96 protein-coding genes, 1 tRNA gene and 3 pseudogenes (1 of these 100 running past the window's edge) are annotated in these 115,343 nt (G+C 54.9%); 59 read left to right on the top strand and 41 right to left on the bottom strand.

Annotated elements, in window-relative coordinates; genetic code table 11:
* Window positions 1-36, top strand: the 3' portion of a protein-coding gene (gene glyS, locus GTGU_RS16045; RefSeq protein WP_038159143.1) for a glycine--tRNA ligase subunit beta. The gene continues 2,034 nt to the left of window position 1, outside the view; the window shows 36 of its 2,070 coding nt (coding positions 2,035-2,070); the start codon falls outside the window, past its left edge; it ends in the stop codon at window positions 34-36.
* A 123-nt stretch (window positions 37-159) separates the two neighbouring features.
* Here the strand turns inward: glyS and cspE are convergent, their stop codons facing one another.
* Window positions 160-372 (bottom strand): transcription antiterminator/RNA stability regulator CspE, encoded by a 213-nt coding sequence (gene cspE, locus GTGU_RS16040; protein WP_038159141.1) that lies wholly within the window; start codon window positions 370-372, stop codon window positions 160-162.
* Between the two features lie 260 nt (window positions 373-632).
* Window positions 633-923 carry an HTH-type transcriptional regulator gene (locus GTGU_RS16035; protein WP_038159139.1) on the bottom strand — a complete coding sequence of 97 codons (291 nt, stop codon included), beginning with the start codon at window positions 921-923 and terminating at the stop codon, window positions 633-635.
* 357 nt (window positions 924-1,280) lie between these two features.
* Between GTGU_RS16035 and GTGU_RS16030 the strand changes: the two genes are divergently transcribed.
* Complete coding sequence (locus GTGU_RS16030; RefSeq protein ID WP_038159137.1) at window positions 1,281-1,991, top strand: DUF3053 domain-containing protein; 711 nt, start codon at window positions 1,281-1,283, stop codon at window positions 1,989-1,991.
* Window positions 1,992-2,036: 45 nt separating this feature from the next.
* Here the strand turns inward: GTGU_RS16030 and ghrB are convergent, their stop codons facing one another.
* The 5 genes from ghrB to GTGU_RS16005 form a co-directional block, all read right to left on the bottom strand.
* Window positions 2,037-3,008, bottom strand: a complete 972-nt coding sequence (gene ghrB, locus GTGU_RS16025) for a glyoxylate/hydroxypyruvate reductase GhrB (RefSeq protein ID WP_038159135.1) — start codon at window positions 3,006-3,008, stop codon at window positions 2,037-2,039.
* Between the two features lie 23 nt (window positions 3,009-3,031).
* Window positions 3,032-4,312, bottom strand: coding sequence for an MFS transporter (locus tag GTGU_RS16020; RefSeq protein ID WP_038159133.1), 1,281 nt, complete (start codon window positions 4,310-4,312; stop codon window positions 3,032-3,034).
* Between the two features lie 79 nt (window positions 4,313-4,391).
* Window positions 4,392-5,333, bottom strand: a complete 942-nt coding sequence (locus tag GTGU_RS16015) for a sugar kinase (RefSeq protein ID WP_038159131.1) — start codon at window positions 5,331-5,333, stop codon at window positions 4,392-4,394.
* A 3-nt stretch (window positions 5,334-5,336) separates the two neighbouring features.
* Window positions 5,337-6,086 carry a sugar phosphate isomerase/epimerase family protein gene (locus GTGU_RS16010; RefSeq protein ID WP_038159129.1) on the bottom strand — a complete coding sequence of 250 codons (750 nt, stop codon included), beginning with the start codon at window positions 6,084-6,086 and terminating at the stop codon, window positions 5,337-5,339.
* Window positions 6,087-6,196: 110 nt separating this feature from the next.
* Window positions 6,197-7,213, bottom strand: a complete 1,017-nt coding sequence (locus GTGU_RS16005; protein ID WP_038159127.1) for a LacI family DNA-binding transcriptional regulator — start codon at window positions 7,211-7,213, stop codon at window positions 6,197-6,199.
* A gap of 218 nt (window positions 7,214-7,431) precedes the next feature.
* Between GTGU_RS16005 and GTGU_RS16000 the strand changes: the two genes are divergently transcribed.
* Window positions 7,432-9,711 carry a molybdopterin guanine dinucleotide-containing S/N-oxide reductase gene (locus tag GTGU_RS16000; protein ID WP_051857377.1) on the top strand — a complete coding sequence of 760 codons (2,280 nt, stop codon included), beginning with the start codon at window positions 7,432-7,434 and terminating at the stop codon, window positions 9,709-9,711.
* Here GTGU_RS16000 and GTGU_RS15995 read toward each other — a convergent pair.
* Window positions 9,674-10,120 carry an N-acetyltransferase gene (locus GTGU_RS15995; RefSeq protein ID WP_038159119.1) on the bottom strand — a complete coding sequence of 149 codons (447 nt, stop codon included), beginning with the start codon at window positions 10,118-10,120 and terminating at the stop codon, window positions 9,674-9,676. The genes GTGU_RS16000 and GTGU_RS15995 overlap by 38 nt on opposite strands.
* Window positions 10,098-10,680 (bottom strand): annotated as a pseudogene (gene tag, locus GTGU_RS15990) (DNA-3-methyladenine glycosylase I). The gene GTGU_RS15995 and the pseudogene tag overlap by 23 nt, the downstream one beginning before the upstream one ends.
* Before the next feature lie 149 nt (window positions 10,681-10,829).
* Between tag and GTGU_RS15985 the strand changes: the two are divergent.
* From GTGU_RS15985 to GTGU_RS15935, 12 genes and pseudogenes are all read left to right on the top strand, one after another.
* Complete coding sequence (locus tag GTGU_RS15985; protein WP_038159117.1) at window positions 10,830-11,381, top strand: hypothetical protein; 552 nt, start codon at window positions 10,830-10,832, stop codon at window positions 11,379-11,381.
* Between the two features lie 229 nt (window positions 11,382-11,610).
* Window positions 11,611-12,810, top strand: coding sequence for an L-lactate MFS transporter (locus GTGU_RS15980; RefSeq protein ID WP_038159115.1), 1,200 nt, complete (start codon window positions 11,611-11,613; stop codon window positions 12,808-12,810).
* 276 nt (window positions 12,811-13,086) lie between these two features.
* On the top strand, window positions 13,087-14,787 hold the full coding sequence (gene eptB, locus GTGU_RS15975) for a kdo(2)-lipid A phosphoethanolamine 7''-transferase (RefSeq protein WP_038159113.1): 1,701 nt from the start codon (window positions 13,087-13,089) through the stop codon (window positions 14,785-14,787).
* A gap of 85 nt (window positions 14,788-14,872) precedes the next feature.
* Window positions 14,873-14,949: transfer RNA gene (locus tag GTGU_RS15970), tRNA-Pro, on the top strand.
* Between the two features lie 692 nt (window positions 14,950-15,641).
* The gene (dppA, locus tag GTGU_RS15965) at window positions 15,642-17,249 is read left to right on the top strand and encodes a dipeptide ABC transporter periplasmic-binding protein DppA (protein WP_038159111.1); all 1,608 of its coding nucleotides are present in this window, start codon (window positions 15,642-15,644) and stop codon (window positions 17,247-17,249) included.
* Window positions 17,250-17,395: 146 nt separating this feature from the next.
* A complete protein-coding gene (dppB, locus tag GTGU_RS15960; protein WP_038159110.1) occupies window positions 17,396-18,415 on the top strand; it encodes a dipeptide ABC transporter permease DppB in 1,020 nt (339 codons plus the stop codon).
* 9 nt (window positions 18,416-18,424) lie between these two features.
* Window positions 18,425-19,327, top strand: coding sequence for a dipeptide ABC transporter permease DppC (gene dppC / locus GTGU_RS15955; RefSeq protein ID WP_038159109.1), 903 nt, complete (start codon window positions 18,425-18,427; stop codon window positions 19,325-19,327).
* 10 nt (window positions 19,328-19,337) lie between these two features.
* Window positions 19,338-20,321 carry a dipeptide ABC transporter ATP-binding protein gene (dppD, locus tag GTGU_RS15950; protein ID WP_038159108.1) on the top strand — a complete coding sequence of 328 codons (984 nt, stop codon included), beginning with the start codon at window positions 19,338-19,340 and terminating at the stop codon, window positions 20,319-20,321.
* Window positions 20,318-21,331, top strand: coding sequence for a dipeptide ABC transporter ATP-binding subunit DppF (gene dppF / locus GTGU_RS15945; protein WP_038159107.1), 1,014 nt, complete (start codon window positions 20,318-20,320; stop codon window positions 21,329-21,331). Before dppD ends, dppF begins: the two co-directional genes overlap by 4 nt.
* Window positions 21,332-22,077: 746 nt before the next feature.
* On the top strand, window positions 22,078-22,296 hold the full coding sequence (locus GTGU_RS15940) for a hypothetical protein (protein ID WP_038159106.1): 219 nt from the start codon (window positions 22,078-22,080) through the stop codon (window positions 22,294-22,296).
* Between the two features lie 187 nt (window positions 22,297-22,483).
* Window positions 22,484-22,588 (top strand): annotated as a pseudogene (locus tag GTGU_RS27070) (ESPR domain-containing protein); the annotation flags it as partial.
* A gap of 267 nt (window positions 22,589-22,855) precedes the next feature.
* Window positions 22,856-27,100: pseudogene (locus GTGU_RS15935) on the top strand (autotransporter outer membrane beta-barrel domain-containing protein); the annotation flags it as partial.
* Window positions 27,101-27,251: 151 nt separating this feature from the next.
* On the opposite strand, the gene GTGU_RS15930 reads toward GTGU_RS15935, so the two are convergent.
* From GTGU_RS15930 to bcsE, 4 genes are all read right to left on the bottom strand, one after another.
* Window positions 27,252-27,902: a hypothetical protein gene (locus GTGU_RS15930; protein WP_051857373.1), complete on the bottom strand. Its 651-nt coding sequence runs from the start codon at window positions 27,900-27,902 to the stop codon at window positions 27,252-27,254.
* 229 nt (window positions 27,903-28,131) lie between these two features.
* Entirely contained in the window at window positions 28,132-29,811 is a 1,680-nt protein-coding gene (bcsG, locus tag GTGU_RS15925) for a cellulose biosynthesis protein BcsG (protein ID WP_038159103.1), read from the bottom strand.
* Complete coding sequence (gene bcsF / locus GTGU_RS15920) at window positions 29,808-30,002, bottom strand: cellulose biosynthesis protein BcsF (protein WP_038159102.1); 195 nt, start codon at window positions 30,000-30,002, stop codon at window positions 29,808-29,810. The genes bcsG and bcsF overlap by 4 nt, the downstream gene beginning before the upstream one ends.
* Window positions 29,999-31,558, bottom strand: coding sequence for a cellulose biosynthesis c-di-GMP-binding protein BcsE (gene bcsE, locus GTGU_RS15915; protein WP_038159207.1), 1,560 nt, complete (start codon window positions 31,556-31,558; stop codon window positions 29,999-30,001). The genes bcsF and bcsE overlap by 4 nt, the downstream gene beginning before the upstream one ends.
* A gap of 172 nt (window positions 31,559-31,730) precedes the next feature.
* On the opposite strand from bcsE, the gene bcsR reads away from it, so the two are divergent.
* The 9 genes from bcsR (at window position 31,731) to GTGU_RS15870 (ending at window position 47,393) form a co-directional block, all read left to right on the top strand.
* Window positions 31,731-31,922 carry a cellulose biosynthesis protein BcsR gene (gene bcsR / locus GTGU_RS15910; RefSeq protein ID WP_038159099.1) on the top strand — a complete coding sequence of 64 codons (192 nt, stop codon included), beginning with the start codon at window positions 31,731-31,733 and terminating at the stop codon, window positions 31,920-31,922.
* A gap of 14 nt (window positions 31,923-31,936) precedes the next feature.
* Window positions 31,937-32,689, top strand: coding sequence for a cellulose biosynthesis protein BcsQ (gene bcsQ / locus GTGU_RS15905; protein WP_038159097.1), 753 nt, complete (start codon window positions 31,937-31,939; stop codon window positions 32,687-32,689).
* Window positions 32,686-35,304, top strand: a complete 2,619-nt coding sequence (gene bcsA / locus GTGU_RS15900) for a UDP-forming cellulose synthase catalytic subunit (RefSeq protein ID WP_038159093.1) — start codon at window positions 32,686-32,688, stop codon at window positions 35,302-35,304. The genes bcsQ and bcsA overlap by 4 nt, the downstream gene beginning before the upstream one ends.
* A gap of 10 nt (window positions 35,305-35,314) precedes the next feature.
* A complete protein-coding gene (gene bcsB, locus GTGU_RS15895; RefSeq protein WP_038159090.1) occupies window positions 35,315-37,717 on the top strand; it encodes a cellulose biosynthesis cyclic di-GMP-binding regulatory protein BcsB in 2,403 nt (800 codons plus the stop codon).
* Window positions 37,718-37,723: 6 nt separating this feature from the next.
* Window positions 37,724-38,827: a cellulose synthase complex periplasmic endoglucanase BcsZ gene (gene bcsZ, locus GTGU_RS15890; protein WP_051857376.1), complete on the top strand. Its 1,104-nt coding sequence runs from the start codon at window positions 37,724-37,726 to the stop codon at window positions 38,825-38,827.
* Window positions 38,809-42,114 (top strand): cellulose synthase complex outer membrane protein BcsC, encoded by a 3,306-nt coding sequence (bcsC, locus tag GTGU_RS15885; protein ID WP_038159087.1) that lies wholly within the window; start codon window positions 38,809-38,811, stop codon window positions 42,112-42,114. Before bcsZ ends, bcsC begins: the two co-directional genes overlap by 19 nt.
* Before the next feature lie 153 nt (window positions 42,115-42,267).
* The gene (gene hmsP / locus GTGU_RS15880) at window positions 42,268-44,274 is read left to right on the top strand and encodes a biofilm formation regulator HmsP (protein WP_038159083.1); all 2,007 of its coding nucleotides are present in this window, start codon (window positions 42,268-42,270) and stop codon (window positions 44,272-44,274) included.
* Between the two features lie 159 nt (window positions 44,275-44,433).
* On the top strand, window positions 44,434-45,720 hold the full coding sequence (locus GTGU_RS15875) for a dicarboxylate/amino acid:cation symporter (RefSeq protein ID WP_038159080.1): 1,287 nt from the start codon (window positions 44,434-44,436) through the stop codon (window positions 45,718-45,720).
* 185 nt (window positions 45,721-45,905) lie between these two features.
* Window positions 45,906-47,393 (top strand): M16 family metallopeptidase, encoded by a 1,488-nt coding sequence (locus tag GTGU_RS15870; protein WP_038159078.1) that lies wholly within the window; start codon window positions 45,906-45,908, stop codon window positions 47,391-47,393.
* A 67-nt stretch (window positions 47,394-47,460) separates the two neighbouring features.
* Here GTGU_RS15870 and kdgK read toward each other — a convergent pair whose 3' ends face one another.
* The gene (gene kdgK / locus GTGU_RS15865) at window positions 47,461-48,390 is read right to left on the bottom strand and encodes a 2-dehydro-3-deoxygluconokinase (RefSeq protein WP_038159197.1); all 930 of its coding nucleotides are present in this window, start codon (window positions 48,388-48,390) and stop codon (window positions 47,461-47,463) included.
* A 231-nt stretch (window positions 48,391-48,621) separates the two neighbouring features.
* Between kdgK and pdeH the strand changes: the two genes are divergently transcribed.
* Both pdeH and GTGU_RS15855 read left to right on the top strand, forming a co-directional pair.
* Window positions 48,622-49,395: a cyclic-guanylate-specific phosphodiesterase gene (pdeH, locus tag GTGU_RS15860; RefSeq protein WP_038159075.1), complete on the top strand. Its 774-nt coding sequence runs from the start codon at window positions 48,622-48,624 to the stop codon at window positions 49,393-49,395.
* Between the two features lie 68 nt (window positions 49,396-49,463).
* The gene (locus tag GTGU_RS15855) at window positions 49,464-51,506 is read left to right on the top strand and encodes an AsmA family protein (protein WP_038159072.1); all 2,043 of its coding nucleotides are present in this window, start codon (window positions 49,464-49,466) and stop codon (window positions 51,504-51,506) included.
* 49 nt (window positions 51,507-51,555) lie between these two features.
* Here the strand turns inward: GTGU_RS15855 and GTGU_RS15850 are convergent, their stop codons facing one another.
* The 3 genes from GTGU_RS15850 to GTGU_RS15840 form a co-directional block, all read right to left on the bottom strand.
* Window positions 51,556-52,878, bottom strand: coding sequence for an MFS transporter (locus GTGU_RS15850; protein ID WP_038159069.1), 1,323 nt, complete (start codon window positions 52,876-52,878; stop codon window positions 51,556-51,558).
* A gap of 275 nt (window positions 52,879-53,153) precedes the next feature.
* Window positions 53,154-54,182, bottom strand: a complete 1,029-nt coding sequence (gene yhjD / locus GTGU_RS15845) for an inner membrane protein YhjD (protein WP_038159065.1) — start codon at window positions 54,180-54,182, stop codon at window positions 53,154-53,156.
* 60 nt (window positions 54,183-54,242) lie between these two features.
* Complete coding sequence (locus GTGU_RS15840) at window positions 54,243-55,142, bottom strand: LysR family transcriptional regulator (RefSeq protein WP_038159062.1); 900 nt, start codon at window positions 55,140-55,142, stop codon at window positions 54,243-54,245.
* A 118-nt stretch (window positions 55,143-55,260) separates the two neighbouring features.
* Between GTGU_RS15840 and GTGU_RS15835 the strand changes: the two genes are divergently transcribed.
* Complete coding sequence (locus GTGU_RS15835) at window positions 55,261-56,019, top strand: SDR family NAD(P)-dependent oxidoreductase (protein ID WP_038159060.1); 759 nt, start codon at window positions 55,261-55,263, stop codon at window positions 56,017-56,019.
* Window positions 56,020-56,246: 227 nt separating this feature from the next.
* Complete coding sequence (locus GTGU_RS15830; RefSeq protein ID WP_038159195.1) at window positions 56,247-57,836, top strand: STY4199 family HEPN domain-containing protein; 1,590 nt, start codon at window positions 56,247-56,249, stop codon at window positions 57,834-57,836.
* A 33-nt stretch (window positions 57,837-57,869) separates the two neighbouring features.
* Here the strand turns inward: GTGU_RS15830 and GTGU_RS15825 are convergent, their stop codons facing one another.
* The 3 genes from GTGU_RS15825 to GTGU_RS15815 all read right to left on the bottom strand — a co-directional run bounded on the left by GTGU_RS15825 (window position 57,870) and on the right by GTGU_RS15815 (window position 61,979).
* On the bottom strand, window positions 57,870-59,522 hold the full coding sequence (locus GTGU_RS15825; RefSeq protein WP_038159058.1) for an alpha,alpha-trehalase: 1,653 nt from the start codon (window positions 59,520-59,522) through the stop codon (window positions 57,870-57,872).
* Between the two features lie 190 nt (window positions 59,523-59,712).
* Window positions 59,713-61,065: a glutathione-disulfide reductase gene (gene gorA, locus GTGU_RS15820; RefSeq protein ID WP_038159054.1), complete on the bottom strand. Its 1,353-nt coding sequence runs from the start codon at window positions 61,063-61,065 to the stop codon at window positions 59,713-59,715.
* 71 nt (window positions 61,066-61,136) lie between these two features.
* Window positions 61,137-61,979 (bottom strand): 23S rRNA (adenine(2030)-N(6))-methyltransferase RlmJ, encoded by an 843-nt coding sequence (locus tag GTGU_RS15815; RefSeq protein ID WP_038159192.1) that lies wholly within the window; start codon window positions 61,977-61,979, stop codon window positions 61,137-61,139.
* A 192-nt stretch (window positions 61,980-62,171) separates the two neighbouring features.
* Between GTGU_RS15815 and prlC the strand changes: the two genes are divergently transcribed.
* A complete protein-coding gene (prlC, locus tag GTGU_RS15810) occupies window positions 62,172-64,214 on the top strand; it encodes an oligopeptidase A (RefSeq protein WP_051857372.1) in 2,043 nt (680 codons plus the stop codon).
* A gap of 7 nt (window positions 64,215-64,221) precedes the next feature.
* Window positions 64,222-64,971 (top strand): 16S rRNA (guanine(1516)-N(2))-methyltransferase RsmJ, encoded by a 750-nt coding sequence (gene rsmJ / locus GTGU_RS15805; protein WP_038159046.1) that lies wholly within the window; start codon window positions 64,222-64,224, stop codon window positions 64,969-64,971.
* A gap of 5 nt (window positions 64,972-64,976) precedes the next feature.
* On the opposite strand, the gene dtpB is transcribed toward rsmJ, so the two are convergent.
* Both dtpB and uspA read right to left on the bottom strand, forming a co-directional pair.
* Entirely contained in the window at window positions 64,977-66,449 is a 1,473-nt protein-coding gene (dtpB, locus tag GTGU_RS15800) for a dipeptide/tripeptide permease DtpB (RefSeq protein WP_038159043.1), read from the bottom strand.
* A 244-nt stretch (window positions 66,450-66,693) separates the two neighbouring features.
* Entirely contained in the window at window positions 66,694-67,131 is a 438-nt protein-coding gene (gene uspA / locus GTGU_RS15795; protein WP_038159040.1) for a universal stress protein UspA, read from the bottom strand.
* 298 nt (window positions 67,132-67,429) lie between these two features.
* On the opposite strand from uspA, the gene uspB reads away from it, so the two are divergent.
* Entirely contained in the window at window positions 67,430-67,765 is a 336-nt protein-coding gene (gene uspB / locus GTGU_RS15790; protein ID WP_038159037.1) for a universal stress protein UspB, read from the top strand.
* A 59-nt stretch (window positions 67,766-67,824) separates the two neighbouring features.
* On the opposite strand, the gene pitA is transcribed toward uspB, so the two are convergent.
* Window positions 67,825-69,321 carry an inorganic phosphate transporter PitA gene (gene pitA / locus GTGU_RS15785; protein ID WP_038159034.1) on the bottom strand — a complete coding sequence of 499 codons (1,497 nt, stop codon included), beginning with the start codon at window positions 69,319-69,321 and terminating at the stop codon, window positions 67,825-67,827.
* A 229-nt stretch (window positions 69,322-69,550) separates the two neighbouring features.
* Here pitA and GTGU_RS15780 point away from each other — a divergent pair, with 229 nt between their 5' ends.
* The 10 genes from GTGU_RS15780 (at window position 69,551) to GTGU_RS15735 (ending at window position 80,323) form a co-directional block, all read left to right on the top strand.
* A complete protein-coding gene (locus tag GTGU_RS15780; RefSeq protein ID WP_038159031.1) occupies window positions 69,551-70,744 on the top strand; it encodes a BaiN/RdsA family NAD(P)/FAD-dependent oxidoreductase in 1,194 nt (397 codons plus the stop codon).
* Window positions 70,745-70,836: 92 nt separating this feature from the next.
* Entirely contained in the window at window positions 70,837-71,568 is a 732-nt protein-coding gene (locus tag GTGU_RS15775; protein ID WP_038159027.1) for a FadR/GntR family transcriptional regulator, read from the top strand.
* 98 nt (window positions 71,569-71,666) lie between these two features.
* The gene (locus GTGU_RS15770) at window positions 71,667-72,569 is read left to right on the top strand and encodes a 2-dehydro-3-deoxygalactonokinase (protein WP_038159025.1); all 903 of its coding nucleotides are present in this window, start codon (window positions 71,667-71,669) and stop codon (window positions 72,567-72,569) included.
* Window positions 72,566-73,213, top strand: a complete 648-nt coding sequence (locus GTGU_RS15765) for a 2-dehydro-3-deoxy-6-phosphogalactonate aldolase (protein ID WP_038159022.1) — start codon at window positions 72,566-72,568, stop codon at window positions 73,211-73,213. The genes GTGU_RS15770 and GTGU_RS15765 overlap by 4 nt, the downstream gene beginning before the upstream one ends.
* A 4-nt stretch (window positions 73,214-73,217) precedes the next feature.
* On the top strand, window positions 73,218-74,069 hold the full coding sequence (locus GTGU_RS15760) for an SMP-30/gluconolactonase/LRE family protein (RefSeq protein WP_038159018.1): 852 nt from the start codon (window positions 73,218-73,220) through the stop codon (window positions 74,067-74,069).
* Window positions 74,070-74,094: 25 nt separating this feature from the next.
* Window positions 74,095-75,522: a sugar porter family MFS transporter gene (locus GTGU_RS15755; protein WP_245609618.1), complete on the top strand. Its 1,428-nt coding sequence runs from the start codon at window positions 74,095-74,097 to the stop codon at window positions 75,520-75,522.
* Between the two features lie 2 nt (window positions 75,523-75,524).
* Window positions 75,525-76,877: an MFS transporter gene (locus GTGU_RS15750; protein WP_051857370.1), complete on the top strand. Its 1,353-nt coding sequence runs from the start codon at window positions 75,525-75,527 to the stop codon at window positions 76,875-76,877.
* A gap of 17 nt (window positions 76,878-76,894) precedes the next feature.
* The gene (gene ilvD, locus GTGU_RS15745; RefSeq protein ID WP_038159015.1) at window positions 76,895-78,604 is read left to right on the top strand and encodes a dihydroxy-acid dehydratase; all 1,710 of its coding nucleotides are present in this window, start codon (window positions 76,895-76,897) and stop codon (window positions 78,602-78,604) included.
* On the top strand, window positions 78,604-79,530 hold the full coding sequence (locus GTGU_RS15740) for a dihydrodipicolinate synthase family protein (protein ID WP_038159012.1): 927 nt from the start codon (window positions 78,604-78,606) through the stop codon (window positions 79,528-79,530). The genes ilvD and GTGU_RS15740 overlap by 1 nt, the downstream gene beginning before the upstream one ends.
* 10 nt (window positions 79,531-79,540) lie before the next feature.
* Window positions 79,541-80,323, top strand: a complete 783-nt coding sequence (locus tag GTGU_RS15735) for an SDR family NAD(P)-dependent oxidoreductase (RefSeq protein ID WP_038159009.1) — start codon at window positions 79,541-79,543, stop codon at window positions 80,321-80,323.
* 2 nt (window positions 80,324-80,325) lie between these two features.
* Here the strand turns inward: GTGU_RS15735 and nikR are convergent, their stop codons facing one another.
* From nikR to nikA, 6 genes are read right to left on the bottom strand one after another with little or no spacing between them, the layout of a single operon-like run.
* Window positions 80,326-80,733 (bottom strand): nickel-responsive transcriptional regulator NikR, encoded by a 408-nt coding sequence (gene nikR / locus GTGU_RS15730; RefSeq protein ID WP_038159006.1) that lies wholly within the window; start codon window positions 80,731-80,733, stop codon window positions 80,326-80,328.
* Window positions 80,721-81,512, bottom strand: coding sequence for a nickel import ATP-binding protein NikE (nikE, locus tag GTGU_RS15725; RefSeq protein WP_038159003.1), 792 nt, complete (start codon window positions 81,510-81,512; stop codon window positions 80,721-80,723). The genes nikR and nikE overlap by 13 nt, the downstream gene beginning before the upstream one ends.
* Window positions 81,509-82,273, bottom strand: a complete 765-nt coding sequence (nikD, locus tag GTGU_RS15720; protein WP_038159001.1) for a nickel import ATP-binding protein NikD — start codon at window positions 82,271-82,273, stop codon at window positions 81,509-81,511. The genes nikE and nikD overlap by 4 nt, the downstream gene beginning before the upstream one ends.
* Window positions 82,270-83,106 carry a nickel ABC transporter permease subunit NikC gene (nikC, locus tag GTGU_RS15715; RefSeq protein ID WP_038158999.1) on the bottom strand — a complete coding sequence of 279 codons (837 nt, stop codon included), beginning with the start codon at window positions 83,104-83,106 and terminating at the stop codon, window positions 82,270-82,272. The genes nikD and nikC overlap by 4 nt, the downstream gene beginning before the upstream one ends.
* A complete protein-coding gene (gene nikB / locus GTGU_RS15710) occupies window positions 83,103-84,047 on the bottom strand; it encodes a nickel ABC transporter permease subunit NikB (RefSeq protein ID WP_038159182.1) in 945 nt (314 codons plus the stop codon). Before nikB ends, nikC begins: the two co-directional genes overlap by 4 nt.
* A complete protein-coding gene (gene nikA / locus GTGU_RS15705; protein WP_038158996.1) occupies window positions 84,047-85,618 on the bottom strand; it encodes a nickel ABC transporter substrate-binding protein in 1,572 nt (523 codons plus the stop codon). Before nikA ends, nikB begins: the two co-directional genes overlap by 1 nt.
* A 33-nt stretch (window positions 85,619-85,651) precedes the next feature.
* On the opposite strand from nikA, the gene GTGU_RS15700 reads away from it, so the two are divergent.
* The 8 genes from GTGU_RS15700 (at window position 85,652) to arnF (ending at window position 93,516) form a co-directional block, all read left to right on the top strand.
* Window positions 85,652-85,888 (top strand): hypothetical protein, encoded by a 237-nt coding sequence (locus GTGU_RS15700; protein WP_038158993.1) that lies wholly within the window; start codon window positions 85,652-85,654, stop codon window positions 85,886-85,888.
* Between the two features lie 255 nt (window positions 85,889-86,143).
* Window positions 86,144-87,283 (top strand): UDP-4-amino-4-deoxy-L-arabinose aminotransferase, encoded by a 1,140-nt coding sequence (arnB, locus tag GTGU_RS15695; protein WP_038158990.1) that lies wholly within the window; start codon window positions 86,144-86,146, stop codon window positions 87,281-87,283.
* 1 nt (window position 87,284) lies between these two features.
* Window positions 87,285-88,268, top strand: coding sequence for an undecaprenyl-phosphate 4-deoxy-4-formamido-L-arabinose transferase (arnC, locus tag GTGU_RS15690; protein WP_038158987.1), 984 nt, complete (start codon window positions 87,285-87,287; stop codon window positions 88,266-88,268).
* The gene (gene arnA, locus GTGU_RS15685; protein ID WP_038158985.1) at window positions 88,265-90,250 is read left to right on the top strand and encodes a bifunctional UDP-4-amino-4-deoxy-L-arabinose formyltransferase/UDP-glucuronic acid oxidase ArnA; all 1,986 of its coding nucleotides are present in this window, start codon (window positions 88,265-88,267) and stop codon (window positions 90,248-90,250) included. Before arnC ends, arnA begins: the two co-directional genes overlap by 4 nt.
* Complete coding sequence (gene arnD, locus GTGU_RS15680) at window positions 90,247-91,149, top strand: 4-deoxy-4-formamido-L-arabinose-phosphoundecaprenol deformylase (protein WP_038158980.1); 903 nt, start codon at window positions 90,247-90,249, stop codon at window positions 91,147-91,149. Before arnA ends, arnD begins: the two co-directional genes overlap by 4 nt.
* Window positions 91,146-92,801 (top strand): lipid IV(A) 4-amino-4-deoxy-L-arabinosyltransferase, encoded by a 1,656-nt coding sequence (gene arnT, locus GTGU_RS15675; RefSeq protein ID WP_038158977.1) that lies wholly within the window; start codon window positions 91,146-91,148, stop codon window positions 92,799-92,801. Before arnD ends, arnT begins: the two co-directional genes overlap by 4 nt.
* Entirely contained in the window at window positions 92,798-93,136 is a 339-nt protein-coding gene (arnE, locus tag GTGU_RS15670) for a 4-amino-4-deoxy-L-arabinose-phosphoundecaprenol flippase subunit ArnE (protein WP_038158975.1), read from the top strand. The genes arnT and arnE overlap by 4 nt, the downstream gene beginning before the upstream one ends.
* Window positions 93,136-93,516 (top strand): 4-amino-4-deoxy-L-arabinose-phosphoundecaprenol flippase subunit ArnF, encoded by a 381-nt coding sequence (gene arnF / locus GTGU_RS15665; protein ID WP_038158973.1) that lies wholly within the window; start codon window positions 93,136-93,138, stop codon window positions 93,514-93,516. Before arnE ends, arnF begins: the two co-directional genes overlap by 1 nt.
* Here arnF and GTGU_RS15660 read toward each other — a convergent pair.
* The gene (locus tag GTGU_RS15660) at window positions 93,513-94,562 is read right to left on the bottom strand and encodes an AI-2E family transporter (RefSeq protein ID WP_038158970.1); all 1,050 of its coding nucleotides are present in this window, start codon (window positions 94,560-94,562) and stop codon (window positions 93,513-93,515) included. The two genes, arnF and GTGU_RS15660, sit on opposite strands and share 4 nt — an antisense overlap.
* 129 nt (window positions 94,563-94,691) lie before the next feature.
* On the opposite strand from GTGU_RS15660, the gene GTGU_RS15655 reads away from it, so the two are divergent.
* A complete protein-coding gene (locus GTGU_RS15655) occupies window positions 94,692-95,912 on the top strand; it encodes an MFS transporter (protein WP_038158968.1) in 1,221 nt (406 codons plus the stop codon).
* On the opposite strand, the gene GTGU_RS15650 is transcribed toward GTGU_RS15655, so the two are convergent.
* On the bottom strand, window positions 95,913-96,470 hold the full coding sequence (locus GTGU_RS15650) for a DcrB family lipoprotein (protein WP_038158965.1): 558 nt from the start codon (window positions 96,468-96,470) through the stop codon (window positions 95,913-95,915).
* Window positions 96,471-96,543: 73 nt separating this feature from the next.
* Window positions 96,544-97,209: a 7-cyano-7-deazaguanine/7-aminomethyl-7-deazaguanine transporter gene (locus tag GTGU_RS15645; protein WP_038158962.1), complete on the bottom strand. Its 666-nt coding sequence runs from the start codon at window positions 97,207-97,209 to the stop codon at window positions 96,544-96,546.
* A gap of 169 nt (window positions 97,210-97,378) precedes the next feature.
* Between GTGU_RS15645 and tusA the strand changes: the two genes are divergently transcribed.
* Complete coding sequence (gene tusA, locus GTGU_RS15640; RefSeq protein WP_038158959.1) at window positions 97,379-97,624, top strand: sulfurtransferase TusA; 246 nt, start codon at window positions 97,379-97,381, stop codon at window positions 97,622-97,624.
* A gap of 49 nt (window positions 97,625-97,673) precedes the next feature.
* Here tusA and zntA read toward each other — a convergent pair whose 3' ends face one another.
* Both zntA and GTGU_RS15630 read right to left on the bottom strand, forming a co-directional pair.
* A complete protein-coding gene (gene zntA / locus GTGU_RS15635) occupies window positions 97,674-99,875 on the bottom strand; it encodes a Zn(II)/Cd(II)/Pb(II) translocating P-type ATPase ZntA (protein WP_038158956.1) in 2,202 nt (733 codons plus the stop codon).
* A 77-nt stretch (window positions 99,876-99,952) separates the two neighbouring features.
* On the bottom strand, window positions 99,953-100,579 hold the full coding sequence (locus tag GTGU_RS15630; RefSeq protein ID WP_038158953.1) for a lysoplasmalogenase: 627 nt from the start codon (window positions 100,577-100,579) through the stop codon (window positions 99,953-99,955).
* A 141-nt stretch (window positions 100,580-100,720) separates the two neighbouring features.
* Between GTGU_RS15630 and GTGU_RS15625 the strand changes: the two genes are divergently transcribed.
* From GTGU_RS15625 to GTGU_RS15615, 3 genes are all read left to right on the top strand, one after another.
* Window positions 100,721-101,080: a DUF2500 domain-containing protein gene (locus tag GTGU_RS15625; RefSeq protein ID WP_038158951.1), complete on the top strand. Its 360-nt coding sequence runs from the start codon at window positions 100,721-100,723 to the stop codon at window positions 101,078-101,080.
* Between the two features lie 245 nt (window positions 101,081-101,325).
* Window positions 101,326-102,207, top strand: coding sequence for a hypothetical protein (locus GTGU_RS15620; RefSeq protein ID WP_038158948.1), 882 nt, complete (start codon window positions 101,326-101,328; stop codon window positions 102,205-102,207).
* Between the two features lies 1 nt (window position 102,208).
* Window positions 102,209-102,718: a DUF1240 domain-containing protein gene (locus GTGU_RS15615; protein WP_156964192.1), complete on the top strand. Its 510-nt coding sequence runs from the start codon at window positions 102,209-102,211 to the stop codon at window positions 102,716-102,718.
* 89 nt (window positions 102,719-102,807) lie between these two features.
* Here the strand turns inward: GTGU_RS15615 and GTGU_RS15610 are convergent, their stop codons facing one another.
* Both GTGU_RS15610 and rsmD read right to left on the bottom strand, forming a co-directional pair.
* A complete protein-coding gene (locus GTGU_RS15610; protein WP_038159176.1) occupies window positions 102,808-103,083 on the bottom strand; it encodes a DUF1145 family protein in 276 nt (91 codons plus the stop codon).
* Window positions 103,073-103,669: a 16S rRNA (guanine(966)-N(2))-methyltransferase gene (rsmD, locus tag GTGU_RS15605; RefSeq protein WP_038158945.1), complete on the bottom strand. Its 597-nt coding sequence runs from the start codon at window positions 103,667-103,669 to the stop codon at window positions 103,073-103,075. The genes GTGU_RS15610 and rsmD overlap by 11 nt, the downstream gene beginning before the upstream one ends.
* A 185-nt stretch (window positions 103,670-103,854) precedes the next feature.
* Here rsmD and ftsY point away from each other — a divergent pair, with 185 nt between their 5' ends.
* The 4 genes from ftsY (at window position 103,855) to rpoH (ending at window position 108,106) form a co-directional block, all read left to right on the top strand.
* Entirely contained in the window at window positions 103,855-105,276 is a 1,422-nt protein-coding gene (gene ftsY, locus GTGU_RS15600; RefSeq protein WP_038158942.1) for a signal recognition particle-docking protein FtsY, read from the top strand.
* 2 nt (window positions 105,277-105,278) lie between these two features.
* Complete coding sequence (ftsE, locus tag GTGU_RS15595) at window positions 105,279-105,944, top strand: cell division ATP-binding protein FtsE (protein ID WP_038158940.1); 666 nt, start codon at window positions 105,279-105,281, stop codon at window positions 105,942-105,944.
* On the top strand, window positions 105,937-106,995 hold the full coding sequence (ftsX, locus tag GTGU_RS15590) for a permease-like cell division protein FtsX (protein WP_038158936.1): 1,059 nt from the start codon (window positions 105,937-105,939) through the stop codon (window positions 106,993-106,995). The genes ftsE and ftsX overlap by 8 nt, the downstream gene beginning before the upstream one ends.
* A 256-nt stretch (window positions 106,996-107,251) precedes the next feature.
* Window positions 107,252-108,106: an RNA polymerase sigma factor RpoH gene (rpoH, locus tag GTGU_RS15585; protein ID WP_038158933.1), complete on the top strand. Its 855-nt coding sequence runs from the start codon at window positions 107,252-107,254 to the stop codon at window positions 108,104-108,106.
* 46 nt (window positions 108,107-108,152) lie between these two features.
* Here the strand turns inward: rpoH and pdxR are convergent, their stop codons facing one another.
* Entirely contained in the window at window positions 108,153-109,619 is a 1,467-nt protein-coding gene (gene pdxR, locus GTGU_RS15580; protein WP_038158930.1) for a MocR-like pyridoxine biosynthesis transcription factor PdxR, read from the bottom strand.
* 117 nt (window positions 109,620-109,736) lie between these two features.
* Between pdxR and GTGU_RS15575 the strand changes: the two genes are divergently transcribed.
* Window positions 109,737-111,002, top strand: coding sequence for a 4-aminobutyrate--2-oxoglutarate transaminase (locus tag GTGU_RS15575; protein WP_038159173.1), 1,266 nt, complete (start codon window positions 109,737-109,739; stop codon window positions 111,000-111,002).
* 893 nt (window positions 111,003-111,895) lie between these two features.
* Here GTGU_RS15575 and GTGU_RS15570 read toward each other — a convergent pair.
* From GTGU_RS15570 to GTGU_RS25810, 4 genes are all read right to left on the bottom strand, one after another.
* Window positions 111,896-112,612, bottom strand: coding sequence for a hypothetical protein (locus tag GTGU_RS15570; RefSeq protein ID WP_038158927.1), 717 nt, complete (start codon window positions 112,610-112,612; stop codon window positions 111,896-111,898).
* Complete coding sequence (locus tag GTGU_RS15565) at window positions 112,609-113,352, bottom strand: TIGR02594 family protein (protein WP_038158924.1); 744 nt, start codon at window positions 113,350-113,352, stop codon at window positions 112,609-112,611. The genes GTGU_RS15570 and GTGU_RS15565 overlap by 4 nt, the downstream gene beginning before the upstream one ends.
* Entirely contained in the window at window positions 113,349-114,188 is an 840-nt protein-coding gene (locus tag GTGU_RS15560) for a hypothetical protein (protein WP_156964190.1), read from the bottom strand. The genes GTGU_RS15565 and GTGU_RS15560 overlap by 4 nt, the downstream gene beginning before the upstream one ends.
* A 53-nt stretch (window positions 114,189-114,241) precedes the next feature.
* On the bottom strand, window positions 114,242-115,343 hold a 1,102-nt coding region (locus GTGU_RS25810), incomplete at its 5' end, for a bacteriophage T4 gp5 trimerisation domain-containing protein (RefSeq protein WP_425427478.1).

The following is a 115,343-nucleotide window of genomic DNA, read 5'->3' as shown; positions in this document are numbered from 1 at the left end:
TTCCTGCAGGTGGCGGATATTTCGCTGTTGCAGTAAACCCCTGAGCCCGGCGGCGTTCTGCCAGCCGGGCAAGTTACCCGTGTGACAGGCAAAAAAAATCCCCGTCATTGACGAGGATCTTTACGTGCTACAGAGCCAGAAACAGGCTCTCAGGCAGGCTTACAGGCTGGTTACGTTACCAGCAGCCGGGCCTTTAGCGCCGTTTTCGATGGTGAAGGATACTTTCTGGCCTTCATCAAGAGATTTGTAGCCATCGTTCTGGATAGCAGAGAAGTGAACGAACAGGTCTTTAGAGCCGTCGTCCGGAGTGATGAAGCCGAAGCCTTTATCAGCGTTGAACCATTTTACGATACCAGTCATTTTGTTAGACATAGTGATTTCCTTTAATGTAAGTGTGCTGCCAGATGGCAATAATGGTATGGATTACAGATTTGAAGCATAAAGGGAAGGTCACTACGAGGGTATCAACGGACAACCTATGAGAGGACTGCTCAGCTCAACTGCTTTATGGTCTGTAAATCAAACCGGCGTCATTAACGCACGTTGAGACTTCGATAGCAATGTTTTTCTTTCCCAAAAAGAAAACGGTCCTGTTTTTCAGGACCGTCGGTACTATCTCATTTGAGATAAACTCAATCTGTTAACAACCTGGAGACCTGCGGGTTTGCCTGCATCAGACGCATCAGGTTCAGCTCGGTGGCGGAAGGTCTCACGCGTTTCGACTCCCACTCTTTCACCATCGTCACACTGACGCCCATTGCTCTGGCGAATTCGTCCAGCTTCAACCCGGTACCTTTTCGTAACTGTTCAAAATCAATAAGGGTTGAAGCCGCCGGCTTCAGGGTGACAAACTGCGATGCATCTTTAAAGACAATCTGTTCCAGACTGCCTAACAGATCAAACTCAGGATCTTTATATTCCATTGAGAACTCCTCTGAATCACACTGCGGGATCGTGAATAACAAGAGCTCATTAATCATAGTCAGTTATTTCCCCTGGGATCGATTTCGTTGCGATGCTTTCCAGGCCTGATGCGTTTCAGCTTTTTGCAACGAAAGGGTAATACATTGAAAAATCACGCCAGGTCCGACAATGAATTTTTTTGTAAATACTCTTCACAAAAGTAGCAATACAGGTGAGGCGTAGCAGGATCTTCTGTTGCTTTTTTGCACCTGGAAGGTAAGGAAAAGGTATCTTGCCGCGCTGACCTGGACTATCCTTGTCAGCGTCAGGCACACGTGTGCCAGTTTGCGCGTTTTTTGCTGAAAGGAGTAAGAAAAATGGCGACAGGAAAGTCCTGCTCTCGCTGGTTTGCGCCTGTTGCGGCGTTATTAATGGTGGTTAGCCTGAGCGGGTGTTTTGATAAAGAAGGCGATCAGCGCAAGGCGTTTGTCGACTTTTTACAGAATACGGTGATGCGTAGCGGCGAACGGTTGCCTACCCTGACCGCAGATCAGAAAAAACAGTTCGGACCTTTCGTTTCCGATTACGCCGTGCTGTATGGCTATTCTCAACAGGTCAGCCAGGCGATGGATGCAGGTCTGCGCCCGGTGGTGGACAGCGTAAACGCCATTCGTGTACCGCAGGATTACATGACGCAACGTGAACCGCTGCGCCAGGCGAACGGCGCGCTGGGCGTGCTGAGCCAACAACTGGAAAATGCCAAAATGCAGGCCGATGCCGCGCATGCTGCGCTGAAACAGCCGGAAGATTTAAAACCGGTGTTTGACCAGGTATACACAAAAGTGGTGACGACGCCGGCGAACGCGTTGCAACCGTTGATCCCGGCGGCGCAGGTATTCACTCAACAACTGGTGCAGGTGGGGGATTTTGTCGCGCAGCAGGGTACGCAGGTGAGCTTTGTGGCAAACGGCATTCAATTCCCGACGTCACAGCAGGCCAGCCAGTACAATACGCTGATTGGTCCTCTGGCGGCGCAGCATCAGGCATTCAGCCAGGCCTGGAGCAGCGCGGTCGAAGCCACACGCTAAGATGATAAAAGCCGGGTGACCACACGTTCACCCGGTTGTATAACTTCACACTACCTGCGGGTTCACGCAGTTCTTGTCCACCTTGCCATTCAGCGCATCAATCAGATTGTCCACTGCCGTTGCCGCCATGTTGTAGCGCGTCTCGTGCGTGGCTGAGCCGATGTGCGGCAGCGCCACCACATTCGGCAGCGACAACAGCGGTGAATCCACCGGTAACGGCTCTTTCTCGAACACGTCCAGCCCGGCGGCGTGGATTTCGCCCTGCTGAAGTGCGGCGATAAGCGCTGACTCATCCACCACCGGTCCGCGACCAGCGTTGATGAAAATGGCGGATGATTTCATTTTTTTGAACTGCTCAGCACCAAACAGGTGACGCGTCTCGTCAGTCAGCGGCAGGATCAGGCAGACAAAATCCGCTTCCTGCAACAAGGTATCCAGATCACAGTAGCGCGCGTTGAAGCGGGTTTCCGCTGCCTCGTGACGGCGGCGCGCGTGATAGAGAATCGGCATGTTAAAACCGAAATGCGCGCGCTGGGCCAGCGCCATGCCGATGCGCCCCATCCCGACGATACCGAGCGTCTTATGATGCACATCCACGCCGAACCAGTCAGGACCGATGCTTTTCGTCCATTCGCCGGCTTTCACGCGTTCTGCGACTTCCACCACCCGACGCGCAGTGCTCAGGACCAGCGTCATCAGGGTGTCGGCCACCGTTTCAGTGAGCACGGTGGGCGTGTGCATCAACAGAATGTTCCGGGCGTTCAGCGCATCGACATCAAAGTTGTCATAACCCACTGACACCGTGGAGGTCGCACGAAGCACCGGCATCTTCTCCAGCAGCGCCACGTCCACTTTCTCGCTGGAGCCCAGTAAGCCAACCGCATGCGCGAAAGCCTCTGCGTGCTGTTCAACCGTTTCCGGGTGCAGGTTTTTCACCTGCGTAACGGTAAAGTGGTCTTCCAGACGTTGCAGCAGATCGTCCGGGAGCGTTTTGTAGAGAATGACTGACGGCTTCATGCGTATCTCCATAGTTTGCGTAATCAGGCGTGACGAGCGCCTGCCGGGAGTTGTTGATTATTAGCAGGCTTAACAATCAGAGTTAGCCATACTGAGGCGAAAAGTGCCACTCCCATGAATATGTATGATGCGGACGGGCTGCCGGTAGAGCCGTTCAGATAGCCCACAAACCAGGAGCCGAAGAACGAGCCGAGCGCGCCCATACTGTTGATCAACGCCATCGCGCCGCCCGCCACGTTACGCGGCAGCATTTCGGGGATGATGGCGAAGAACGGGCCATACGGGGCATACATCGCCGCACCGGCAATCACCAGCAGGGTGTACGACGCCCAGAAGTTATTGGCGCCCACAGCCCACGAACCGATGAATGCGAACGCGCCAATCAGCAGCAGTGGCCAGACGAACAGTTTGCGGTTTTGCAATTTGTCAGAGGCCCAGGAGGCGACAATCATTGCAATGGTCGCGGCCAGGTAAGGCACGGACGAGAGCCAGCCCACTTCGACCATGCCGAGGTTTTCACCACCGGAACGGATAATCGATGGCAGCCACAGTACGAAGCCATACACGCCGATACTCCAGGCAAAATACTGCATGCACAGCAGGATCACGTTGCGGGAACGGAACGCTTCGCCGTAGTTACGGACGGCTTTGATGCCTTGCTGTTCCTGTTCCAGCTGTGCCTGTAATGCGGATTTTTCTGCGTCAGACAACCAACCCACCTGCGCCGGTTTGTCTTTCACCAGTACCCACCAGCAGAAGGCCCACAGAATGGCAGGCACCCCTTCGATGATGAACATTTCGCGCCAGCCGAACGCCTGGATCAGATAGCCGGAGACTACCGACATCCACAGCACCGTCACTGGGTTCCCGAGGATCAGGAACGTGTTAGCGCGTGAGCGTTCTGATTTTGTGAACCAGTTACTGATGTAAATCAGCATGGCGGGCATGACTGCCGCTTCTACCACACCGAGAATAAAGCGAATTGCCGCCAGTGCCGGAATGTTGTTCACGACGCCGGTCAGCGACGCGCATGCGCCCCACAGGATCAGGCACACGAAAATCAGTTTGCGCACGCTGCGGCGTTCGGCGTAAATCGCGCCGGGGATCTGGAAGAAGAAATAGCCGAGGAAGAAGAGCGCCCCGAGCAGGGATGACACCCCTTTGGTAATATTCAGATCGTCGTTAATGCCCGCCGCGGAGGCGAAGCTGAAGTTTGCACGGTCGAGATACGCCAGGCTGTACGTGATAAACACGATTGGCATGATGTACCACCAGCGTTTAGCTGCATTTGTAGAACTGTTCATAGGCTTGCCTCTGGGTATGAGGTGAGTGCCGCCGTTGACGGTAGGGTACACGGTGGCTGTTATTTATGCACAATGCCTGTCACGCTTCGCCAAGGGCGTCACGGGTCGGCAGACCTTCACTGTCTCCTTGCACCTGAATCGCCAACGAGCCGATTTTATTGCCTCGCGCGACGGCCTGGTGCAGTGTTTTTCCTTCCAGCAGGGCACTGATGACGCCAACCGCAAAACCATCACCCGCCCCTACGGTATCCACGACGTTTTCCACTTTGACGGCGGCTACGGCGCCTTTTTCACCGGTCGCCGATTTATACCAGGCGCCGTCGGAGCCGGTTTTAATCACTACGGCCTGCACGCCGCGATCAAGATAGAAATCGGCGATTGCTTCCGGCGTCTGGCGGCCGGTGAGGATCATTCCCTCTTTCAGTCCCGGTAGCACCCAGTCCGCCTGAACGGCGAGCTGATTCAGCTTTTCCACCATCTCCGCTTCGCTCTCCCACAGCACCGGTCGCAGATTCGGATCGAACGACAGCGTTTTGCCCTGCGCTTTCATCGTCCGCGCCGCGTGATCAAGCAGTTCGTACGACGTGCGGGACAGCGCCGCCGCCACGCCGCTCAGGTGCAAATGGCGGGCGCGGGAGAAGTATCCGGCGTAGTAGTCGTCCACTGAGAGATGGCTGGCCGCCGAGTCTTTGCGGAAATACTCCACGATGGGATCGGTTCCATTTTCAACCTTAGATTTCAACTGAAAGCCGGTTCTATAACACCCATCCAGGATCACGCCTTCGGCGTTAATGCCCTCTTTTTTCAGGCCATTCAGGACGAACCGACCAAAACTGTCGTCGCCGACACGGCTCACCCAGCCCACATTCAGGCCCAGGCGCGCCAGACCCGTCGCCACATTCAGTTCGGCACCCGCGACGCGTTTCATAAACTGCTCAACCTCAGCCAGATCTCCGGTCTCTCTGGCGACAAACATCGCCATGGCCTCGCCGATCGTGATGACATCCAGTGCTTTGTCCATGGCTTACTCCTCGCGTAATAAATTGACGTAGTGGCGGGTGACGGCGGTCAGATCGCGGCCTTCCAGCGGGAATTCAATGCCGCGTGGGGCATCGGCTGGCAGGTCGTTGAGCAGCGCCAGCCAGCGCGCCGGGGCGTTATCCGGCGGCACGGCGCGGTAATGATGGTGATGCGGTTCAGCGGCTTTAACGTGGATATAGCTGACCGCTGGCGCCAGTAGATGTGCGGCTTCTTCCGGGGATTCCCCCACCCACAGCCAGTTGCCCATATCAAAAGTCAGCGTGACGGGCAGTTTCAGCACCTGGCAGGCAGCTTTGAAACGCTGCATCGGCGCCAGTTGTCCGCAATCGGTTTGATCGTTTTCCACCACCAGCGCCATGCCGGTGTTGGCGAGAATCGCGCGCAGCGGCTCGAGCGCGGCGCTGTGCGAGAAATGGCCCAGCGAGAGCTTCAGCCACAGCGCGTTGAGGGTCTGGGCTTCCTGCAGCAATGTTCCGATGCGTGGGTTCAGCTTGCCGTCGCGTTCAAACAGCGGTTCTGGTGCGGAATAACAGGCCAGCAATTTCTGCTGTTCGATCTCCGTCGCCAGTCGGGGCAGGTGGTTGAGTTCCTCTTCGCTGAACAGTTCGCGGCGGATTTCGACGCCGTCCGCGCCAGCGGCAGCAATGAAAGGCAGCACGGCGCGCTGGCCGCCCAGCGCTTTGATGCGATCGTTACCGTAAGCAGCGGTAACAACGATAATTTTTCTTCCCATCGGCTCTTTCCCCGGCGGTTACTACATTAATCTTGTAGTAACGCTAAATGGAACCGATTCCAAAGAAAAGTCGCCTTTGCTCAAATTATGATCGCAGTCACGAAGAGAATTTAACGGGCTGTGGAACCGCGGACGATCAGTTCACCGGAAAAAACCTGTTCGCGGATGGGTTCGTGGTTGCCCTCAATGCGGCGCACCACCTGCTCTACCGCGGCGAAACCGATCTGCCAGGTGGGCTGTTTGAGGGTGGTGATCCCGACGCCTGCCAGCTCCGCCCACTCCAGCTCGTCGAACCCCAGCAGGCCAATATCGCTACCCCAGTGCAGCCCCAGCCGTTTCAGCGAGCGGGCGACCTGCAGCGTTAACGCGCCGTTGGCGGAAATGACCGCTTTACGCATTCCGCGATGGCGGGTATGGAACTGGCGCAAGGCATTGTCGATAACAGCGCTGTCCGCCAGCGGCACCTCGGCATTCTCAGCCATAATGCCGGGATAACGGGCGAGAGTGGCACGAAAGGCGCTCAGACGCTCGCGCCGCGTATTCACAGTGCCCAGCGGCTCGCTGAGAAACAGCAGCGCTTCGAAGCCCTGATCGACCAGATGCTCGGTGGCGGTGGTGGCGGCCTGGGTGTTGTCGAGACCGACGACGTCACAGGCGAATTCAGGAATTTTGCGGTCGATAAGCACCATTGGCAGCGCTGACTGTTGCAGACGGTTTAAGCCTTCTTCCCGCATGCCGACGGCGTTCACGACAATCCCTTCTACCTGATAACTGCGCAGCAGATCGAGATAATGCAGTTCCTGATTAACTTCGTTGTTGGTATTACAGACCAGGGGGGTGAAGCCTTTTTCGCGGCAGGCGGCTTCGATGCCGCTCAGTACGTGGACGGAATAGGGGTTGGTGATGTCAGCGATGATAAGGCCAATTAAACGGGTGCGGCCATGCTTCAGGCCACGCGCCATCAGGCTCGGCCGATAGTCGAGATCAGCGATGGCTTTTTCGATACGCGCCAGCATGGCCTCGGAAAGCAGATGTTTTTCACCATTGAGATAGCGTGAAATACTGGTTTTGCCTGCTTTCGCTGCTTTTGCAACGTCACTGATGGTGGCTCGCGCCTTATTCGCCATGACTGCTCCCTCGCCTGAATGTGCCAACACCTTAGCGCGAAAACGGAGGATGCTTAATCTTTTTTATTCTCTATGTCACTATCGTCAGCGGTTGATTATGACGGGTGAATATGTACAAAATCACAGGTAAACCACATCCCGGCATCCGTGTTCAGGAGCACGCTTTGGCAAACGCATCCACTACAAAAACCATCTTAACCGCTGCCCACTGGGGACCGATGCTGGTCGAAACCGATGGCGACACCGTGCTATCGTCACGCGGGGCGATCACTACCGGTTTCAGCAATTCACTGCAAACTGTCGTGCGCGAGCAGGTGCACAGCAAAACACGTGTCCGTTATCCGATGGTGCGAAAAGGTTTTCTCGCCTCGCCGGAGCATCCGCAGGGCGTCCGCGGACAGGATGAATTTGTTCGGGTGAGCTGGGATGAGGCGCTGGATCTCATCAACGCGCAGCACCGGCGTATTCGTGAAAGCTATGGCCCGTCGTCCATTTTTGCCGGATCTTACGGCTGGCGCTCAAACGGCGTGCTGCACAAGGCGGCGACGTTGCTACAGCGCTATATGAGTCTCGCGGGCGGCTATACCGGGCATCTGGGCGATTATTCCACCGGCGCGGCGCAGGCGATCATGCCGCATGTGGTGGGTGGCAACGAGGTCTATCAGCAGCAGACCAGCTGGCCGCTGGTGCTGGAGCACAGTGACGTGGTGGTGCTGTGGAGCGCCAACCCAATGAATACGCTTAAAATAGCGTGGAACGCCTCGGATGAGCAGGGTATTCCGTGGTTTGACAAGCTGCGCAACAGCGGCAAACGGCTGATCTGCATCGATCCGATGCGATCGGAAACCGTGGATTTCTTCGGCGACGCGGGCGAGTGGATTGCGCCGCATATGGGCACTGATGTGGCGCTGATGCTCGGCATTGCGTACACGCTGCAGGAAAACGGCTGGCATGACCGTGATTTTTTACAACGCTGCACCACCGGTTATGAGGTTTTTGCTGGTTACCTGACGGGCGAAACCGACGGCCAGCCGAAAACGGCTGAATGGGCAGCCGCGATTTGTGGCGTCAGTGCGGCGAAAATCCGCGAACTGGCGCAGTTATTTCATGAAAACACCACCATGCTGATGTCCGGTTGGGGGATGCAGCGCCAGCAGTTTGGCGAGCAAAAACACTGGATGCTGGTGACCCTCGCCGCCATGCTCGGGCAAATTGGTACCCCGGGCGGCGGGTTTGGCCTTTCTTACCACTTCGCCAATGGCGGCAACCCGACGCGCCGCGCCGCTGTGCTCGGGTCGATGCAGGGCAACGTCGCGGGCGGTACCGATGCGGTAGATAAAATCCCGGTCGCGCGCATTGTGGAAGCCCTGGAAAACCCTGGCGGCGCTTATCAGCACAACGGGTTGGACCGCCACTTCCCCGACATCCGGTTCGTGTGGTGGGCGGGCGGCGCAAATTTCACTCATCATCAGGACACCAACCGGCTAATCCGTGCGTGGCAAAAACCGGAACTGGTGGTGATCTCCGAATGCTTCTGGACCGCCGCCGCGCGCCACGCAGATATTGTTCTGCCCGCGACCACCTCCTTTGAGCGTAACGATCTGACCATGACCGGTGACTACAGCAACCAGCATCTGGTGCCAATGAAGCAGGTGGTCGCGCCGCGCGACGAGGCACGGGATGATTTCGAGGTGTTCGCCGATCTCAGCGAGCGCTGGGAAACGGGTGGCAGAGCGCGCTTTACAGAGGGTAAAACCGAGCTGCAATGGCTGGAAACGTTTTACGACATCGCCCGTCAGCGCGGTGCCAGTCAACAGGTGACGCTGCCGCCGTTCAGCGAGTTCTGGCAGGCTAACCAGCTGATCGAGATGCCGGAAATCGAGCAAAATGCACAGTTTGTCCGCTTTGCCGCGTTTCGTGCCGATCCCGACGCGAACCCGCTGAAAACGCCCGGCGGTAAGATTGAGATCTATTCCGAGCGTATTGCCGGGTTTGGTTACGCCGATTGTCCGGGACACCCGATGTGGCTGGAGCCTGATGAGTGGCACGGCAACGCAGAAGAAGGGCAACTGGAACTGTTGTCGGCACACCCGGCGCACCGGTTGCACAGCCAACTGAACTATACGGCGCTGCGTGAGCAGTATGCCGTCGCCGGGCGCGAACCGCTGACCATTCATCCGCAGGACGCGCAGGCGCGAGGCATTGCGGATGGCGATCTGGTGCGGGTCTGGAACGCGCGCGGACAGGTGCTGGCGGGCGCAGTTGTCACAGAGGGGATTCGCCCCGGGGTGATATGCCTGCATGAAGGCGCCTGGCCGGATCTGGATCCGGCCGCGGGTGGGATTTGCAAAAACGGTGCGGTCAATGTTCTGACCAAAGACCTGCCCAGTTCGCGGCTGGGCAACGGTTGTGCCGGTAATACCGCACTGGCGTGGCTGGAAAAGTATAACGGACCGGCGCTTACGCTAACGGCGTTTGATCCGCCTGCCAGCGCATAATCCAGGTCGGATGTCCGGTCTCTTCCTGCCATGCGCTGTCTTCGATGCGAAAACCCAGCGCATGGTAGAAGTTTACCGCCCGGCTGTTCTTCTGATACACCTCCAGGCTGAGCTCAGGAAAGTGCTGCTTGACATGATTAAGCAGCGCGCTGCCGATGCCGCGCCGTTCAGCATCGGGCGCGACAAACAGTGCCCCGACGAACTGCGATTCCATAACGCTCACAAATCCTTTTACCACGCCATTTTCTTCCCATACCCAGGTTACGGCGGCGGGCAGATAGACATCGCGCACCAGCGCTTCACTTTCATGCCAGTAGCTTTCATCAATAAAGGGGTGGGCGTGGATGGTGCTTTCCATCCACAGCGTCAGTAAGGGCGCGGTATCATCACTGTGCCATTCGCGAATCATCCCGACCTCCCCTGGTGACAGAAACAGTCAACGATGTGGTCGTTAACCAGCCCGCAAGCCTGCATAAACGAATAACAAATAGTGGTGCCGACGAACTTAAAGCCGCGTTTTTTGAGTGCTTTCGACAGAGCGTCAGACGCGGGGGTGGACACGGGGATGTCGGCCAGCGTCGCCGCGGTGGTCACGACCGGCGTGTGGTTGACGAACGACCAGACAAAATCCACAAAAGGTTCGCCGTTCTGCTCCATGGCAAGGAAGGCGCGTGCATTGCCGATGATGGCCTGGATCTTACCGCGATGGCGGATGATACCCGCATCCAGTACCAGCCGTTCCACATCTTCTTCGGTCATGGCGGCAACTTTTTGCGGATCGAACTGATGGAAGGCCTGGCGGTAGTTTTCTCTTTTTTTCAGTACCGTGATCCACGAAAGCCCGGCCTGCTGACCTTCAAGGCAGATCATCTCGAACAGCTTCTGCGCGTTTTTTTCAGCAACGCCCCATTCCTGATCGTGATAGGCGATGTAGAGCGGATCCTGACTGACCCAACCGCAACGTTGCATAGCATCTCTCCCTATTTGAATGTCTGTCATAACGAAATTGTCTCGCTTCGGCTTGACGTGTCTGTTAAAGAGACAATAGTTAATAAGGGTTATTAAAGCCTCTTCAAATAACAATACCGCCGGGTTCGGCTCTTTTCTGGAGTCGTTTCATGATTATAAAGAAACTCTGTGGCCGCTGGAGCGTACTGGTTCCGGTGTGTACTTCCGTCTGGCTCGGTCTGGCGACGGATGTTTTTGCCTGGCAACAGGAATATATCGCTATCGGCCCGCAAAGTAATACGTCGGAACGCTATACATGGGATAGCGATCACCAACCGCGCTACGAGGATATTCTCGCTGAGCGGATCAATGCTGCGCAGAATGCAGTGGGATTCACGACGAATGCCTCGAAAGGCGTGTCCCAGGAGGGGATGCACACCCTGAGTGTGGGCTGGCGGGTTAATTCCGGCCTCCTGTGGGGGGTTCGCCCGTGGGCGCAGTTTAACTTTAACCAACAGGACGGCAATGATCCGTGGCAGTCGCAGTCCGACCTGTACCGGTTGCCGGGGACCGAGTCAAACAGTAACTGGGTGGATGTCACCGTCGGCGCGGATATGTCACTGAATTCGCACCTGGCCGCTTATGCGTCGTTATCACAAACAGACAATACCTTTTATGGCGAAAATACCCTGTATCTGTTAGGCGTCAGCGCTGCATTTTAGCCTTAATTTATCAACTCTTTTACATTTCAATTACAGCAATAACGCTTTCTCTGTTGAAAGTAGGTACTAACTTACTTTTTCAACATGCACCCGGTGAATGTCGTGATGTCATTCATTCCGCGCGTTGTGCATTTCATTCCGTTCTCACGGCATTTCATGCCCTTTTCCCCCTGGCGTGAAACGCGTTTCGTTATGGTAGCGCCAGTGAATAGATAAAGGCGCATCTGCTATGAAACCTGTTACGCAACACACCCGCTGGCTGACGCTGTTTGGTACCATCGTGACGCAATTCGCGCTCGGATCGGTGTACACCTGGAGCCTCTTTAACAGCTCGCTTTCTGACAAACTCAACGAACCGGTAAGCCAGGTGGCGTTCTCTTTTGGTTTGTTAAGCCTCGGGCTGGCTATTTCTTCCTCTGTTGCCGGTAAGCTGCAGGAACGTTTTGGCGTGAAACGCGTAACAATGGCGTCCGGCGTTATGCTGGGGCTGGGCTTTTTCCTGACAGCGCACGCCAGTAGCCTGATGATGCTCTGGCTGAGCGCTGGTATCCTGGTCGGTCTGGCGGATGGCGCGGGTTACCTGCTGACGCTCTCCAACTGCGTAAAATGGTTTCCGGAGCGCAAGGGGCTGATTTCTGCTTTCTCGATTGGCTCTTACGGTCTCGGTAGCCTTGGCTTTAAATTTATCGATAGTCATCTGCTTGCCAGCGTTGGTCTGGAAAAAACCTTCATTATCTGGGGTGCGATTGTGCTGGTGATGATTGTTTTCGGTGCGATGCTGATGAGTGATGCGCCGGATCAGACAGTGAAAACCACCGACGGCGTGGCGGCGAATGACTTTACTCTTGCTGAATCCATGCGCAAACCGCAGTACTGGATGCTGGCGGTGATGTTCCTCACAGCCTGCATGAGTGGCCTGTACGTGATTGGCGTGGCCAAAGATATTGCCCAGGGCATGGTGCATCTCGATGTCCTCACCGCCGCCAATGCCGTGACGGTGATCTCCATCGCCAACCTCAGTGGTCGCCTGGTGCTCGGCATCCTGTCGGACAAAATCGCCCGCATTCGTGTGATTACGATAGGTCAGGTGATTTCGCTCATCGGTATGGCCGCACTGCTGTTCGCACCGCTCAATGCCATGACCTTCTTTGCCGCGATTGCCTGTGTCGCCTTTAATTTTGGCGGCACCATCACTGTGTTTCCGTCGCTGGTCAGCGAATTCTTTGGCCTCAATAATCTGGCGAAAAACTACGGGGTGATTTATTTAGGTTTCGGTATCGGTAGCATCTGCGGGTCGCTGATTGCTTCCCTGTTTGGCGGCTTTTATGTGACGTTTTGCGTCATCTTCGCGCTGCTGATTCTTTCACTAGCCTTATCGACGACGATTCGCCAGCCGAAAACAGAAATATATCAGCACGCTCACGCCTGATCGCTTCAGAAAGAAAAAGCCGGGAAACCGGCTTTTTTTGTTTTTAAGTTGTCCGAAAACTGAGCAGAAAAGTTGTTTTTTGTGCTGAACAAGACTTGAACTTTTGTAAAGCTTTGCCTGAATCACACTTCCCGCTGTAATTATTTCTTAATGTCGTGGTCTACTTACCGCGCTTGTAGACGTTTCTTATAACGATTTGTAAAGCGATTACTTAATCTGCTGACTGTACACGACAGGTATGTCAGTTTTTTTACCCCTTATTCCAGGGTTGCTTGCATGAATTATATTAAGTCCCTCACCCAGCAGAGGCTGTGTCTGATGCTGGCGGTGTACATTGGTCTGTTTCTGAATGGCGCGGTTTTGTTCAGACGGCTGGAAGATTATCTGGAGCACTTTACTGCAAGAAATGGAATTTTTGCTGTCATCGAATTGTTTGGTTCGGTGCTTGCCACTTTTTGTGTGCTGCGTCTGCTGTCACTGTTCGGACGTCGCCCCTGGCAAATACTGGCGACGCTTATCGTCATTGTCTCTGCCGCTGCCAGTTATTACATGACCTTTATGAATGTGGTGATTGGCTACGGCATTATTGCCTCGGTCATGACCACAGACATCGATTTGTCGAAAGAAGTCGTGGGTCAGGGTTTCATTCTCTGGACAGTCGCGACCAGTCTGCCACCGCTGTTCTTTATCTGGAGTAACCGCTGTCGCTATACGTTGCTGCGCCAGCTGCGCACCCGCGGGCAGCGTGTGCGTCATGTGGCAGTGGTCCTCATGGCCGGTCTGCTGGTCTGGGCGCCCATCAGAGTGATGGAGCAGCAGCAAAAGAAAATCGAGAAGGCGACGGGCGTTGACATGCCGAGCTACGGCGGCGTCGTTGCGAACTCCTATTTGCCGTCGAACTGGCTCTCGGCGCTGGGGCTGTATGCCTGGGCGCAGGTCGATGAATCCTCCGACTATAAATCCCTGATCAACCCGGCGAAAAAATTTACCTATAACGCCCCTGGCAACGCGCTGGATGACACTTACGTGGTGTTTATCATCGGTGAAACCACGCGCTGGGATCATATGGGCATTCTGGGTTATGAGCGGGAAACCACGCCGAAACTGGCACAGGAGAAAAACCTGGTGGCGTTTCGCGGTTACTCCTGCGATACGGCAACGAAACTCTCGCTGCGCTGCATGTTTGTGCGCGAGGGTGGTGCGGATGATAACCCGCAGCGTACGCTGAAAGAGCAGAACGTCTTTGCGGTACTGAAGCAATTGGGCTTTAGTTCAGATCTGTTCGCGATGCAGAGCGAAATGTGGTTCTACAGCAACACCATGGCTGACAATATCGCCTATCGCGAGCAGATAGGTGCCGAACCGCGTAACCGCGGCAAAAACGTTGACGACATGCTGCTGCTCAATGAGATGTCGGTATCGCTGAAAGAGCACGAAAAGGGTAAGCATCTTCTTATTCTGCATACCAAAGGCTCTCATTACAGTTATTACCAGCGCTACACCCGCGACTTTGCGAAATGGCAGCCGGAATGCGTGGGGATCAACAAGTACTGCAGCAAACAGGAACTGATTAACGCTTACGACAACTCAGTGCTTTATGTGGATACGTTTATCAGCCAGGTGCTGGACCAGTTGCGCGACAAGAAAGCGATTGTTTTCTATGCCGCGGATCACGGCGAGTCAATCAACGAACAGGAGCACCTGCATGGCACGCCGCGTAAACTGGCGCCGCCAGAGCAGTTCCGTGTGCCGATGATGGTATGGATGTCGGATAAGTATCTGGAAAACCCGGCCAACGCTGACGCCTTTGCGCATCTGAAGCAGCAGGCAGAAATGAAGGTGCCGCGTCGTCACGTTGAGTTGTATGACACCATCATGGGCTGCCTGGGCTATACCTCACCGAATGGCGGGATCAATGAGAATAATAACTGGTGCCATAACCCAAACACGGCGAAAGGCGTAATAAAATCGCAGTGATGGCGACTTTCTCGGCGATCGGATGGCTTTTTCTCAATAAGGGATTGACGGGTTAGCATCACGGCAGTAATATGCGCCCCGCATTCGGTGATTGGCGCAGCCTGGTAGCGCACTTCGTTCGGGACGAAGGGGTCGGAGGTTCGAATCCTCTATCACCGACCAAATTCAAAAAGCCTGCTCAACGAGCAGGCTTTTTTGCATCTAAGCCCACGAGGATGAGAACCTCCGGGGGATGAGGTTCGACTCGAGTGCGTAGGTCGGGTAAGCGTAGCGCCATCCGACAAACGCAGGCGGAAACCCGCCAAAATCCTGCTGATCCCCACTTCTCACCATCAGTTAACTATTTTGTGACATATTCCATTGTATTTTTTTATATTTGCATAGTTCTTTTTTCGCGTTACTTATGGATAAGCGCAGCATTTTCCGCTGAGCGTTTTACGCTTACTGGTATTAATCGCTCAGATATTCACCATTCTGCACGAATTTTTTGCCATTTTGCATAAATGTTAATCACTATTTGTTGCGAAATATGAAGAGATTTGTGCTGCTTTGTAGTGCGTAGCATAAATTTCCCTGCTGAAAATAACACGCCGAACTTTTTTTAATCTTTGTGTACCGTTTCTCACCCTCGTTGTAAATCCTGGTTACCTGTATTGACGTTTGCACATTCTGTTGACAGATTGTAGGGCATGAGGGGCACTTTAAGGACAATCTGCACTGCAACTCAGTCGACCTTGTGAAAGGATTCCCCATCTCTCATAACGCTTTCGGGCACTGCCGACCAGACCGGGCAAAAAACAAATAAAGGCTGGCGGACAAAACACAACAGACAACATCACATTCGGAGCACAACAATGAGTATTTCCTTGAAAAAGTCAGGGATGCTGAAGCTTGGACTGAGCCTGGTGGCAATGACAGTCGCAGCAAGCGTGCAGGCAAAAACCCTGGTCTATTGTTCAGAAGGCTCGCCGGAAGGCTTTAACCCACAGCTTTTCACCTCTGGTACGACTTACGATGCCAGTTCGGTGCCAATTTATAATCGCCTGGTTGAATTCAAAATCGGGACGACAGAAGTGATCCCTGGCCTTGCTGAGAAGTGGGATGTCAGCGAAGACGGTAAAACCTATACGTTCCATCTGCGCAAAGGCGTGAAGTGGCAAGATAATAAAGACTTTAAACCGACCCGCGATTTCAATGCTGATGACGTCGTATTCTCTTTTGATCGTCAGAAGAATGATAAAAACCCGTACCACAAAGTTTCTGGTGGCAGCTACGAATACTTTGAAGGCATGGGTCTGCCGGATCTGATCAGCGAAGTGAAGAAAGTGGACGATAACACCGTTCAGTTCGTGCTGACCCGTCCGGAAGCGCCGTTCCTCGCCGACCTGGCGATGGACTTCGCATCCATCATGTCTAAAGAATATGCTGACAACATGCTGAAAGCCGGTACGCCGGAAAAAATCGACCTGAACCCAATCGGTACCGGTCCGTTCCAGCTGCTGCAGTATCAGAAAGACTCCCGCATTCTGTACAAAGCGTTTGCAGATTACTGGGGTACCAAACCGCAGATCGACCGTCTGGTGTTCTCTATCACCCCGGATGCGTCCGTGCGTTACGCCAAACTGCAGAAAAACGAGTGCCAGGTCATGCCGTACCCGAACCCGGCTGATATCGCTCGCATGAAGCAGGACAAAAACCTGAATCTGATGGAGATGCCAGGCCTGAACGTGGGCTATCTCTCCTATAACACCGAGAAAAAGCCGTTTGACGACGTGAAAGTGCGTCAGGCGCTGACCTACGCGGTGAACAAAGAAGCGATCATCAAAGCGGTTTATCAGGGTGCTGGCCAGGCCGCGAAAAACCTGATTCCGCCGACCATGTGGAGCTACAATGACGACGTTAAGGATTACACCTACGATCCTGAAAAAGCCAAAGCACTGCTGAAAGAAGCAGGGATGGAAAAAGGCTTTAGCGTCGATCTGTGGGCGATGCCGGTACAGCGTCCGTACAACCCGAACGCGCGCCGTATGGCGGAGATGATTCAGGCTGACTGGGCGAAAGTTGGCGTGACCGCCAAGATCGTGACCTACGAGTGGGGCGAGTATCTGAAACGCGCGAAAGCCGGTGAACACCAGACTGTCATGATGGGCTGGACCGGTGATAACGGGGATCCGGATAACTTCTTCGCCACCCTGTTCAGCTGCGCGGCGGCCAAAGATGGCTCCAACTACTCTCGCTGGTGCTACAAGCCGTTTGAAGATCTGATTCAGCCGGCACGTGCAACTGACGATCACAACAAGCGTATTGAACTGTACAAACAGGCTCAGGTTGTGATGCATGACCAGGCTCCGGCGCTGATCATCGCTCACTCCACCGTGTATGAGCCGGTGCGTAAAGAAGTCAAAGGCTATGTGGTTGATCCGTTAGGTAAACACCACTTCGAAAACGTCTCAGTTGAATAATAAGTCTGTTGCCTGATATCCCCTCTCCCTTGCGGGGGAGAGGGTGAAGGCCGTAATTCCCCGTCCTCACCGGTGGGGAATTTACATTTGTGAGCAATACAGACGTACCGTCACCAGGCGGGGCGTCATTATAGAGAATCCGGGTTATGTTGCAGTTTATCCTCCGACGTCTGGGATTAGTTATCCCGACGTTTATCGGTATTACCCTTCTCACTTTTGCCTTCGTCCATATGATCCCCGGCGACCCGGTAATGATTATGGCGGGTGAGCGTGGTATCTCCCCTGAGCGTCATGCTCAGCTGCTGGCTCAGCTCGGCCTCGATAAGCCGATGTGGCAGCAATATCTTCACTATATCTGGGGGGTTCTGCACGGCGATTTAGGGATCTCACTGAAGAGCCGTCTGCCGGTGTGGGACGAGTTCGTGCCGCGTTTTAAAGCGACGCTGGAACTCGGTGTCTGCGCCATGATTTTTGCGGTTGCTGTGGGTATCCCGGTTGGGGTACTGGCGGCCGTTAAGCGTGGTTCAATTTTCGATCATACCGCGGTTGGCCTCGCGCTGACCGGCTACTCCATGCCTATCTTCTGGTGGGGCATGATGCTGATTATGCTGGTGTCCGTACAATGGAACCTGACGCCGGTCTCCGGGCGTATCAGTGACTCCGTCTTCCTTGACGATACTCTGCCGCTAACTGGCTTTATGCTGATTGATACCGCCATCTGGGGCGAGTCGGGCGACTTCGTTGACGCCTTAGGGCACATGATCCTGCCCGCCATCGTGCTCGGCACCATCCCGCTGGCGGTGATTGTGCGTATGACCCGTTCGGCAATGCTGGAAGTGCTGGGTGAAGATTACATCCGTACCGCACGCGCTAAGGGGCTGACCCGCATGCGCGTGATCATCGTCCATGCTCTGCGTAACGCGATGCTGCCGGTGGTGACCGTTATCGGTCTGCAGGTGGGCACGTTGCTGGCAGGGGCGATCCTGACCGAAACCATTTTCTCCTGGCCGGGCCTGGGGCGCTGGTTGATTGACGCGTTGCAGCGTCGTGATTATCCGGTCGTTCAGGGCGGCGTTCTGCTGGTCGCGACGATGATTATTCTCGTCAACCTGCTGGTCGATCTGCTGTATGGCGTGGTGAACCCGCGTATTCGACATAAGAAGTAAGGGGCCATCATGTCACAAATTACTGAAAATAAAGTCGTAGCAGCACCCGTGCCAATGACCCCAATGCAGGAGTTCTGGCACTACTTTAAACGCAATAAAGGCGCCGTCGTGGGGCTGGTGTACGTCGCCATCATGATCTTCATCGCCGTGTTCGCGAATTTCATCGCACCGTATAACCCGGCGGATCAGTTCCGCGATACGCTGCTGGCACCGCCGGCATGGATGGAAGGCGGGAGCATCTCCCATCTGCTTGGTACTGATGACGTGGGCCGTGACATCATGACGCGACTGATGTACGGCGCGCGCCTGTCGTTGCTGGTGGGCTGTCTGGTCGTGGTGCTGTCGCTGGTGATGGGGATTATCCTCGGCCTGGTGGCAGGCTACTTCGGCGGCATAGTGGATACCATCATCATGCGTATCGTCGATATCATGCTGGCGCTGCCAAGTCTGTTGCTGGCGCTGGTGCTGGTAGCGATATTCGGCCCGTCCATCGTTAACGCTTCGCTGGCGCTGACTTTCGTCGCCCTGCCGCACTATGTGCGTCTGACGCGCGCGGCTGTGCTGGTGGAGGTGAATCGCGATTACGTCACCGCCTCGCGCGTGGCGGGTGCCGGGGCGATGCGTCAGATGTTCGTCAACATTTTCCCGAACTGCCTTGCGCCGCTGATTGTCCAGGCGTCGCTCGGTTTCTCTAACGCCATTCTCGATATGGCTGCTCTTGGCTTCCTTGGCATGGGTGCGCAGCCGCCAACACCGGAGTGGGGCACCATGCTCTCCGACGTGTTGCAGTTCGCGCAAAGCGCCTGGTGGGTCGTCACCTTCCCGGGTGTCGCTATCCTGCTGACGGTGCTGGCATTTAACCTGATGGGCGACGGGCTGCGTGATGCGCTCGATCCCAAACTGAAGCAGTAAGAGGCACGAGATGGCGTTATTGAATGTAGATAAATTATCGGTGCACTTCGGCGACGAAGGCAGCGAGTTTCGCGCCGTAGATCGTGTGAGCTACAGCGTGGATCAGGGTGAAGTGGTCGGCATAGTCGGGGAATCCGGCTCTGGTAAATCCGTCAGCTCGCTGGCAATCATGGGGCTGATTGACTATCCCGGCCGTGTGATGGCGGAAAGCCTGGCGTTTAACGGTCAGGATTTGAAGCGCATTTCTGAAAAAGAACGCCGCCAGCTGGTGGGCGCGGAAGTGGCGATGATTTTCCAGGATCCGATGACCAGCCTGAACCCCTGCTACACCGTCGGCTACCAGATTATGGAAGCTATTCAGGTGCATCAGGGCGGGAACAAGAAAACGCGCCGTCAGCGGGCGATTGACCTGCTGACACAGGTCGGTATTCCCGATCCGGCGTCGCGTCTTGATGTCTACCCGCACCAGCTCTCCGGCGGGATGAGCCAGCGCGTGATGATCGCGATGGCGATCGCCTGTCGTCCGAAGCTGCTGATTGCTGACGAACCGACCACCGCGCTTGACGTGACCATCCAGGCGCAGATCATCGAACTGCTGCTTGAGCTGCAACAGAAAGAGAACATGGCGCTGATTCTGATCACTCACGATCTGGCGCTGGTGGCGGAAGCAGCACATAAAATCATTGTGATGTACGCGGGCCAGGTTGTCGAAACCGGTGAAGCGCGGGATATCTTCCGTGCGCCGCGCCATCCGTATACTCAGGCGCTGCTACGCGCGTTGCCGGAATTCGCGCAGGACAAAGCGCGTCTGGCTTCGCTGCCGGGTGTGGTGCCGGGCAAGTACGATCGCCCGACAGGCTGTCTGCTTAATCCGCGCTGCCCGTATGCCACCGAAAAATGCCGTGCTGAAGAACCGGCGCTGAACGTTGTTGACGGTAGCCGTCAGTCAAAATGTCACTATCCGCTCGATGATGCCGGGAGGCCCACATTATGAGTTCGCAAGAGGCCACCCTGCAGCAGCCGTTGCTGCAGGCTATCGACCTGAAAAAACATTATCCGGTGAAGAAGGGGCTCTTCTCGCCGGAGCGTCTGGTGAAAGCACTGGATGGCGTATCGTTCAGCCTCGAACGCGGTAAAACGCTGGCGGTAGTGGGTGAGTCCGGGTGCGGGAAATCCACGCTGGGGCGCCTGCTGACGATGATCGAAACGCCGACGGGCGGACAACTCTATTATCAGGGGCAGGATCTGCTCAAGCATGATCCGCATGCGCAGAAGCTGCGCCGACAGAAGATCCAGATAGTCTTCCAGAATCCGTACGGATCGTTGAACCCGCGTAAGAAAGTCGGGCAGATCCTTGAAGAGCCGCTGAAAATTAACTCGTCGCTCAGCAAAGAGGAGCGTCGTGAGAAAGCGCTGGCGATGATGGCGAAAGTGGGGCTCAAAACTGAGCACTACGACCGCTATCCGCACATGTTTTCCGGCGGCCAGCGCCAGCGTATCGCGATTGCCCGCGGTCTGATGCTTGATCCGGACGTGGTGATTGCCGATGAACCCGTATCAGCGCTCGATGTCTCCGTCCGGGCGCAGGTATTAAACCTGATGATGGATCTGCAGCAGGATCTGGGGCTTTCCTACGTCTTTATTTCGCACGATCTGTCAGTGGTTGAGCATATTGCCGATGAAGTGATGGTGATGTATCTCGGTCGCTGTGTGGAGAAAGGTACGAAGGATCAGATCTTCAGCAACCCGCGCCATCCTTACACACAGGCTCTGCTGTCGGCCACCCCGCGCCTGAACCCGGACGACCGCCGCGAGCGTATCAAGCTCACCGGCGAGCTGCCGAGTCCGTTGAATCCACCGCCGGGCTGCGCCTTCAACGCCCGTTGCACCCGCCGCTTTGGCCCGTGCACGCAGTTACAGCCGCAGTTGAAGGACTATAACAGCCAACTGGTGGCCTGCTTTGCGGTTGACCAGGACGAAAACGGCGAAAAGCCGCTGGCGTAATTTAAATATGGCCCGCTGTGGCGATGCCAAAAATCCGTAACCTTTCGGGGTTGCGGATTTTTTTTGCCCCAGTAAAGCTCTGATAAATTTCATAAAATGGAATAAGCAGGAAATACAATAACATATGCAAAAACCTATGGCTGAATTATTAATTGTTTAGCAAATAGTGCTATTTAAAAAATACTTTATCGCCTGGCATAATTAGAGATATTTCCTATAAAAATGATCAAATATCTTAATTCTATAAGTCATTTATAAGGTAAAACGAGGAAAAACAAGAATGCTGTTTAAGTAATTCTAAGAATTTACGCAGGCAAATAATTTCATTACGTTATTATTAATATTTAAGATAGTATCATGCTGTATTGACACGGATCTGCGCCAGTGTAAAACTGAAGCCATAAAGTTATATAGGGATAATGAACCAGAAACATAGTTACCATCGCTTTCTATTCTATTAATGACGTACTTCAGTGATAACGACTGAAGGAGATAATTCTTTTTAACGATCCATGCAGGAAGCCTTTTTATATTTAATAAATGACAATTAATAAACTTGATTGTTAATAAATATAGTAAGAAAAAATAAACGAATGACAGGTGCAATACCGTCAATATATATAAAGATTTTATCATAGTGAATCTAACATACCAGATATGACATCTCGTCATGGAAGCAGGTAGGGCCTGGGCTAAAAGGTAAGCTGAATGCCACGTAGATGCCAGTCTGAATCAGGGGAAAACAGATGGACGAGCGTTACGTAATTGCAGACGAAAATGATATGACCTATGAATTTGTCGACTGGTTTTTCGATGAAAAGAAAGCCTCATGCGGCGCTCTGTGGTTCATGATGATGGCCGCAATGTGGGAAGGCTGGAAAGGGCGCGGAGAATCTATAAATACGTCGACCGAGTACGTTGTAGAACCGTGCATATCAACGAAATTAACCGTTTGTATTCGATAAAATTCTTCTGCTGGCGGCTTATGTCACCGTCAGGCGATCTCACCCTTTTAAGAATAAATCTCTTCAGTAATTAGTACTGCGGGGCTTCGTATTTTCAATTTCTGAAAAGGGAATCGTAATAAGTATGGATTTGTTTTTTCAAAAACACTTAAAAACAAAGCAGTTAATCAAATAATGGAAGTTTGATATGAACAGAATTTATCGTGTTATCTGGAACAGAGTGTTAAACGTTTTTCAGGTTTGTTCAGAACTGGTGAGAGGACAAGGAAAATCATCCTCTGATAATCAAACCCGGGATGCTAATCCCATCCTGTCACAGGAAAACATAATCCGCTTGCCGTTTTTCCATAGCGGTATCCTTTCTCTGATGATATTTGCAGTACTGTCTGGACAGGCATCTGCTGTCAGTACAATTGATGGCGGCAAAACCGTAAATGTTATTTCTACTGCGTATGGTGATTATTTCCTCACTATCGGTATCACGGGAGAGGGGACGCTGAATATTCTTTCCGGCGGTGAGGTCACCGGCCCGGAGACAGAGATCGTTTCCATCGGGCGTGATAAAACCGCTAAAGGGACCGTGAACGTTGATGGTACGGGTTCCGTACTGAACACCGGTGGATTGAACGTCGGTCAGGTTGGTTCGGGTACGCTAAATGTGACTAACGCCGGTTCAGTGAATACTGCGGCGCTGGGTGTCGTGGCCGGGACCACGGGGGGAACCGGTCTCGTCAGGGTGAATACGGGCGGTCAATGGAATCTGGTAAACTCTGCCGGTGCCTTGCAGGATCTGAACGTGGGTTATGGTGGATCAGGAATTATTAATATCGAATCGGCAGGTTCGGTAACTGCGGGAATGACCACTATTGGCAGTTTTGAGTCAGGGATCGGCACTGTCACGGTTGATGGCGCCGGTTCTGCAATGAACACCGGTGCACTGAGAGTCGGTGATTATGGTGAAGGCACGCTATCTATTACTGATTCCGGGCGGGTCGTTAGTTCAGGTGCAAGTCTGCTGGCGCGTTCTCCTGGTGGTTCAGGCACCGTTAATGTAAATACCGGTGGTGAATGGAATATTGTAAACACTGCTGGTACCGGGCAGGCGCTCAATGTGGGCTACGAAGATGAAGGCGTCCTCAATATTCAGAGCGCGGGCAAGGTCAAGGCTGGTGCCACCACGCTGGGAGGTAACGACGGTGCGACGGGCACGGTCAATCTGGATGGCGCTGGTTCCGTCATGGACGTCACTTCATTGCGGGTTGGTGGGGATACGAGCAGTGAAGGGACGATCACCCTGAGCAATGCAGGTACGCTGAACATCGCCCCGACCGGAAGTTTATCCATAGGCGCGGCGACTGGCAGTACAGGTACCGTCAACATTGGCGCAGCACAAGGGCAGACGGCGGCGGCGGCGGGTTATATCACCGGTAGCAAGGGCGTGATACTGGGGGGAACGTCAGGAACACTGGTCTTCAACCACACCGCCTCAGACCCGTCTATCGCAGGTGGCTACCAGTTCACACACGTGATTTCCGGGAAAGGAACGCTAATACAGGATGCCGGGCATACCGTTTTGAGCGGTAATAACAGCTTCACTGGCACCACATTGATTAACGGCGGTACGCTGACTACAAACACGCAGTCCAGCACGAACCGGTCTGGTCTGGGGTCCAGTGCTGTGGCCATCGATTCCGCAGGTACGCTGGAAGTGAGAGGTACCACCAGCACCAGCACCGGCAACTTCAATTTCATCAACGCGCTTAGCGGGATGGGTCTCATCGACGTCGATCTTGCGGCGACAGACGACATCTTTGCTTTCACTTCGTCAGTGGGTTCTGCTTTCGCCGGTACAGTGGATCTGAAGAAAAGCACGTTTGCCCTTTCCGGGGCGAATACGTTAGCGCTGAAACAAGCCACGCTGGTATCCAGCGCGGGAAATACTACCACTGTAGGCAATGGTGCACAGACCATCGGCGGTCTCACTTTTGCGGGTGGTAACATGGTATTTAACGCAACAGCTCCGGACCAAAAAAAGGCGACCAGTCATGTGACCGCCACAACGCTGGATGCGTCCGGTGCGGGTACGGTACAGATTAACGTTCCTGCATTGTATGTACCAGGGGAGGATAGCGACACCACTACCTCTCTGATGACTCAGGATGATGCGAATACGGGTGTGCAGTTAATCGGTGCCACGCAGGTCACCGGCAGTGGCGCTAACCTGGTGTTGCAGGATCAAAACGGCAATACCCTCACTGATGCAACCCTGGTGGATATCGCCCAGGACGGTAACACGGTGGCAAAAGGCACTTACGATTACCGTCTGACCACTACCGGGGCGTCCGGCAACCAGGATGGTCTGTACGTCAACTATGGCCTGGCGGCACTGGAGTTGTTGCAGGATCAGACATTAACGCTCGCGGTTGCTCCGGGCGCGACTGGCTCTGCAGCGGATCAGTCTGCTCGTATTACTGGCAGCGGTAATCTCGCCACTCGTGCGGCTGAGGGCGAAGTAGTGTCCCTGTCAAACAGCAATAACGACTATAGTGGCGCTACGCGAGTGCTGACCGGCACCCTGCGTACCGATGCGGATGGCGCGCTGGGTAACACCAGTGAGCTGAACATCATCAGCAACGCCATCACTGACCTTAACGGCACGGTGCAGACTGTCGGTATGCTGACAGGCCAGGCAGATTCCATTCTCAACGTTAACGGCGGTACGCTGATTCTGCAGAACGGCGGTCTCAGTGACGGTAGTCTGACTGGTGCCGGTAATCTGACTATCGATGGCGGTGTGCTGACGATTAGCGGTGCCAACAGTGATTTGAGCGTCGCCACTACCATCAGTAGCGGCGCACAAGTGAGCATTAATGATGTGCAGGGCGCAGGTACCGGCGATATCACCGATGACGGAACCCTGACGCTGGACGGTGTGACCGGGATGCTTGTCAATAACATCAGCGGTACCGGCAACGTCGATGCAACGAACACTACAGATATCACGCTTACCGGTGATAACAGCGACTTCAGCGGTCTGTTTACCATCGACAGCGGCAGCAACCTGACCGTCAGCGAACAGAAAAACCTCGGTACGGCGACGGTCAGCGGTGCTGGTGACCTGACGAAAACTGGCAGCGGTGTCCTGACACTGGCGCAAAATTCAGCCGCCTGGACGGGTACCACTGAAATCCTGGGCGGAGAAATTGCCCTTGGTGATAAAACCACCTCGCCAGTGGATATGGCAAGCCAGTTAGTGAATATTCACGATGGTGCAATCCTGTCGGGCTATGGCAGCACAGCCGGTGATATCAACGTGATGCAGGGCGGCACGATGCAGGTGTACAACTTTTCGGTAGGTAATCACCTGACCAACAGCGGCCAGGTACTGCTGAACCGTCCGGGAATGCAGCCAGGTAACGCGCTTACTGTCAATGGCAACTACACCGGTGACGATGGTTTGATGGCGTTCAACACCGTGCTGGGTGATGATGATTCTCTGACAGACAAACTGACGGTTCAGGGCGATACCGCAGGCAGCACCCGGGTTACGGTAAACAATGTCGGCGGCACCGGCGCACAGACGGTGAACGGCATTGAGCTGGTCCAGGTGGACGGCAACTCTGCCGGTAACTTCGCCCTGACCACCGGCACCGTGGAAGCAGGCGCCTATGTCTATACCCTAGCGAAAGGTACTGGTGATGCAGCGAAAAACTGGTATCTGACCAGTAAATGGACCGGCAGCGTGACACCGCCAGACGATCCGGTACCGCCAGTCGAACCGGTCAAACCACCCGTGGTTGACCCGACCGCCCCTGACGCCCTGCGTCCGGAAGCGGGCAGCTATATCAGCAATATCGCGGCAGCCAACACGCTGTTTAACCACCGCCTGCATGATCGCCTCGGTGAACCGCAGTACACCGACGTCCTGCGTAACGGTGACAGTCACGCCACCAGCATGTGGATGCGTCACGTCGGCGGCCATGAGCGTTCCTCTGCCGGTGACGGCCAGCTGAAAACCCGGAGCAACCGCTATGTGCTGCAACTGGGCGGCGACATCGCACAGTGGAGTTCCGACGGCCTCGACCGCTGGCATCTGGGCGTGATGGGGGGCTATGCGAATGAGCACAGTAACACCCGCAGTGACCGTGCCGGTTACGGTTCAGACGGCCGTGTCAGTGGTTACAGTGCCGGTCTGTACGGTACCTGGTACCAGAACGACGCGGGCAAAACCGGGGCGTATGTCGACAGCTGGATGCTGTACAACTGGTTCGACAGCAGCGTGACCGCAGAAAACCGTGACAGCGATGAGTACAAATCGAAAGGGCTGACCGCCTCGCTGGAAGCCGGTTACACCCTGAAAGCCGGGGAGTTCACCGGCAGCCAGGGCACGCTGAACACCTGGTATGTGCAGCCACAGGCGCAGGTCACCTGGATGGGCGTGAAGGATAAAACGCACACCCGGAACGACGGCACCCGCATCGAAACGGAAGGCGACGGCAACATCCAGACCCGTCTCGGCGTGAGAACGTACCTGAACAGTCACCACAAAATGGATGACGGTAAACAGCGTGAGTTCCAGCCGTTCGTGGAAGTGAACTGGATCCACAACACCGAAAGCTTTGGCGTGAAGATGGACGGTCAGCGCGTGAGCCGTGACGGCGCGCGCAACCTGGGTGAAATCCGCACCGGCGTGGAAGGCAAACTGAACGACCGCCTGAGCGTGTGGGGCAACGTGGGTGTGCAGATGGGTGACAAAGGCTACAGCGACACCCAGGGCATGCTGGGGGTGAAATACAGCTGGTAACAGAAAGACCTGAAGGAAACAGAGCCGGACATTCCGGCTCTGTTTATAATAATACTCTTCAGCCGGAAGCTAAAAAATATACCTGTCGGGAGCTGCGGGAAAAGATTATAGAAAAAGTAAATACCGCCTAACGGAAGATATGCTGGAATTTTTAATGCGGTAGTAGAACACCGCCTGTCACTTGCCCTGAAATCTGTGAGAATATCTTATTAATATTGCAGCCAAGTTTTTTCTCAAGGCGATTTTTTCTGATATAGATCTCACCAGCATTGACTTCATTAAATTTATACGTCTTTTGCTTATCAGGGTATGACAGAAAAAATGCTAATAAAGAGAATTCGGAATCGCTGAGAATTTTTCCCTGAAGTATCTTGGTTGAACGGCCAGAAAATATTCTCGCAAACTTGTTTTTGATAGCACTATGGCTATCGTCAGCATAAATGATGCCCAGGATTCCGCTCCATTTCTTAATCCAGTAGTTCGCCAGCGGTGCCAGCGTGCGATCTGCAATGATGATGATCTTCATGCCCGTTTCTGACAATCGGTCGATCCAGTCTGGATTAATAAAATAGTGTAAATTCGCTACAGAGAAGTCGACAAATATCAGACCATTAAATAACAGCGCGTTGCTATATAATAAATGCGCTTCCTGTAGACCCTTTTGCAGAAAATGATTCCTTTCTGGCCATAAAATGAAGTTTGCATTGCCGCAATATTGAAAGCGCACTGACTTTTGTGGAGATATCTGGCATGATAATTCACAACTAATGCAATGCATAACAGTAGCGTTATGTTTACCCATGATGACGTTCCATGTTGATCTTTATTATTTGCTTGATAAAGGAGGTTATAAAGATACCTTTAGCATATGCAAATATGATCACTTTCCGTCAGAAGGTTCGCAAGTAAAAATGTCGTAAAAATTTACAGCGCATTTATATATCGCCGATCACATTTTCCAGTCATCAAGTGAATTTAAAGACGGGCAGGTGACATAAGTACTGCGATCACCTGCCCGTTTTATCAAAGCATTACTGCGGATACGGCACCCAGTCACCGCCATTCAGCCGGACATAGGGTTTACCCTGATACTGAATCACCACCGCGTTCGAGTTCTCAGATACTGGCGCCGTCTGCGGCAGGTTGCTGGTGTACTGCTGCCAGTTCACGCTGTCCTGAGTGAACATCTTGCCATCCAGCGCGCGAACGACCAGCTCGGAAATCGCCAGATAGCTGCTTGGCTGTGTGATCTCCACCGCCGCGCCCTGATGTGGCGTTTTCATGCCGAAGAATTTCACCGCAGCCGGAACGTTTGTGATCGACGGGCTTGGGATATCACGCAGACCGGAGACTTGCATTTTATCGCCCTTCAACGCACCGCCATGTTCTGGCACCACCAGCACCATCACTTTACGCCCGGATTTTTCCAGCCCGGTGAAGAACTGGTCCAGCTCGTCAAACAGCTTCTGCGCGCGCGCTTTATAATCCGCTGTTTTGCTCTGGCCCGGATAGTGGTTGCCGTCGTGCAGCGGCAGGGTGTTGAAGAAGGTTGCGGTACGCGGCGCGTTAGCCTGTTGCTGCTTATCAAGCCAGCGGTTGAGGTTAGCCAGATCGTCATAGACCGGAGAACCGTCAAAGCCGAGTAATTGCACCGGCAACCCTTTCTGATCCATCAACGGTGCCTGCATACCACCCTGGTTACGCACCTCTTTCAGGAAATCGCCAAATACGCCGTCATGCCCCAGCATCAGCTGTTCGGTAAAGCCGAGACGGGCGAGATCGTCGAAGATATAGCATTCATTGCCTGCCGGCTGGTAAAGGTTGGTATGCGAAGGCTGACCACAACTCGCGCGTAGCAGACGAATCGCCGCCGGGCCGCTGTAGGAGGTCCCGGAGTTAAAGTTTTTAAACACGATATCGAAATACGCCCACAGCGGGTGCTGCATCAGTCCGGCGGCTTCGATGTCCGCCCATGACAGCGAACAAATATTGATGATCAGCACATCGAACGGCTGTGCATCGGCCGGAAGGGAGGCCGGGAACGTCGTTTTCCGCTTCTCTTCCGCCGAATAGAAACTGGTCAGCCAGGCGTTCAGGTTTGCGGACGTTGGCGGAGCCGTTTGCGCCGGAATGTCGCCTACCACTGGCTTATCGCCGGCCGTCGCGATCGTCGCGGCTGCCTGACCGCCTGTGGTGGTCACCGTCGTTGTCGGCTGACCGCCAGGCCACAAGGTAAAGGTCGGGCCGATCAGGGTGATGGCGTTCAGCCAGACCATAATGGCGACCACAAAAATGGTCACTCGTACCCACTGGGTTAAAAACAGCCAGGCCACCAACAGGACAAAAAAGGCGCCGACCATCTGCCAGTTAATAAAACGCGTTACGAGATCGAGAATGTAGTCGGCACTGAAACCGGCCACCTGCGACCCCTGGCTCATAATACTTTCCGGACCTGGCAGCCAGGTGTCATGCCAGAACAGGCCAAAGCCAATCGGGATGGCTATCCAGTTACGCCATTTATGTAGCCGTGAATTGGGGATCGGCAACAGCAAAAACGCCATAAACACCAGGTTCTTCATGGCATGGAAATTTAAGTATCCCGCCCAAAGCAGGCCAAACTTCGCCAGGAAGTAGAAGTTCCACCCGGATAGTCCGCGCCAGTATTGCCAGAGGGGGGATGGCCTCGTCGCGGTGTGAATTGAATTAGTCATTTTTTCGCTTTGCCCTGGACAGTCGGAATTCGGCGCAGTACGCCAGCCGGTTTCACATAACGAGGTTTAAAAAACATCATCCGTAACGTGGTTTCAATTCGACGCCGGAAATGGCGTGCCATATAGCCCAGCGGGAGGAAGATCAGCGCACAAAGCACGATCAGTTGCAGAATATCGCTTATCGACATCATGATGCTTGCTCTCCATGAGACTCAGCCAGGCGAATCGGTTCCGGGATACGGCGCCAGCTACGCCCGTCGTGCTCAACGTTCATCACCGTTTCAGGCCCTGCGGTGATCGGCAACGGCGTTGTCCAGCGTTCGGGTTTGACCGCCTGCATCTGCAGGATTTCCGAGGTAATTTGCTTATCCTCAAACCAGACCATTCTGTTAGAAAAAACATCACCCGTCGGTAACGGGAAGATGTGATTGAGGGCGGTATCGAGATCGTTAATGCGGCAGAAAGACAAAAACAGCACCAGGCGGTTCTCGCCGATGGTCATGATATCGCCCGTTCGGTTCGGACGGCAGAGCGTCACCGCTTGCTCGACGCGCAACCCTGGCGCCGGACGCAGCGCAACCATCACGCCACGGCCATCCGCAGGCAGAAGCGGGTTGGTCATCATGTTATGCACCGCCTCGCAGAATACATCCCATTTCTGGAACCCACGCAGTTTGAGCGGCTGCGTCATTGACAACAGGGTGGCGATATCTTCCGGCACATGGCGATTAAACAACTGGCGCTGGACGCTTTCGATAAGCGTCAGGCAACGCGAGAGCGGCGCGTTCCAGGGCACCACGATATTCGCGCCACAACCGAGCAACAACCGTTCGTCAGTGGCGCGCAGGCTGGCGGTACTCTCCCGCACGATAATTTTCAACGCGCTGCCGCGTTGACGGCGTAGCGTATGAATATAGGTGGCGAGCTGTTCGATCTGCGCGTTTTGCGCGACGGTGAAGATGATGGTGGCGGCCTGAGCGGTGCGTGCGGCGTTGAAAACGGCATCGTTGGTATCAAACAGTGTCCAGTATTCTGAGAGCGGCGGCGCGCCTTCCAGCACGGCAATGTTACACAGCACATCTTTTTCGTCACTGCGTGGCTGGACGATAGCTTCGACCTCCTGTGATACCCGCCATTCATTATTATTATGAATGACTGGAAGCTGTTGTCGCGCGCTGACACCTTTGTCGTTACACCAGAATGCAATATCAAAAAGATAATTATCTCCTTGAAAACGAAGACTTGCGAGTCCGGATAACGAACGATATTCACTTAACAATAGAGATAACTGGTGGTCTGTATTATTCCCGGGATTAATGATTAATAGCGTGCAATGATGATATTCTACCCATCGATGCATTTGCGCTACCCAACCGCGAAGTTTCTTAGGCGTAATATTTTGCAAGGCGTTATCGCTGCATAACAGAATAAATAAGGTGTTCGCCGGTTCAATAGTGCAAAGCAGATCCCGGCTCAGCGAGTATAGACCATTTTCATCATTTGGCATGGAAAACAGACGTATTTTTTCTGGTCCGCGATCGGCGTTTAATTTCACAATTTTTTTGGGGTTATCTCCCATCACGACAGCGGCAACACTGGCTTCTTTGCTCTGGGCGGATAAGGTATGGTTGAGCAGACTTACCGCGTCCTGATAACGGTCAGTATTAAGCCACCACACGCCGCCTGCCGGCATTTGGCTGACTTCGTCCCACAATGACTGAATGCCAATAGAAAATATGGGCTCCACGGTGTCCCTCATCAATTCAAATTTACCTGTTAATCAGTTTACTAGCGAAAGCGTGAGAATAAACCTAACATTGAAATTAAAGAACATCAGATTTAGCATGTAAACCGTCTTTCATAACTGAATGCATTATGTTCGCTATTGAACACCCATTTTAGTCCAGGTGGATCAAAAAATGTCTGGTAATGATGAGCCAATAACTCCGACGGATCCCGCGCTCGGATATACCTTTCAAAATGATTTTATGGCATTGAGCCGGGCATTCTCATTGCCGGAAATTGATTACACTGATATTTCCCAGCGCGACCAGTTAGCCTCTGCGCTAAAACGTTGGCCGCTGTTGGCTGAGTTGGCTGAGCACCGATAAGAAGGAAGCCGTGGATGGCTATTCTGGGATTACAAGGCATTCGTGGCGGCGTGGGTACTACGTCGATCACTGCAGCGTTAGCCTGGGGTTTACAGTCTCTTGGTGAGACCGTACTGGTAGTCGATGCCTCCCCGGATAATATGCTGCGCCTGTCATTCAATGTTGATTTCATTCATCGTGACGGATGGATGCGCTCGTTGCTGGACGAAAAAGCATGGCGCGACGCCGGGTTGCGATACACCGCCCAGATTGACCTCCTGCCTTTTGGTCAACTGACGCCAGCAGAGCAGGAGAATTTTTACACCCTGCACGCAAGCTGGTCGCAGCTTAACGATATGCTTCGCGAGCTTCATGAATCAGGTAATTACCAGTGGATTTTAGTCGATCTGCCGCACGGCTATTTGCCTCACACGCAGCCGTTGCTGGAGGCGTGCCACCATACGCTGGTAATCGTCAACCCGGATACCAACTGTCATGTGCGACTGCATCAACAGGCGCTGCCTGCCAATGCGCATGTACTGATTAACGATTTGCGGGTCGGCAGTCAGATCCAGGACGATATCTATCAGATCTGGCTGCAAAGCCAGCGTCGCCTGCTACCGGTGGCTATCCACCGTGACGAAGCGGTGGCTGAAAGCATGGGAGCGAAGCAGCCGCTGGGAGAATACCGTGGCGATGCGCTGGCCGCCGAAGAGATCATCACCCTGGCGAACTGGTGCCTGCTGCATTATGCCGGAGTGCGTACGCCCGTCGGGAGCGAAGCATGATTCGCCTCACCGGGTTGTTCCTCGCCCCGCCAGTGGCGGCGTCGCTCAATGCGCGCTTCAGGGATTATCGTCATCACGGCGCCTCCTGGCTCGGTGCGACGCTGGCTTGTTTTTGGGTGGCGCTGGCCTGGACGTTTATTCCACTGGAACATCCTCGCTGGCAGCGGATCCGCGAACGCCAGCGCGAGTATTTTCCGCATATCGATCCGCATCGCCCACGGCCGTTAGATCCGGCGCGCTATTTGTTACAACTGGCCTGGCTGCTGACCACCCGAACGCCGCAACCGCGTAAAGAGGGTCGCTGGCGCTCGTTCAAGTCTCTGAAAGATCTGCAGGGGCGTTATCACCAATGGCTGGAAAACCTGCCGTCGCGGATCAGCGAAAAAACGGAGCATCTTGACGACCAAAAAGAGCTGGGACACCTGGATCCACGATTGCGCAAAACGATCCTCGGCGTGATTATGTTCCTGTCGTTTCTGCTGGCGCTTATCTGCGTCACGCAGCCGTTTAACCCACTGTCACAGTTTATTTTCCTGATGCTGCTGTGGGGCGTGGCGCTGTTTATTCGCCGCATTCCGGGGCGCTTCTCGGCGCTGATGCTCATCGTGCTGTCGCTCACCGTCTCCTGCCGTTACATCTGGTGGCGTTATACCTCGACACTCAACTGGAACGACCCGGTCAGCCTGGTCTGCGGCATGATCCTGCTGTTCGCGGAAACCTACGCCTGGATTGTACTGGTGCTGGGCTTTTTCCAGGTTGTCTGGCCGCTTAATCGCCATCCGGTTTCGTTGCCGAAAGACACCTCGCTGTGGCCCGCCGTGGATATTTTCGTTCCGACCTATAACGAAGATCTGAGCGTGGTCCGAAACACGGTTTACGCTTCGCTGGGTATTGACTGGCCTAAAGATAAACTGAATATCTGGATCCTCGACGACGGCGGTCGCGAAGAGTTTCGCCAGTTCGCCAAAAATCTGGGCGTGCATTACGTCGCGCGCACCACCCACGAGCATGCGAAGGCCGGTAACATCAACAATGCGTTGAAGATGGCGAAGGGCGATCTGGTATCGATTTTCGACTGTGACCACGTTCCGACGCGCTCCTTCCTGCAGATGACAGTCGGCTGGTTCCTGAAAGATCCGAAACTGGCGGTCATGCAAACGCCGCACCACTTCTTCTCGCCAGATCCGTTTGAGCGTAACCTCGGGCGTTTTCGTAAAACGCCGAACGAAGGCACGCTGTTTTACGGCCTGGTGCAGGACGGCAATGACATGTGGGATGCCACCTTCTTCTGTGGATCGTGTGCGGTGATCAGCCGTAAAGCGCTGGATGAGATTGGCGGTATCGCCGTTGAGACCGTGACCGAAGATGCGCACACTTCGCTGCGTTTGCACCGTCGCGGTTACACCTCCGCGTATATGCGTATCCCGCAGGCGGCGGGGCTGGCGACGGAAAGCCTGTCGGCGCACATCGGCCAGCGTATCCGCTGGGCGCGCGGCATGGTACAGATTTTCCGTCTCGACAACCCACTGTTTGGCAAAGGGCTTAAGTTCGCCCAGCGAATCTGCTACCTCAATGCCATGTTCCACTTTCTGTCCGGTATTCCGCGGCTGATCTTCCTTACCGCGCCGCTGGCTTTCCTGTTGCTGCATGCGTACATCATCTACGCCCCGGCAATCATGATTGCGCTGTTCGTGTTGCCACATATGATCCACGCCAGCCTGACGAACTCAAAGATCCAGGGGAAATTCCGCCATTCGTTCTGGAGTGAAATCTACGAAACGGTACTGGCCTGGTACATCGCACCGCCGACACTGGTGGCGCTGATCAATCCACACAAAGGAACGTTCAACGTCACGGCGAAAGGCGGTCTGGTGGAAGAGGAGTATGTCGACTGGGTGATTTCCCGCCCTTACATCTACCTCGTGTTGCTGAATCTGGTCGGGGTGGCGTTCGGTATCTGGCGTTATTTCTATGGTCCTGAAAATGAAATCCTTACCGTGTGGGTCAGTCTGCTGTGGGTGTTCTATAACATGATTATCCTGGGTGGCGCGGTGGCGGTTTCGGTTGAGAGTAAACAGGTCCGACGCTCGCATCGTGTGGAGATGACCATGCCTGCGGCGCTGGCGCGTGAAGACGGTCACCTGTTCTCCTGTACTGTCCACGACTTCTCTGACGGTGGCCTGGGGATCAGCATTAACGGCGAAGCGCAGGTGCTGGAAGGGCAGAAAGTTCAGTTGTTGCTCAAGCGCGGGCAACAGGAATACGGCTTCCCGGCACAGGTGGCGAGGGTTCATGGCAGTGAAGTGGGTCTGAAACTGCTGCCGATGACCAACCAACAGCATATCGATTTTGTGCAGTGTACGTTCGCTCGTGCAGATACATGGGCGCTCTGGCAGGACAGCTTCCCGGAAGATAAGCCGCTGGAAAGCTTGCTGGATATCCTGAAACTGGGGTTCCGTGGCTACCGCCATCTCGCGGAGTTCTCACCCCCGTCCGTGAAATATATTTTCCGGTCACTCACTTCACTGGTTGGCTGGGTTGTTTCGTTTATTCCGCGACGTCCTAAGCAGGATGCAACAGTACGTCAACCGGAACCGGCTATGGCTCAACAATGATGATTACGCGATGAAAAGAAAACTATTCTGGATGTGTGCAGTAGCGGTGGGCATGAGCAGCATGCTGCCGATCACAACTTACGCGGAACCTGAAACCGGCGCGGCTACTGCGGCCCCGGCGCAGCCTGTTGCGACGCAGAGCCAGGGCAATACGACGACGGTTGCGCCTTCACCGGCCACCCCCACCGTGGCGCCCGGGCCAACCACCACAACGGCGGCTCCGGGGGCAACGACGCCACCCGCAAACCCTGCCGTGGTGCTGGATAACAACACGCCGTCGCGTGAAGTGAAGCTCTCTTTCGCCCAGATTGCTCCGGCACCGGGTAGCATATTGCTTCGCGGCGCTAACCCTGATGGCTATGTTGAATTCGGCACCCGCAGCGACGAAGTGGTGACCAAAGCGGTACTGAATCTCGACTACACCCCTTCGCCTTCGCTGTTGCCGGTGCAATCGCAACTGAAGGTCTACCTGAACGATGAACTGATGGGCGTGCTGCCGGTGACGCCGGATCAGCTCGGGAAAAAAGTCAGCGCGCAACTGCCCATCGACCCGCTCTACATCACCGATCTCAACCGTGTGCGTCTGGTGTTTGTCGGCCACTACCGCGACGTGTGTGAAAACCCGTCCAGCACCACGCTGTGGATGGATATCGGGCGCAGCAGCGCACTGGATTTAACCTTCCAGACGTTAGAAGTGCAGAACGATCTGTCGCATTTCCCGGTACCGTTCTTTGATCCGCGTGACTACCGTCCGCTAACGCTGCCAATGGTCTTCGCCGGTGCGCCGGACGTTATGCAGCAACAGGCTGCCGGGCTTATTGCCTCCTGGTTCGGCTCACGTGCTGGCTGGCGCGGCCAGTCATTCCCGGTGCTCTATAACACGCTGCCTGACCGCAATGCGATCGTACTGGCGACCAATGACAAACGCCCGGATTTCCTGCGCGATCACCCACCGGTCAAAGCCCCGACGGTAGAAATGGTCAGCCATCCGGATAAGCCATACATCAAGTTGCTGGTTGTACTTGGCCGTGATGATAAAGACCTGATGCAGGCGGCGAAGGGGATTGCCCAGGGCAACATTCTGTTCCGTGGCAATAGTGTGGTGGTGGATGATGTGAAACCGTTGCTGGCGCGTAAGCCGTATGATGCGCCGAACTGGATCCGCACTGACAGCCCGGTCACCTTTGGTGAACTGAAATCGTATGATCAACAATTGCAGTCCACCGGCCTTAACCCGACCGCGATTTCGCTGTCGCTGAACCTGCCGCCGGATCTCTACCTGCTGCGCAGTAGCGGTATCGATATGGATCTTAAATACCGTTACACCATGCCGCCGGTAAAAGACAGTTCGCGGATGGACATTAGCCTGAACAACCAGTTCCTGCAGTCGTTCAACCTCAACAGTACTCAGGAAGCGAACAAGCTGATCATGCGCCTGCCAGTATTGCAGGGGCTGCTGGACGGCAAAAACGACGTGCAAATTCCGGCGTTGCAACTGGGTGCGACCAATCAGTTGCGTTTTGACTTCCAGTACATGAACCCAATGCCGGGCGGAACGATTGAAAACTGTATTACCTTCCAGCCGGTGATGAACCACGTGGTAGTGAGCGACGATTCCACTATCGATTTCTCCAACTACTATCACTTCCTGGCGATGCCGGATCTGCGCGCATTCGCCAATGCGGGCTTCCCGTTCAGCCGGATGGCGGATCTCTCCGAATCCATCGTCGTGATGCCGAAAACCCCGGACCAGAGCCAGCTTGGCACAATGCTGAATACGGTAGGCGAAATCGGCGCACAGACCGGTTTCCCGGCAGTTAACCTGACGGTAACCGACGATGGCAGCAAAATTCAGGATAAAAACGCCGATGTCCTGCTGATCGGCACCATCCCGGAGAAACTGAAGGATGATAAACAGATCGACCTGCTGGTCGAAGCGACGAAAAGTTGGGTGAAAACGCCGGTTCGCCACAACGATCTGCCGTCAGTGATGATGGATGCCGAAGCGCGCAAGGCGAACGCTCAGACCAGTATCAGTTCCTCTGGTCCGATGGCGGCTATTGTCGGCTTCCAGTCACCATATGACGATCAACGCAGCGTGGTCGCGCTGCTGGCGGATAGTCCGCGTGGTTATGAGTTGCTGAATGAAGCGATGAATGACAGCGGCAAGCGTGCGGTCATGTTCGGCTCCGTCTCCGTGATCCGCGAGGCGGGCGTCAGCAGTCTGCGTGTGGGCGATATTTATTACGTCGGGCATCTGCCGTGGTTTGAGCGCGTCTGGTATGCACTTTCTAACCACCCGATCCTGCTGGCGGTGCTGGCGGCAATCAGCGTTGTGTTGCTGGCCTGGGTGCTGTGGCGTCTGCTGCGCATCATCAGCCGTCGTCGTTTGTCACCTGGTGATGACGAGTAAACGATGATGAACGTAGCCCGCTGGATGGCGCTGGTGCTGACTCTGCTGGTCACCGTACAGGCGAACGCCGCCTGTCGCTGGCCAGCATGGGATCAGTTTAAAAAGGACTATATCAGCGACGGTGGGCGCGTCATTGACCCCAGTGACGCGCGCAAAATTACCACCTCAGAAGGGCAAAGCTATGCCATGTTCTTCGCGCTGGTGGCGAATGACCGTAGCGCTTTTGCCACGTTGTATGACTGGACACAAGACAATCTCGCCCAGGGTGATCTGAGCGCGAATCTGCCCGCCTGGCTGTGGGGCAAAAACGAAGATAAATGGGCGGTACTTGACAGCAACTCCGCCTCTGACGCCGATCTGTGGATCGCCTGGTCGCTGATGGAAGCCGGGCGCTTGTGGAAGGAGCCACGCTACAGCGACGCCGGGAAAGGGCTGCTGTCGCGGATTGCTAAAGATGAAGTGGTCACTGTGCCGGGGCTTGGCTCGATGCTGTTGCCGGGGAAAGTCGGTTTTGTCGACGACAAAAGCTGGCGTTTCAACCCCAGCTATTTCCCGCCGCAACTGACCAGTTACTTTGCCCGTCTTGGCGCGCCGTGGAGCACATTGCGGGAAACTAACCTGCGCCTGCTGCTGGAAACTGCGCCAAAAGGTTTTTCGCCGGACTGGGTGCGCTATGAAAAAGACAAAGGCTGGCAGTTAAAGCAGGATAAGACGCTGGTTGGCAGCTATGACGCGATTCGCGTCTATCTGTGGGCGGGCATGCTGCACGACAGCGATCCGCAAAAAGCGCGCCTGCTGAAGCGCTTTAACCCGATGGCAGTGCAAACCACCCGTGAAGGATTGCCGCCGGAGAAAGTTGATATCGCGACCGGCAAGGTCACCAATACCGGCCCGGTCGGGTTCTCGGCCTCGCTGCTGCCTTTCTTACAAAATCGCGATGCCCAGGCTGTTCAGCGCCAGCGCGTGGCGGATAACTTCCCTGGCGCGGACGCCTATTTTAACTATGTGCTAACCCTGTTTGGACAAGGCTGGGATCAACACCGTTTTCGTTTCACCGCCCGCGGTGAATTACTACCTGACTGGGGCCAGGAATGCGCAAGTTCACAGTAAGTTTACTCAGTTTGTCGCTCGGCCTTGCCATGGTGCCGGCTGCGTGGGCGGCGAATACCGCCGCGCAGCAGCAACTCCTGGACCAGATCCGTGTCGGGGAGGCCAGCAATCGGGAAGATCTGGTCACCCAGTCGCTTTATCGACTGGAACTGATTGACCCCAACAATCCTGACGTCATCGCCGCGCGGCTGCGTTATCTGCTGCGTCAGGGCGATGCGGCGGCCGCGCAGACCCAGCTAGACCGGCTGGCGAAACTGGCGCCGGACTCCAGCGCTTACAAAAATTCGCGCAGTGAAATTCAGTTAACGACGCCAGAAGGGCGACAGGCGCTGCAACAGGCGCGACTGTTAACCACCACCGGCCACGTCGAAGAGGGGCTTGCCACCTACGATAAGCTGTTTAATGGCGCACCGCCTGATGGGGCGATGGCGGTGGAATACTGGACCGCAGTGGCGCGCTTGCCCGCGCGGCATAACGAGGCAGTAAATCAGCTTAAAAACCTCAACAAAACGATGCCGGGCAACGTTCAGCTACAATCGACGCTGGCGAGAATGCTCTTTGACGACGACAAGCGCGACGAAGCCTTCGCCGTCCTCGAACAAATGGCAAAATCCAACGCCGGGCGCAATACGGCTGCGGACATCTGGTACGATCAAATCAAAACCATGCCCACCAGCGACGCCAGCATCCTGGCACTGCAACGTTTCCTGTTGTTGTTTACGACCGGTGATCTGGCGACGGCGGCGAAAACACAGCTCGACGAACAGAAAAAACAGATGGCCGATCCGGCGTTCCGGGCGAAAGCAGAACAGCTGGCGAGAGAAGAGAATAAACCGCAGAGCTGGGAAATCTACTGGCCGATGATCCGCAAAGCCGATGCGGCGCTGAAAGCCGGTAATCTCGAGCTGGCTGAACGTACCTATCAGCAGGCGCGGAATGTGGATAATACCGACAGCTATGCCGTGCTGGGCCTTGGCGATGTGGCGATGGCACGCAAAGACAGCGCTGCCGCTGAGCGTTATTACCGCCAGGCGTTGCGCCTCGACAGCGGCAACAGTAACGCTGTGCGCGGGCTGGCGAACATCTATCGCGAACAGTCGCCGGAAAAAGCCACTGCTTTCATTGAAAGCCTTTCCGCGGCACAGCGCAAAAGTGTCGATGATATCGAACGCAGCCTGACCAATGACCGCCTGTCGCAACAGGCGGAAGCACTGGAAAACGAAGGTAAATGGGCGCAGGCCGCGGCGTTGCAGCGTCAGCGTTTAGCGCTTGATCCCGGCAGTGTGTGGATAACCTACCGTCTGTCGCGTGATCTCTACAGCGCCGGGCAACGCAGCGAAGCCGATGCGCTGATGCGCGGTCTGGCGCAGCAAAAACCCAACGATCCCGAACAAATTTACGCCAATGGTCTTTATCTTTCCGGCAACGATCAGGATCAGGCGGCATTAACGCACCTGAACCGGCTGCCGCGTAGCCAGTGGAATGACAATATTCGCGAGCTGGCCGATCGTTTGCAGTTCAATCAGGTACTGGAGAACGCGAATCGTCTGCGTGATGGCGGCCAGGAAGATCAGGCCATTGCGCTGCTAAAACAACAACCGTCCTCAACGCGGATCGATTTGATCCTCGCTGACTGGGCGCAGCAGCGCGGTGATACGCCAACCGCGGTGGCGCAGTACAACGCGGTACTGGCGAAAGAGCCGGAAAACCAGGATGCACGACTTGGACTGGTGGAGGTGTATCTCGCCGCAGGCGACAAAACCAGCGCCCACGAACAACTGGCAAAACTGCCGCCACTGGAGGCAAATTCCTCGCTCAATATGCAGCGCCGTGTGGCGCTGGCGCAGTCGGGGCTGGGTAATACGGCCAGCGCGCAGCAAATCTTCAATCGCATTGTGCCGCAGGCGAAATCGCAGCCGCCGTCAATGGACAGCGCGCTGGTGCTGCGTGACGCCGCGCGTGTGGAGGCCGCAGCGGGCAATCCACAGCAGGGGCTGGAAGATTACAAAGACGCAATGGTGGCGACGGGGATCACGCCAGTCCGTCCGCAGGATAACGACACCTTTACCCGCTTAACGCGCAATGATGAGAAAGACGACTGGCTGAAGCGTGGCCTGCGCAGCGATGCTGCCGATCTCTACCGTCAGCAGGACGTGAATGTGACGCTTGAGCATGATTACTGGGGCTCCAGCGGTACCGGCGGCTACTCTGATCTGAAAGCGCACACCACCATGCTGCAGGCGGATGCGCCACTGGCGGATGGGCGCATGTTCTTCCGCTCTGATTTTGTGAATATGAATGCCGGGACGTTCTCAACCAGCGGCGGTACTTACACCGACAGCTGGGGCACCTGTTCGCTGGGCGACGATGGCTGTCGCGGCGGCACGAAACAGTCTGACAGCGGCGCGAGCATCGCGGTTGGCTGGAAAAACGATACCTGGAATATGGATCTTGGCACCACTCCGATCGGCTTTAATGTCGTTGATGTGGTAGGCGGTCTGAGTTACAGCGATGATCTCGGTCCAATTGGCTATACGGTCAACCTGCATCGCCGACCGATTTCCAGTTCGCTGCTGGCCTTTGGCGGGCAAAAAGATAACGACAACAACGGCCATACCGGCACCACCTGGGGCGGCGTTCGCGCTACCGGGGCGGGCGTCAGCATGAGTTACGACAAAGGCGAAGCCAACGGCGTGTGGGCCAGTCTCGGCGCTGACAGCCTGAATGGTAAAAACGTGGAGGACAACTGGCGCGTGCGCTGGATGACCGGTTACTACTACAAAGTCATCAACGAGAATAACCGTCGCGTCACTATCGGCCTGAACAACATGATCTGGCATTATGATAAAGATCTGAGCGGCTACACGCTCGGCCAGGGCGGCTATTACAGTCCACAATCGTACCTCTCATTTGCCGTGCCGGTGCTGTGGCGCCAGCGTACGGAAAACTGGTCGTGGGAACTGGGCGCCTCCGGTTCCTGGTCGCATTCACGCACCAAAACGATGCCGCGTTACCCGCTGAATAATTTGATTCCGTCCCAGTGGCAGGCTGAAGCGGCAAACCAGATCTCCGAAGGCAGCAGCAGTAACGGTTTTGGTTACACCGCCCGGGCGCTGCTGGAACGCCGTGTGACATCCAACTGGTTTATCGGTGCGGCGGTTGATATTCAGCAGGCGAAAGACTATGCGCCGAGCCACTTTTTGATGTACGTGCGCTACTCGGCGGCGGGCTGGCAGGGCGATATGGATCTGCCGCCGCAACCGCTGGTGCCATATGCAGACTGGTAACCCACCGGAATAGTCTCTAAATCTGAGGGATTCTCTGAACGATCGGGTATAATCAGCCGGCGTTCTGGTAACATTTCGTTACCGGACCGTCGGCTGAGTTCGCTGATGAACGCGGCATGCTGGTAGTGTTTTCTGTCTCAGTGGAGAGTCCTTTTGCGCGTTAGCCGTTCGTTGACAATTAAACATATGGCAATGGTGTCAGCCGTTGTCATGGTGTTTACGTTCATTTTTTGCTTCATTCTGCTCTTCCATTTTGTACAACAGAACCGCTATACCACCGCGACGCACCTTGAAAGCGTTGCCCGCTCCGTGCGCGAACCGCTCTCAGCCGCCATCCTGAAAGCAGATATCCCTGAAGCTGAAGCTATTCTGGCGCGTATCCAGCCTGCGGGAATTGTCAGCCGCGCCGACGTCGTACTGCCAAACCAGTTTCAGGCGCTGCGTATGAGCTTTATTCCTGAACGCCCCGTGCCGGTGATGATCACCCGCGTATTTGAGCTGCCGGTACAAATCTCATTGCCAATCTACTCGCTGGAACGTCCGGCCAACCCGCAGCCGCTGGCCTATCTGGTGTTACAGGCGGACTCCTGGCAGATGTATCGCTTTGTGATGAGCGCGCTGGCGACGTTGGTGACTGCTTACTTACTTTTATCGCTGATGCTGAGCGTGGCGATCACCTGGTGCATTAACCGGTTGATCGTGCGCCCGCTACGCAGCATTGCCCGGGAAGTGAATGATGTCTCGCCGCAGGAGCGCGTGGGCCATCAACTGGCGCTGCCACGACTGCATCATGATGATGAAATCGGCATGCTGGTGCGCAGTTATAACCGCAATCAACAACTTCTGCTTCGCCAGCACGAAGAGCTGAACAGCCACGCCACCCATTTTCCGGTCTCTGAACTGCCCAATAAAGCGTTTTTGCTGGCGCTACTGGAGCAGACCGTCGCCCGCGAGCAGTCTGCCGCCTTGATGGTGGTGGCCTGTGAAACCCTGCAGGATGCGGCAGGCGTGCTGAAAGAGACACAGCGCGAAATCCTGCTGCTGACGCTGGTCGAAAAATTGCGCTCAGTGATCTCGCCGCGCATGGTGCTGGCTCAGGTCAGCGGCTACGACTTTGCGATTCTGGCGCACGGCGTGAAAGAGCCGTGGCACGCCATTACGCTTGGTCAGCAAGTGCTCACTGTCATCAATGAACGTCTGCCATTACAGGGCATTCAGCTCCGCCCGAGCGCCAGCATTGGTATCGCCATGTTCAATGGTCATCTCACTGCTGAGCAGCTCTATCGCCGTGCGGTTTCGGCGGCGTTCGCCGCCCGTCGCAAAGGTAAAAACCAGATTGAGTTTTTCGATCCGGCGCAAATGGAAGCGGCGCAGCAGCGTCTGAGCGAAGAGAGTGATCTGCTGTCCGCCCTCGAAAACCAGCAGTTTGCTATCTGGCTGCAACCCCAGGTGGATACCGCGACCGATAATGTCTGCAGTGCGGAAGTGTTGTTACGGCAGAAGCAACCCAACGGTCAGTGGGAATTACCTGCCGACCTCATTGAGCGTATCGAAGCCTGCGGGCTTATTGTTGCCGTGGGCTATTGGGTCCTGGAAGAATCCTGTCGCTTGCTCGCGGCGTGGCAGCATAAAGGGATTATGATGCCGCTGTCAGTGAATTTATCTGCTTTGCAGCTGCTGCATCAGAATATGGTGTCAGACTTGTTGATGTTGATGAAACGTTACCGAATTGCTACTGGCACCCTGATTCTGGAAGTGACCGAAAGTCACCGCATTGATGATCCCCAAAAGGCAGTCGACATTTTGCGTCCATTACGCGAAGCCGGCGTTCGCGTTGCGCTCGATGACTTTGGCATGGGCTACGCCGGGCTGTTGCAACTCCAGCATATGAAGTCTCTGCCAGTAGATATCCTCAAAATCGACAAAGCGTTTGTCGATCTGATCCCGGACGATACCAGTATGGTCTCGGCGATTATTCAGCTGGCGCGTAGCCTCAATCTTGAAATCGTTGCCGAAGGGGTGGAAAACCAGGCGCAGTACGAATGGCTGAAAGCTGCAGGCGTTGAATCGGTGCAGGGTTACCTTTTTGCTCGCGCGGTGCAACCCGAGATCTTCGAGCAGGACTACCTTTCCGGTTCCAGACCCCATGAAAGCGAATGATGTCCGCGCCAGGCTTATGCGGTTCAGCTCAAAAATTTTAACATTCCCGTTGCAGATGGCTGGCTAAATATTTCTGTTATGTTTCCCGGGTGTTATTTTAAAAACCGCAGGCAATTTAAAAACCCTACATAGCCTGTGGTTTTATTCTAAGGACACCCTATGAAAGTTTCTTTGTTTAAAAGCCTCTACTTCCAGGTCCTGACAGCCATTGCAATTGGTATCTTGCTTGGTCATTACTACCCTGAGTTGGGCACCCAAATGAAACCCCTTGGCGATGCGTTCGTTAAGCTCATCAAGATGGTTATTGCGCCGGTTATTTTTTGTACCGTGGTAACCGGTATCGCAGGCATGGAAAGTATGAAAGCGGTAGGCCGCACCGGGGCGGTTGCACTGCTTTACTTCGAAGTGGTCAGTACCATTGCGCTGATCATTGGTCTCATCATTGTTAACGTGGTGCAACCCGGCGCCGGAATGAACGTCGACCCGGCGACACTGGATGCCAAAGCTGTGGCCGTCTACGCCGAACAGGCAAAAGATCAGGGTGTCGTTGCCTTCCTGATGGACGTTATCCCGAACAGCGTGATCGGGGCGTTCGCCAGCGGTAACATTCTGCAGGTGTTGCTGTTTGCGGTGATGTTTGGTTTTGCGTTGCATCGTCTGGGCAACAAAGGCCAGCTGATATTCAACGTCATTGAAAGCTTCTCGCAGGTCATTTTCGGCATCATCAATATGATTATGCGCCTGGCGCCAATCGGTGCTTTCGGGGCCATGGCCTTTACCATCGGTAAATATGGTGTCGGCACGCTGGTGCAGCTCGGTCAGCTGATTATTTGCTTCTACATCACCTGTATTCTGTTTGTGGTGCTGGTGCTGGGATCTATCGCACGTGCCACTGGCTTCAACATCTTCAAGTTCATTCGTTATATCCGTGAAGAACTGTTGATCGTGCTGGGGACGTCGTCGTCTGAATCGGCGCTGCCGCGGATGCTCGACAAAATGGAGAAACTGGGTTGCCGTAAGTCGGTGGTCGGTCTGGTTATTCCCACGGGCTACTCGTTTAACCTCGACGGTACCTCGATATACCTGACCATGGCAGCGGTGTTTATCGCCCAGGCGACGAACAGCGAGATGGATATTTTCCATCAGATCACCCTGCTGGTGGTGTTGCTGCTCTCCTCGAAAGGGGCTGCAGGCGTGACAGGCAGCGGCTTTATCGTTCTGGCTGCGACTATCTCTGCAGTCGGTCATCTGCCGGTAGCTGGTCTGGCGCTGATCCTCGGCATCGACCGCTTCATGTCTGAAGCGCGTGCGCTGACCAACCTGGTGGGCAACGGCGTGGCGACTGTCGTCGTTGCGAAATGGGTGAAAGAGCTCGACCACAAAAAACTGTCTGACACGCTCAATAACCGTGTCGGAGACAACAAAACGCAAGAAATTTCCTCATAATCCCGCCACTTAAGCCCGTAGTCCTTGATGGACTGCGGGCTCCTGCGCATAATTGATGAATTATTTACGTTCGCGTGTGACGATCCCTCGTTTTCGCGGTCTAACCGACGTATTTCACTCAATTTTTAGGCTGCCCACGCAGAACGGGCGGTCTTTGTAACCAGGATTGTTCATCAGGGGTTCACATGCAGGGCACTAAAATTCGACTCTTCGCTGGTGGTTTACTGATGATGGCGGCGGCCGGTTATGTGCAGGCAGAAGCACTCCAGCCGGATCCCGCCTGGCAGCAGGGAACGTTATCAAATGGATTTCAGTGGCAGGTGCTTGCCACCCCGCAGCGTCCGAGCGATCGCATCGAAATTCGTCTGTCGGTCAATATCGGCTCGTTGTCCGAAAGCACACAGCAGACCGGCTACAGCCATTTTCTCCCTCGTCTGGCGCTCACACAGAGCGGCAGCTTAGAAACCATGCAGGCGCGCTCGCTCTGGCAGCAGGGCATAGATCCCGTTCGCCCGATGCCGCCCGCGATTGTCTCCTACGATTACACCCTCTTTAATCTCAGCCTGCCCAACAACCGCAACGACCTGCTGAAAGAGTCGTTGACCTGGCTCGCTGACGCCAGCGGCAAGCTGACCATTACGCCAGAATCGGTCAACAAAGCGCTCGCGACGGAAGATATGGTGGCAACCTGGCCGCAAAACCCGAAAGAGAGCTGGTGGCGCTATCGTCTCAAAGGCTCAACCATGCTCGGTCACGATCCTTCCGAGCCGCTGAAGCAGCCGGTGGATGTCGAGCATCTCAAAGCGTACTACGAAAAATGGTATACGCCGGACGCGATGACCCTGATTGTGGTCGGCAACGTCGACAGTCGCGCCGTGACTGAGCAAATCAACAAAATTTTCGGTGAACTGAAAGGGAAGCGCGAAACACCTGCCGCTGTGCCAACGTTCTCTCCGCTGCGTGCAGAGCCGGTGAGCATTATGACCGAGGCGCAACATCAGGATCGTCTGTCGATTATGTGGGATGCGCCCTGGCAGCCGATTCGAGAATCAGCGGCGCTGTTGCGCTACTGGCGTGCTGATCTCGCGCGTGAAGCGCTGTTCTGGCGTGTTCAGCAGAACCTGAGCAAAAGCAATGCGAAAGACATCGGTCTGGGCTTTGACTGCCGCGTGTTGTACCAGCGTGCGCAATGTGCGGTGAACGTCGAATCACCCAACGAGAAGCTCAACGCCAACCTCAGCACCATTGCCCGCGAGTTAGCGGGCGTCCGTGACAACGGTCTGACGGAAGAGGAATTCAACGCCCTGGTAGCGCAGAAGAAACTGGAACTGCAGAAGTTATTTGCCACTTACGCACGCATGGATACGGGCGTGCTAACCAGCCAGCGCATGCGTTCACTGCAAAACCAGGTGGTCGATATCGCGCCGGAGCAGTACCAGAAACTACGTCAGGATTTCCTGAACTCGCTGACGCTGGAGATGCTGAACCAGGATCTCCGCCAGCAATTGTCACAAGAAATGGCGCTGGTGCTGCTGCAACCGCAGGGCGAACCGGAGTACAGCATGAAAGAGCTGCAGGCGACCTGGGATCAGTTTATGACGCCGACAACGCCAGCAGTCCCGGCGGCGAGCGATGATGCCCGCGACGTATCGGACATTCCGCAGGCTCAGTAAAATCAGTTCGAAAAAGAAAGCCCGGCAGGCGTCATGCTTACCGGGCTTTTTTGTAGTTCTGACGCAATTACGCAGGCATCGCGTCGCGTGGAATGATCGCCCCGCGATACTGAATCACCGTGCTGGCTGTCAGGTGCCCGCGTTTTGCGGCAGCGGCGGCATCGCCACCGGTCAGACGTACCGCCAGATAACCGGCGCTAAAGGAATCTCCCGCCGCGGTGGTATCGACCACTTTTTCTTTCGGCAGTTTCACCGCAGGCACGTCAATCAGCGCTTCGCCCACGACGGACACGAGGCATGACTCTGCGCCACGCTTGATCACGACTTCATTCACCCCTGCCGCGTGCGTCCGGGCAATCACCTCGTCCACCGGTTTCGCGCCCCACAGGGCGTCTTCGTCGTCCAGCGTCAGGAAGGCGATATCAGTGCATTCAAGCATTTGCTGATAAACCTGCTGTGTCTCTTCGCGGCTTGCCCACAGACGCGGTCGGTAGTTGTTATCAAAAATGATTTTACCGCCATTAGCGCGGCATTCACGCAGCAGCGAAAGCAGTTTTTCACGACTGGTCTGGCTCAGGATCGCCAGACTAATGCCGCTCAGGTAGAGATAATCAAAGGTCGCCAGTGTTTCACAAATGGCGGCAGCCTGTTCGCTCTCCAGCCAGAATCTGGCGGCGGCTTCATTGCGCCAGTAGTAGAAGGTTCTTTCGCCGGTGTCGTCAGTTTCGATGTAATAGAGCCCCGGCAAGCGGTTTTCCATGCGCTGAATAAGACCCGTACCGACGTTTTCACCCTGCCAGGCGTCCAGCATCTGCTGGCTGAAGCTGTCAGTGCCGAGGGCGGTAACGTAATCTACGGTCAGTGCGGCGGCATCCACCTGACGCGCAATGTAAACGGACGTATTGAGCGTATCGCCGCCAAAACCGCGGCTGACATCCGCGCCTTTTTCAGACAGCTCAATCATGCATTCGCCGATCACGGCAATTTTTTTAGACATAATCATGAACCTGGATCCGGGAAACTAGCGCTAGTGTGCGCTGTGACATTTTTGTGGTCAACCATATTAAAACAACGTTCCATTATTTTTTTGAGCTGGCGCGTATTCCTGTCTGATTCTTGCTCGCAGAAAAAGAAAATGGCCCCCATTGAACATAAAGTTCTTATTTTCGCCGCCGATAATCCTGAAGCAACAAGAGACCATTTCTCCTTTTTCGACAGGACAGCTGAGATGAAGTCAAAGCAGGTTATCCAGCAGATAAGCATTCCGGATGTGGGCCTGAAAAGCCTGCAGGAGCGCCGCTATTGGCTGGGATGTGAACGTGCTTATACTTATCAGCCAATCTACAAAACCGATGGTCGCCTGATGGCGGTCGAACTGCTGACGGTCGTCACTCATCCTTCACATCCGGGTCAGCGGATCGCACCGGATCGCTATTTCGCCGAAGTGGCAGTCAAACAGCGCAGCGATGTGGTGAAAGAACAACTGACGTTGCTGGCAGAGAAAAAAGCGTTCTTTGAAAAGAATCAGATCCTGGCGTCGGTGAACGTCGATGGCCCGACGTTGCTGACATTGCGTAAAGATCCTGAGCTCGCGGCGCTGATCGAAACGCTGCCATGGATCCGCTTTGAACTGGTGGAGCATATCCGTTTGCCGCAGGACTCCACGTTCGCGTCTATGTGCGAACTCGGCCCGCTGTGGCTGGACGATTTTGGCACCGGCATGGCGAACTTTTCCGCGCTGAGCGAAGTCCACTACGATTACATCAAAGTCGCCCGCGAACTGTTCATTATGCTGCGCAAAACCCCGGAAGGGCGCAACCTCTTCACCCAACTGTTGCACCTGATGAACCGCTACTGTCAGGGAGTGATTGTCGAGGGTGTCGAAACGCTGGAAGAGTGGCGCGACGTGCAACAATCCCCGGCTTACGCGGCACAGGGATACTTCCTTTCCCGCCCGGTTCCCTTCGCTACGCTTGAGAACGTTCTGCTCACATTAGCCTGATTTGCCGCAGGTTCTGCTCACCTCAACTATTATTCAAAAAGGTGAGGCAAGACAGGAGTGGACCCGGCATGACAAAAACGCGTAAAGCCATTGCCCTGATTTCAGGCACGATTTTGCTGATCATCGTTGTGTTGTTCATCATTATCGCGACCTTTGACTGGAACCGGCTGAAGCCCACAATTAATCAAAAAGTCTCTACCGAGTTGAACCGCCCGTTCGCCATTCGCGGCGATCTGGGCGTGGTCTGGGAGCGTCAACCGGGTGAAACCGGGTGGCGAAGCTGGATCCCATGGCCGCATGTTCATGCGGACGACGTGCTGCTCGGCAACCCGCCCGATATCCCGGAAATCACCATGGTGCATCTGCCGCGCGTGGAAGCAACGCTCGCGCCGCTGGCCCTGCTGACCAGAACGGTTTACCTGCCGTGGATCAAACTTGTTCAGCCGGATGCGCGGCTGATTCGGCTGTCGGAAAAGAACAACAACTGGACGTTTCAACTGGCGGCGGATGGCAACAAAGATCCCAGTGCGCAGCCGTCCGGCTGGTCTTTCCGGCTCGATAACATCCTGTTCGATCGCGGACGCATTAAAATTGACGACAGCGTGACGCGTGCCGATGTGGAGATCCTGGTTGATCCGTTGGGCAAGCCGCTGCCGTTCAGCGAAGTGACGGGTAATAAAGCGAAGGGCGACAACGCGAAAGCGAGCGATTATGTCTTTGGACTGAAAGCGCAGGGGCGTTACAACGGTCAGCCGCTGACCGGCACGGGCAAAATCGGCGGTATGCTGGCGCTGCGCAGCGAAGGTACGCCATTCCCGGTGCAGGCGGATTTCCGTTCCGGTAATACGCGGGTGGCCTTTACTGGCACTGTTAACGATCCCATGAAGATGGGCGGAGTGGATTTACAGCTGAAGTTCTCCGGCGATTCGCTCGGCGAGCTGTATGACCTGACCGGCGTGTTGCTGCCGGACACACCGCCGTTTTCCACAGACGGTCATCTGGTGGCAAAAATTAACAGCGAAAAAGGCTCCGTGTTTGATTACCGTGATTTCAATGGCCGTATTGGCGACAGCGATATTCATGGTTCGCTGACCTATACCACCGGCCAACCGCGACCAAAACTGGAGGGCGATCTTGAATCGCGCCAGTTACGTCTCGCCGATTTAGGCCCTCTGGTCGGTGTCGATTCCGGGAAAGGCACCAAATCATCAGAAGTGAAGAAAGATCCACAGCCTGCCGGGAAAGTCCTGCCATACGACCGTTTTGAAACCGACAAGTGGGATGTGATGGATGCTGACGTGCGTTTCAAAGGGCATCGCATCGAGCATGGCAGCACGTTGCCGATAAGCGATCTCTCGACGCACATCATTCTCAGCAACGCTGATCTGCGTCTCAGCCCGCTGAAGTTTGGTCTCGCGGGCGGCACGATTGCGTCCCATATCCGCCTCGAAGGCGATAAAAAACCGATGCAGGGACGGGCAGAGATCCAGGCGCGGCGGCTGAAACTGAAACAACTGATGCCGAACGTCGAGCTGATGCAGAAAACGCTGGGTGAAATGAATGGTGATGCGGATCTGCGCGGTACCGGCAATTCAGTGGCGGCGCTACTTGGCAGCAGCAACGGCAACCTGAAGCTGCTGATGAACGACGGGCTGGTGAGCCGTAATCTGATGGAAATCCTCGGGCTGAATGTCGGCAACTATATCGTCGGGCAAATCTTTGGCGACGACGAAGTGCGGGTGAACTGTGCCGCGGCTAATCTCGACATCGTCAACGGCGTGGCGCGACCGCAGATTTTCGCTTTCGACACCGAAAACGCGCTGATTAATGTCACCGGCACAGCCAGCTTTGCGTCGGAACAGCTGGATTTGACCATCGATCCGGAAAGTAAAGGTGTGCGTATTATCACGCTGCGTTCCCCGCTGTATGTGCGCGGAACGTTCAAAAATCCGGATGCTGGCGTGAAAGTCGGGCCGTTGCTTGCCCGAGGCGCTGTCGCGGCAGCGCTGGCGACGCTGGTCACCCCGGCCGCAGCGCTGCTGGCACTGATTTCGCCGTCAGAAGGCGACGCTAATCAGTGCCGGGTGATTCTGTCGCAGATGAAAAAATGAAGTGAGGGAGCGTCAGGCCGGAGGCGTGCTGCTTATCCGGCCTGACGGTTTACAGCGACTGATGCTTCGTTTCGTGCGTCAGCAGCAGCGCAATCAGCGTCAACGCCGCCATAGTTGCCAGATAAACGCCGACGTAAAACAGCCCGTAAGTGCCCTGCAACCACGCAGCGATGTACGGCGCGACCGATGCACCGAGAATTGACGCCACATTATAGGAGAACGACGCACCGGTGTAGCGCACTTCCGTCGGGAACAACTCCGGCAGCAGTGCGCCCATCGGGCCAAAAGTCAGCCCCATCAGGCTCAGCCCCAGCAGCAGGAAGGCGAAGATCAGCGCCGGGTGCCCGGATCCCAGCAACGGCTGGAACAGAAACAGGGCAAAGATGATGATCAGTGATGTAATGATGATCATGCTGACACGGCGACCAAAGCGGTCGGCCAGCAGACCCGCGACCGGCACCATCACGCCAAAACCAATCACCGCCATCATCAGCATCCACAGCACTTCATTGCGCGGTAATCCAAGCCCGTTCGGCGCGGCGGCGGTGCTGTAGGTCATGGAATACACCGTCATGATATAAAACAGCGTATAGGTCGCCAACATGATGAAGGTGCCGAGAATAGTCACCCGCAGATGCTTGCTGAGCAACGTACCCAACGGTACTTTCACCTGTTTTTTGGCGGCGGCGACTTTGGCGAACACCGGCGTTTCATGCAGGGAGACACGCACATAAAGGCCGATAATCACCAGCACAGCGGAGAAGATAAACGGCACACGCCAGCCCCAACTCATGAACTGCTCATCAGACAGCAGCCATGAGAGCAGCAGGAATGTGCCGTTAGCAAAGAAGAAGCCAATCGGCGCACCGAGTTGCGGGAACGAGCCGTACAGCGCGCGCTTGCGCGGCGGCGCGTTTTCCGTTGCCAGCAGCGCCGCCCCGCCCCACTCACCGCCAAGACCAAGGCCCTGACCAAAGCGCGCCAGCGCCAGCAGCAACGGCGCCATCAGCCCAATGGTTTCATAGCCGGGCAGCAGGCCGATCACCACGGTCGAAATCCCCATGGTCAGTAGCGACGCCACCAGCGTCACCTTGCGGCCGACGCGGTCGCCGAAGTGGCCAAACAGCGCGGAGCCAATCGGGCGCGCGACAAACGCGATGGCGAAGGTCGCCAGCGACTGTAGCGTGGCAGCAGCAGGATCGCCCTGCGGGAAGAAGATATGCGGGAAAACGATCACCGCCGCCGTGGCGTAAATATAGAAGTCGAAGAACTCAATGGCGGTGCCAATGAGCGACGCAACGACAACTTTGTTACGTGAGTTGACGGGCGCGATGGCGTGTTCGTTGTCGAGTGTTGTGGCGGTTGCTTGCATATAATATTTTCTTATTTTTTGGCGAACGAACGACCATATTACGCACAGCAAAAGTGACATTTCAATCTGCAACGGGTTGCCAGATAGTTCATAAAACAACCAAAAAGCGGATAATTTTCGCCCCTGCGATTTCACGTCTATGAAATGCTTCACATAAATTCAAACTTAGTGAATAAAACCAGAAATTGGTTAAATAAAAGTTAACGGCTGGATTTAAATGCTGAAATGAAGCGCAGGGCTGAAGTTTTCCGTTTCTCTTCAACCCCGTGCGCGGGCTAACGGTGCGTTTTACCGGGCATACGTGGATCGTCTTTATACTCGGCCGTAGCAATCCAGGCGGCGCAGAACAGTGTCAGGCGGGCGAAGAAATAGAAGAACGCCATCAGCCCGAGAACCGAACCAAATGCCGCGCCGGACGGGGATTTCACCAGCGACGGCAGCGTCCAGGTCATGATGATTTTGATCACCTCAAAGCCGATAGCGGCAATCAACGTACCACGAATCAGCGCTTTTCGACGCGGGCGATGGCGTGGAAGACGCCAGAAAATCCAGAAAAACAGCAGATAGTTGGCGAAAATCGAAATCGCCAGACCGACCAGCCGCCAGGCCGGTTTCAGCCAGTCAATGCTGTCGAGGTAGAGCGCGGAGATAATCATCTGCTGTGCGGAACCCGACACCGAAGTGATCGACAGTGTGATGATCAGCGCCACCAGCAGGCCAATCAGCGATATGAAATCACGGAAGTATTTGACCCAGATTTTCTCCTGGTCTTGCGGCGTACGTTCCCAGACGTCGCGCGATTGCGCGCGGATCGCTTCGCGCAGGTTGCCCATCCAGTTGATGCCGGAATAGAGCGCAATCAACAGACCGACGATCCCGACGGTGGTGCGTTGCTGAACGGCGGTGTTAATCGTACTTTTCAGCGTGGCGGCAAGCGTCGGGTCGCTGACGTTTTGCAGGATTTTGTCGAAAATATCCTGTAGCAGTGTCGGGTGCGAAGCGAGAATAAACCCCCCGGCGGCGAACGAGACCATCAGAATGGGGATCATCGACAAAAACGAGAAATAAGTAATGGCAGCGCCGAACTGGTTTCCCATGCGATCATTAAAGCGTTCGGCAGCACGCAGCAGATGGGCAATCACCGGCTGGCGCTGGATGATGGCTGCCGTCCCGGTGGCTTTTTTCAATGCCTTATTCGCGGTATTGATTACCCCGGAGGCGGGTTTCTCGTGTGGGTCCATTTTCCTGACGGGATCGTATTCCAGATCCTGAATGGGGCGCTTTTCGTCGTTTTCCGGCGTCATCAGGCTGTTATTCCTTTCTTTGTCACTCAAATAAAAAAGTATAGCGCGTACCGCTCAATGTTAATCGACATAGGCCTTCATCACACCGGTCAGCCATTCCATAAACAGATGTACACGGCGGGAAAGATTACGGCGGTGAGGGTAAATCAGCGATACCGGCATCGGCTCTGCGCGGTACTGCGGCAGGATTTCCACCAGTTTTCCGCTGCGCAGTGCTTCACGAACGCCAACGCGCGGTACCTGAATAATCCCCAGACCTGCCAGACAGGCGGCGTGGTAAGTTTCGGTGCTGTTAACAGTCAGGACGCCGCCGGTTTTAATCCAGCGTGTGGCGTTATCGAGCACTACTTCAAACCCCGGCGGGCGTACGCCGAGGTTTACCGCATAATGCACCAGCGCGTGGCCTGCCAGGTCATCGAGGGTTTCCGGGTAGCCAAAACGCGACAAATATTGCGGGCTGGCGCAGTTAATAATCGATAGTTTCCCTAACGGACGGGCGATTAAGCCGGAATCTTTCAGCGTTCCCACCCGCACCACACAGTCGAATCCCTCCCGAATAACATCCACCAGCCGATCGCTGCTGCTGAGTTCCAGTTCAATGCCGGGGTACTGTTGCAGGAAAGTGGGCAGACGGGGGATCACCAGGTTACGCGCCACGCCGACAGGCATGTCGACCCGCAATTTGCCGCTGATGCTGGTGGGATCGTGCTGGAACATTCCGTCCAGCTCATCCAGGTTGCTGAGCACGTCTTTGGCCCGCTCATAATAGACCATACCGTCCTGCGTCAGCTGTACGCGTCGTGTGGTGCGATGGAGCAACCGGGTACCGAGCTGGTTTTCCAGCGCCTGAATCTGGCGCGATACACTGCCTTTCGGAAGACCGAGGGTATCGGCGGCGCGAGAAAAACTTTCCAGTTCCGCGACACGGATAAACAATTGCATTGCGTGAATTTTATCCATACCCTAAACCGATTGTTGACGTGTATGAAACAGTAAAGCGTAATTTACTACATTTATTGTTTTCAGTTCACCTAATAAGCTCATTTCTCAGATTTACCACAGCGGAGATGAGGTTCTTATGACACAACATATTGCTTTAGTGACAGGTGGCAGCCGCGGCCTGGGGAAAAACGCGGTGCTGAAGCTGGCAGCGAAAGGGATCCACATTATTTTCACTTACAACAGCAATGTTCAGGCAGCACAAGAGGTGGTACAGGAAATTGAACAAAGTGGAGTGAAAGCGGTGGCATTGCAGCTCAACGTCGGCGAAACGGCACGCTTTCCGGCCTTTGTGCAGGATGTACAAAGGCACCTTAAGCAAATCTGGAATCGCGACGACTTTGATTATTTAGTCAACAACGCAGGGATTGGCCTGAACACGCCGTTTGCCGAGACCAGTGAAGCGCAGTTTGATGAATTGATGAACATCCATTTTAAAGGGCCCTTTTTCCTGACGCAGCGACTGCTACCGTTGCTGAAAAACGGCGGACGCATTCTTAATGTTTCCACCGGGCTGGCGCGTTTTACGCTGCCGGGATACGGAGCGTACGCGTCAATGAAAGGGGCGATGGAAGTGCTGACGCGCTATCAGGCAAAAGAGCTTGCTGCGCGCGGGATTTCTGTGAATGCCATCGCGCCAGGCGCTATCGCCACTGATTTTAGCGGCGGTCGCGTCCGTGACAACGAGCAAATGAACCAGTTTGTGGCGTCGCAGACAGCGCTTGGCCGCGTCGGTCTGCCGGATGACATTGGCAATGCGATTGCTGCATTGCTCAGTGACGAACTGGGCTGGATGACGGCGCAGCGTGTTGAAGTTTCCGGTGGTATGTTTTTATAAGCAACATCCCCGGTTTTCATCCGAAAACCGGGTTTTTTCTCTCCCTTCCTCAAATTCAAAACTGAAAGAAAGTGGCAGGTAAAGTGCCGCTTTCGCTCCTGGTTAATATAGCGATCACGGTTGCTGAATATAATCTGGTATATCTTGTAAATGCCGAAAATAACAAAGAAAACTTTAAGTTAAATCAGGCAGATTCCGCACTTGATGGTGCGTTAAGGAAGAGAGAGATGCAAACAGCTTCGAATCAGATGTTTGAACAATTTGAACACAGTCTGTCGATGATTCGTCATGCATCCGTAGACGTGCTTCAGTTGCTAAAAATTTATGTGGCAGAAGGAAAAGATCCGCGCTGGTTTCTGGAACAACTGGAACAGGCGCGTCTGAATCTGGGGGGATGGACGAACGTCGCGAAACGGTTGCATCTGAATGATGCCGAAATGAGCGAATTCACTCTCCAGCTTCGCCATCTCCAGCAGGCGGTGCCGCAATACGAGCGCGGGCAAAACGTGCATGAAAATCAACGCATTGCGGCATTGCGTTTTCTCAGTACTCTGGAAGCGGTAAAAGCGAAACAGCCCCGGTTGCGCTATGACACCAAAGTGGGCGAAGCGGGTGATGATCTGCAAACGCAGGCACGGCGGCAGCTACGGGCGCTGGAGCTGACTATCAAAGCGCTGGTGTCGCAGGCGTGGCCTGATACGTTGCAACTGACCAATCATCTGAAGCTTCAGTTTGGTGCGGATAATGTGCGTCGCTGGCTGACCCTGGGCAATTCCGGCGATATCCTCAGCGGGATGATGTTCAGCGAACTGGCGCTGTTGCTGGTGGATAAAAAAGAGTTTGCGCGGCACTACTCCACGATTTTCCATACCGCCACCTCGCTGACTTATCTGGTTGATCCGCGTATTACGCTGCAGGCGTTCCTTGAACATTGCCGACAGCTTCGTAATGCCGTCATCAGCGGGCGTCCTCTTTCCTCTGCCGAACTTGCCCTGCTCGACAGTTACAGCCAGCAGATTGCCGGCCCTGTTCAGCGTGCGTTTGAACTGAAGAAAACGGGCGTTAACCCCTCCACTTATATGATAGTGGATGATGCTGCGTTACAAGAGTTCTGGGATCAGGCCATAGAGCGAGATAAAGAATCGGGTGGCGATACGACATCCGTAAGCGACAACATTGAAGGCCAGGGCAGGCATGCGAAACGTACGCCGGAAGAGCGCGAGCAATTGATTTCCGGCATGCTGTGGGGCGCGGTCGGGGTAATGGTGCTGGCGATCATCGGCGGCGCGATCTGGATTTTTAGTTCAGAGGTGGCGCAGCGGCCGATTCCCCGCGTCCCCACAGCTGAGGCGCTGGAGTCTACGGAGCTGGAAGTGCCATCGCCACGTGAAAGGCTCTCCAGCCTGGGCGTCACCTGGGATGCCTTCAGCCTGCGTTCGGCGATCGACCGCAATGATGTGAAGGTGGCGCAGCTTTTCCTGCAAGGGGGAATGAACTGGGAACTTTCATGGACTGAGCAGGCCATGGCCATCAAGAATGACGAGGTGCTGGAGTTGCTGTTGCGCTACAGGATGCAGATGGACGAACCAAAGCCCTGCCGCCGTTTTATCAATGATGTCAGTCACGCAATGATCAACGGGCAGAAGCTGACGATGATGCGAAAAAGTTATTTGCAAACTTTCTGCTCCAGACCACCAGTGATAGCGCGCCAGTACCATGAGCTGGAGCTGGCGCAGCAGCGTATGCAGTCGCAGCCGAATGAGCTGAACAAAAAATGGCTGGATATTCAGCAGGCCATTTATGATCAGATTCGCTAGCGGGTGCCGGCGGCACCTCGCCGCCGGCGTGTGTTAAATCGGCTCGCCATACAGGCTAATCAGACGACGAACGACGCCGTTAGTCCAGCCGAAACCGTCCTGTAGCGGATACTCACCCCCGCCACCCTCGCGCGGGGTACCGGTCGCGATGTGGTATTTCTCGATAAGCTTGTGATGCGTTTTATAAAACATGTTCACTGTTTGCAGCCAGCTCTGGGCAATCTCATCACCAAGCGAGTCCTGACCGTACATTTTGAAGCCCTGCACCGCCATCCATTGCAGCGGCGCCCAACCGTTGGGGGCGTCCCATTGCTCGCCGGTTTCGTATTCCGTCGCCAGGATGCCGCCAGGTGTCAGCAGGCGCGCACGAATCGCATCACCCAGCCGGTCGGCCTGCTCATGAGTTGCCAGGCCGACGTAGAGCGTCACAATGCTGGCAGCGGAAAAGAGCGCCGGTTGCTCGCGTCGCCAGTCGTAATCACGAAAGCAGCCGCCTTCGTCGTCCCACATGTAGCGGGTCACTGCGTCGCGTCGCTGGCTCGCTTTCTGACGAAACAGCGCTTCGGTTTCCTGATCGCCTTTTAAAGCGGAAATATTGGCAATGGTGTTTTCCAGTTTGAACAGAAACGCGTTTAAATCGATCGGTACGAACTGGGTGGTGCGAATACTCGCCAGTCGGGTGGTGTCCCGCAACCAGCGTGAAGAGTAATCCCAACCGGATGCCGCCCCGGCGCGTAAATCCCGATAGACTTCGTTTGGTGGGCGACCAGAGTGTCTGGCGGTTTCGACGTCCTCAAGCCAGGACTCATCACGCGGCGTGTCACGGTCATCCCAGTAGCGGTTGAGTAGCGAGCCATCCGGCATGCGTACCACATGGCGATAGGCCTGATTAGGCAGCAATGACTCGGCACCATCCATCCAGAACTGATACTCCAGTTTCAGATGATCAAGGTAACGCCGCGCGCCACGCACACCATCCTCCTCAAACAGCTCCACCATCAACGCAAACACCGGCGGCTGCGAACGGCTGAGGTAGTAGGTGCGGTTGCCGTTGGGGATGTGGCCGTAACGCTCAATCATCCAGGCAAAATTGTCCGCCATACATTTCAGCAAATCCTCACGACCGCTTTCCGCCAGCCCCAACATGGAGAAATAGGAGTCCCAGTAGTAAGTTTCGCCAAAACGCCCGCCGGGAACAATATACGACTGCGGCAGCGGCAACAGCGACGACCAGGGAATATGATCCTGCGGCTCTCGGGTTAATACCGGCCACAGGCTGTCGATGTGCTCTTTCAACGAGTTCTCAGGATTGGAAACATACTCGTTATCATGGCTTTCAGGTAACCAGAAATGGTTTTCAATAAACTGACGCAAATCGAAATTCGGGTGGCGTCTGACTTTCCGGTAACGGATCAGAATATCCAGCGGATCCATTTTCGGCGCACAGTCAGGGAAGGTTTTGCTGTCGGAAAACAACCGCGATGACTGCACGCGTTCAAACAGTTCAAGATAACGATCAGCGGGGGTTAGCGCATCGGACGCGGGAAGCCCCTCGATCATCTCCGGCTCGGGTTCTGCTTCGATCATTTCATCCAGTTTTAACTCGCAAGGATCGATTTCGTAGCAGACTTCGGCCTCCACTGGCGGCATTTCTGGCTCATCGATGCGTAGATTCTGGTTGAACATAACGATTCAGACCTCCGGGTGTTGTTGGTTTAAAAATGGGTTTTTAGCAGGTCATTTAATAAGCGTAGACACTCGCTTCGATGCCTGGGATAAGAGGAATCAGAATTGGGCGCTTTTTAAGCCGGAAAGGGGCGATATGCAAAGAAATGATACAAAAATCCCCTCAGATGAGGGGATTTTGCGTAGCGGCTTAGCGCATGGTGACGAACTCTTCCGCCGCCGTCGGGTGGATAGCGACGGTGTTGTCGAAGTCTTTCTTGGTGGCACCCATTTTCAGCGCCACCGCGAAGCCCTGCAGCATTTCGTCCATACCGAAACCGATACCGTGGATGCCGACAATCTTCTCTTCCGGACCGACGCAGACCAGCTTCATACGGCATGGCTGGCGGTGAGTGGTGACGGCGGTATACATGGCGGTGAAGGAAGATTTGTAGACCTTCACGGCATCGTCGCCATACTGCTCGCGCGCCTGCGGTTCAGTTAACCCCACGGTGCCGATCGGCGGGTGGCTGAAGACCACGGTCGGGATGTTGCTGTAGTCCAGATGCTCATCCGGCTTGTTGTTAAACAGGCGCTCAGAGAGGCGACGACCGGCAGCCACCGCCACCGGCGTCAGTTCGACAGCACCAGTGTTATCGCCCACGGCGTAGATGCCCGGAACACTGGTGTTCTGGAATTTATCGACAACAATGTAGCCTTTGTCGTTGGTTTTCACGCCGGTGACGGCGAGATTGAAATTGTCAGTGGCTGGTTCACGACCAATCGCCCAGATCAGGCTGTCGACGGTCTGGCTGCGACCATCTTCCAGTTCCAGCGTCAGGCTGCCATCGGCGTTTTTCACGACCGCTTTCGGGATCGCGTGGGTATGCAGCGTCGGGCCTTCGGCGGCCATCACTTCGACCAGTGTTTCGGTAATTATCGGGTCAAAAGAACGCAGTGGCGCGTGTTTGCGCACGAACAGGTGCGTTTCAGCGCCCAGACCGTTAATCACGCCAGCCAGTTCAACGGCGATATAGCCTGCGCCGACGACGGCAACGCGCTTCGGCAGTGCTGGCAGGGCGAAGAAACCATCAGAATCAATACCATACTCGACGCCCGGAATGTCCGGGTGACTCGGGCGGCCGCCAGTGGCGATCAGAATGTGGTCTGCGGTCAATGTTTCACCGTTGACTTCGATGGTTTTCGCATCGACGAAACGGGCAAAGCCTTTGATGACATCAACCTTGTTTTTGCCCAGCACGTTGTCGTACGAGGTATGAATACGATCGATATAGGCGCTACGGCTGCCGACCAGTTTCTGCCAGTCAAACTGGTTAATGGTGGTGTCGAAACCGTAATCCGGGCCATACATATGGATAGCTTCACGGATCTGCGCCGCATGCCACATCACTTTTTTCGGCACGCAGCCGACGTTCACGCAGGTGCCGCCCAGCTCTTTCGCTTCGATCAGCGCACACTTCTGGCCATACATGGCCGCACGGTTGATGGAGGCGATACCGCCGCTGCCGCCGCCGATAGCGATGTAGTCATAATGCTTGCTCATGGGTCTTATCCTTAATGTCTGATTGCCGCGATTGTATACCTGAAATCAATAGCTTCCACCTATGACTGCGATTACTCAGGCACGATCCAGTTCACGGAGGTATGCCCGGTGCCGGTCGGCACCAGTTTGCGATGCAGCCATGGCAGCACGTTGTTCATCTGCTGCTCCAGCTTCCATGGCGGGTTGATAACAATCATGCCGGACGCGGTCATACCGCGCATGTCGCTGTCCGGGCGCACCGCCAGCTCAATCTGCAGCATACGGCGAATACCGGTGGCTTCCAGCTCTTTAATCATGCGTTTGATTTGCGCACGCAACACCACCGGATACCACAGCGCGTAGGTGCCGGTAGCAAAGCGTTTGTAGCCTTCGCTGATGCCGGTGACCACCGCCTGATAATCGGTTTTGATTTCATACGGTGGGTCGATGAGCACCAGACCTCGCCGGGAAACCGGCGGCAGTTTGGCTTTCAGTTGCTGGTAGCCATCCGCTTTTTCTACCCGTGCCCGTTCGTCTTTCTGGAATTCAGATCGCAGTAACGGGAAATCGCTCGGATGTAGTTCGGTGAGCTGCAGGCTGTCCTGCTCGCGCAGCAACTGACGGGCGATCAGTGGCGAGCCTGGATAGTAGCGCAACTGGCCGCTGCGGTTAAAATGCTGCACCACGCCAATGTAGGACGCCAGTTCGGCCGGAAGATCATCCTGCTGCCAGATGCGGGCGATGCCTTCCAGATATTCACCCGTGCGTTCCGCATGCTCGCTGCTCAGCTGATAACGCCCGGCACCAGCGTGAGTATCAAGATAGAGAAACGGTTTCTCTTTCTCTTTCAGCGCGTCGATGATCAGGCTCTGAACGGTGTGTTTGAGAACGTCGGCGTGGTTGCCTGCGTGGAAGCTGTGGCGATAACTGAGCATGAAGATAAAATTCCGGAAATGAAAAAACGATTTGCGACAGTTTATCGCAGATCGGGTCAGATTACCCGCAGGCTGGTAAGCGGTTATCCAGGCCGACGGCATTGAAATCCTCTACACTTGACCCCATGCTAGATCGCAACGTAAAAGCGCCGGACTGCGCGCTTCACTCAAACAATTAACAGGACAGCGCTTATGACCAATCCATTACTTACGCCTTTCGTCTTACCGCCCTTTTCCCGCATTTTGCCCGAGCACGTGGTGCCCGCGGTGTCGAAAGCGCTGGATACGTGTCGCGAGGCGGTAGAAAGCGTGGTCGCGCAGGGCGCGCCGTATACCTGGGATAACCTTTGCCAGCCGCTGGCCGAAGCCGATGACCATCTGGGGCGCATCTTCTCGCCCGTGAGCCACCTGAATTCAGTTAAAAACAGCCCTGAGTTGCGTGAAGCCTACGAACAAACCCTGCCACTGCTCTCTGAATACAGCACCTGGGTCGGTCAGCACGAAGGGCTCTACAACGCTTACCGCGATCTGCGCGATGGCGATCATTATGCCGGGTTGAACACCGCGCAGAAAAAAGCGGTCGATAACGCGCTGCGTGATTTTGAACTGTCCGGCATTGGTTTGCCGAAAGAGAAACAAAAACGCTACGGCGAAATCGCCGCGCGCTTGTCCGAGCTCGGCAATCAGTACAGCAATAACGTGCTCGACGCTACCATGGGCTGGACGAAGCTTATCACCGATGAAAGCGAACTCGCGGGGATGCCGGAAAGCGCGCTGGCGGCAGCTAAAGCGCAGGCCGAAGCTAAAGAGCAGCAGGGCTATCTGCTGACGCTGGATATCCCGAGCTACCTGCCGGTGATGACCTATTGTGACAACCAGTCGTTGCGCGAAGAGATGTATCGCGCCTATACCACCCGCGCTTCCGATCAGGGTCCGAATGCGGGCAAATGGGACAACAGCCCGGTGATGGAAGAGATCCTCTCTCTGCGTCACGAACTGGCGCAACTGCTGGGCTTTGAAAGCTACGCCTTTAAATCGCTGGCGACCAAAATGGCGGAAAACCCGCAGCAGGTGCTCGACTTCCTGACTGATCTGGCGAAACGCGCTCGTCCGCAGGGGGAGAAAGAGCTGGCACAACTGCGTGCGTATGCCAAAGCCGAATTTGGCGTGGACGAACTGCAGCCGTGGGATATCGCGTATTACAGCGAAAAACAGAAACAGCATCTCTACAGCATCAGCGATGAGCAACTGCGTCCGTACTTCCCGGAAAACAAAGCGGTAAACGGTCTGTTCGAAGTGGTGAAACGCATTTACGGCATCACCGCCAGAGAGCGCACCGACATCGACGTCTGGCACCCGGAAGTGCGTTTCTTCGAACTTTATGACGACAACAACGAACTGCGCGGCAGTTTCTATCTCGACCTTTACGCCCGCGAACACAAGCGTGGTGGCGCGTGGATGGACGACTGCGTCGGTCAGATGCGCAAAGCGGACGGCTCGCTGCAAAAACCGGTGGCTTACCTGACCTGTAACTTTAACCGCCCGGTGAACGGCAAACCGGCGCTGTTTACTCACGACGAAGTGATCACCCTGTTCCATGAATTCGGTCACGGGCTGCATCATATGCTCACCCGCATTGAAACCGCCGGGGTATCGGGCATTAGCGGTGTGCCGTGGGATGCGGTCGAACTGCCGAGCCAGTTCATGGAAAACTGGTGCTGGGAGCCGGACGCGCTGGCGTTCATTTCCGGTCATTATGAAACCGGCGAACCACTGCCGAAAGAACTGCTGGATAAAATGCTGGCGGCGAAAAACTACCAGGCGGCGATGTTTATTCTGCGCCAGCTGGAGTTCGGTTTGTTCGATTTCCGCCTGCATGCGGAATATAGCCCGGCACAAGGGGCGAAAATCCTCGAGACACTGGCAGAAATCAAGAAACAGGTCGCCGTGGTGCCTGGCCCGGCCTGGGGCCGTTTCCCGCACGCGTTCAGCCACATTTTCGCCGGCGGTTATGCGGCGGGTTACTACAGCTATCTGTGGGCCGACGTGCTGGCGGCGGATGCCTACTCCCGTTTCGAAGAAGAAGGTATTTTCAACCGCGAAACCGGACAGTCATTCCTCGACAATATTCTGACCCGCGGCGGTTCAGAAGAGCCGATGGATCTGTTCAAACGCTTCCGTGGCCGTGAACCGCAACTGGATGCGATGCTTGAGCATTACGGGATTAAAGGTTAAGCGTGACGTGAAAATCTGCTTAATTGACGAGACAGGCGCCGGAGACGGCGCCTTATCTGTTCTGGCGACCCGCTGGGGGCTGGAGCATGATCCCGATAACCTGATGGCACTGGTCTTAACGACAGTGCATCTGGAGCTGCGTAAGCGCGACGAGCCAAAACTCGGCGGCATCTTTGTTGATTTCGTCAGCGGCGCGATGGCGCACCGGCGCAAATTTGGCGGTGGTCGCGGCGAAGCGGTCGCTAAAGCGGTGGGCATTAAGGGCGATTATCTGCCGGATGTGGTGGATGCCACGGCAGGCTTAGGGCGCGATGCCTTTGTCCTGGCGTCAGTGGGCTGCCGGGTGCGGATGCTGGAGCGAAACCCGGTGGTCGCGGCACTGCTCGACGACGGATTAGCGCGCGGCTACGCAGACCCGGAAATCGGCCCATGGTTGCAGGCGCGTTTGCAACTGATTCATGCCTCAAGCCTGACAGCGCTGACTGACATTACGCCGCGTCCGCAGGTGGTGTATCTCGACCCGATGTTTCCGCACAAGCAGAAAAGCGCGCTGGTGAAAAAAGAGATGCGGGTATTTCAGTCACTGGTAGGGCCGGATCTCGACGCCGATGGGTTGTTATTGCCGGCGCAGCGTCTGGCGACAAAGCGTGTGGTGGTAAAGCGCCCGGACTACGCGCCACCACTGGCAGACGTCGCGACGCTAAACGCGGTGACCACCAAAGGCCACCGCTTCGATATTTATCCCGGTTCCCCGTAGGCCCGTTACGCCTGTTCTGATGGCGTATTGATCATCTTGTTCAGCCACGGCACCAGAATCGCCATGATCACCGTCACCGCCAGCGTCACCAGCCCAATTTTGCTGAACACGCTGGTGTATATCGGCAGTGTCTGCAGCGGGTCGGTGATGTTTTCCGGCACGGCGGTGAAGGTTGCGACATAACCGCCGAGCAGGAACGCCGCTGCCTGCGTCAGGAACCACATCCCAAGAATGAAGCCCATCAGGTGTTGCGGCACCAGCGCGGCCACCATTGCCAGCCCCAGAGCGCTGATCAGCAGCTCGCCGAGACTCTGGAACAGATACACCAGCACAACGAACCACGGCGACGTCAGGCCCTGTGGATCAGCAAACCACATGCCTGCGGCGGCAGCCGTCAGGAAGCCGAGCGCGCACAGGAACATGCCGAGAGTAAATTTCATCGGCATGGTGAGGTCTTTGCCACGGCTGCCCAGGCGGGTATAAATCGCCGCCAGCACCGGGCTCGCCACCACCACCCAGAACGGGTTCAGCGCCTGGAAACTGACCGGGTTGATAGTGAAGCCGAGGATTTCATGGTGCACGTTGTTGATAGCGAAGAAATTCAGCGAGGTCGGCATTTGCGCGTAGAGGATATAAAACAGCACCGCTTCGAGCATCAGGATGAAAGCGACAATCATCTTATTGCGGCCAGTTTTGTCCAGGCGGAACGCTTCGCGGAAGAAGAAAATCGTCACCACGATGGAGAGCACGATCAGCACCAGGTTGGCGATTTTCACGTTATGCATCAGCCAGGCGCAGAGAAACACCATCGCTACCGTGCCGATCAGCACCAGCAGCAGATTTTTGATATTCATCGGCAGGTGATCGGGTTCTGAACCGATATCTTTCACCATCCCACGGCAGGCGAAATAGACCAGCAACGCCACAATCAGCCCGGCGCCACACAGATTGTAGGTCACCGCGTAGCCGAACTTGTCAGCAATCACCGGTGCCAGTGACAGCGACAACAGCGAACCAATGTTGATGGACATATAAAACAACGTAAAAGCGCCATCGAGACGCGGATCTTTCGGCGGGTAGCATTTGGAGAGCAGACTGGCAGGGTTAGCTTTAAACAGCCCGTTACCGACGGCAATTGTCCCCAGCGCAATGAAAATCAAATCCGGCTTCAGCAACGACAGTCCGGTCATGAAATAACCGATTGCCAGCACTACGGCGCCCAGCACCAGCGTGCGTTTCGTGCCAAGCAGGTGGTCGCCGACATAACCGCCAATAGAGATCAGGCCGTAAACCAGTGCAGCAAAGGCGCCAAAGGTGATAAATGCCTGTTCCTGCGAAAAGCCCAACTGCTTCACGAAAAAGACCGCCAGGATGCCCTGAACGCCGTAGTAACCAAAGCGTTCCCACAGTTCGACAAAGAAGATCATGAAGAAAGGGCGAGGCTGTTGCATTAATCCCACGGAGGGAGATGTGTTCATGTTCTGTCGTCCTTATTAACCAACCCATAAAAGTATGAGCGCTTGCCTATAAATGCGCGAAGTTTGCATCTGTTGAAACACAATGCTGTTATATATCGAGGTAATAGATTATTCGATTGACTAATGGCGAAACAACAAATAGATCACACTAATTATCATCTGGTGATCAAAACATTATTTCTGTTCAAGGGGCGTAAAAATGAAAAAGCCCGCACGAGGCGGGCATCTGGCGGCAAGCAAACGATTAATCGTCTTCTTCGTCACGTAACGGGACGATCAGCATATCAACGTGAACGGTATTGATAAGCTGACGTGCGGAGGACATTAGTTTGCTCCAGAAGTCCTGGTGGTGACCGCATACCACCAGATCCATGTCATATTTTTTGATAGCATCAACCAGCACCTGACCCAGGTCGCCGCTGCCGCTCAGGGTTTCCGTGATCGGATAGCCCGCGTTGGTGGACAGCTCAGTCAGCGCGTGGTGGGTCTCCTCAGAAATGCGTTTTTGCATATCACCCAGATTGACGTCGATAAGGCCGGTGTAGAGATCGGAGTAATTCACATCAACATGAATCAGGGAAACTTTCGCGTTGTACGGGCGCGCCATCGAGACCGCTTTGTCTACCAGTACTTTACTTTCTGGTGACAGGTCTACCGCGATAAGAATGTGTCTGTAAGCCATAGTGTTACTCCTTCCTTAAGTTATCGATGACTAATTTTAGTAAACAACTCCACCTTAAAACGACCCACAAGTTACGTCAATGTGACTTGCTTACCAATTAGTTAATCAAATTTATCTGCCGGGGGTATTGATAACGGTTAACCTTGTGGTAAAAAATTTAACTCATCTCCTACACTATTTAATAAGCCGGTTAGACATTATTTTGTGACCGGCTTCGCACTCTTTCACTGAACTGGTCTGGGTATGGGGAGCGGTAGTCCTGGGGGTTACCCTGTGGGCGGGTCGCCGGGGAGGAGTTATGATCAGCACTGTTGCGCTGTTTTGGGCCCTGTGTATCGTTTGTGTCGTGAATATGGCGCGTTACTTCTCATCTTTACGCGCACTATTAGTGGTTCTGCGTGGTTGCGATCCCTTGCTCTATCAGTATGTAGACGGTGGTGGATTCTTCACTTCACATGGTCAGCCCGGAAAGCAAATGCGCCTGGTGTGGTACATCTACGCGCAGCGCTACCGCGATCATCATGACGAAGAGTTCATCCGCCGTTGTGAGCGTGTACGCCGTCAGTTTATTTTGACCAGCGCGCTCTGTGGTCTGGTGATGGTGAGTCTGATTGCGTTGCTGATTTGGCACTGAGGCGAAGAAAAAAAACGGGCCAGTTTCCTGACCCGTTTACTTGTGCAGCCTGAAGGCGCTTAGATGAGCTTCAGCGAAATCCAGTACAGCACGCCAGACAGGATAATCGATGCCGGCAAGGTAAAGACCCAGGCCATCAGAATGTTGGTCACGGTTTTCCTTTGCAGTCCGCCGCCATCCACGATCATCGTCCCCGCCACGGAGGAGGAGAGTACGTGAGTGGTGGAAACCGGCATCCCGGTGTAACTGGCAAGACCGATGGAAACCGCGGCCGTCATCTGGGCTGACATACCCTGCGCGTAGGTCATGCCTTTCTTACCAATCTTTTCACCGATGGTGGTCGCCACACGACGCCAGCCGATCATCGTACCGATACCCAGCGCCAGCGCGACCGCCATGATGATCCACACCGGCGCGTATTCAACGGTGCTCAGCATGTCGGTTTTCAGTTTCTTCAGCAGACGCAGATCTTCGCCATTCACTTCCGGCAGCTTCGCCACTTTGTCGGTAGTATCAGAAATGCACAGCAAAATGCGGCGCAACTGGCTGCGTTGCTCAACGGAGAGTTTATCGTAGCTTTCGATATTGGTCAGCAGGCCTTTGGTACGCTCCAGCGCATTAATGGTGTTGGCCGGGTGACAGTGAAATTCTGCGTTAGCCGCGACACCAGGCTCTGGCGACGGGATTAGCTGTTCAGCACCAACCGCTTTGGTCAACAGTTCAGGGCGCTGCTGGAAGAAGAGCTCCACGTTGTTGACAGCATCACGGGTACGCGTAATTTCGTAGCCAGAGGCGTTCATATTAACCACGAACCCTGCCGGCGCCACGCCAATTAACACCAGCATCACCAGACCAATGCCCTTCTGACCATCGTTCGCGCCATGCGAAAACGACACGCCGATGGCAGACACGATCAGCGCGATACGCGTCCAGAATGGCGGCTTTTTCTTACCGTCTTTCTTTTCACGTTCCGCAGGGGTCAGGTGAATGCGTGCCTTCTTTTTTGTGTTGCTCCAGTAACGGCGCAAGATAAAGATCAGGCCGCCCGCGAACACCAGCCCGACGATGGGCGAGAGGATCAGGGAAGCAAAAATGCTGATAACTTTAGGAATGTTCAGCGCATCCACCACCGAGGTGCCGGTCATCAACGCATTGGTCAAACCAATCCCGATGATTGCGCCAATCAATGTGTGTGAACTTGATGCCGGAAGACCAAAATACCAGGTACCGAGGTTCCAGATAATCGCCGCCAGCAGCATGGAGAACACCATGGCGAGACCATGTGCAGACCCCATGTTCAATAAGAGATCGGTCGGCAGCATATGCACAATCGCATAAGCCACGCTCAATCCACCCAGCAGTACACCGAAGAAATTGAAAATCGCAGCCATCGCGACCGCCAGTTGCGATCGCATTGCGCGCGTATAAATCACTGTAGCAACTGCGTTTGCGGTGTCATGGAAGCCATTGATCGCTTCGTAAAACAGTACAAAACCCAGAGCAAGCAATAATAACAACCCGGTATGAAAATCCAGGCCGGTAAACAAATGTAGCATAGGACGTTACGCCATTTTGAGGACATGAACGCGGCGCATTATCAGGGACATTCGCGGCGCGGGCAAAGCGAAATATAGACTTTTTTTGATTTGCTTTCATGTAAGTCAAATCACTGTCAAGAATTATCCTATATATTTCAAAGTACTACTTATATGACAGAATTTTTACGCTGGTGCGACCAGCAGGGAATATTTACAATTCCCGACATTCAAAAGTGAGGATTGTCGTGTGGAAAGGTTTGATGCCATTGTGGTAGGCGCCGGTGCGGCGGGGATGTTTTGCGCAGCGCAGGCGGGGCAGGCGGGTAGCCGCGTGCTGCTGGTCGATAATGGCAAGAAGCCGGGCCGCAAGATTCTGATGTCCGGCGGCGGTCGCTGCAACTTTACCAACCTGTACGTTGAACCTGCCGCTTATCTCTGCCAGAACCCTCATTTCTGCAAATCAGCGCTGGCGCGCTACACCCAGTGGGATTTTATCGATCTGGTAGGAAAGCATGGCATTGCCTGGCATGAAAAAACGCTGGGGCAGTTGTTTTGCGATGATTCCGCAGAGCAAATCGTGAGCATGCTGGTGACCGAGTGCGAAAAGGGCAACGTCACGCTGCGCCTGCGCACCGAAATCCTCAGTGTTGAACGCGACGACGACGGCTACACGCTGCAGTTGAATGGCGAGACAGTAACGGCGAAAAAACTGGTGATTGCCAGCGGTGGGCTGTCGATGCCAGGTCTGGGTGCCACACCATTCGGATATAAAATCGCTGAGCAGTTCGGCCTCAAGGTGCTGCCGACGCGGGCGGGTCTGGTGCCGTTTACCCTGCATAAACCGTTGCTCGAACAATTGCAGGTCCTTTCCGGCGTATCGGTGCCCGCGGTAATCACCGCCGAAGATGGCACAGTCTTTCGCGAAAACCTGCTCTTCACCCACCGCGGGCTTTCCGGCCCGGCGGTGCTGCAAATCTCCAGCTACTGGCAGCCTGGTGAGTTCGTCAGCATCGATCTGCTGCCCGACAGTGATCCGGATGCCTTCCTCAATGAGCAGCGCGAGGCGCACCCCAATCAGAGCCTGAAAAATACGCTGGCGATGCAACTGCCAAAACGGCTGGTAGAGTGTCTGCAGCAGCTCGGGCAGATCCCTGACGTCACGCTGAAACAGCTCAACATGCGCGACCAACAAACGCTGGTGGAAACACTCACCCAATGGCGCGTCCAGCCTAATGGCACCGAAGGCTATCGCACCGCCGAAGTGACCCTTGGCGGCGTCGACACCAACGAACTCTCCTCCCGCACCATGGAAGCCCGCAACGTGCCCGGCCTCTATTTCATCGGCGAAGTGATGGACGTCACCGGCTGGCTCGGCGGCTACAACTTCCAGTGGGCATGGTCGTCCGCCTGGGCATGTGCGCAGGCGCTGGTGGAAGCCTGAAATGATAACCTCCGGCAATGCGGGTTCTTTCCTGCGCCCGTAGCGTATATGATGTTGCCGACAAGCCTTTCCACTCTTTCGCCCGGAACGCCATGAAAGCACCACAAACGTCTATTGCTGAGTCTCTGACCCAACGCCTCGCTAACCGCATGATCCACGGTGATCTTAAACCGGGGCTGGCGCTGCCTGGCGAAAATGAACTGGCGATGGCGTACGGTGTCTCACGCACCTCGGTGCGTAATGCATTGCAGTTTCTGGCGGCGAAAGGGCTTATCTCCATTCAGGCGAAAAAACGTTCGATGGTAAACCCACGCGAACTCTGGAACCTGCTCGACGCCGATATGCTCACCTGGCTGGCAGAAGGCGAGATGGATCCACAACTGGTGGAACAGCTGATGGTGACGCGTCTGGTCTTTGAACCGAACGTCGCCACGCTCGCCGCGATGAACGCGACCGGGCACGATCTGGCGGCGATGGAAGATGCGCTCCAGCTCATGCGTCAGGGGCAACTCAATGCGAAGGGCGATGTGTTTGAAGAGGGCGACATGGCGTTTCACCATGCCCTGCTGCGTGCCACCCATAACCCGTTTTTGTTGACGCTTGGCAATGCGCTGTCGGCGGCGATGGCGCTTTCATTCCGCCAGACGCTGGAAAAAGATGTGCGTCAGACCCGAACGGCGGTGGACGACCATTATCTCTTGCTGGAAGCCATTCGTCTCAAAAAGCCCGACCAGGCGCGCCAGCAAATGCGCACTATTCTTCTGAATGCCGCGCGCAAGCGCATCTGGCAGGATCGTCCTGAGATGTTCGATCTGATCGTCTGATCCCCTGTTGATGTAATTTCGATCTGCTTCACAGATCGCGATTTCCCTTTGCTCTAGCATTCTTGTATTACAAGATTAATTTATTTGTATTACATGATATGAAAAACAACTGGATCGCCATCGACTGGGGTACGACTAACTTTCGTGCCTTTCTATTGGAAAATAATCAGGTTATTGATTCTCTGTCTGAGCCCTGTGGCTTGCTGTCAGTACAGGAAGCGCAGTTCGCGGCCGCCTTGCAATGTCTGCTGTCACCGTGGCTTGCAGCAACACCTCATCTGCCGATCGTCATGGCCGGGATGGTCGGTTCGCAGCAGGGCTGGAAAAACGTGCCTTATGCATCGCTGCCTGCTGGCGCTGGCGATCTTTTTGACGGCTCCTGTACCTTTCAGACGCCGTGGGGTAGCCCGGCGTGGATCATTCCTGGCGTGAATGGCACCAGCCGCTATGGCCAGCCGGATGTGATGCGCGGCGAAGAGATCCAGTTATTGGGTCTGGTGGCGATGCATCCGGCGGAAAACCACCTTGCCCTGCTTCCTGGAACGCACAGCAAACACGCCCGGATGCACCACGGCGAAATTATCGATTTCTCCACTTTTATGACCGGAGAGTTGTTTTCCCTGCTGTGCAAACAATCGCTGTTGGGTCGCGACCTGCCGCAGCAAGTTCCGCACGATGCCAGCTTTGTCTTCGGCGTCGAAACCGCCTCTCAGAACACCCCGTTCAGCCACCTGATTTTTTCTGCGCGCACGCGCCGCCTGATGGGTGACGTGGCAGCGGAACACATCCACAGCTATCTCTCCGGTTTGCTGATTGGTTACGAACTGGCGGAGGTTGATGTCGCAGTGCCTGCGTGGGTGGTGGGATCGCCCGCACTGACGGCGCGTTATCTACGGGCGGCAGAAGTTACTGGACTGACGCTGACCGCCGTGGATGGCGACAGCTGTTTTTTACGCGGCCTTGCCCTGCTGCGTTCACTGATTCAGGAGAAAACATCATGAACCCGGAACATTTTTATGCCCGCTGGCAGGATGAGCCGCTGCCACTGATTGCCATTCTGCGGGGCATCACGCCGCCCGATGCGCAGCATGCTGCGGAGATATTGCTCTCATGCGGCTTCCACTGGCTGGAAGTCCCGCTTAACAGCCCGTCGCCGTACGAATCCATCCGCCTGATGTGCGATGCGGTCAACGGTCGGGCATACGTTGGCGCGGGCACGGTACTGACGACAGAACAGGTCGATCGCGTGGCGGAGTGCGGCGGGCAACTGATTATTTCCCCCAACTGCGACAAACAGGTGATTCGCCATACCCGTGAGAGAGGGCTGCTCAGCCTGCCGGGGATCATGACCCCCAGCGAGGCGTTTGCCGCGCTGCACGCCGGAGCCAGCGCGCTGAAATTCTTTCCTGCCGAACAGGTTTCGCCCGCACTGGTGAAAGCTTTCCGCGCGGTATTACCGGCTGATGTCGCCTGTCTGCCGGTAGGCGGTATTCAGCCGGACGCACAGCAAATGCAGAGTTACGTCCAGGCAGGCGCGAACGGTTTCGGGCTCGGTGGCGGTTTGTATCAGGCAGGAATGAGCATGACGCAACTCCGTGCCTGTGCAATGGCCTATCAGCAGGCCTGGCGCAGCGTCGGGGAGTAATGCCATGAACCCGATTCACGTCATTGGCGATTACCGCGCTCAACTGGGAGAAACCCCGGTGTGGTGCGAGCGCAGCCACTCTTTGCTGTGGGTGGATATCGTGGCAGGAAAGCTGCTGCGCTACTGGCCGAAGGACGCTACCCGTATCGAAGTCCGTGACATGCCGGATTTCACCAGCGCCGTGCTGCTGACCGAAGACGCCGGGCGGTTTCTGGTGGTGAGCCAGACGGGCATTGCGCTGTATGACTACGAAAGCTCGCGTTTCACGCCGCTTTGCGACTGGCCGGAAGCCCGCGACACCCGACCAAACGAAGCCGCTATCGCACCGGATGGCGCGTTGTGGTTCAGCTCAATGGATGTGAACGCCGAACGGCAAGTGGGCTGCTGGTATCGTCTCGCAGGGCCACATGCGAGGCCGCAAAAGCTGCTGACGGCGCAATGGGTGCCTAACACGCTGATCTGGTGGCAGGACGAGATCTGGTTTGCGGATTCGCTTAACGGCTGTTTCTACCGTGCGGCTTATGCCAGTGGCTCACTGAACATTCAACAGCGCTATCTGGTCGGGGGAACACCTGACGGCTCATCGCTGACCCGCGATGGCTGGCTTATCAACGCCCGCTGGGGCGATGCGAAGCTGGTGTACTGCGATCTCGGCCACGCGTCGCCAGAAGAAACTGGCGCGCTGGCGCTGCCGGTGCGTCAGCCGAGCAATTGCACCTTTGGCGGTGACACGCTCAACGACCTCTACATTACTTCCGCTCGTGACGGGCTGCGCCAGCCGCAGGCCATTGACGGCGCACTACTCAAAATAACCACAACGATGACGGGCCAGCCCGCTCGCCGGTTCCGTCTTTAATTCCTTTTACCCTCAAGGCATGACGATGAGTACATTGACTTCACCAGTAAATACAAACCGGCAAACGATCCTCGTTTGTTTTCTCGCTGCGCTGGCCGGACTGCTGTTTGGTCTTGATATGGGTGTTATCGCCGGCGCGCTGCCGTTTCTTGCTCAGGAATTTACGCTCAGCAGCCACAGTCAGGAAGTGGTGGTCAGCGTGATGATGTTCGGCGCCGCGCTGGGCGCGTTGTGCAGTGGTCCGATGTCGTCGTCGCTGGGACGGCGGAAAAGCCTGCTGATCGGCGCGCTGCTGTTCGTGGTGGGTTCTGTGGGTTGTGCGATGGCGCCAGCTCTCTCAGTGCTGGTCATTTCACGCTTTATTCTCGGGCTGGCGGTGGGCGTCGCGTCATTTACTGCACCGCTTTATCTCTCTGAAATCGCGCCGGAACGCATTCGCGGTAGCATGATTTCTCTGTACCAGTTGATGATTACTATCGGCATTCTGGCGGCGTTCCTTTCTGATACCGCGTTCAGCGCGGGCGGTCACTGGCGCTGGATGCTGGGTATCATCACGTTCCCGGCGCTGGTGCTGTTCATCGGCGTATTAACGCTGCCTGAAAGTCCGCGCTGGCTGGCGATGAAAGATCGTCATGAACTGGCGGCGAAGGTGCTGAAATTGCTGCGTAACAGCGATCAGGAAGCGCGTGAGGAACTGGCGCAAATCCGCGAAAGTGTGAAGATGAAACAGCGCGGCCTGCAGTTGTTCCGCCATAACCCGCATTTCCGTCGCTCAACGTATCTCGGTGTGCTGTTGCAGTTTATGCAGCAGTTCACTGGCATGACCGTCATCATGTATTACGCGCCAAAAATCTTTGAAATTGCCGGTTTCACCACCACCCGCGAACAGATGTGGGGCACGGTAATTGCCGGGCTGACTAACGTGCTGGCGACCTTTATCGCCATCGGTCTGGTGGATCGCTGGGGGCGCAAACCGATCCTCAAACTCGGTTTCTCCGTGATGGCGGTTTGCATGGGACTGCTCGGTTATCTGTTTTACAGCGGTATCAGCGCAGGGGCGGAGCAGTATGTCGCAGTGGCGGTACTGCTGATCTTCATCACCGGTTTTGCGATGAGCGCCGGGCCGTTGATCTGGGTATTGTGCTCGGAAATCCAGCCACTGGCTGGACGTGATTTCGGTGTCACCTGTTCAACGATGGCGAACTGGATCGCTAATATGATGATCGGCGCCACCTTCCTGACGCTCATCGACACCATCGGCAGTCCGAACACCTTCTGGCTGTACGCCCTGCTGAACGTGGTATGCATCGTACTGACACTGATCTTCGTCCCGGAAACAAAAAACATCTCGCTGGAAAACATTGAACGCAACCTGATGCGCGGTGCGCCACTGCGCCATATCGGGCAGACGCCGCATACCCACAGCGTCATTACCACTGAACGGAGCCTCTGAGTATGAAAATTCATGAAAATCAGGTGTACCGCAAAGTGACCCGGCGACTAATACCGTTTCTGATCCTGTGCTATTTCTTTGCCTATCTCGATCGCGTGAACGTCGGTTTTGCCAAGCTGCATATGCAGGATGCGCTGAATTTCAGTGAGACGGTGTACGGCCTCGGCGCAGGGATTTTTTTCATCGGCTACTTTCTCTTCGAACTACCGAGCAACTTGCTGATGCAGCGCTTCGGGCCGCGCTTCTGGATTGCCCGCATTATGGTGACCTGGGCGGTACTGTCGGCTGGGATGATGTTTGTTACCACACCAACGCAGTTTTACGTACTGCGTTTCCTGCTCGGCGTAGCGGAAGCCGGATTCTTTCCTGGCATCGTTTTTTATCTGACGCTGTGGTTCCCCTCCTGGCGCTCAGCGCGCACGCTGGGGTTGTTTATCCTGGTGACGCCATTGTCGACGATTATCGGCAGTCCGCTCTCAGGCCTGATTCTCAAGTTGTTTGAAGATGTTAGCGGCCTGCACAACTGGCAATGGCTGTTCCTGGTGGAAGCCGTACCGTCATTTCTGCTGGCGTTCGTGGTGTTACGCTACCTTGATAACGATGTGAAATCTGCAAAATGGCTCAGCAATGATGAAAAACAGCTGATCCTCAATGACCTGGAGAAAGATGCCGGCAATCGCGAACAGGCCAGCCATGGCAAGGTCGACAGCAGTCTGAAAGCGATGTTCAGCAACGGCTACGTCTGGCTGCTGGCGCTGGTGTTTTTCAGTTTCAACATCGGTTACTACGGCATTAATTTCTGGTTGCCGTCGATCATTAAAAGCTCCGGTGTCAGCGACGATCTCCTGATTGGTCTGCTGGCGGCACTGCCCTATGTATTTGGTGCCGCGTTTATGGTGTGGAACAGCCGCCATTCTGACGTCAGACAGGAGCGTCGCTGGCATATCGCTATTCCGGCTGTTATCGGCTGTGTCGGGCTGACGCTGAGCGCATATTGCAGTGGTTCAACCTTCTGGATGATGGCATGGATCTGCGTCGCCATGTCCGGCACCCTTGCACTGATCCCCACCTATATCAGCCTGCCCGGGGCCATGCTTTCCGGCACGGCGGCCGCGGCGGGCATTGCGCTGGTGAACTCGGTGGGTAACCTCGCCGGTTTCTTCGGGCCTACCGTGCTCGGCTGGCTGAAAGACACCACCGGCAGCACCGATATCGGTCTGTATATCCTGGCGGGATTCTTGTTGCTTTGCGCCCCGCTGATCCTGGCTCTGCCTGCGCGACTGGCAAATCCAACGCGCCACCGAACACCTGAACACCCCACCGCGCAGCCTGATGCTGCCAGTAATTATCGCTAAACGCTAAAGAGAACGTTATGAAGAGTGAATGTGGAGGATGTGCCAGCTGCGGCACGCATTTCAACCCAATCCTCGAAGGAGACAGCGGCGCGCTGAAACGTGCGCTGTATAAATCGATGGGGCATACGGATGAACAGCTACGCCGTCCGGTGATCGCTGTAGTGAACAGTTACACCAACGCCACCGCCGGGCACGTGAATCTGAATGAGCTCACCGCAAAGGTGTTACAGGGCATTGAAGAGGCGGGCGGCGTTGGCATGGTGTTTGGCACCATCGCGCCCTGCGACGGGATCGCCGAAGGGCATCTCGGGATGCGTTATATCCTTGCCGCGCGTGAAGTGATTGCCGCTTCTATCGAAACCATGATGCGTGCGCACCGTTTCGACGGCATGGTACTGCTGGGCTCGTGCGACAAAATCGTCCCTGCGATGCTGATGGCGGCGGCACGGCTGGATATCCCGGCGATTATGGTTAATGGCGGCCCTATGTATCCGGCGGAATACAAAGGCAAACACTGGGACGGCAATATCGTCACGGAAGCGGTGGGCTGGAAAGCACGCGGCGAAATCACCGCCGCCGAATTTGCGCATATCGAAGATATCGCCGAGCCGGGGCCGGGCTCCTGCACGATGTACGGTACTGCCAATACCATGTGCGCCATCGCTGAAGTGCTCGGCATGAGTCTGCCCGGCAGCAGCATGTTGCCTGCGGTTTCCACCGCCCGCCGTGAGTGCGCGCTGGAATCCGGGCGTCAGGCGGTCAGGCTGGTACGCGATGGCGTCAATGCGCGGCAGATTATCACCCCGGACGCGCTGCACAACGCCATGGTGTATCTGTTAGCCACGGGCGGTTCCACCAATGCCATTCTTCACTTGCAGGCGATTCACTACGAAGCGGAACTGGGGCATCTGCCGCTCGCGACGTTTGATGCGCTCAGCCATCGGGTGCCGCTGGTGGCCTCGCTCTACCCGGCATCGGAATACGACATGATCGATTTCTACGAGGCGGGCGGCGTGCCGGCGGTCGAACATGAAATTGCCGCGCTGATGCGCCCGAATGCATTAACTGTTGTCGGCAAAACCAAAGGCCAGTTGCTGGCGGAAGGTCAGCGTACCCGCCGACCGGAGGTGATCCAGACGCTGGCGATCCCGGTACGTAACGAAGCGGGCGTCGCCGTCTTACATGGCAATCTCTCGCCGCTGGGCTGCGTGGTGAAACCCGCTGCGGTGCCGGAACATTTAATGACATTCCGCGGTCCCGCGGTGGTGTTTAACAGCGAAGACGATTCGGTTACTGCGATCATGTCAGGGCGTATTCAGCCTGGCAGCGTGCTGGTGTTGCGCTACGAAGGGCCGAAAGGCGGGCCGGGAATGCCGGAAATGTACCGTCCTATGAAATCACTCGAAGGCATGGGGCTTTCCGACAGTTGCGCGTTGATTACCGACGGTCGTTTTTCCGGCTCTAATCGTGGGCTGTTTGTCGGGCATATTTCACCGGAAGCGATCGACGGCGGTACGCTGGGGCTGATTGAGAATGGCGACGAGGTGTCGATTGATATCCCCGGTCGTACGCTGATGCTGCTCGTTGATGAAGCAGTACTGTCTGCACGCCGTGCGTACTGGCAGCCAGTCAATAAAGCGGTACCGCGCGGTTTTCTGCGTCTCTATCGTCGCTGGGCGCTGCCTGCGGCGCAGGGCGCGGTGCTGGCAGACGGGGAGGATGCGTGATGAGCATGCACTATAAGGCCAGCGAAATTGTTGGCGTCAATCCGATTGTCGCCATGCCGTTTACCCCGGACGGGGAGATCGACGAGCGCAGTTTTGTCGCGCTGCTTGAACATCTGGCCTTAACCGGCACGCAGGGCGCCACGCTGTTTGGCATTGCCAGTGAATTCCCAAAACTTGACGATCGCGAGCGCGAGCGGCTGGCGCAGATGTTCGTCAGTACGCTGGCGGGTAGTACGTTGTATCGGGCGATGTCGGTCACCGATCACAGCACCGAACTGGCGGTAAAACGAGCCCGTTATTACGCTGATCTGGGCGCAGATGCGTTAATGCTGCTGCCGCCGTTTTTTCTACAGCCGGACGCGCAGGCCATTCAGGCACATATTTTCGCTGTGCTGGAAGCGGTCGATATTCCGGTGATGGTGCAGTACGCACCCGGCGAAACCGGGCTCGCCATCACCCCGGAACAGCTGGCTGCGGTGGCGTCCCGTTATCCGCATGCGGTGTTTAAAATCGAATGCAATCCGCCCGTCGCTTACACCCGCGAGTTTCTCGCCCGGGCGCCGCAGGCCAGCGTGCTGAATGGCTATGCCGGGCTGTACATGCTGCAAATGCTTGAGGCTGGCGGCAAGGGCGTGATGCCGGGTTGCTCATTTACTGAAATCTATACCCGGATTTATCGCCACTGGCTGGCGGATGAGAGCGATCAGGCGCAGGCACTGCATCAGGCGATGCTGCCGTACATCCAGCGCTGGATGAGCCACTGCGAATATATCATTCAGGTAGAAAAAACGATCCTGACGCGGCGCGGAATTATTGTCAGCGATTACTGCCGCCGTCCTGGCTGGCATCTGAGCGCGGAAGATAACGCGCTGATTGACCAGTTTATTTCTCAGTTTCATTTATCCACTGCGGGTAATCACCGCTAAGGGAGCAGGTATGATGCAACAGAAAACCCCCCGCGTCGTTATCGTGACAGGGGCCAGCCAGGGGATTGGTCAGGCAATTGCAGAGACCTTTCTGCACCACGGCGACATTGTGATTGGCTGCGCTTTTTCCGCGCTGAGCAACGCGCCGCAGGCGCAGAAAATGCTGGCTGACTGGCCGGAGCGCTTTTTCTATCATTCCGTGGATGTCACGCAGACGGAACAGATCAAACAGTTTATCAGCGAGGCGGAGCAGCGGTTTGGCCGCATTGATGTACTGGTGTCAAACGCCGGAAAAAATGTATTCAAAGGCATTGATTGCGACGAAAGCGACTGGTCACGAAATTTCGACCTGAATCTGCGTTCGCACTGGTATCTGGCGAAATGTGCGCGTCCGGCGTTGCAGAAAAGCCGCGGCGTGATCCTGATAATGACCTCCAACCACGCGTTTTCTACTATGCCCGGTTGCGCGCCTTATAACATCAGCAAACGCGCATTACTGTCCCTGGTACAAAGCCTGACGATTGAGTGGGGGCCAGAGATCCGCACCGTGGGCATCGCGCCAGGGTTTATCGATACGGACGGCAACCAGGCGTGGTTTGATGCCCATCCGGATGCGCGACTGGCACGCGAAAAGACCATCAAAAAACACCCGGTCGGGCGCATCGGGCGGCCTGAAGAGGTCGGCGAGCTATGTCTCTATTTAGCCAGTGAGAACGCCGGATTCATCGCCGGTACCACTATCGTGATGGACGGTGGTCGCAGTGCCATCATGCAGGACGAAGACGACGCATAACGTTACAGGTCATCTTCCGCCGTCAGGCACTGCAAATGGCCGTGCCTGACGCCGCGTTCGGCAATCATCTCATCGGCGAAATGCTTAATTTCATGCATGTTGCCCTTCAGTACCGCAATCTCAAGGCAGTCCTCATGACTGATATGCACATGCAACGTAGCGACTGACAGGTCGTGATGATGATGCTGGCTGGAGACCAGACGGCTCGCCAGATCGCGCTTTTCATGCTCATACACGTAAGAGAGTACGGCGTAGCCCTGGCGATCTGCCTGCTGGCTTTTCTCCTGCACCAGCGCGTTACGTAAAATGTCACGAATTGCTTCGGAACGGTTGCGATAGCCGTGATGCTCGCTGAGCGCATCCAGGGTAGTTAACAGATCGTCATCAAGGGTAATGGTCACGCGCTGCATGCGAGTTTTCCTTTAGTCAGGGTGGCGGGAAACGCAGGCAGTACAGCACGCTGAAGCGCCTGTCCTGCGGCGGTCTGAAAACGAAGCGGCGACTGCACGACAGTGGTTTCCACCAGTTGCCCGCACTCCATTACCATCACCCGCTGGCAAAACCGCTCGACCAGCCGCAGGTCGTGGGTGATGAACAGGCAGGCGACGCCGGATTGCTGTTGCAGTCGTTTCAAAAGACGAATAATGCCTGCCTGCAGGACGAGATCGAGGCTGGAGACGGCCTCGTCGAGGATCAGCAGTTTGGGTTCGACAATCAGCGCACGTGCCAGACACACCCGCTGAAGCTGGCCGCCGCTGAGCTGCGGCGGCCGTTTATCCAGCATCGACAGGTCAAGTTCAACCGCTTCCATCATCGCCGCGATTTTCTGTTGCTGTTCCTGCCGCGAACAACGCATCAGGTGGCGCAACGGCTCGCGAATAATCTCGCGCACGGTCTTACGCGGGTTCACCGCGCTGATCGCATCCTGAAACACCATCTGAATGTCGCGGTAAAAACCCCGCTTAGCCTCGCCTTTCAGCGCAGCAAGCGGTTTGCCCTGCCATAGGATCTCGCCCGAGGCTGGAGTTTCCAGCCCGACCAGCAGCCGCGCTAATGTACTTTTGCCGCAGCCACTGCGCCCCAGCAGGGCGACGGTTTCGCCGGGCCTGAGTGCGAAGGTAACGTCGTTCAGCACAGCGGGGCGCCGGGGATAACCGTGATTTAACTGACTGACAGTGAAAAGCGTCATTGCGGTAACTCCATGCCATACAGCGCCAGATGCGCCGCCAGTAATTGCCGGGTCACCGGGTGCTGCGGTGCGGTAAACAGCGTTTCTACGTCGCTGTACTCAATGATGCGGCCATTGTCCATCACCGCGACGTCATCGGCCAGCCGTGCGGCGACGCCCATATCATGGGTCACCAGCAGTAATCCCGGTCGTCGGGTCTGCATCAGTGAATCGAGCAGATCAAGAATGCGCGCCTGCGCTACAGCGTCGAGATCGGTGGTTGGTTCATCGGCGATGATAAACGGTGCGTCGCTGAGCACCGCCATCGCCATCATCATCCGTTGCAGCATGCCGCCGCTCATTTCGAACGGGTAGAGCGTCAGCACGCTGTGGGGGTTGTCCAGCCCGACACTCTCCAGTGCGGCAAGCAGTGTCGCGTCATCAAGGGGTTTTCCCAGCGCCCTGCAGGTTTCCCGCGCGTGCGTCGCCATGGTGTAAAGCGGGTTAAAGGCACTGCGCGGGTTTTGCATGATAGTGGCGACCATCGTGCCGCGCAGGCTCGCAGGCGATACCGCCCGACTGTCTGCCAGCACTTCGCCCGCTGTCTGGCGTACGCCTGCTGGTAATACACCCAGCGCGGCGGCGCAGGTCAGTGATTTTCCGCTGCCGCTACCGCCGAGCAACGCCAGCACACGGCCTTTACGCAGTGTCAGCGACACGCCGTGCACCAGCGGGCGTTCGGCACTCAGGGTGATGTTGTGCAGTTCCAGTTGCGAGGTCATCCGTGGCTGTGCTCCGCATTGAGGTACGGGTCGAGGCGATCGCGCAGCGCATCGCCGGTCATGTTAAAGGCCATTACGCTGATGAACAGCGCCAGTCCGGGCCACAACATCTGCAGTGGCTGCGTCCAGATGTACTGCCGCGCATCGTTGATCATTACACCCCATTCCGCCGTCGGCGCGCTGACGCCGAGACCGAGAAACGACATCCCCGCGACGTGCAGCATCATATGGCCGATATCCAGCGTCGCCAGCACGAGCAGCGACGGCACCACTGCGCCCGCCAGATGGCTGATAAACACCTGCACATGGCTGGCGCCGCTCAGGCGGGAGGCCAGTACAAACTCGCGGTGGCGCAGGGACAGCACCAGATTACGCACCATGCGGGCATACCATGCCCAGTGTGACAGGGCGATAGCGATGATTACGTTAGTTAACCCGGTACCGAGTACGCCAACCATAAAGAAAGAGAGGATCGACGTCGGAAAGGTCATGAACATATCGGCGATGCGCATGATGGTTTGATCCACGCGACCGCCCAGCAAACCGGCGCTGCCGCCGAGCGTCAGACCGAGGGCGAGGATCAGCACCAGGCAGAGCATCACGGAGCCCAGCGATACGCGGGTGGCGGCGAGCAGACGGGAGAAAATATCACGACCCAGGTGATCGGTGCCGAGCCAGTGCGCCGCATCCGGCGGCAGCAGACGCTGCGGTAAATCAATGGCCAGCGGATCGTAAGGCAGCCACCACTGGCTGGTCAGTGCGATCAGCATCAACAGCACAATGGTTATCAACGCCAGGCGAACCGGCAAGCGTGCCGTCAGGAAAAAATTCATGCCTGTGCTCCTTCATGACGACGAATACGCGGGTCGAGCGCCGCGTTCAGCACGTCCACCACCAGGTTGCACAGCACGAATACGGTGACCATTAGCAGGGTGAAACACTGGATCACCGGATAATCGCGGTTGAAGATGGCCGACACCGCGTAGCGCCCGACGCCAGGCCAGGCAAAGATGTTTTCGATGATCATCGTGCCGCCAATCAGCTCACCGATGTGCATCCCAATGGCGGTCACCACCGGCAGCGTGGCGTTACGCAAAACATGCCGTTGCTCGACCTGCCGCTCGCTAAGTCCGCGCAGGCGCGCCCAGACCACGTGGCGCTGCCCGGCGGCGTCGAGCATGCTGGCGCGCAGCAGACGGGCGTTGATCGCCAGCGACATAAACGCGATAGAGACGGCAGGCAGAATGATATGTTGCCACCCGCCGTAGCCCATCGCCGGGAGCCATTGCAGATGGACGGAGAAAAACATGACCAGCAAAAAGGCGAGCCAGAAATTCGGCATCGACACGCCGAGAAACGCGATAACACGAACAGCGAAATCCGGCAACCGGTCGCGGTGACGCGCCGCCAGAATACCGAGCGGCACCGAGGTCAGCAGAATTAACATCAGCGCCGCGCCGGTCAGTTGTAGCGTGGCAGGCAGGAAATGCAGCAAATCATCAAGCACCGGGCGCTGCGAGGCGTAAGACACGCCAAAATCGAGGTGCAGCGCGCGCCACAGCCACGTCAGATACTGCACCGGCAAGGACTGATTCAGGCCGAGCAGTTCCCGCGTCGAAGCGACCATCTCCGGCGTTGGCGGCAGGTTCGACAGGCGCAAATAATCCAGCGCCGGGTCACCCGACCCCAGTCGCAGCAGCAGAAAGATAATCGCTGAAGCGGCGAGGAGTATCGGGATGAGAAGCAGCACGCGCCGCAGCATAAATCGCAGCATCATGGCGTTTCCGGGTGAATGCGCTCAAAGGGAATATCGGTGGCGATGGGCGCAAACGGGATCTTGCCGAGCGCCGGGCGCGACACGGACATCAGCGAGGCATAGCTAATCGGCAAATAGACCGCGTCATTGTGCAGTCGCGTCAGCACATCACGGTAAAGCTGCTGGCGGTGCGTGTTGTCGGTGGTGGTGAGAATTTCACCGATCTCGCTATCGATCAGTTTCTTGTCTGGCAACCCCTGCTGCGCCTGGAAATCAGCATGTGACGGTACGCGCATCGAGCTTAAATAGGCGTGAGGATCGTACGGTGCGCCCCAGGTGCGGGTGAAAATCATGCCGAAGCGACCATCACGCTGGCGGGCATCAATGCTGCTCTCTTCTTCGCCGACCATCGTCACGTCGACGCCGATCTGGCGCAGATTCGCCTGAATGATTTCCGCCATAGATTTGCTGAGCGCATCGGTACCCATAAAGGCCAGTTCGATGGTCAGCGGCTGGCCGTTTTTCTGCCGGATGGTTTTCCCAGCAGGCAGCGTCCAGCCAGCCTGCTCCAGCAGTGAAACGGCTTTATGCGGATCGTACTGGCGCGGCGACAGCGGAATGTTGGCATACGGCACCGAGGGGGCAAATAGGGTATCGGCCACCTTTTGTGTGCCGTACAGTGCGCTGTCGATCAGCGTTTTTTTATCGACTGCATAGTTCAGCGCTTCACGTACCGCCAGTTCACGCGTTGGCCCTTTCGCGGAATTAAGCGCAAGCAGAATAGTTTCCATTGATGGCGACAGTGCAGTGTGATACTCCGGCTGGTGGCGGAAACGTTCAAAGGTATCGAGCGGCAGCAGACCTTCATCTCCGTACAGCAAATCCACCTCGCCCGCTTCAAAGGCAATCGCCCGGCTGGTCGGGTCCGGGATCACTTTGATGGTGATCTGGCGGAGGGCCGGTTTCTCACCCCAGTAGTTGTCGTTACGCACAAACACGTCGTACTGGTTCATCTGTGAGGCCTTTAATATCCACGGCCCGGTGCCAATCGGTGCCTTGATGCCGGATACTGTACCGTTCTCTTTAAACTGCGACGGCGCGATAAAACGGAAAGGGCGCGGCAGCGAGAGTTCTTGCAGGAAAGGGTAGTAGGCGCTTTTCAGGGTAATTTGCAGCTGCTGGGGGCTCAGGGCTTTGACCGCGACAATTTGATTGGTCAGCTCCAGCCAGGCATGCCGTGGGCGATTCGCCAGCACCGCCGCGAAATTGGCGACCGCGGCATCAGCATTAAACGGTTCGCCGTTGGAGAAGCGTACATCATCCCGCAGCGTGAAGACCCAGGTTTTACCGTCAGCCGAGTGGGTCCAGCTTTTTGCCAGCCAGGGCTGAACACTGCCGTCAGACTGATACTTAACCAGTGGCTCATACACCATGCTTTGGGCGAACATCTGGTTTGGCGTGTAAAGGTGAGGGTTGAGTGGGCCGGCGTTGACCGGCCACGCGGTGGTCAGTTCATCAGGCGCGGCGGCGTATGCCAGCAGCGAGGTGCAGGCCAGAAACGCCAGCAGGAGTGAACGGAGAGTAGACAATGGCTTCGCCTCTGCGAAATCAGGTATCAAAGTATGATGATTTTAATAATTCATCATACTTTTGACGTAATCTGGATCAAAGCAAGGGCAGATAGTCATCCACTTTTTAACGCAAATTATTGCTGGTTTACTGCTGAAATAAATCTGACATATATTCGATATAGCCCTGGTTTTCCTCAGGATGACAAGAAATATAAAAAGTTCAATATAAATGAAGACTGTTTAATAATGGTTGAATATTGTGAGCAGGCTCGCGTTATTTCGCCGTGATGTATTCTTTTCTTAAGCTTTTGTCATCGTTCAATATATTGATTTTTAATATGTTTTATAAAATTCATGATCTCTTTATACCTTTCTTAATCTTGTCCTAATCTTACGTGTTTATATTTTCTCGCAAGTTGATGCTCCGTTTAATAAATACCGCATCGGCGTCGATTTCATTTTCGTTTTGTTTAACTCCTCTGGCGCACGATGACCGGATGAGTAAACCAGATGCACCGAAGCCTTTACAGGTAAGGAATAAAGATGAGTGATTTTTTACCTTTCTCGCGCCCCTCTATGGGAGAAGCGGAATTCGCTGCGCTTAAAGAGGTGTTGCAGTCCGGCTGGATCACCACCGGGCCAAAAAATCAGGCACTTGAAGAGGCGTTTTGTAGCCTGACGGGCAACCGCCATGCCATTGCGGTGAGTTCGGCGACGGGCGGTATGCATGTCACACTGATGGCGCTTGGCATCGGCCCGGGCGATGAAGTCATTACCCCGTCGCAAACCTGGGTTTCAACGCTGAATATGATCGTGCTGCTCGGCGCGACGCCGGTGATGATCGATGTCGATCGCGATAACCTCATGATCACCGCTGACGCCGTGGAAGCCGCCATTACGCCACGTACCAAAGCGGTCATCCCCGTTCACTACGCGGGAGCGCCAACGGATATCGATGCGATTCGCGCCGTTGCTGACCGTCACGGTATTCCCGTGATTGAAGATGCCGCGCATGCCGCCGGAACCTACTACAAGAACCGTCATGTGGGCTGGCAGGGTACGGCGATTTTCTCTTTCCATGCGATTAAAAACATGACCAGCGCGGAGGGTGGCCTGGTGGTCACCGACGACGACCAGCTGGCCGCGCGCATCCGCAGCCTGAAGTTTCACGGTCTCGGTGTGGATGCCTACGACCGCCAGACACATGGCCGCGCACCGCAGGCGGAAGTGATCGCTCCGGGCTACAAATATAATCTTGCCGACATCAACGCCGCGCTGGCACTGGTGCAACTGGGAAAACTCGGACAGGCCAACCAGCGCCGCCATGAGATCGCCCGACGCTATCTCAACGAGCTGGCGGATACACCCTTCCAGCCGCTGGCCGTTCCCGAATGGGACCACCTGCACGCCTGGCACCTTTTCATCATCCGCGTGGATGAAACGCGCTGCGGCCTTAGCCGTGACGCGTTGATGGAACAACTGAAAGCCAGAGAGATCGGTACCGGGCTGCACTTCCGCGCTGCCCATACGCAGAAATATTACCGCGAACGCTTCCCAGACGTTTCTCTGCCGAATACCGAATGGAACAGCGCGCGCATCTGCTCACTTCCCCTTTTTCCGGATATGACTCATGACGACACAACCCGCGTCATTGCCGCACTCCATCAGCTTGCAGGACATTGATATGTTTAGTTATCCCCCCGTCCAGAAAGTGTCGGTGGTCATTCCTGTTTTTAATGAGCAGGAGAGCCTGCCGGAGCTGATTCGCCGTACCGACGCCGCCTGTGCGTCGCTGGGGCGTGAATATGAAATTCTGCTGGTTGACGACGGCAGCAGTGACGACTCGGCGCAAATGCTCTGTGACGCCGCTGACTCGGCGGGCAGCCACATTGTCGCCGTGTTGCTCAACCGCAACTACGGCCAGCATTCGGCAATCATGGCGGGTTTCAGCCACGTCACTGGCGATCTGATTATTACTCTTGATGCTGATCTGCAAAATCCACCGGAAGAGATCCCGCGACTGGTGGCGAAAGCCGATGAAGGCTACGACGTGGTTGGCACGGTACGGCAGAACCGCCAGGACTCCTTTTTCCGCAAAACCGCGTCGAAGATGATCAATCGCCTGATCCAGCGTACGACCGGTAAAGCGATGGGCGACTATGGCTGCATGCTGCGCGCTTACCGCCGCCACATCATCGACGCGATGCTCCATTGCCACGAGCGCAGCACGTTCATTCCTATTCTGGCGAACACCTTCGCCCGCCGCGCAGTGGAGATCCCGGTGCTGCATGCCGAGCGTGAGTTTGGCGATTCCAAATATAGCTTTATGCGGCTGATTAACCTGATGTACGACCTGGTGACCTGCCTGACTACCACACCGCTGCGCTTGCTGAGCGTTTTCGGCAGTGTCATCGCGCTGCTGGGGTTTGCCTTCTCCCTCCTGTTAATCGTGCTGCGACTGGCGTTAGGCCCGCAGTGGGCGGCGGAAGGGGTGTTCATGCTTTTCGCCGTGCTGTTCATGTTTATTGGTGCCCAGTTTGTTGGCATGGGCCTGTTGGGTGAGTACATCGGCCGTATCTACAACGATGTGCGTGCTCGTCCCCGTTACTTTATTCAACGCGTCGTCCGCAAGGGCGAGACGGTATCTCAAGAGGAAGATCAGTCATGAAAGCCGTTGTATTCGCTTATCACGATATGGGTTGTACGGGCATTCAGGCGTTGCTGGACGCCGGATACGACATCGAAGCGATTTTTACCCACCCGGATAACGCTAACGAAAATCACTTTTTCGGCTCCGTGGCGCGTATCGCCGCTGAGCAGGGTATTCAGGTTTACGCGCCGGATGACGTTAACCATCCGCTGTGGATCGAGCGCGTTCGCGCCATGAACCCGGACGTGATTTTCTCATTCTATTACCGCAACTTGCTGTGCAATGAGATCCTCTCCGCGGCCCGTCTGGGGGCGTTTAACCTGCATGGTTCGCTGTTACCGAAATACCGGGGACGCGCACCGCTGAACTGGGTGCTGGTTAACGGTGAGAAAGAAACCGGCGTCACGTTGCACCGCATGACCGCGCGGGCTGATGCCGGCGATATTATCGCGCAACATCGCGTGGCGATTGATGAGGCGGACGTCGCGCTGACCCTGCATCACAAGCTTCGCGATGCCGCAAAGGCGTTGCTGTATGACACGCTGCCTGCCCTTCGGGAAGGCCATTTTAACGAAACGGCGCAGGATGAAAGCCTGGCGACGTATGTCGGTCGCCGTACCCCGGAAGACGGGCGTCTGGAGTGGGACAAACCCGCTGCTGAGCTGCACAACCTGGTGCGGGCCGTGTCTGATCCATGGCCGGGGGCGTTTGGCTATGCCGGAGCCAACAAATTTATCGTCTGGAAATCCCGCCTGCATCGCGAGATGCAGGGCGCGAAACCCGGCACCGTGCTGTCGGTTGCGCCGCTGATTGTCGCCTGTCGCGACGGCGCGCTGGAGATCGTCACTGGCCAGGCCGAGCATGGCGTGTATGTGCAGGGTGGCCAGCTGGCGCAGGCGATGGGGCTGGTGGCCGGAGCGCTATTGAGCAGCAAGCCGGTTGTCGCTATTAAGCGCCGTACGCGGGTGCTGATCCTCGGTGTGAACGGGTTTATCGGCAACCATCTGACTGAACGGCTGCTGGCTGACGACAACTACGAAATTTACGGTCTGGATATTGGCTCCGACGCTATCAGCCGTTTCCTCGATTGCCCGCGTTTCCACTTCGTTGAAGGCGATATCAGTATTCACTCAGAATGGATTGAGTATCACATTAAGAAGTGCGACGTGGTGCTGCCGCTGGTCGCCATCGCCACGCCAATCGAGTACACCCGTAACCCGCTGCGCGTGTTTGAGCTGGATTTCGAAGAGAACCTGAAAATCATCCGCGACTGCGTGAAGTACAATAAGCGCATCATTTTCCCGTCGACCTCAGAAGTGTACGGCATGTGCACCGACAAGCATTTCGATGAAGACACCTCAAATCTGGTGGTCGGGCCGATCAACAAACAGCGCTGGATTTACTCCGTGTCCAAACAGCTGCTTGATAGGGTGATCTGGGCGTACGGCGACAAGCACGGGCTGAAATTTACCCTGTTCCGGCCGTTTAACTGGATGGGGCCGCGCCTCGACAACCTTAACGCCGCGCGTATCGGCAGCTCACGCGCCATTACGCAATTGATCCTTAACCTGGTGGAAGGTTCGCCGATTAAACTGATTGAAGGCGGCAAGCAGAAACGCTGCTTTACGGACATCAGCGATGGCGTCGAAGCGTTGTTCCGTATCATCGAAAACAAAGAAGGCCGTTGCGACGGGCAGATCATTAACATCGGTAACCCGGACAACGAAGCGAGCATTAAAGAACTGGCAGAGATGCTGCTGGCGAGTTTTGAACGTCATCCGCTGCGCGACCGCTTCCCGCCGTTCGCCGGTTTCCGTGAAGTGGAAAGCAGCAATTATTACGGTAAAGGGTATCAGGACGTGGAGCACCGTAAACCCAGCATCCGCAATGCGAAGCGCTGCCTGAACTGGGAACCGGTAGTCGGGATGGAAAAAACCATCGATGAAACGCTGGATTTCTTCCTGCGCACAGTCGAACTGGCGGATGAAAAGGCCTCATGAGAAAAGTTGGTTTACGCATTGATGTGGATACTTTTCGCGGCACCCGCGAAGGGGTTCCCCGCCTGTTGTCGTTGCTCCGTGAGCACGACATTCGCGCAAGCTTCTTTTTTAGTGTGGGGCCGGACAACATGGGGCGTCATCTCTGGCGCCTGCTGAAACCAAAATTTCTCTGGAAAATGCTGCGCTCGCGCGCGGCATCGCTCTATGGCTGGGATATTTTGCTGGCGGGCACTGCCTGGCCCGGACGCAGCATCGGTATCGGTAATGCCAGCATCATTTGCGCAGCGGCGAAGGAGCATGAGATCGGGCTGCACGCCTGGGATCATCATGCCTGGCAGATGTGGAGTGGCGTCTGGTCGCAGCCACGCATGGAGCAGGAAATTGCCCGTGGTTTGCAGGCGCTGGAAGCGATTATTGATCGTCCGGTAACCTGCTCGGCAGTGGCGGGCTGGCGGGCGGATCAGCGCGTGGTGCAAGCAAAAGAGGCGTTCGGTTTTCTCTACAACAGCGATTGTCGTGGCACGAGACCGTTTTTGCCCCGGCTCGACAATGGCGAAGTGGGCACGGTGCAGATCCCGGTGACGTTGCCAACGTGGGACGAAGTGGCGGGCAGCACGGTGAGCGCCGACGGATTCAACCGTTACCTGCTGGATCGTATTCATCAGGATAACGGTGTGCCGGTTTATACCATTCACGCGGAAGTGGAAGGGATCATTGGCGCGCCGCAATTCGCGGCCCTGCTTGAGCAGGCAAAACAGGAAGGTATTGTTTTTTGCCCGCTCAGCCAGATGCTGCCGGAGAGCTTCAGCTCGCTACCGCAGGGCGAGATTGTGCGTGGCGAAATGGCAGGCCGGGAAGGTTGGGTTGGGTGTGAATATTTACGAGAGCCCGGTTTATGAAATCACTGCGCTATGGCGTTTCACTGGTTATTCTTTTCGCGCTGTATTACCTGATCCCGCCGCATTTCCGCCTGCTCTGGCAACCGGACGAAACCCGTTATGCCGAGATCAGCCGTGAAATGCTCGCCTCTGGCGACTGGGTCGTGCCGCACTTTTTAGGGCTGCGCTATTTCGAAAAACCGATCGCCGGTTACTGGGTTAACGCCATCGGCCAGTGGCTGTTCGGCGACAGCAACTTTGCGGTGCGCTTTGGCTCGGTGTTTTCTATTACTCTCACCGCATTACTGGTCGCCTGGCTGGCATGGAAACTGTGGCGGGACAAGAAAACCGCCGTGCTGTCTGCGGTGATTTTCCTCACCGCGTTTCTGGTCTACGGCATCGGAACCTATGCGGTGCTCGACCCGATGATCACCCTCTGGCTGGTGCTGGCGATGTGCAGCTTCTGGGCGGCGTCGCAATCGCCCACGCGTGGCGGCAAAATCGGCGGTTACCTGCTGCTGGGTGTCGCCTGCGGCATGGGCGTGATGACCAAAGGCTTTCTGGCGCTCGCCGTGCCGGTGATCGGCGTGTTGCCGTGGGTGATTGTAAAAAAACGCTGGCGCGAGGTGCTTTTCTACGGCTGGCTGGCGGTACTGGTGTGTGTATTAACTGTGTTGCCCTGGGGGCTGGCGATTGCCCATCGTGAGCCAGATTTCTGGCGCTATTTTTTCTGGGTTGAGCATATTCAACGTTTCGCGCAAAGCGACGCCCAGCACAAAGCGCCATTCTGGTATTACCTGCCGTTCCTGATCGTCGGAAGCCTGCCGTGGCTGGCGCTACTGCCCGGCGCACTGAAACGTGGCTGGCAGGATAAAAATGGCGTTCGCGCGGAATTTTACCTGCTGGGCTGGGTGGTGATGCCACTACTGTTTTTCAGCATCGCGAAAGGGAAACTGCCGACCTATATTCTGCCCTGCTTTGCGCCGCTGGCGATACTGATGGCGCGCTACGCGCTGGAGGCGGTGACGCGCAGCAGCCGGGCGCTGACCGTCAATGGTGTCATCAATATTGCGTTCGGGGTTATTGGTCTGGCAGCGGTACTGGTGGTCTCGCCGTGGGGCTTGCTCAGGCACCCGGTCTGGACGCCTGTCGAACTGTATAAATGCCTGCTTGCCGCTCTCGCCTTTGGCGTCTGGGCGTTGATGGGCTGGCTCGCTATCAAAGACGGCGTGCAGCGCTGGGCGCTGGCGGCCTGCTGCCCGTTGGGACTGGCGCTGCTGGTGGGCTTTGCCATCCCGGATCGAGTGATTGACGGCAAACAGCCGCAATTCCTGATCGACATCGTCAGCGAATCACTCACCCCCAGCCGCTACGTGCTGACCAATGAAGTTGGCGTCGCCGCCGGGCTGGCATGGCAGCTTAAACGTAACGATATCATCATGATGGGCATGCGTGGGGAACTGGAGTATGGTCTGTCGTATCCGGAAGGAAAGTCCCGCTATATCGATAAATCCGACTTCAGCGCCTGGCTGGAACAGCACCGTCAGCAGGGGCCGGTTTCGCTGGTGCTGAAATTAGAGAGGGGGCAAACCATCGCCGAATTGCCGCTGCCGAAGCCCGACTATGTCTATGTGATGGGGCGGATGGCCTTTCTTCAGTATCTGCCGCAATGACGGCGTGGATCTGTCTCGTGCTGGCGAGTCTGCTGAGTTGCCTCGGCCAGCTGTGCCAGAAACAGGCCACGCGTCCGGCGAAAACCGGCGCGCGCGGGCGGCATATTATCCTCTGGCTGGGGCTGGCGCTGCTGATGCTCGGTGGCGGTATGCTGCTGTGGCTGCTGGTGCTGCAGCGCGTTCCCGTCAGCATTGCTTATCCGATGCTGAGCCTTAACTTTGTCTGGGTCACACTGGCGGCGCGTCTGGTCTGGCGTGAGCCAGTGACGTTGCGACACTGGACCGGCGTCGTGCTGATTATTGTCGGCATTGTCATTCTCGCAGGGAGCTTCTGATGGGCATTCTCTGGGCGTTACTGAGTGTGATTCTGGTCAGTGCGGCGCAACTGACGCTGCGCCAGGCGATGTTGCAGCTTCCTCCAGCGCCCGCGCCGGAACTGTTTTTGCCGCATCTGTTGCATGCGGCGCCGGGTTCGCTGCCGCTGCTGTTCGGCCTGCTGGGTTATCTCGCGTCTATGGTGTGCTGGTATCTCGCTCTCCACCGTTTGCCGCTCTATCGTGCCTATGCGCTGCTGAGCCTCAGCTATATTCTGGTCTGGGTCGCGGCGATGACGCTTCCCGGCTGGCATGAGCCCTTTTCCTGGCGCGCGTTGTTCGGCGTTGTGGTGATTGTGTGCGGGGTGATGGTGATTTTCACCCCGCAGAAGAAACGCTAACCGGGCAGGCGGCTTTTCGGTCGCCCCGGCCCGAGCAGGATCGCCATTTTGCTGCCGCCCGTGGTGGTCTCCATCCAGATTTTACAGACACTGGTCAGCGGTACCGAGAGCAGCATGCCGACCGGCCCTAACAGCCAGCCCCAGATCAGCAACGACAGAAACACCACCAGCGTCGACATACCCAGCCGGTGGCCCATCATGCGTGGTTCAACGATATTGCCCAGCACCATGTGTACCGCAAAGAACAACGCCCCAACCATCAGACATTCATAATAACCGTTGAATAAGAACGCCTGAATCATGGGGGGGATCGCGGACAGCACCGCGCCGATATTTGGCACATAGTTGAGTAAAAACGCCAGCACGCCCCACATTAAGGCAAACTGGATGTCCAGCAGTGCCAGTCCCAGCCAGACAATCGCCCCGGTCCACAGGCTGAGCAGCGTTTTCAGCGCCAGATAATGCGACACCCCTTTTAGCGCCCGGTGCAGCCCGGCGATGTGGATCTGCGGCTGTGCGAGGGCGAAACGCAGCTTGTACGGCACATGGCGCACTTCGAACAGCATAAACACCACAGTCATCATCAGCAGCAAAATACTGGCCATCGCCCCCGACAGCCCGGCCATCATGGTGGTGGCAAAGGCCATCATTTTGTCGGAATCCATGCGCTGCAACAGCCGTTCGGGCGACATGCGCAGGTGCAGGAAAGGCAGCGTTTCCTGAATATCAATTAGCTTACGGGTCAGCTCCTTGTTGTATTTCGGCATCATGGCGATGAATTCATTGATTGAGGCCGCCAGCACGCCAACCAGTGCGGTGAGGACGCACAGCATCACGACCACAACGATGGTAATCGCTACCGGGCGTGACAGGCCGCGGCGGATAAACCAGCGCACCAGCGGATTGAGGATGATGGCGAAAAAGAGTGCCATCAGCAGTTGAACGATGATATCAGCAGCGGCATGAATACCGGCCAGAATGACAACAAGCGACGCCAGCTTGAGTAGGATGTGCAATCCCGCTTTGTCGGGAACAGTGGAGGTCATAGTCGTGTCCTTTACGATGGTCGCCATTAAGTGTAGCGGTTCGTTGCGGGCTTACTGTCTGAAAGTCGGTGCGAAAACGCGTTTCATCATGCAATAATGCAACACAGTTGTGGAAATCCGGGTAACGCTATGCCTGACTCCGTCTCGGGGCAAGAACTGACGGGCTTGCGCCTTAACTTACGCATCGTCTCTGTTGCGATTTTCAATTTTGCCAGCTATCTCACCATTGGCCTGCCGCTGGCGGTGCTGCCCGGTTACGTCCATGACGTGATGGGGTTCAGCGCCTTCTGGGCGGGGCTGGTGGTGAGTATTCAGTATTTCGCCACGCTGCTCAGCCGCCCTCATGCAGGGCGTTATGCCGATCTCCTCGGGCCAAAAAAAGTGGTGGTGTTTGGGCTGTGTGGTTGTTTCCTCAGTGGTGTCAGTTATCTGCTCGCCGGGTTCGGTAGCGGCTGGCCGATCTTCAGTCTTATTCTGTTGTGCGTCGGGCGACTGATCCTTGGTGTCGGGCAGAGTTTCGCCGGTACCGGTTCGACGCTGTGGGGCGTGGGTATGGTGGGATCGCTGCATATCGGGCGGGTCATTTCGTGGAATGGCATCGTGACCTACGGCGCGATGGCGATGGGGGCGCCGCTGGGTGTGCTCTGCTATCAGTACGGTGGGTTACACGGACTGTCGCTGACCATTATCGCCGTGGCGCTGGTGGCCATTCTTGGCGCGCTGCCGCGCCCGGCGGTGAAAGCGGGTAAGGGCAAACCGATGTCGTTTCGCGCGGTGCTCGGGCGTGTCTGGTTGTATGGCATGGCGCTGGCGCTAGCCACCACCGGTTTTGGCGTGATCGCTACTTTTATCACCCTGTTTTATGACGCCAGAGGCTGGGATGGCGCAGCCTGGGCGTTGACCTTTTTTAGCGTGGCGTTTGTCGGTACGCGGTTGCTGTTTCCCAATGGCATTAACCGTCTCGGCGGGCTGAACGTGGCGATGCTCTGCTTTGTGATTGAGATTGTCGGCCTGCTGTTGGTAGGCGTTGCGGCGTCGTCCCTGGTGGCGAACATTGGCACGTTCCTCGCGGGGGCAGGCTTCTCGCTGGTCTTCCCGGCGCTCGGCGTGGTGGCGGTGAAAGCGGTGCCGCAGCAGAATCAGGGCTCCGCGCTGGCGACTTACACGGTATTTATGGATATGTCGCTCGGGATCACCGGGCCGCTAGCCGGGTTGATGATGGCGTACGCGGGCGTATCGATGATTTACCTGGCGGCGGCGGGGCTGGTGCTCGTGGCGTTGTTGCTGGTCTGGCGGTTAAAAAAATGGCCCCCGGTTACGGAACCGGAGGCCGCATCGTCAGCGGAGTAATTACTGGATGACAAGGGTGTTAATGATGTTTTCCGCCGCGGTCTGCGCCTGCTGCTGATTGTCGGCAGGCAGCGTGACCTGCATCGTCAGCAGTTTGTTGTCGACTTTACCCAGCACGACGGACGAGTAGGCCGTTTGCCCTTTGGCAGAAATAATGCTGTCGAGCTGTTGCAGCGTGTGGCCTTTCAGCTCGATGGATTTGTTGGTCACTACCTGCAATTGCGGGTCGCGGTTGCGCTGCTGATCTTCAAGACGCTTCGCAAGCAGAGATAAATCTTCTTTTGTGTCGTCGCCGACAATCACAATGACCGCTTTCTGCCCGGTGGCATCAGAGTAAACATGCATATTGTTGGCTTGTGTTCCCAGCTTGCCGCTCTGGTCGGTCATGTCCGCCGGCAGAGAGAAGGTGAGTTTGCCGTCCAGCAGGCTGACCGGCTGACCTGACGCGTTGCTTTCCGCATTCGCACCCTGAGCGGGCGCTTTCGTGTCGCTGTTATCACAGGCCGCAAGCCCCATCACCAGCAGGCCAATACCGACATACTTAACCAAATTGCGCATTGACTTCTTCCTTTCGATAAACGGCCATTAATGGCTCATTCAGATATCTTATCACAACCGCAGACGTGAAATTTTACCCCGCCTGCAATGGTGACAATTCAGATTTATCTGTCAGCCTTTTCAATAGCATATTCAGCAAAACGCCGTACATCGGCAGGAAGAAAATCAGGCTGATAAGCACCTTGAAGCTGTAATCGACCAGCGCGATTTCCACCCAGTGCGCCGCCATAAAGGGATCCGGGCTGTGCCAGAAGGCGATGAAAAAGAAGGCGAGCGTGTCGCTGATGTTACCGAACAGCGTCGAGGCAGTCGGCGCCAGCCACCAGTGTCGGCTCTGACGCAGACGGTTAAAGACGTGAACGTCAAGGATTTGCCCCAGCGCATAGGCCATAAAACTGGCGGTAGCGATACGTGCCACGAACAGGTTGAAAGTGCCGAGTGCGGCAAAACCCTGCCATTCTCCCATATAAAACAGCGCCGAAACCACGTACGAAATCAGCAGCGCGGGCACCATCACGGCAAAAATAATGCGTCGGGCCAGCGGCGCGCCAAAAATACGCACGGTTAAATCGGTGGCAAGGAAGATAAAAGGAAAGCTGAACGCGCCCCAGGTGGTGTGAAAACCCAAAATGGTGATTGGCAACTGAACCAGATAGTTACTGGAGGTGATCACCAGCAGATGAAATAGCGAAAGCCAGATCAGCGCGTTTTTGCGCTGCATTACAGAAAACGTTCTCATTGTTGACCTTTTTAGTAGTTGGGGTGAGGGAACCCAATGTATTTCGAGGCAGGATTGTACTGCGTTCTGTGCTGCGATCAATGGCTAATTTTCACGCAATCGTTAACCTCACTTGCATCAGGAATGCGGCAGCGTAAACTAGTGCCGTTTTTTGCAACGTGAGATAACAATGACCGATTCGTTCTCCAGCCCTGACCACACGCTTGATGCGCAAGGGCTCCGCTGTCCTGAACCTGTGATGATGGTGCGCAAAACCGTGCGTACGATGCAGCCTGGCGAAACGCTGTTGATTATTGCCGACGATCCGGCCACCACGCGTGACATCCCTGGTTTTTGTCGCTTTATGGAGCACGAGCTGGTGGCGCAGCAGACTGACGCGTTACCGTATCGTTATCTGCTGCGCAAGGGGCACTGAGCGCGGCTCCTTACGTAGGCCGGGTCAGGCGTAGCCGCCACCCGGCATGCTATTTATCCCTTAATAATCTCAGCGCGTTGGCGGTCACCAGTACCGTCGCGCCGGTATCCGCCAGCACCGCCAGCCACAGCCCGGTAATTCCCAGCAACGTCGTGACCAGGAAAATCGCTTTCAGTCCCAGCGCTATCGTGATGTTCTGACGAATATTGGCGTGGGTGGCGCGGGCAAGGCAAATCATCTGCGCCAGCCCGGTCAGGCGGTTATGCGTTAAGGCGGCGTCGGCGGTTTCCAGCGCCACATCGGTGCCGCTACCCATCGCAATGCCAATGGTGGAAGCTTTCATCGCCGGGGCGTCGTTAATGCCGTCGCCGACCATTGCCAGCGGCGCGCTGGCGTTCAGTGCTGTCACCGCGGTGACTTTATCGGCTGGCAGCAGTCCGGCACGGAAATCGAGCCCCAGCTCTCCGGCAATCGCCGCCGCCGCGCGCGGGTTATCGCCAGTCAGGATCATCCCTTGTACGCCAAGCTGATGCAGCGCATCCACCGCGGCACGGGCATCGTCGCGCAGCGTATCGCGCATCGCCAGAATGCCCAGCAACGCGCTATTGCGAGAAACCATCACTACCGTCTGCCCGGTGCTCTCCAGTGCCTGAATGTGTGCTTCATATTCGCCTGCCGGGAACTTGCCTGCGGCGCAAATCAACACGCGTTCGCCGTTGACCTCCGCTTCAATACCTGACCCTGCCAGCGCACGCTGGTTGGTCGCGTGCGGCAGTATCAACTGGCGCTGCTGCGCTTCCTGTACAATCGCCTGTGCCAGCGGGTGGCTGGAACCCTGTTCAACCGCAGCCGTCAGCGCCAGCAGATCGTTTTCGCTGATATTGTCCGTCGTGATGATAGTGGTGACGCGTGGCTTGCCCACCGTCAGCGTCCCGGTTTTATCAAACGCGACATGTCTGATGCGGCCTAACTGTTCCAGTGCTGCGCCGCCTTTGATCAGCGCCCCGCGTCGGGCGGCAGCGGCAAGACCGGAAGTGATGGCCGCAGGCGTGGAGATCACCAGCGCACACGGGCAACCAATCAACAGCAGCGTTAACCCTTTGTAGATCCACGGCAGCCAGGCAGTGGCGAAAAACAGTGGCGGCACAATAGCGACCAGCAGGGCGACGGCCATGATCGCCGGGGTATAAACCCGGCTGAAGCGGTCAATGAAGCGCTCAATAGGTGCGCGTTTCTCTTCAGCTTCTTCTATCAGACGCAGAATACGGTCGATGGCGCTGTCACCGGGTTCGGAGATCACTTCAAGCTGCACAAGACGGTCGACGCTGGTCGCCCCGGCGGCGACGCTGTCGCCTGCGGTGCGTTCTACCGGCACCGATTCTCCGGTTAATGCGCTTTCATCGAAACTGGCGAAGGGCGAGATCAGTTTACCGTCAGCAGGCAGACGACCGCCTGCTGCGACTTCAATGACATCACCCGGGCGCAGCACGGTCCGGGCGACGGTTTCCCGTTGACCGTCACGCAAACGAATTGCAGTTTCGGGTTTCAGCGCCATCAATGCACTAACGCCCTGACGCGCCCTGCTCGCCGCCCAGCCTTCAAGCCGTTCGCCGATTAAGAACAGCAGCAACACCATTGCCGCTTCTGCCGTCGCGCCAATAAACAGCGCGCCGAGGGCTGCCACGCTCATCAGCGTTTCAATGGCAAACCAGCTGCCGCTCTTCATCAGGCGTAGCGCCTGACGGGCGATAGGATACAACCCGACCAGCGTGGTGGCGATAAAGGCGATGTTGCCCAGTGGATGGTTGAACTGCTCGAGCCCCCAACTGACGGCCATCATGACGATGAGCAGGATCAGCGGCAGGTTTTCCTGTAAACGGGATGGCGCAGGCGCTGCAGGGGCGTCTTCAGTGCGCAGCGAATACCCGGCGCTGGCTACCGCATTTTCCACCTGTGAGCGTACGTCGCCGCTGGCATCGACCAGCAGTTTTTCAGTGGCAAACATCACCTGAACCTGGCTGACGCCGCTGACCTGACGCACTGCTGTTTCGACTTTGCGCGCGCAGGCGGCGCAGTCCATTCCGTCGACCAGCCAACTGTAGCGGGTGCCTGTGGCGGGCATTTCAGCGACTGTCGCCGGGGTATCGCAACTGCCGTCGCAGCAGCATTCATCCACCTTTTCAACGACCGGCGCGATTTTGAATGACGTAAATTGTGGGGCTTTTTTGCCGCCTGTTTCTGGCGTCGACATGGCGTCCTCCGCGAATGATAATTTTCTCATTTACGCGGAGGATACACTCTGGAGTCGACTCCAGAGTCAAGCGCTAATTACAGATAAAGCGAACGAACGATCAGGAAGTGCCCGGCGAAGTAGCAGGCGGCAGCAATTGCGTTGTCCGCTTTAAACCGATAGCGATAGTGGCTGACCATCCAGACGATATTGCCGACCAGCAGCAACCCCGCGCCCAGGAAGCCGGACAACGCCGGACTGGTGGGTCGCAGGAACCACAGTTCGCCCGCAAGCCATACCATCACCAGTGTCATCGCGATAAAGGTCAGCACTGGCATGCGGAACTCTTCCAGTCGGGTCCAGATCACCGCAATCAGCAGCGCACCGATGATGAGCAGCACCAGTGGCAGCGGCCAGAAGAAAGAGAGCGTCATCTGGCTGGCAAAATAGATGGTATACAGAAGGTGCGACAGGAAAAACGCGCCGATGGCATATAACAGCCGCTGGCGGGGTAATAACGTTAGCGCATCGCCCACCAGCGAGGCGCACAGGCCCGCCAGCACCAGATAGCTGATGGTATCGAACATCGGTGCCTGCAGTGCCAACAGCAGAAGCAGGATCAGGGTGACGGGTTTGAAAACCCAGCGTTGCCAGACGGGGCCGCGATACGACGCATCGACGTATAACCAGCCGGATAAACAGACAGCAATAAACGACCAAAGCATAGTAAGTCCCTGTATCTGTTATTGTTGAATGAGCGGTACGCTCAAGGCTCTTCCCTCCAGTGTAGTGCTCCGGGGACAGGGATGACAATGCAAGGGATGTCGCGATATGCTGATTTGCGTAAATTCTTATAGGATTGATGAATGAATAAGATGCCGCTGTTTTTTGTCATTGTGGTGGCGATTATTGTCGTTGCTGCGTCGTTTCGCTTCGTGCAGCAGCGCCGTGAAAAGGCAGACAACGATGCCGCGCCGCTGATGCAAAAGCGGGTAGTGGTGAGCAACAAGCGAGAAAAGGTGCTGAGTGATCGCCGCTCACGCCAGCAGATTGTCGCTCCGGCGGGCAGCAGTCTGCGTTATGACGTCAGTTTCAGACCGGAAAACGGCGGGCTGGAGATGACGTTCCGCCTGAATGAAAAACAGTATCACCAGTTGACCGTGGGTGATAAAGGAATGCTGAGCTACAAAGGGTCAAGGTTTGAGGAATTTACCGCAGACCATTAATCTTCGTAGGCCCGGTAAGCGAAGCGCCACCGGGCATTAGTGTTGACAATAAATATAACTGTGATGTGATTATTTATTCTTCGGCGCCAGAAACCCCGGTTGTATCACTTTTCAGCAAGATATCTTTCACTATTATTTCCTCACGCTGTTATTGGGGCGCTATAAATTCATTTCATAATTTATATATATGAAATGTCTAAATTTATAATTTACGGGAATATATATGAGTCTCCGTGGGGGCGATTATGGAAGGGTATAATGGCTGGGTAAGGAATAATCGTGAAGATATCCTCAGGGGAAATAACTGGCCGCTTGTTCATCGTTTTGAACGCGAAATCAATGCACTTAAAAATAAGCTGGACAGTAATACGCAACACATTATGTTGCTGTCACTTGATGAGGCTCAAGGCATTATTGACGATTTATTACGCAGTAAACCGGTCAGTATCGCCACCACGTATGCCGGTAACATTAAAGATGCAGCTTCGGCTACCAGCAACCTGTCGAAACTCTTCTCTTATCAGCAGGCCGGAAAGATTGTTTTCACGTTAAAAGGGCTTGGGATAAAAGCGACGCAGTATGCGTATCAGGGAAAAATGTATGTGAAGATTACGGGCTATCCTTCTCTACGACGCATTGTTAATGGAACACGTTACCGAATTAATCATCCTGACGTTCTCAAGTTGGGTATTGGCAGTGTCGGGTTTCGAACAGGACTTGTGTCAGGAGCCCGGTTCTGCATCTGGTTTTCGGCATGCTGGAGATTAATCGAGATAATCTTTAGATCCGATCATGATGTCGCAGCATTCCTGGGCAATGTGACAATGGATGTGGCTAAAGTTATTGTGGGCGTTTTTATTACCAGATTTGTTGGAAGTGTTTCCGCGTGGGCTGTATCAACATTTGTAGCGAGCGCGGCCGTTCCGGTTTGGGGAGAAATAGTTTGTGTTGTTGTATTAGGTGTTTATGTCGCCTATAAACTGAATGAATTCGACAACGATCATGTCCTGTCAACTCAACTTATAGATGGTATTAAAAAAGGACTCCAGGAACGACAGAGAATTGAAGAGTGGAACTCCAGAAACGTATCACCATTCGCAAATTCAAACTTGCGTGGAAGTTACTGATATGTATGCGCAAAATTTTCTCGAGAATGTTAAGAAAAGATGTGGTTTATTGCTGGCGATTGCGTGTTATATTGGATTTGCATGGATTGTCTACGATGCGAGTATACCAGCCATTATTGATTTAGTTGAGTCAAGAAGCATCATTTATTTTTTCTGGCCTTGCTTTATTGGGATGTTATTCATCCCTGCTATTTGTTATTTTGTGTTCGTTTTTTCATTTGTTTTTTTTACGAAAACGCTTCAGGCACCTAAGGTTTTAGCAAAAGGGATTACTATCGCCTATCACTATTTTGGTGTGGTGTTTATTATTGGTAACCTCATCTCATTTATCGTTGTTTTTTACCCTCTTGGCACGCATTATGTACTATGTGAGCGCTCCGGGCCTTTTTCAGGTACGTACTACACCAGAACCGAAGAAATTTGCGAGCAGGTGATATACCTTCGCAAGAATAAACCCCCCGAAGCTATTCAGGAGCTAAAAGACGAACTGGATTCTGTAGAACCACATTGAAGTAAAAATCATTCCAGCACTTGATGAAGAAACATAATACGGTTTCGTAGGCCCGGTAAGCGAAGCGCTACCGGGCCAAAACGCACAAATTACTTCTTCATCTGCTCTTTAAATTTCTTCTGCCAGACCAGCAGTTCAAACACCCCAAACAGGAAAATACGGATCTTCTCCCAGGTAGTCATTTTTGGGCCGTCTTTCGGCAACGTCGTTTTCAGCAGCGCCATTTGCATGCCGTGCATCAGCACCATAAACACCAGTGCGACATTAACAAAAATATTCAGCGGACGCGGAAACGGCTGCACCAGATTCAGTAGCAGAAACGCCCAGACAAACAGCATCAGCAGGCGTCCTAAATTAATCAGCATCGTTTTCTCCTTGCGTTTCCCGATGATACAAACGGTAAGCGACCTGTCCCGCCACTTTTTCCCGATGCAAATCCCAACTGGCAGGCACCGGCGGTAAACCGTTTTCTACTTCACTTTCGACATAGATCAACGCGTCGTCAGCCAGCCAGCCGTTGCTTTCAAGCAGATGCAGCGTCTCCTCCAGCAGCCCTTTACGAAAAGGCGGATCAATGAACACAACATCGTGCGGTGTGCCCGGTTGCGCCAGCCAGTTCAGTGAATTGGTATTCACGACATGAGCGTTGTTTGCTTTCAGTGTGGCAAGATTTTTCTGTAATTGCCGGGAAACGTCGCGATCCATTTCCAGTAGCGTGGCGCTGGCGGCATAACGGGAGAGGGCTTCAAGCCCCAGCGCGCCACTGCCGGCAAAACAATCGAGACACCGCGCATCGACCATATGCGGTGCAAGCCAGTTAAACAGGGTTTCACGGACCCGGTCGGTCGTCGGGCGCAAGCCGGGGCTGTCCGGAACCGGTAGCTTCCGACCGCGCCATTGCCCGCCGATAATGCGGATCTGGCCGCTGCCCGCGTGATTAGGTTTCTTCATTTTATTGCTCAGTTCACTCTTTTCCCCTGCTATTCTAGCGATGAGAGGCGGTTGGCGAAACCTTAATGCGGTGATGCGCGTTAAGTTAAGTGGTAGACTACACCGCTAAATTATTATTTTTTTCAGCCCCCTGTTTGCGATAAGGCGGCTGTGCCATGAATCAACAGCGAGGAGTGTGGTCGCCAATGGCAAAAGAGAAAAAACGTGGCCTGTTTTCCTGGCTGGGCTTTGGCCAGAAAGAGCAGGCGCAGGAAACCAATGTTGAACAGCAGGCAGACGAACAGCAGGCGCTAGCGGAAGAACAACAAGAAGAAACGACTGTTGAGCCTGTGGTTGACGAAGTTGCTGAGGATGTCGCTGACATCGGGGCGGAAGAAACGCCCCATAGTAAAGCAGAAATCGAGGCGTTCGCCGACGATGTGGTCGGGGTGACGGAAGAGATCGTCGAAAGCGAAAAACCGCAGCCGGTGGACGTACCTGTGGCTGAGGTTGTTGAAGACGAACCGACGACGCAGGTTGACGTCGCGCATGAAGAATTGCCGTTGCCGGAAGATGACCAACCGGTGATATCGGACGACGAACTGGAAGCACAGGCGCTGGCGGCGGCTGATGCGGCGGAAAACGCCATCGATGGTGACGCTGAACCGGTAGCGGACGTTGCCCCACAGGAGCAGGAAAAACCCACCAAAGAGGGCTTTTTCTCGCGACTGAAACGCAGCCTGTTAAAGACCAAAGAAAATCTTGGTTCCGGATTTATCAGTCTGTTCCGTGGCAAAAAAATCGACGATGATCTGTTTGATGAGCTGGAAGAGCAACTGCTGATTGCCGATGTCGGTGTGGAAACGACCCGTAAGATCATCACCAATCTGACCGAAGGCGCGACCCGCAAACAGCTTCGCGATGCTGAAGCGCTGTACGGTCTGCTGAAAGACGAGATGGGCGATATCCTCGCTAAAGTGGATGAACCGCTGAACATTGAAGGCAAAACACCGTTTGTTATTCTGATGGTTGGCGTTAACGGCGTGGGTAAAACCACCACCATCGGCAAACTGGCGCGTCAGTTCGAACAGCAGGGCAAATCGGTAATGCTGGCGGCAGGCGATACCTTCCGCGCCGCCGCCGTTGAGCAACTGCAGGTCTGGGGGCAGCGCAACAATATACCGGTGATTGCGCAGCACACCGGCGCTGATTCCGCCTCGGTGATTTTCGATGCTATTCAGGCCGCGAAAGCGCGCAATATCGATGTGCTTATCGCCGATACCGCCGGGCGTTTGCAGAACAAATCGCATCTGATGGAAGAGCTGAAGAAGATCGTCCGGGTGATGAAAAAACTCGACGAAGAGGCACCGCATGAAGTGATGCTGACCATCGACGCCAGCACCGGGCAGAATGCCATTAGCCAGGCAAAACTGTTCCACGAAGCGGTTGGCCTGACCGGGATCACATTGACCAAGCTTGACGGCACCGCGAAAGGCGGGGTGATCTTCTCCGTCGCCGATCAGTTCGGCATTCCGATCCGCTACATCGGCGTCGGCGAACGTATAGAGGACTTACGTCCGTTTAATGCGGGCGATTTTATTGAGGCACTTTTTGCCCGAGAGGACTAACAATGATTCGCTTTGAACATGTCAGCAAGGCCTATCTCGGTGGGAGACAAGCGCTGCAGGGGGTGACATTCCACCTGCAACCGGGCGAGATGGCGTTCCTGACCGGCCATTCCGGCGCGGGGAAAAGTACATTGCTCAAGCTGATCTGTGGGATTGAGCGCCCGAGCGCCGGAAAAATCTTGTTTAGCGGCCACGACATCACGCGGCTGAAAAACCGCGAAGTGCCGTTTCTGCGGCGTCAGATTGGCATGATTTTCCAGGATCACCACCTGCTGATGGACAGAACCGTCTATGACAACGTGGCGATCCCGCTAATCATCGCTGGTGCCAGCGGTGATGACATCCGTCGACGTGTATCCGCGGCGCTGGACAAAGTCGGACTGCTTGATAAAGCGAAAAGTCTCCCGATTCAGCTTTCCGGCGGTGAGCAACAGCGCGTGGGCATCGCCCGTGCGGTGGTGAATAAACCGGCCGTCCTGCTGGCGGATGAACCTACCGGTAACCTGGATGAGGTGCTTTCGGAAGGTATTCTGCGCCTGTTTGAAGAGTTCAACCGCGTGGGGGTCACGGTGCTGATGGCGACGCACGACCTGGGGCTGATCTCCAGTCGTTCCTATCGCATGCTGACGCTGAGTGACGGGCATTTGCATGGAGGCCATAGTGAATAAACGCGAGGCAATGAATCATATCCGGCGGTTCAGCAATCGCTTTGACCGCGTCCGCTCCTCTGGCAGTGGGCAGGGCGATGGCAACCGTAATGCGCCAAAGCGCGCCAGGGCATCGACGAAGCCTAACTCCCGTAAAACCAACGTCTTTAATGAGCAGGTGCGCTATGCCTGGCAGGGCGCGTTGCAGGATCTGAAAAGCAAGCCGCTGGCGACGTTCCTGACGGTTATGGTTATCGCTATCTCCCTGACGCTGCCGAGTGTCTGCTATATGGTTTACAAGAACGTCAGCAGCGCAGCGGCACAATATTATCCTTCGCCGCAGATCACCGTGTATCTGGACAAAGCGCTGGATGACGACGCCGCCGCGCAGGTTGTGGCGCAACTGCAGGCCGAGCAGGGGGTTGAGAAAGTCAATTATCTCTCGCGTGAAGAGGCGCTGGGCGAATTCCGTAACTGGTCAGGTTTTGGCGGCGCGCTGGATATGCTGGAAGAGAATCCGCTGCCCGCGGTTGCGGTGGTGATTCCGAAACTGGATTTTCAGAGTACCGGGTCGCTGAATACGCTACGTGATCGCGTGTCGCGCGTTCACGGTGTGGATGAGGTGCGCATGGATGACAGCTGGTTCGCGCGTCTGGCGTCGTTAACCGGCCTGGTCGGTCGCGTGTCGGCGATGATCGGCGTGCTGATGGTCGCGGCGGTTTTCCTTGTCATCGGCAACAGCGTGCGTCTGAGCATCTTTGCCCGTCGCGATACCATTAACGTGCAGAAGTTGATTGGCGCAACGGACGGATTCATCCTGCGGCCTTTCCTCTATGGTGGCGCGCTGCTGGGTTTCTCTGGCGCGTTTTTGTCCCTCATTTTGTCTGAAATTCTGGTGATGCGACTGTCGTCGGCGGTGACCGAAGTGGCCACCGTTTTTGGGACCCAGTTCGAGCTAAGCGGCCTGTCGTTTGATGAGTGCCTTCTGTTACTGCTGGTCAGCGCAATGATTGGCTGGGTGGCGGCGTGGCTGGCGACCGTACAACATTTACGCCACTTTACGCCCGAATAAAAAAATTCTGATATACTCTTTCCCTGCATCGAAAATCGCTCTGCAGGGAAGAGTCCCTGTTGCTCTCTTCCCTCGCATTATCATTTCCGTGTCACATTTTGTGCGTAATTTACCCACAAGGTTGCAATGAACTTGTGGATAAAATCACTGTCTGATAAAAGAGTGAATGCTAATCTCGTTGCTCATAAGTTCTGGCATGCTCGTTGCCTCTAAGAGGGACGGTACAGCTCAGAAGATACGAATTGAGAGGATTTGAATGACCAAAGAAATGCAAAATTTAGCTTTAGCCCCCGTTGGTAACCTGGAATCTTATATCCGGGCTGCGAACGCATGGCCGATGTTGTCGGCTGATGAAGAGCGGGCACTGGCTGAAAGGCTGCATTACCAGGGCGATCTGGAAGCAGCTAAAACGCTGATCCTGTCACACCTGCGCTTTGTTGTTCACGTTGCTCGTAATTATGCGGGCTATGGCCTGCCGCAGGCTGACCTGATCCAGGAAGGCAATATCGGTCTGATGAAGGCCGTGCGTCGCTTCAACCCGGAAGTGGGTGTGCGTCTGGTCTCCTTCGCGGTTCACTGGATCAAAGCAGAAATTCACGAATATGTGCTGCGAAACTGGCGTATCGTGAAGGTCGCCACCACCAAAGCACAGCGTAAATTGTTCTTTAACCTGCGCAAAACCAAGCAGCGTCTGGGCTGGTTTAACCAGGATGAAGTGGAAATGGTTGCCCGCGAACTGGGCGTTTCCAGCAAAGATGTGCGTGAAATGGAGTCGCGTATGGCGGCACAAGACATGACCTTTGACATGTCGTCGGATGACGAGTCCGACAGCCAGCCGATGGCACCGGTGCTCTATCTGCAGGATAAATCCTCTAACTTTGCTGACGGCATTGAAGAGGATAACTGGGAAGATCAGGCTGCCAACAAACTGACTCACGCGATGGAAGGTCTCGACGCGCGTAGCCAGGATATCATTCGCGCACGCTGGCTGGACGAAGAGAACAAATCCACGCTGCAGGAGCTGGCCGATCGCTACGGTGTTTCCGCCGAGCGCGTGCGACAGCTTGAAAAGAACGCGATGAAAAAACTGCGCGCTGCGATCGAAGCGTAATCGTATCGCAAATACAGGCCGGGTATGGCGTAGCCGCCACCCGGCTTTATTTTTTTATACAACTCAGCAGCACTTTAAACGCCCCTTCCATCTCTTCTTCTTTCATCGCAGCAAACCCCATCAGCAAACCTCGCATCGCCGTTTTTTTCAGGTAATAGCGTGAGAGCGGACGCACCAGCACCCCCTTTTCATTCGCCGCGCGGGCAATCGCCACGTCGTCGCTATCGTCGTCGAGTTTCAGCACGAGGTGTAAACCGGCGTTGTCGTTGAAATCACTGAGCGCTTCTTTTCCCAGATACGCCACAATCAACCCTGCCAGCCGCTGGCGTCGGCGGGCGTACAGCAGGCGCATACGGCGAATGTGGGCGGTGTAATGCCCTTCGGCGATAAATTCCGCCAGCGTGGCCTGATCCAGCAGCCGCCCGCCGCGATACAGCTCCACATGGGCGGTTTTTAGCGTTTGCGCCAGTACCTGCGGCAACACGACATACCCCAGGCGCAGCCCGGGCCACATCGTTTTACTGAACGTCCCGGTGTAGATGACCGGCGCGTCTTCCACCAGCCCCTGTAATGCCGGAATGGGCTGGCCGGAGAAGCGAAACTCGCTGTCGTAATCATCCTCAACAATCCAGCTACCGGTCTGATGGGCGAGTGCGAGCAAACGCTGGCGACGCTCCAGGCTCATAACACAGCCGAGCGGATACTGGTGCGAAGGGGTGACGAATATTAGCCGCGGCGGTGTTTCGACGCGCTCAGGTGGGTTCATCCCGCTCTTATCAACCGCGATCGCCTGCAACTCTATGCCGTTCATCTGCAGCACATTGCGAATTCCCCAGTAGGCAGGCTCTTCAATCCAGGCGTGATCGCCCGGGTTACACAACATGCGAGACACCAGATCAATAGCCTGATGAATGCCTTCGGTAATGAGGATTTGATCCGGCATGCAGCGCACCGAGCGCGCTACGCGCAGATACTCCATCAGTGCTTGTTGTAGCGCCGGACTGCCGCCGGACGGGCTATAAGAAAACTGCATTGGTAGTGGTTTGCGGCTAACGTGATGATGGATTTTACGCAACAGCGTATGCGGGAACTCGCTGACGTCGGGAATGCCCGGCAGAAATGCGCCCCACTGACGCGGGCTGGCGCTGCTATGCTCAAGGAGGCGCTGACCGCGTTGCGAGAACGTCACACTACGTGTTTTACGGGCACCCTCAGCACAGGGCTGAGACGCAAACAACAGGCTGTCCGGCACCGTCTGCGCCACAAAGGTGCCACTGCCAGACCAGGAAACAATATAGCCTTCGGCTCCCAGCTGTTCGTAAACGGTAAGGACCGTGTTTCGCGAAAGTTTAAGCTGTGCGGCGAGATCGCGCGAGGGGGGTAAACGGCTCTGCGGCGGCAGGCTGCCATCAAGAATTGACAGTCGGATCGCATTATAGAGCTTCTTATGTAATTTTCCTTCGCGCTGCTCATCCATCCGCAGCTGCAGGAGATCGCACACTAAAGAACGCAATTGGATCCCTAAATTATTCGAAACTGGTACTCGATTATAGGACCGCTTAAGGGGTAAAACCGTGACATTGTTTCAAAGTTGTTAATACTGACCGAATCAATGATGGGGAACAGCAGCATGAAAAATAGCGAACTGAATCAGCGTCGTTTACAGGCAACGCCGCGCGGTGTGGGTGTGATGTGCGATTACTATGCGCAACAGGCTGAGAACGCCACGCTGTGGGATACCGATGGGAATGAAGTTATCGATTTTGCCGCCGGGATTGCTGTACTGAACACCGGTCATCGCCATCCGAAAGTAGTTGCGGCAATTGAAAAACAGCTTCAGGCCTTCACACATACCGCTTACCAGATCGTTCCTTATGAAAGCTATGTCGCGCTGGCTGAGCGCATTAACGCGCTGGCACCGATTGCGGGCCCGGCGAAAACGGCGTTTTTCACCACCGGTGCCGAAGCCGTTGAGAACGCGGTGAAAATTGCCCGTGCGTATACCCGCCGCCCTGGCCTTATCACCTTTGGCGGTGGCTTCCATGGTCGTACTTTTATGACCATGGCGCTGACCGGCAAAGTGGCACCGTATAAGATCGGTTTTGGTCCGTTCCCGGGTTCGGTGTATCACGGTGTCTATCCCAATGCCGCGCATGGCGTGACCACTGCCGATGCGCTGAAGAGTCTGGATCGGATTTTCAAAGCGGATATCGCGCCTGATCAGGTTGCGGCGATCATTCTTGAGCCGGTGCAGGGCGAGGGCGGTTTCAACGTTGCACCCGCCGATTTCATTCAGGGGCTGCGCGCACTGTGCGACACTCACGGTATTTTGCTGATCGCTGACGAAGTGCAGACCGGTTTTGCCCGTACCGGTAAACTATTCGCCATGCAGCACTACGACGTGAAGCCGGATCTGATGACAATGGCGAAAAGCCTGGCGGGTGGGATGCCACTTTCCGGCGTGGTAGGTCGTGCAGAAGTGATGGACGCGCCAGCGCCTGGCGGACTGGGCGGTACCTATGCGGGTAACCCGCTGGCGGTGGCGGCAGCGCATGCCGTGCTGGACGTAATTGAAGAAGAGAACCTGTGCCAGCGCGCCAGTCAGCTCGGTCAGCATCTGACAGAAGTCCTGAATAAAGCCAGACCGGAGTGCGCCTGGATCACCGACATCCGCGTGCAGGGGTCAATGGTGGCGGTGGAATTTAACGATCCACAGACCGGACAGCCTTCACCGGAATATACTCGTCAGTTCCAGGAAAAAGCGATGAAAGAGGGGCTGTTGCTACTGAGTTGCGGCGTGTATGGCAACGTCATCCGCTTCCTCTATCCGCTCACGATCCCGGATGAGCAGTTCCGCAAAGCGCTTGATATCATTTACCGCTCGCTGACCCGATAAACCACCGCCGCTCTTCGGAGCGGCTTTTTTTAATAGTTATATTGAAATTTCATTGTCTTATTAGTAACCAGATTTTATATTTCTGGCTATTTTATTACCATCTATCTTCAGGACGATACGATTTGAATTGGGGATGATGTCATTTTTCTGACTTTCATCATACAATAATGATGAATTTGAATTGTTTTTTAATTCGGATTCTAATGGGTAGATCTGTTCAATATCATGTACTGTATTATTATAGAATTTTTTCCCATAACCATAAAGAGGTTCTCCCTTACATATGCTCGTCTGTGCAAATGCATAAGAAGAAAATAATATAAAAAGTAATGGCAATATATGTTTGATTGATGGTTTCATAATGATTAAATGCGTGACTTATAAAAGTTAATGTTCTATTGCAACAGATTGCTTACAGCCTTAATAATCATCGTTCAATCAACAGCTTTGTTGTCATACAACGATTTAACTTTGTCACCATTTATTTTTAGATGTACTTGGTTGGTTTGAAATCGCATACAATGGCAACATTAAAAAACGGTAAATGTTTTTTTTGGGCAATATGCTAAATGTCATTTTGTTCTTACTGGATTTACTGAATGTTATCATTTAGTAATCGATATCTTATATAGAAGGTGACTGAATTTGCTTATAACAAATCACCTCTGCTATTTTATTTATCAATGACAATAATATCAGTTTCTTCTCTGCCTGTATCCCGGTGCATTGCGTACAAACAGTTTCTAGTATATGGGAAGAAAAAAACTCCATCTTTTTTCTGTATTCCTGTCATTAATATAATTCCATTTTCAATGCTATTTTGACCTTCTAAAGTTGTGATTTTTACTCCATTAAAGAGTAAATTTTTGAGTTTTCAACTAATATTCTATTTGTTATTTGAATGTTTCATATGCTTTTTCTAATGTAGAGTTTTCTAACAGTCCTTTATTATCAAAATGACAGTTTATTTTTTTTAAAGAAGAAGCAAGTGAGCCAAAGTCTTTTACCTGTTGCCATTTATGCTTTACGTCTTTTTTTAAAATAACATCCTGAACATCTAAGGCTTCATCTGTTCCAATTAAATATCCATCAGCATCCTGAGCCGCTCCGCAAAAATAGGCAAAAGATGAAGTTGCACATAGTCTCTTAACAACAAATTTATCATATACCCCCACTCTGAGGGTATTCAATATTGCCATTCGTTCCGGATCTTTCTTTGTAAGGTCTTTACATACCTGGTTTTCATTAATGGGCGTTAAGATAAAGTTCTTTAGTCGTCCACTATTTAATCGACATTCAATGTTCTCAAAAGTCGAAAATGAATTAAAATTCGCCACATCTTTCCAGCCATCATTTTCATCTTTTCTTATAATCATATCATACACCTCGACTTTTCCATCTGAAGCAACGAGATCCCCTTCCTGATCGACGGCCACTCCACAAAAATACGTGTAGTTTTTATAATTTTCCATAATTTCAATTGATAATTTAGCATGTTCTAAGTAGCTGTATTTATTTTTGATATAACGCAAGGCACTTTCATCAATGCTTGCAATAGCAGAAAGCGAAAATAAAGATAGTAATATTCCTATTTTAATTTGAAAAGTCATGATTCACTTCCATCAGTTGTTATATCAATATTCAAACTGGCATTGAAGTCGTCAGCATTTCCTGTAACGAGTTCTTCACTAACAAGATCATGCTCAGCAAGCATAAAATAAGTGGTTGGTACATATAAGCCAACCAGTCCACGGAGACTTCTATCAACAAAATTAATAGAGTCACTTTGATTCCCACCCAAAACTATAATATTTCCTGGCGTCTGATCGGAATTTGCAACAACAAAACAGACATGTCCTCCTTTCTTTCGCTTGAAACATGCTATTGCGCCATATACTGGAGAATCTATTTTTTTAAAATTTATCGAATCAGTCGAAAATGATAAGGCCCGAGCGGGTTTATTACTTTTTTTGTATGCTGGATTAGCGCTTATAAGACAATAATTAACGAAGGAAGCACACCAAGCGTTATTATCACCAACCAAAGAGGGTAAATTTATACCGATCTCCTTATGATAATTGGTTGAGCGAGAGATCTCTGTTTCATATTTCCCTGCCCAAAGTTTTGCCTGTTCTAGCGCGATTTTCATCCATGGGGCCTGTTCTGCACTGTTACCAACGTTCGCCTGCGGATATCCTTTATCAGAAGTCCCTGTCGGGACTGCCTGTGTACCACGCTGAGCAGATGTGACTTCCTGCGGTTTACTGATGCCATCCGGTATTTTGAGTTGCTGCCCTACGGAAATCACATTCACATCTTTAATACCATTCAAATCTGCCAGTCTTTTCACTGTAGTCCGTAAATCTCTGGCAATCCTGCCGAGCGTATCTCTTTTTTTACGGTGTATATCGTGGTTGTTTTCTCTCCTTCTCCATGAATATCTGTTTTTGCCGTAAAAATCTGAAAATTTTTCAACAGTAATACGTTCTGACTTGCTGTTCCCGCCGTAGCCGAGTAAACAATGTCCTCTGTTCCATCAGGACCAGCACCAATAATTTCTATCTTGTTTCTGCCCGGCAGATGAGCAATTGGTGGCAGCTCTCCATATTGATTCGTACTCCATTCATAGGTGCACTGATCAATAACAACCTTTACTTTTTCATTAGCCAGCGGTTTGTTACCATCTGAAATTGTAATGTTTGTCGCCTGAATGACATTCTCTTGTTGTGTCTCCTCTTTATTATAATAACCCTCCATCTGCTTAATCGCTTCCATAACGCGTTCAAGGGTTACATTATCCATATCCCGTATATAATCATCTGCATTAACCACGGCTTTTCTGACGATAAACCTGGTGTATTTCTCCGGGTCATTTCCGTCTCCTGTCGGGGCGTAAGCCCGGGCAACGTCTCTGACCATTGAATCTTTATAGGATACTCGCAGTAATTTTTTTAACGCCTTCCATCCCGTGTCATAATCCGGGAAAATCATAAAGCGGCCACTTTTTGTATCGCCTGTACCGATTTTTAGCGCATTACAGACAGATGTCCTTGATGGTCTGATATTCCCGGGGTTAAAAAAGCGCCAGCATATTGTACCACCACTGCGTAAATACCGGGCACCGTCTTCCGCAACGAACTCAACGGTCAGTAAATCCCTGTCGTGTTTTGCACGAATATATTTCATTTTTATCATTCTCCCGAATATTTCACAGAACTGGTTGCCTCAGTGCATTGCAGTCACTCATCGCCGTTAATATTACCGACAATATTTTCAATCAGCGCTGATGGCAGGAAATTGCCTTCGTCATCGTCCAGTTTATCGAGATAAGGGTCTGCATAGGGCGTATTGTTGTCTGCTGCCTCTTCGGAAATGCCATCTCCTGCACTGCTGATTACCGCCAGTTCCTGAATTGCCCAGCTTTCCTCACCAACGGTTAATCTGAACTCATCCGGTTTATCTGATTTAACCCGGGGTGTGCGGCCATCCTCACTGAGAGCGCCCTGAGAGATAATATCGCCAGCCCTATTCTGCAAAATGTAAGACTGACCGACACAATATTCCGGCAAAGCAAATCTCAGGCTCTGTTGCGCCTGTTCTTTCTCCTCTTCAGGTGCTGGTTGCTCCTCAGCATTGTTCTGTGCCTCCCTTTCATCATCTCCGGACGAAGCATCTGCAATGCCATCGTCCTTTTTCATCGCCAGAGCTCCGGGCAGCAATGGCTGAACCGCTGTCCCCGGACTCCCTCCGCTGTTCAGGTTGATGAGCGGTCCGCTGATATCCACCCCGCCCGGGTGTATCACAATGAACGAACTTCCCGACTGCAGGGTAATCTGACTGTTACTGCTCAGCACAATCTCACCCTGCGCACTGAACCCCAGCGCGCCGGACACCTTCTGTGCCAGGTCCCCCTTCACCGTCAGGCTGAGGTTCCCCTTTACCTGACTGAGATGGTCACCCGTGGTGCTGTGCTCCTGTTTCCCCTCCACCGTGACCTTTCTGTCCCGGGCCACATACAGCGATTCGTCATTGCCCGTGCGGATGAGATGGTCCTTGCTGACCGTCAGTGTCCGGTCATTCCGTACCGTGAGTCTCTGGTCGTGGGCCACCGTTACCGTCTGGTCATTGCCTCCGGCATTCTCCTTACCCACCGTCACCGTCTGCCCCAGTCCCACGGTAATCTGCTGGTTATTGCCGATGGTTTCGGTATGGTCCACCTTCACCTCCGTGGTGCGGTTGTTCAGTACCTCAGTGTCCATGTTCTTCTGTGCATGCAGGTACAGCTGTTCATTCCCGGTCGCATCCTCAAACCGCAGTTCATTAAAGCCGCTGCCCTTATAT

Origin of the sequence: Trabulsiella guamensis ATCC 49490, assembly GCF_000734965.1 — a bacterium.
Lineage (GTDB): Bacteria > Pseudomonadota > Gammaproteobacteria > Enterobacterales > Enterobacteriaceae > Trabulsiella > Trabulsiella guamensis.
This window is presented reverse-complemented; position numbering and strand designations above follow the sequence as displayed.

Bases quoted from the DNA above. Each gene is read 5' to 3' on its own strand.
- cspE (WP_038159141.1), bottom strand. From the start codon at position 372: ATGTCTAACAAAATGACTGGTATCGTAAAATGGTTCAACGCTGATAAA.
- GTGU_RS16035 (WP_038159139.1), bottom strand. From the start codon at position 923: ATGGAATATAAAGATCCTGAGTTTGATCTGTTAGGCAGTCTGGAACAG.
- GTGU_RS16030 (WP_038159137.1), top strand. From the start codon at position 1,281: ATGGCGACAGGAAAGTCCTGCTCTCGCTGGTTTGCGCCTGTTGCGGCG.
- ghrB (WP_038159135.1), bottom strand. From the start codon at position 3,008: ATGAAGCCGTCAGTCATTCTCTACAAAACGCTCCCGGACGATCTGCTG.
- GTGU_RS16020 (WP_038159133.1), bottom strand. From the start codon at position 4,312: ATGAACAGTTCTACAAATGCAGCTAAACGCTGGTGGTACATCATGCCA.
- GTGU_RS16015 (WP_038159131.1), bottom strand. From the start codon at position 5,333: ATGGACAAAGCACTGGATGTCATCACGATCGGCGAGGCCATGGCGATG.
- GTGU_RS16010 (WP_038159129.1), bottom strand. From the start codon at position 6,086: ATGGGAAGAAAAATTATCGTTGTTACCGCTGCTTACGGTAACGATCGC.
- GTGU_RS16005 (WP_038159127.1), bottom strand. From the start codon at position 7,213: ATGGCGAATAAGGCGCGAGCCACCATCAGTGACGTTGCAAAAGCAGCG.
- GTGU_RS16000 (WP_051857377.1), top strand. From the start codon at position 7,432: ATGCTGGTCGAAACCGATGGCGACACCGTGCTATCGTCACGCGGGGCG.
- GTGU_RS15995 (WP_038159119.1), bottom strand. From the start codon at position 10,120: ATGATTCGCGAATGGCACAGTGATGATACCGCGCCCTTACTGACGCTG.
- GTGU_RS15985 (WP_038159117.1), top strand. From the start codon at position 10,830: ATGATTATAAAGAAACTCTGTGGCCGCTGGAGCGTACTGGTTCCGGTG.
- GTGU_RS15980 (WP_038159115.1), top strand. From the start codon at position 11,611: ATGAAACCTGTTACGCAACACACCCGCTGGCTGACGCTGTTTGGTACC.
- eptB (WP_038159113.1), top strand. From the start codon at position 13,087: ATGAATTATATTAAGTCCCTCACCCAGCAGAGGCTGTGTCTGATGCTG.
- dppA (WP_038159111.1), top strand. From the start codon at position 15,642: ATGAGTATTTCCTTGAAAAAGTCAGGGATGCTGAAGCTTGGACTGAGC.
- dppB (WP_038159110.1), top strand. From the start codon at position 17,396: ATGTTGCAGTTTATCCTCCGACGTCTGGGATTAGTTATCCCGACGTTT.
- dppC (WP_038159109.1), top strand. From the start codon at position 18,425: ATGTCACAAATTACTGAAAATAAAGTCGTAGCAGCACCCGTGCCAATG.
- dppD (WP_038159108.1), top strand. From the start codon at position 19,338: ATGGCGTTATTGAATGTAGATAAATTATCGGTGCACTTCGGCGACGAA.
- dppF (WP_038159107.1), top strand. From the start codon at position 20,318: ATGAGTTCGCAAGAGGCCACCCTGCAGCAGCCGTTGCTGCAGGCTATC.
- GTGU_RS15940 (WP_038159106.1), top strand. From the start codon at position 22,078: ATGGACGAGCGTTACGTAATTGCAGACGAAAATGATATGACCTATGAA.
- GTGU_RS15930 (WP_051857373.1), bottom strand. From the start codon at position 27,902: ATGGGTAAACATAACGCTACTGTTATGCATTGCATTAGTTGTGAATTA.
- bcsG (WP_038159103.1), bottom strand. From the start codon at position 29,811: ATGACTAATTCAATTCACACCGCGACGAGGCCATCCCCCCTCTGGCAA.
- bcsF (WP_038159102.1), bottom strand. From the start codon at position 30,002: ATGATGTCGATAAGCGATATTCTGCAACTGATCGTGCTTTGTGCGCTG.
- bcsR (WP_038159099.1), top strand. From the start codon at position 31,731: ATGTCTGGTAATGATGAGCCAATAACTCCGACGGATCCCGCGCTCGGA.
- bcsQ (WP_038159097.1), top strand. From the start codon at position 31,937: ATGGCTATTCTGGGATTACAAGGCATTCGTGGCGGCGTGGGTACTACG.
- bcsA (WP_038159093.1), top strand. From the start codon at position 32,686: ATGATTCGCCTCACCGGGTTGTTCCTCGCCCCGCCAGTGGCGGCGTCG.
- bcsB (WP_038159090.1), top strand. From the start codon at position 35,315: ATGAAAAGAAAACTATTCTGGATGTGTGCAGTAGCGGTGGGCATGAGC.
- bcsZ (WP_051857376.1), top strand. From the start codon at position 37,724: ATGAACGTAGCCCGCTGGATGGCGCTGGTGCTGACTCTGCTGGTCACC.
- bcsC (WP_038159087.1), top strand. From the start codon at position 38,809: ATGCGCAAGTTCACAGTAAGTTTACTCAGTTTGTCGCTCGGCCTTGCC.
- GTGU_RS15875 (WP_038159080.1), top strand. From the start codon at position 44,434: ATGAAAGTTTCTTTGTTTAAAAGCCTCTACTTCCAGGTCCTGACAGCC.
- GTGU_RS15870 (WP_038159078.1), top strand. From the start codon at position 45,906: ATGCAGGGCACTAAAATTCGACTCTTCGCTGGTGGTTTACTGATGATG.
- kdgK (WP_038159197.1), bottom strand. From the start codon at position 48,390: ATGTCTAAAAAAATTGCCGTGATCGGCGAATGCATGATTGAGCTGTCT.
- pdeH (WP_038159075.1), top strand. From the start codon at position 48,622: ATGAAGTCAAAGCAGGTTATCCAGCAGATAAGCATTCCGGATGTGGGC.
- GTGU_RS15855 (WP_038159072.1), top strand. From the start codon at position 49,464: ATGACAAAAACGCGTAAAGCCATTGCCCTGATTTCAGGCACGATTTTG.
- GTGU_RS15850 (WP_038159069.1), bottom strand. From the start codon at position 52,878: ATGCAAGCAACCGCCACAACACTCGACAACGAACACGCCATCGCGCCC.
- yhjD (WP_038159065.1), bottom strand. From the start codon at position 54,182: ATGACGCCGGAAAACGACGAAAAGCGCCCCATTCAGGATCTGGAATAC.
- GTGU_RS15840 (WP_038159062.1), bottom strand. From the start codon at position 55,142: ATGGATAAAATTCACGCAATGCAATTGTTTATCCGTGTCGCGGAACTG.
- GTGU_RS15835 (WP_038159060.1), top strand. From the start codon at position 55,261: ATGACACAACATATTGCTTTAGTGACAGGTGGCAGCCGCGGCCTGGGG.
- GTGU_RS15830 (WP_038159195.1), top strand. From the start codon at position 56,247: ATGCAAACAGCTTCGAATCAGATGTTTGAACAATTTGAACACAGTCTG.
- GTGU_RS15825 (WP_038159058.1), bottom strand. From the start codon at position 59,522: ATGTTCAACCAGAATCTACGCATCGATGAGCCAGAAATGCCGCCAGTG.
- gorA (WP_038159054.1), bottom strand. From the start codon at position 61,065: ATGAGCAAGCATTATGACTACATCGCTATCGGCGGCGGCAGCGGCGGT.
- GTGU_RS15815 (WP_038159192.1), bottom strand. From the start codon at position 61,979: ATGCTCAGTTATCGCCACAGCTTCCACGCAGGCAACCACGCCGACGTT.
- prlC (WP_051857372.1), top strand. From the start codon at position 62,172: ATGACCAATCCATTACTTACGCCTTTCGTCTTACCGCCCTTTTCCCGC.
- dtpB (WP_038159043.1), bottom strand. From the start codon at position 66,449: ATGAACACATCTCCCTCCGTGGGATTAATGCAACAGCCTCGCCCTTTC.
- uspA (WP_038159040.1), bottom strand. From the start codon at position 67,131: ATGGCTTACAGACACATTCTTATCGCGGTAGACCTGTCACCAGAAAGT.
- uspB (WP_038159037.1), top strand. From the start codon at position 67,430: ATGATCAGCACTGTTGCGCTGTTTTGGGCCCTGTGTATCGTTTGTGTC.
- pitA (WP_038159034.1), bottom strand. From the start codon at position 69,321: ATGCTACATTTGTTTACCGGCCTGGATTTTCATACCGGGTTGTTATTA.
- GTGU_RS15775 (WP_038159027.1), top strand. From the start codon at position 70,837: ATGAAAGCACCACAAACGTCTATTGCTGAGTCTCTGACCCAACGCCTC.
- GTGU_RS15770 (WP_038159025.1), top strand. From the start codon at position 71,667: ATGAAAAACAACTGGATCGCCATCGACTGGGGTACGACTAACTTTCGT.
- GTGU_RS15765 (WP_038159022.1), top strand. From the start codon at position 72,566: ATGAACCCGGAACATTTTTATGCCCGCTGGCAGGATGAGCCGCTGCCA.
- GTGU_RS15760 (WP_038159018.1), top strand. From the start codon at position 73,218: ATGAACCCGATTCACGTCATTGGCGATTACCGCGCTCAACTGGGAGAA.
- GTGU_RS15755 (WP_245609618.1), top strand. From the start codon at position 74,095: ATGAGTACATTGACTTCACCAGTAAATACAAACCGGCAAACGATCCTC.
- GTGU_RS15750 (WP_051857370.1), top strand. From the start codon at position 75,525: ATGAAAATTCATGAAAATCAGGTGTACCGCAAAGTGACCCGGCGACTA.
- ilvD (WP_038159015.1), top strand. From the start codon at position 76,895: ATGAAGAGTGAATGTGGAGGATGTGCCAGCTGCGGCACGCATTTCAAC.
- GTGU_RS15740 (WP_038159012.1), top strand. From the start codon at position 78,604: ATGAGCATGCACTATAAGGCCAGCGAAATTGTTGGCGTCAATCCGATT.
- GTGU_RS15735 (WP_038159009.1), top strand. From the start codon at position 79,541: ATGATGCAACAGAAAACCCCCCGCGTCGTTATCGTGACAGGGGCCAGC.
- nikR (WP_038159006.1), bottom strand. From the start codon at position 80,733: ATGCAGCGCGTGACCATTACCCTTGATGACGATCTGTTAACTACCCTG.
- nikE (WP_038159003.1), bottom strand. From the start codon at position 81,512: ATGACGCTTTTCACTGTCAGTCAGTTAAATCACGGTTATCCCCGGCGC.
- nikD (WP_038159001.1), bottom strand. From the start codon at position 82,273: ATGACCTCGCAACTGGAACTGCACAACATCACCCTGAGTGCCGAACGC.
- nikC (WP_038158999.1), bottom strand. From the start codon at position 83,106: ATGAATTTTTTCCTGACGGCACGCTTGCCGGTTCGCCTGGCGTTGATA.
- nikB (WP_038159182.1), bottom strand. From the start codon at position 84,047: ATGCTGCGATTTATGCTGCGGCGCGTGCTGCTTCTCATCCCGATACTC.
- GTGU_RS15700 (WP_038158993.1), top strand. From the start codon at position 85,652: ATGATGATTTTAATAATTCATCATACTTTTGACGTAATCTGGATCAAA.
- arnB (WP_038158990.1), top strand. From the start codon at position 86,144: ATGAGTGATTTTTTACCTTTCTCGCGCCCCTCTATGGGAGAAGCGGAA.
- arnC (WP_038158987.1), top strand. From the start codon at position 87,285: ATGTTTAGTTATCCCCCCGTCCAGAAAGTGTCGGTGGTCATTCCTGTT.
- arnA (WP_038158985.1), top strand. From the start codon at position 88,265: ATGAAAGCCGTTGTATTCGCTTATCACGATATGGGTTGTACGGGCATT.
- arnD (WP_038158980.1), top strand. From the start codon at position 90,247: ATGAGAAAAGTTGGTTTACGCATTGATGTGGATACTTTTCGCGGCACC.
- arnT (WP_038158977.1), top strand. From the start codon at position 91,146: ATGAAATCACTGCGCTATGGCGTTTCACTGGTTATTCTTTTCGCGCTG.
- arnE (WP_038158975.1), top strand. From the start codon at position 92,798: ATGACGGCGTGGATCTGTCTCGTGCTGGCGAGTCTGCTGAGTTGCCTC.
- arnF (WP_038158973.1), top strand. From the start codon at position 93,136: ATGGGCATTCTCTGGGCGTTACTGAGTGTGATTCTGGTCAGTGCGGCG.
- GTGU_RS15660 (WP_038158970.1), bottom strand. From the start codon at position 94,562: ATGACCTCCACTGTTCCCGACAAAGCGGGATTGCACATCCTACTCAAG.
- GTGU_RS15655 (WP_038158968.1), top strand. From the start codon at position 94,692: ATGCCTGACTCCGTCTCGGGGCAAGAACTGACGGGCTTGCGCCTTAAC.
- GTGU_RS15650 (WP_038158965.1), bottom strand. From the start codon at position 96,470: ATGCGCAATTTGGTTAAGTATGTCGGTATTGGCCTGCTGGTGATGGGG.
- GTGU_RS15645 (WP_038158962.1), bottom strand. From the start codon at position 97,209: ATGAGAACGTTTTCTGTAATGCAGCGCAAAAACGCGCTGATCTGGCTT.
- tusA (WP_038158959.1), top strand. From the start codon at position 97,379: ATGACCGATTCGTTCTCCAGCCCTGACCACACGCTTGATGCGCAAGGG.
- zntA (WP_038158956.1), bottom strand. From the start codon at position 99,875: ATGTCGACGCCAGAAACAGGCGGCAAAAAAGCCCCACAATTTACGTCA.
- GTGU_RS15630 (WP_038158953.1), bottom strand. From the start codon at position 100,579: ATGCTTTGGTCGTTTATTGCTGTCTGTTTATCCGGCTGGTTATACGTC.
- GTGU_RS15625 (WP_038158951.1), top strand. From the start codon at position 100,721: ATGAATAAGATGCCGCTGTTTTTTGTCATTGTGGTGGCGATTATTGTC.
- GTGU_RS15620 (WP_038158948.1), top strand. From the start codon at position 101,326: ATGGAAGGGTATAATGGCTGGGTAAGGAATAATCGTGAAGATATCCTC.
- GTGU_RS15615 (WP_156964192.1), top strand. From the start codon at position 102,209: ATGTATGCGCAAAATTTTCTCGAGAATGTTAAGAAAAGATGTGGTTTA.
- GTGU_RS15610 (WP_038159176.1), bottom strand. From the start codon at position 103,083: ATGCTGATTAATTTAGGACGCCTGCTGATGCTGTTTGTCTGGGCGTTT.
- rsmD (WP_038158945.1), bottom strand. From the start codon at position 103,669: ATGAAGAAACCTAATCACGCGGGCAGCGGCCAGATCCGCATTATCGGC.
- ftsY (WP_038158942.1), top strand. From the start codon at position 103,855: ATGGCAAAAGAGAAAAAACGTGGCCTGTTTTCCTGGCTGGGCTTTGGC.
- ftsE (WP_038158940.1), top strand. From the start codon at position 105,279: ATGATTCGCTTTGAACATGTCAGCAAGGCCTATCTCGGTGGGAGACAA.
- rpoH (WP_038158933.1), top strand. From the start codon at position 107,252: ATGACCAAAGAAATGCAAAATTTAGCTTTAGCCCCCGTTGGTAACCTG.
- GTGU_RS15575 (WP_038159173.1), top strand. From the start codon at position 109,737: ATGAAAAATAGCGAACTGAATCAGCGTCGTTTACAGGCAACGCCGCGC.
- GTGU_RS15570 (WP_038158927.1), bottom strand. From the start codon at position 112,612: ATGACTTTTCAAATTAAAATAGGAATATTACTATCTTTATTTTCGCTT.
- GTGU_RS15560 (WP_156964190.1), bottom strand. From the start codon at position 114,188: ATGAAATATATTCGTGCAAAACACGACAGGGATTTACTGACCGTTGAG.